The 115,343-nt window shown below is 74.2% G+C and carries 91 protein-coding genes, 3 pseudogenes and 1 riboswitch (1 of these 95 running past the window's edge); of the genes and pseudogenes, 61 read left to right on the top strand and 33 right to left on the bottom strand.

From position 1 onward, the window contains the following. Nucleotides 1-43, top strand: partial view of an elongation factor P gene (gene efp / locus AC02VZ_RS08085; protein ID WP_476474953.1) — the final stretch only. Its footprint begins 524 nt before the window's first position; the window shows 43 of its 567 coding nt (coding positions 525-567); its start codon lies beyond the left edge, outside the window; the stop codon is at nt 41-43. A gap of 2 nt (nt 44-45) precedes the next feature. Continuing rightward, nucleotides 46-474, top strand: coding sequence for a transcription antitermination factor NusB (nusB, locus tag AC02VZ_RS08080; RefSeq protein ID WP_476474952.1), 429 nt, complete (start codon nt 46-48; stop codon nt 472-474). Between the two features lie 226 nt (nt 475-700). Here the strand turns inward: nusB and bldD are convergent, their stop codons facing one another. Further along, complete coding sequence (bldD, locus tag AC02VZ_RS08075; protein WP_362093335.1) at nt 701-1,204, bottom strand: transcriptional regulator BldD; 504 nt, start codon at nt 1,202-1,204, stop codon at nt 701-703. 296 nt (nt 1,205-1,500) lie between these two features. On the opposite strand from bldD, the gene pyrR reads away from it, so the two are divergent. The 14 genes from pyrR to AC02VZ_RS08005 all read left to right on the top strand — a co-directional run bounded on the left by pyrR (nt 1,501) and on the right by AC02VZ_RS08005 (nt 18,075). After that, nucleotides 1,501-2,070 (top strand): bifunctional pyr operon transcriptional regulator/uracil phosphoribosyltransferase PyrR, encoded by a 570-nt coding sequence (pyrR, locus tag AC02VZ_RS08070; protein ID WP_476474951.1) that lies wholly within the window; start codon nt 1,501-1,503, stop codon nt 2,068-2,070. Nucleotides 2,071-2,189: 119 nt separating this feature from the next. Further along, on the top strand, nt 2,190-3,170 hold the full coding sequence (locus AC02VZ_RS08065) for an aspartate carbamoyltransferase catalytic subunit (protein WP_476474950.1): 981 nt from the start codon (nt 2,190-2,192) through the stop codon (nt 3,168-3,170). Nucleotides 3,171-3,174: 4 nt separating this feature from the next. Continuing rightward, nucleotides 3,175-4,461, top strand: coding sequence for a dihydroorotase (locus AC02VZ_RS08060; RefSeq protein WP_476474949.1), 1,287 nt, complete (start codon nt 3,175-3,177; stop codon nt 4,459-4,461). Further along, nucleotides 4,458-5,018 (top strand): PH-like domain-containing protein, encoded by a 561-nt coding sequence (locus AC02VZ_RS08055; protein WP_476474948.1) that lies wholly within the window; start codon nt 4,458-4,460, stop codon nt 5,016-5,018. Before AC02VZ_RS08060 ends, AC02VZ_RS08055 begins: the two co-directional genes overlap by 4 nt. Then, on the top strand, nt 5,015-6,157 hold the full coding sequence (gene carA / locus AC02VZ_RS08050) for a glutamine-hydrolyzing carbamoyl-phosphate synthase small subunit (RefSeq protein WP_476474947.1): 1,143 nt from the start codon (nt 5,015-5,017) through the stop codon (nt 6,155-6,157). Before AC02VZ_RS08055 ends, carA begins: the two co-directional genes overlap by 4 nt. Beyond that, nucleotides 6,150-9,458 (top strand): carbamoyl-phosphate synthase large subunit, encoded by a 3,309-nt coding sequence (gene carB, locus AC02VZ_RS08045; RefSeq protein WP_476474946.1) that lies wholly within the window; start codon nt 6,150-6,152, stop codon nt 9,456-9,458. Before carA ends, carB begins: the two co-directional genes overlap by 8 nt. A gap of 69 nt (nt 9,459-9,527) precedes the next feature. Further along, nucleotides 9,528-10,634 (top strand): quinone-dependent dihydroorotate dehydrogenase, encoded by a 1,107-nt coding sequence (locus AC02VZ_RS08040; protein WP_476475030.1) that lies wholly within the window; start codon nt 9,528-9,530, stop codon nt 10,632-10,634. Continuing rightward, complete coding sequence (gene pyrF / locus AC02VZ_RS08035; protein ID WP_476474945.1) at nt 10,631-11,509, top strand: orotidine-5'-phosphate decarboxylase; 879 nt, start codon at nt 10,631-10,633, stop codon at nt 11,507-11,509. Before AC02VZ_RS08040 ends, pyrF begins: the two co-directional genes overlap by 4 nt. Nucleotides 11,510-11,732: 223 nt before the next feature. Continuing rightward, a complete protein-coding gene (locus AC02VZ_RS08030) occupies nt 11,733-12,056 on the top strand; it encodes an integration host factor (protein ID WP_003977346.1) in 324 nt (107 codons plus the stop codon). A 37-nt stretch (nt 12,057-12,093) separates the two neighbouring features. Continuing rightward, nucleotides 12,094-12,687, top strand: a complete 594-nt coding sequence (gene gmk, locus AC02VZ_RS08025) for a guanylate kinase (RefSeq protein WP_476474944.1) — start codon at nt 12,094-12,096, stop codon at nt 12,685-12,687. Between the two features lie 73 nt (nt 12,688-12,760). Next, nucleotides 12,761-13,033, top strand: a complete 273-nt coding sequence (rpoZ, locus tag AC02VZ_RS08020) for a DNA-directed RNA polymerase subunit omega (protein WP_004933985.1) — start codon at nt 12,761-12,763, stop codon at nt 13,031-13,033. Nucleotides 13,034-13,142: 109 nt separating this feature from the next. After that, nucleotides 13,143-14,345, top strand: coding sequence for a bifunctional phosphopantothenoylcysteine decarboxylase/phosphopantothenate--cysteine ligase CoaBC (gene coaBC / locus AC02VZ_RS08015; protein WP_476474943.1), 1,203 nt, complete (start codon nt 13,143-13,145; stop codon nt 14,343-14,345). 240 nt (nt 14,346-14,585) lie between these two features. Next, entirely contained in the window at nt 14,586-15,794 is a 1,209-nt protein-coding gene (gene metK / locus AC02VZ_RS08010) for a methionine adenosyltransferase (RefSeq protein WP_476474942.1), read from the top strand. Nucleotides 15,795-15,927: 133 nt separating this feature from the next. After that, nucleotides 15,928-18,075: a primosomal protein N' gene (locus AC02VZ_RS08005; RefSeq protein WP_476474941.1), complete on the top strand. Its 2,148-nt coding sequence runs from the start codon at nt 15,928-15,930 to the stop codon at nt 18,073-18,075. Nucleotides 18,076-18,511: 436 nt separating this feature from the next. Here the strand turns inward: AC02VZ_RS08005 and AC02VZ_RS08000 are convergent, their stop codons facing one another. After that, complete coding sequence (locus tag AC02VZ_RS08000; RefSeq protein WP_476474940.1) at nt 18,512-18,805, bottom strand: hypothetical protein; 294 nt, start codon at nt 18,803-18,805, stop codon at nt 18,512-18,514. A gap of 192 nt (nt 18,806-18,997) precedes the next feature. Next, entirely contained in the window at nt 18,998-19,537 is a 540-nt protein-coding gene (locus tag AC02VZ_RS07995) for a hypothetical protein (protein ID WP_476474939.1), read from the bottom strand. A 352-nt stretch (nt 19,538-19,889) separates the two neighbouring features. Between AC02VZ_RS07995 and fmt the strand changes: the two genes are divergently transcribed. The 10 genes from fmt (at nt 19,890) to AC02VZ_RS07945 (ending at nt 32,929) form a co-directional block, all read left to right on the top strand. Continuing rightward, nucleotides 19,890-20,822, top strand: coding sequence for a methionyl-tRNA formyltransferase (gene fmt / locus AC02VZ_RS07990; RefSeq protein WP_476474938.1), 933 nt, complete (start codon nt 19,890-19,892; stop codon nt 20,820-20,822). 329 nt (nt 20,823-21,151) lie between these two features. Beyond that, nucleotides 21,152-22,570: an RsmB/NOP family class I SAM-dependent RNA methyltransferase gene (locus AC02VZ_RS07985; RefSeq protein ID WP_476474937.1), complete on the top strand. Its 1,419-nt coding sequence runs from the start codon at nt 21,152-21,154 to the stop codon at nt 22,568-22,570. 114 nt (nt 22,571-22,684) lie between these two features. Continuing rightward, nucleotides 22,685-23,371 carry a ribulose-phosphate 3-epimerase gene (rpe, locus tag AC02VZ_RS07980; protein ID WP_476474936.1) on the top strand — a complete coding sequence of 229 codons (687 nt, stop codon included), beginning with the start codon at nt 22,685-22,687 and terminating at the stop codon, nt 23,369-23,371. 133 nt (nt 23,372-23,504) lie between these two features. After that, entirely contained in the window at nt 23,505-24,494 is a 990-nt protein-coding gene (locus AC02VZ_RS07975; protein ID WP_437033416.1) for a sugar-binding transcriptional regulator, read from the top strand. A 213-nt stretch (nt 24,495-24,707) separates the two neighbouring features. Further along, nucleotides 24,708-26,150: a GuaB1 family IMP dehydrogenase-related protein gene (locus AC02VZ_RS07970; protein WP_432056431.1), complete on the top strand. Its 1,443-nt coding sequence runs from the start codon at nt 24,708-24,710 to the stop codon at nt 26,148-26,150. A 522-nt stretch (nt 26,151-26,672) separates the two neighbouring features. Next, a complete protein-coding gene (locus tag AC02VZ_RS07965) occupies nt 26,673-28,151 on the top strand; it encodes an amino acid permease (RefSeq protein WP_476474935.1) in 1,479 nt (492 codons plus the stop codon). A gap of 10 nt (nt 28,152-28,161) precedes the next feature. Next, nucleotides 28,162-28,614, top strand: coding sequence for an Lrp/AsnC family transcriptional regulator (locus AC02VZ_RS07960; protein ID WP_362093384.1), 453 nt, complete (start codon nt 28,162-28,164; stop codon nt 28,612-28,614). 193 nt (nt 28,615-28,807) lie between these two features. Next, complete coding sequence (locus AC02VZ_RS07955) at nt 28,808-30,055, top strand: MFS transporter (RefSeq protein WP_432056426.1); 1,248 nt, start codon at nt 28,808-28,810, stop codon at nt 30,053-30,055. Nucleotides 30,056-30,350: 295 nt separating this feature from the next. Further along, nucleotides 30,351-31,142, top strand: coding sequence for a carbon-nitrogen hydrolase family protein (locus AC02VZ_RS07950; protein ID WP_432056425.1), 792 nt, complete (start codon nt 30,351-30,353; stop codon nt 31,140-31,142). A gap of 89 nt (nt 31,143-31,231) precedes the next feature. Next, nucleotides 31,232-32,929, top strand: a complete 1,698-nt coding sequence (locus AC02VZ_RS07945; RefSeq protein WP_432056424.1) for a flavin monoamine oxidase family protein — start codon at nt 31,232-31,234, stop codon at nt 32,927-32,929. On the opposite strand, the gene AC02VZ_RS07940 is transcribed toward AC02VZ_RS07945, so the two are convergent. After that, complete coding sequence (locus AC02VZ_RS07940; protein WP_432056423.1) at nt 32,890-33,651, bottom strand: DUF5995 family protein; 762 nt, start codon at nt 33,649-33,651, stop codon at nt 32,890-32,892. The genes AC02VZ_RS07945 and AC02VZ_RS07940 overlap by 40 nt on opposite strands. 171 nt (nt 33,652-33,822) lie before the next feature. Here AC02VZ_RS07940 and AC02VZ_RS07935 point away from each other — a divergent pair, with 171 nt between their 5' ends. Continuing rightward, complete coding sequence (locus AC02VZ_RS07935) at nt 33,823-34,935, top strand: glycoside hydrolase family 6 protein (RefSeq protein WP_432056430.1); 1,113 nt, start codon at nt 33,823-33,825, stop codon at nt 34,933-34,935. Here AC02VZ_RS07935 and AC02VZ_RS07930 read toward each other — a convergent pair. Beyond that, nucleotides 34,917-36,401, bottom strand: a complete 1,485-nt coding sequence (locus AC02VZ_RS07930; RefSeq protein WP_432056422.1) for a uracil-xanthine permease family protein — start codon at nt 36,399-36,401, stop codon at nt 34,917-34,919. The genes AC02VZ_RS07935 and AC02VZ_RS07930 overlap by 19 nt on opposite strands. 176 nt (nt 36,402-36,577) lie before the next feature. Here AC02VZ_RS07930 and AC02VZ_RS07925 point away from each other — a divergent pair, with 176 nt between their 5' ends. After that, nucleotides 36,578-37,039: an acyl-CoA thioesterase gene (locus AC02VZ_RS07925; RefSeq protein ID WP_432056421.1), complete on the top strand. Its 462-nt coding sequence runs from the start codon at nt 36,578-36,580 to the stop codon at nt 37,037-37,039. Here the strand turns inward: AC02VZ_RS07925 and AC02VZ_RS07920 are convergent. Continuing rightward, nucleotides 36,999-38,153 carry an MFS transporter gene (locus AC02VZ_RS07920; RefSeq protein WP_432056429.1) on the bottom strand — a complete coding sequence of 385 codons (1,155 nt, stop codon included), beginning with the start codon at nt 38,151-38,153 and terminating at the stop codon, nt 36,999-37,001. The genes AC02VZ_RS07925 and AC02VZ_RS07920 overlap by 41 nt on opposite strands. A gap of 227 nt (nt 38,154-38,380) precedes the next feature. Here AC02VZ_RS07920 and AC02VZ_RS07915 point away from each other — a divergent pair, with 227 nt between their 5' ends. After that, the gene (locus tag AC02VZ_RS07915; RefSeq protein WP_432056420.1) at nt 38,381-39,589 is read left to right on the top strand and encodes an ROK family transcriptional regulator; all 1,209 of its coding nucleotides are present in this window, start codon (nt 38,381-38,383) and stop codon (nt 39,587-39,589) included. A gap of 273 nt (nt 39,590-39,862) precedes the next feature. Here AC02VZ_RS07915 and AC02VZ_RS07910 read toward each other — a convergent pair whose 3' ends face one another. Both AC02VZ_RS07910 and AC02VZ_RS07905 read right to left on the bottom strand, forming a co-directional pair. Continuing rightward, the gene (locus AC02VZ_RS07910) at nt 39,863-40,627 is read right to left on the bottom strand and encodes an SDR family oxidoreductase (protein ID WP_476474934.1); all 765 of its coding nucleotides are present in this window, start codon (nt 40,625-40,627) and stop codon (nt 39,863-39,865) included. 457 nt (nt 40,628-41,084) lie between these two features. Next, nucleotides 41,085-43,424, bottom strand: a complete 2,340-nt coding sequence (locus AC02VZ_RS07905; protein WP_476474933.1) for a chitinase C-terminal domain-containing protein — start codon at nt 43,422-43,424, stop codon at nt 41,085-41,087. 308 nt (nt 43,425-43,732) lie between these two features. Continuing rightward, a riboswitch (FMN riboswitch) is annotated at nt 43,733-43,863 on the top strand. 145 nt (nt 43,864-44,008) lie between these two features. On the opposite strand from AC02VZ_RS07905, the gene AC02VZ_RS07900 reads away from it, so the two are divergent. The 9 genes from AC02VZ_RS07900 (at nt 44,009) to AC02VZ_RS07860 (ending at nt 51,727) form a co-directional block, all read left to right on the top strand. Then, on the top strand, nt 44,009-44,623 hold the full coding sequence (locus AC02VZ_RS07900; RefSeq protein ID WP_476474932.1) for a riboflavin synthase: 615 nt from the start codon (nt 44,009-44,011) through the stop codon (nt 44,621-44,623). Further along, nucleotides 44,620-45,264: a nicotinamide mononucleotide transporter family protein gene (locus AC02VZ_RS07895; protein WP_432056416.1), complete on the top strand. Its 645-nt coding sequence runs from the start codon at nt 44,620-44,622 to the stop codon at nt 45,262-45,264. Before AC02VZ_RS07900 ends, AC02VZ_RS07895 begins: the two co-directional genes overlap by 4 nt. After that, nucleotides 45,261-46,616: a bifunctional 3,4-dihydroxy-2-butanone-4-phosphate synthase/GTP cyclohydrolase II gene (locus tag AC02VZ_RS07890; RefSeq protein WP_476474931.1), complete on the top strand. Its 1,356-nt coding sequence runs from the start codon at nt 45,261-45,263 to the stop codon at nt 46,614-46,616. The genes AC02VZ_RS07895 and AC02VZ_RS07890 overlap by 4 nt, the downstream gene beginning before the upstream one ends. 33 nt (nt 46,617-46,649) lie before the next feature. Continuing rightward, a complete protein-coding gene (gene ribH / locus AC02VZ_RS07885; RefSeq protein WP_432056414.1) occupies nt 46,650-47,135 on the top strand; it encodes a 6,7-dimethyl-8-ribityllumazine synthase in 486 nt (161 codons plus the stop codon). A gap of 34 nt (nt 47,136-47,169) precedes the next feature. Beyond that, nucleotides 47,170-47,442: a phosphoribosyl-ATP diphosphatase gene (locus AC02VZ_RS07880; protein WP_164332367.1), complete on the top strand. Its 273-nt coding sequence runs from the start codon at nt 47,170-47,172 to the stop codon at nt 47,440-47,442. Nucleotides 47,443-47,490: 48 nt separating this feature from the next. After that, nucleotides 47,491-48,354 carry an ATP phosphoribosyltransferase gene (hisG, locus tag AC02VZ_RS07875; RefSeq protein WP_432056413.1) on the top strand — a complete coding sequence of 288 codons (864 nt, stop codon included), beginning with the start codon at nt 47,491-47,493 and terminating at the stop codon, nt 48,352-48,354. Nucleotides 48,355-48,373: 19 nt separating this feature from the next. After that, nucleotides 48,374-48,844, top strand: coding sequence for a PH domain-containing protein (locus AC02VZ_RS07870; RefSeq protein ID WP_432056412.1), 471 nt, complete (start codon nt 48,374-48,376; stop codon nt 48,842-48,844). A gap of 466 nt (nt 48,845-49,310) precedes the next feature. Then, nucleotides 49,311-50,642 (top strand): hemolysin family protein, encoded by a 1,332-nt coding sequence (locus AC02VZ_RS07865; protein ID WP_432056411.1) that lies wholly within the window; start codon nt 49,311-49,313, stop codon nt 50,640-50,642. After that, nucleotides 50,639-51,727: a hemolysin family protein gene (locus AC02VZ_RS07860; RefSeq protein WP_432056410.1), complete on the top strand. Its 1,089-nt coding sequence runs from the start codon at nt 50,639-50,641 to the stop codon at nt 51,725-51,727. Before AC02VZ_RS07865 ends, AC02VZ_RS07860 begins: the two co-directional genes overlap by 4 nt. A gap of 208 nt (nt 51,728-51,935) precedes the next feature. On the opposite strand, the gene AC02VZ_RS07855 is transcribed toward AC02VZ_RS07860, so the two are convergent. From AC02VZ_RS07855 to AC02VZ_RS07840, 4 genes are all read right to left on the bottom strand, one after another. After that, nucleotides 51,936-53,795: an AAA family ATPase gene (locus tag AC02VZ_RS07855; protein WP_432056409.1), complete on the bottom strand. Its 1,860-nt coding sequence runs from the start codon at nt 53,793-53,795 to the stop codon at nt 51,936-51,938. A gap of 819 nt (nt 53,796-54,614) precedes the next feature. Next, nucleotides 54,615-54,995, bottom strand: a complete 381-nt coding sequence (locus AC02VZ_RS07850; protein ID WP_432056408.1) for a hypothetical protein — start codon at nt 54,993-54,995, stop codon at nt 54,615-54,617. Next, entirely contained in the window at nt 54,995-55,135 is a 141-nt protein-coding gene (locus AC02VZ_RS07845; protein WP_432056407.1) for a hypothetical protein, read from the bottom strand. Before AC02VZ_RS07845 ends, AC02VZ_RS07850 begins: the two co-directional genes overlap by 1 nt. A gap of 89 nt (nt 55,136-55,224) precedes the next feature. Further along, nucleotides 55,225-55,836, bottom strand: a complete 612-nt coding sequence (locus tag AC02VZ_RS07840) for a uridine kinase family protein (RefSeq protein ID WP_432056406.1) — start codon at nt 55,834-55,836, stop codon at nt 55,225-55,227. A 263-nt stretch (nt 55,837-56,099) separates the two neighbouring features. On the opposite strand from AC02VZ_RS07840, the gene AC02VZ_RS07835 reads away from it, so the two are divergent. The 3 genes from AC02VZ_RS07835 to AC02VZ_RS07825 all read left to right on the top strand — a co-directional run bounded on the left by AC02VZ_RS07835 (nt 56,100) and on the right by AC02VZ_RS07825 (nt 58,608). After that, nucleotides 56,100-57,470, top strand: coding sequence for a peptidase C39 family protein (locus tag AC02VZ_RS07835; RefSeq protein WP_432056405.1), 1,371 nt, complete (start codon nt 56,100-56,102; stop codon nt 57,468-57,470). 262 nt (nt 57,471-57,732) lie between these two features. Further along, complete coding sequence (locus AC02VZ_RS07830) at nt 57,733-57,879, top strand: SCO1431 family membrane protein (protein WP_432056404.1); 147 nt, start codon at nt 57,733-57,735, stop codon at nt 57,877-57,879. A 63-nt stretch (nt 57,880-57,942) separates the two neighbouring features. Beyond that, nucleotides 57,943-58,608, top strand: coding sequence for a TetR/AcrR family transcriptional regulator (locus AC02VZ_RS07825; RefSeq protein ID WP_476474930.1), 666 nt, complete (start codon nt 57,943-57,945; stop codon nt 58,606-58,608). Nucleotides 58,609-58,761: 153 nt separating this feature from the next. Here AC02VZ_RS07825 and AC02VZ_RS07820 read toward each other — a convergent pair whose 3' ends face one another. Beyond that, a complete protein-coding gene (locus AC02VZ_RS07820) occupies nt 58,762-60,000 on the bottom strand; it encodes a glycoside hydrolase family 18 protein (protein ID WP_476474929.1) in 1,239 nt (412 codons plus the stop codon). A gap of 324 nt (nt 60,001-60,324) precedes the next feature. Here AC02VZ_RS07820 and AC02VZ_RS07815 point away from each other — a divergent pair, with 324 nt between their 5' ends. Further along, nucleotides 60,325-61,497 (top strand): acyl-CoA dehydrogenase family protein, encoded by a 1,173-nt coding sequence (locus tag AC02VZ_RS07815; protein ID WP_476474928.1) that lies wholly within the window; start codon nt 60,325-60,327, stop codon nt 61,495-61,497. On the opposite strand, the gene AC02VZ_RS07810 is transcribed toward AC02VZ_RS07815, so the two are convergent. Beyond that, a complete protein-coding gene (locus tag AC02VZ_RS07810) occupies nt 61,460-61,699 on the bottom strand; it encodes a hypothetical protein (protein WP_432056400.1) in 240 nt (79 codons plus the stop codon). The genes AC02VZ_RS07815 and AC02VZ_RS07810 overlap by 38 nt on opposite strands. Nucleotides 61,700-61,963: 264 nt before the next feature. Beyond that, nucleotides 61,964-62,392: a hypothetical protein gene (locus AC02VZ_RS07805; protein ID WP_432056399.1), complete on the bottom strand. Its 429-nt coding sequence runs from the start codon at nt 62,390-62,392 to the stop codon at nt 61,964-61,966. Between the two features lie 266 nt (nt 62,393-62,658). Between AC02VZ_RS07805 and AC02VZ_RS07800 the strand changes: the two genes are divergently transcribed. The 4 genes and pseudogenes from AC02VZ_RS07800 (at nt 62,659) to fxsA (ending at nt 67,193) form a co-directional block, all read left to right on the top strand. Beyond that, nucleotides 62,659-63,099, top strand: a complete 441-nt coding sequence (locus AC02VZ_RS07800) for an Lrp/AsnC family transcriptional regulator (protein ID WP_362093453.1) — start codon at nt 62,659-62,661, stop codon at nt 63,097-63,099. Between the two features lie 77 nt (nt 63,100-63,176). Beyond that, complete coding sequence (locus AC02VZ_RS07795) at nt 63,177-64,781, top strand: amidohydrolase (RefSeq protein ID WP_476474927.1); 1,605 nt, start codon at nt 63,177-63,179, stop codon at nt 64,779-64,781. Nucleotides 64,782-65,404: 623 nt separating this feature from the next. Further along, a pseudogene (locus AC02VZ_RS07790) lies at nt 65,405-66,203 on the top strand (polyprenol monophosphomannose synthase); the annotation flags it as partial. A gap of 408 nt (nt 66,204-66,611) precedes the next feature. Further along, nucleotides 66,612-67,193 carry an FxsA family membrane protein gene (fxsA, locus tag AC02VZ_RS07785; RefSeq protein ID WP_476474926.1) on the top strand — a complete coding sequence of 194 codons (582 nt, stop codon included), beginning with the start codon at nt 66,612-66,614 and terminating at the stop codon, nt 67,191-67,193. Nucleotides 67,194-67,497: 304 nt separating this feature from the next. On the opposite strand, the gene AC02VZ_RS07780 is transcribed toward fxsA, so the two are convergent. From AC02VZ_RS07780 to yczE, 4 genes are all read right to left on the bottom strand, one after another. Further along, nucleotides 67,498-67,872: an RNA polymerase-binding protein RbpA gene (locus tag AC02VZ_RS07780; RefSeq protein WP_003977404.1), complete on the bottom strand. Its 375-nt coding sequence runs from the start codon at nt 67,870-67,872 to the stop codon at nt 67,498-67,500. A gap of 280 nt (nt 67,873-68,152) precedes the next feature. Continuing rightward, nucleotides 68,153-69,505: an MFS transporter gene (locus AC02VZ_RS07775; RefSeq protein ID WP_476474925.1), complete on the bottom strand. Its 1,353-nt coding sequence runs from the start codon at nt 69,503-69,505 to the stop codon at nt 68,153-68,155. A 49-nt stretch (nt 69,506-69,554) separates the two neighbouring features. Then, nucleotides 69,555-70,322 (bottom strand): glycerophosphodiester phosphodiesterase family protein, encoded by a 768-nt coding sequence (locus tag AC02VZ_RS07770; protein ID WP_476474924.1) that lies wholly within the window; start codon nt 70,320-70,322, stop codon nt 69,555-69,557. Continuing rightward, a complete protein-coding gene (yczE, locus tag AC02VZ_RS07765; RefSeq protein WP_476474923.1) occupies nt 70,319-70,984 on the bottom strand; it encodes a membrane protein YczE in 666 nt (221 codons plus the stop codon). The genes AC02VZ_RS07770 and yczE overlap by 4 nt, the downstream gene beginning before the upstream one ends. Before the next feature lie 98 nt (nt 70,985-71,082). Between yczE and AC02VZ_RS07760 the strand changes: the two genes are divergently transcribed. Further along, nucleotides 71,083-72,582 carry an SCO1417 family PLP biosynthesis transcription factor gene (locus tag AC02VZ_RS07760; RefSeq protein WP_432056393.1) on the top strand — a complete coding sequence of 500 codons (1,500 nt, stop codon included), beginning with the start codon at nt 71,083-71,085 and terminating at the stop codon, nt 72,580-72,582. Nucleotides 72,583-72,614: 32 nt separating this feature from the next. On the opposite strand, the gene AC02VZ_RS07755 is transcribed toward AC02VZ_RS07760, so the two are convergent. Together AC02VZ_RS07755 and AC02VZ_RS07750 are read right to left on the bottom strand one after the other, a co-directional pair. Continuing rightward, nucleotides 72,615-74,369: a hypothetical protein gene (locus AC02VZ_RS07755; protein WP_476474922.1), complete on the bottom strand. Its 1,755-nt coding sequence runs from the start codon at nt 74,367-74,369 to the stop codon at nt 72,615-72,617. Between the two features lie 46 nt (nt 74,370-74,415). Beyond that, nucleotides 74,416-74,610 (bottom strand): hypothetical protein, encoded by a 195-nt coding sequence (locus AC02VZ_RS07750; RefSeq protein WP_362093474.1) that lies wholly within the window; start codon nt 74,608-74,610, stop codon nt 74,416-74,418. Between the two features lie 309 nt (nt 74,611-74,919). Between AC02VZ_RS07750 and AC02VZ_RS07745 the strand changes: the two genes are divergently transcribed. Then, on the top strand, nt 74,920-75,312 hold the full coding sequence (locus tag AC02VZ_RS07745; protein WP_432056391.1) for an ankyrin repeat domain-containing protein: 393 nt from the start codon (nt 74,920-74,922) through the stop codon (nt 75,310-75,312). A 301-nt stretch (nt 75,313-75,613) separates the two neighbouring features. Further along, nucleotides 75,614-77,032 carry a HEAT repeat domain-containing protein gene (locus AC02VZ_RS07740; RefSeq protein ID WP_432056390.1) on the top strand — a complete coding sequence of 473 codons (1,419 nt, stop codon included), beginning with the start codon at nt 75,614-75,616 and terminating at the stop codon, nt 77,030-77,032. Between the two features lie 31 nt (nt 77,033-77,063). On the opposite strand, the gene AC02VZ_RS07735 is transcribed toward AC02VZ_RS07740, so the two are convergent. The 5 genes and pseudogenes from AC02VZ_RS07735 to AC02VZ_RS07715 form a co-directional block, all read right to left on the bottom strand. After that, on the bottom strand, nt 77,064-77,936 hold the full coding sequence (locus AC02VZ_RS07735; RefSeq protein ID WP_476474921.1) for a 5-oxoprolinase subunit C family protein: 873 nt from the start codon (nt 77,934-77,936) through the stop codon (nt 77,064-77,066). 200 nt (nt 77,937-78,136) lie between these two features. Further along, nucleotides 78,137-78,745: pseudogene (pxpB, locus tag AC02VZ_RS07730) on the bottom strand (5-oxoprolinase subunit PxpB); the annotation flags it as partial. Beyond that, the gene (locus AC02VZ_RS07725) at nt 78,742-79,500 is read right to left on the bottom strand and encodes a LamB/YcsF family protein (protein ID WP_432056388.1); all 759 of its coding nucleotides are present in this window, start codon (nt 79,498-79,500) and stop codon (nt 78,742-78,744) included. The pseudogene pxpB and the gene AC02VZ_RS07725, both read right to left, overlap by 4 nt. Nucleotides 79,501-79,759: 259 nt before the next feature. Further along, complete coding sequence (locus AC02VZ_RS07720) at nt 79,760-80,584, bottom strand: putative hydro-lyase (protein ID WP_432056428.1); 825 nt, start codon at nt 80,582-80,584, stop codon at nt 79,760-79,762. Between the two features lie 92 nt (nt 80,585-80,676). Then, a complete protein-coding gene (locus tag AC02VZ_RS07715) occupies nt 80,677-81,996 on the bottom strand; it encodes an MFS transporter (RefSeq protein WP_432056387.1) in 1,320 nt (439 codons plus the stop codon). 291 nt (nt 81,997-82,287) lie between these two features. Here AC02VZ_RS07715 and AC02VZ_RS07710 point away from each other — a divergent pair, with 291 nt between their 5' ends. The 4 genes from AC02VZ_RS07710 to AC02VZ_RS07695 all read left to right on the top strand — a co-directional run bounded on the left by AC02VZ_RS07710 (nt 82,288) and on the right by AC02VZ_RS07695 (nt 91,332). After that, entirely contained in the window at nt 82,288-82,989 is a 702-nt protein-coding gene (locus AC02VZ_RS07710; protein WP_476474920.1) for a GntR family transcriptional regulator, read from the top strand. A 478-nt stretch (nt 82,990-83,467) separates the two neighbouring features. After that, entirely contained in the window at nt 83,468-84,994 is a 1,527-nt protein-coding gene (locus tag AC02VZ_RS07705) for a hypothetical protein (protein ID WP_432056385.1), read from the top strand. Nucleotides 84,995-85,364: 370 nt separating this feature from the next. Further along, entirely contained in the window at nt 85,365-86,246 is an 882-nt protein-coding gene (locus tag AC02VZ_RS07700; RefSeq protein WP_476474919.1) for a hypothetical protein, read from the top strand. Nucleotides 86,247-86,343: 97 nt separating this feature from the next. Beyond that, nucleotides 86,344-91,332 carry a hypothetical protein gene (locus AC02VZ_RS07695; RefSeq protein WP_476474918.1) on the top strand — a complete coding sequence of 1,663 codons (4,989 nt, stop codon included), beginning with the start codon at nt 86,344-86,346 and terminating at the stop codon, nt 91,330-91,332. Between the two features lie 388 nt (nt 91,333-91,720). On the opposite strand, the gene AC02VZ_RS07690 is transcribed toward AC02VZ_RS07695, so the two are convergent. Together AC02VZ_RS07690 and AC02VZ_RS07685 are read right to left on the bottom strand one after the other, a co-directional pair. Further along, nucleotides 91,721-92,464 carry an IclR family transcriptional regulator gene (locus AC02VZ_RS07690; RefSeq protein ID WP_476474917.1) on the bottom strand — a complete coding sequence of 248 codons (744 nt, stop codon included), beginning with the start codon at nt 92,462-92,464 and terminating at the stop codon, nt 91,721-91,723. 577 nt (nt 92,465-93,041) lie between these two features. Continuing rightward, nucleotides 93,042-93,698: a hypothetical protein gene (locus AC02VZ_RS07685; RefSeq protein ID WP_476474916.1), complete on the bottom strand. Its 657-nt coding sequence runs from the start codon at nt 93,696-93,698 to the stop codon at nt 93,042-93,044. Nucleotides 93,699-94,372: 674 nt separating this feature from the next. Here AC02VZ_RS07685 and AC02VZ_RS07680 point away from each other — a divergent pair. The 5 genes from AC02VZ_RS07680 to AC02VZ_RS07660 are packed head-to-tail and all read left to right on the top strand — an operon-like array spanning nt 94,373 to nt 103,130. After that, nucleotides 94,373-97,852 (top strand): sensor histidine kinase, encoded by a 3,480-nt coding sequence (locus AC02VZ_RS07680; RefSeq protein WP_476474915.1) that lies wholly within the window; start codon nt 94,373-94,375, stop codon nt 97,850-97,852. Then, nucleotides 97,849-98,283: a roadblock/LC7 domain-containing protein gene (locus AC02VZ_RS07675; protein ID WP_432056379.1), complete on the top strand. Its 435-nt coding sequence runs from the start codon at nt 97,849-97,851 to the stop codon at nt 98,281-98,283. The genes AC02VZ_RS07680 and AC02VZ_RS07675 overlap by 4 nt, the downstream gene beginning before the upstream one ends. A gap of 9 nt (nt 98,284-98,292) precedes the next feature. Continuing rightward, nucleotides 98,293-98,688, top strand: a complete 396-nt coding sequence (locus tag AC02VZ_RS07670) for a DUF742 domain-containing protein (RefSeq protein ID WP_476474914.1) — start codon at nt 98,293-98,295, stop codon at nt 98,686-98,688. A gap of 24 nt (nt 98,689-98,712) precedes the next feature. Then, nucleotides 98,713-102,528 (top strand): hydantoinase B/oxoprolinase family protein, encoded by a 3,816-nt coding sequence (locus tag AC02VZ_RS07665; protein WP_476474913.1) that lies wholly within the window; start codon nt 98,713-98,715, stop codon nt 102,526-102,528. Further along, entirely contained in the window at nt 102,525-103,130 is a 606-nt protein-coding gene (locus tag AC02VZ_RS07660; RefSeq protein WP_432056377.1) for a GTP-binding protein, read from the top strand. The genes AC02VZ_RS07665 and AC02VZ_RS07660 overlap by 4 nt, the downstream gene beginning before the upstream one ends. A gap of 149 nt (nt 103,131-103,279) precedes the next feature. On the opposite strand, the pseudogene glpK reads toward AC02VZ_RS07660, so the two are convergent. Together glpK and AC02VZ_RS07650 are read right to left on the bottom strand one after the other, a co-directional pair. Continuing rightward, nucleotides 103,280-104,791, bottom strand: a pseudogene (glpK, locus tag AC02VZ_RS07655) (glycerol kinase GlpK). A 22-nt stretch (nt 104,792-104,813) separates the two neighbouring features. Beyond that, complete coding sequence (locus tag AC02VZ_RS07650; RefSeq protein ID WP_432056375.1) at nt 104,814-105,539, bottom strand: MIP/aquaporin family protein; 726 nt, start codon at nt 105,537-105,539, stop codon at nt 104,814-104,816. A gap of 449 nt (nt 105,540-105,988) precedes the next feature. Here AC02VZ_RS07650 and AC02VZ_RS07645 point away from each other — a divergent pair, with 449 nt between their 5' ends. Then, nucleotides 105,989-106,546, top strand: coding sequence for an NUDIX domain-containing protein (locus AC02VZ_RS07645; protein ID WP_432056373.1), 558 nt, complete (start codon nt 105,989-105,991; stop codon nt 106,544-106,546). A 131-nt stretch (nt 106,547-106,677) separates the two neighbouring features. Here the strand turns inward: AC02VZ_RS07645 and AC02VZ_RS07640 are convergent, their stop codons facing one another. Next, the gene (locus AC02VZ_RS07640) at nt 106,678-109,056 is read right to left on the bottom strand and encodes a glycoside hydrolase family 31 protein (protein WP_432056372.1); all 2,379 of its coding nucleotides are present in this window, start codon (nt 109,054-109,056) and stop codon (nt 106,678-106,680) included. Nucleotides 109,057-109,266: 210 nt separating this feature from the next. Here AC02VZ_RS07640 and AC02VZ_RS07635 point away from each other — a divergent pair, with 210 nt between their 5' ends. Both AC02VZ_RS07635 and AC02VZ_RS07630 read left to right on the top strand, forming a co-directional pair. Next, nucleotides 109,267-111,234, top strand: coding sequence for an acetoacetate--CoA ligase (locus tag AC02VZ_RS07635; RefSeq protein WP_432056371.1), 1,968 nt, complete (start codon nt 109,267-109,269; stop codon nt 111,232-111,234). Between the two features lie 439 nt (nt 111,235-111,673). Then, a complete protein-coding gene (locus tag AC02VZ_RS07630; RefSeq protein ID WP_476474912.1) occupies nt 111,674-112,579 on the top strand; it encodes a hypothetical protein in 906 nt (301 codons plus the stop codon). Nucleotides 112,580-112,713: 134 nt separating this feature from the next. Here AC02VZ_RS07630 and ptsP read toward each other — a convergent pair whose 3' ends face one another. Further along, on the bottom strand, nt 112,714-114,384 hold the full coding sequence (gene ptsP / locus AC02VZ_RS07625; RefSeq protein WP_476474911.1) for a phosphoenolpyruvate--protein phosphotransferase: 1,671 nt from the start codon (nt 114,382-114,384) through the stop codon (nt 112,714-112,716). A gap of 92 nt (nt 114,385-114,476) precedes the next feature. Further along, the gene (locus tag AC02VZ_RS07620) at nt 114,477-114,926 is read right to left on the bottom strand and encodes a PTS sugar transporter subunit IIA (RefSeq protein WP_362093528.1); all 450 of its coding nucleotides are present in this window, start codon (nt 114,924-114,926) and stop codon (nt 114,477-114,479) included. Between the last annotated feature and the right edge of the window lie 417 nt (nt 114,927-115,343).

Here is a 115,343-nt window from a genome sequence, read left to right as displayed (position 1 = left end):
CGACACCCGCACCAGCGACTACCTCGGCCGGGTGAACGGCTAACCGTGGCTGCCCGCAACACGGCCCGCAAGCGCGCCTTCCAGATCATCTTCGAGGGCGACCAGCGCGGTGCCGACGTCCTGACGGTCCTCGCGGACTGGATCCGGCACTCCCGGACCGACACCCGGCAGCCGCCGGTGAGCGAGTACACGATGCAGCTGGTCGAGGGCTACGCGGAGCACGCGCAGCGCATCGACGAGCTGATCGCGCAGTACTCGGTCGGCTGGACGCTCGACCGCATGCCCGTCGTCGACCGCAGCATCCTCCGCCTCGGCGCCTACGAGCTGCTCTGGGTCGACGAGACGCCGGACGCGGTGGTGCTGGACGAGATGGTGCAGCTGGCCAAGGAGTTCTCCACCGACGAGTCGCCGTCGTTCATCAACGGCCTGCTCGGCCGGCTCAAGGAGCTCAAGCCCTCGCTGCGCCGGGAGTAGGAGCGCCGGGAGCAGCGGTGTCAGGACCAGGAGCACGCCCCGCGTCCGGCGCGGGGCACCGCCCGCTCGGCCACCGACGGCCCGCGGCCCGTGAGGGTCGCGGGCCGTTCGCCTGCGGGCGTGCCGGGGTAAGGACGCGGAACCGCCGGGGCGGCCGGAGCCCTCGGACAGGGTTCCGGCCGCCCCGGCGGTACGTTTCTGCTCAACGCGCGCGGCGCGTCGCCGATCAGTTCTCCTCGTGCACCGCGACCGCGCGGCGGGCGTCCGCGTCCAGCACGCCCCAGCTGATCAGCTGCTCGGTGAGGACCGACGGCGACTGGTCGTAGATGACGGCGAGGGTGCGCAGGTCGTCCTGGCGGATCGAGAGCACCTTGCCGTTGTAGTCGCCGCGCTGCGACTGGATCGTCGCCGCGTAGCGCTGCAGGGGACCCGCCTTCTCGGCCGGCACCGTGGCCAGCCGCTCCAGGTCCAGAACCAGCTTGGGCGGCGGCTCGGCGGCACCGCCGGGGGTCGTCCCGGGCAGCAGCTCCTGCACCGGCACGCCGTAGAAGTCCGCCAGCTCCGCGAGGCGCTGCACGGTCACGGCGCGGTCACCGCGCTCGTAGGACCCGACCACGACCGCCTTCCAGCGTCCCTGGGACTTCTCCTCGACACCGTGGAGGGAAAGGCCCTGCTGGGTGCGGATCGCCCGGAGCTTGGCCCCGAGCTGTTTGGCGTATTCGCTGGACATATAGCTCCCCGGCACTGTGTCTACGCGTCCGGTCTGGATTCCGGGCCGCGCGGCTGGTAACTCACTGTGAGGTTACGCAGCGTTACTCTCGCCCGTCAAGCCGAATGGTCCACCCCGACGCTTCCGTGGTAATCGCCGCCGGTTGCTCCGAACGGGTGATTCGGGGGCGGCCCGGGGGTGATCGCGGCGCGACCGGGGCGCGTGACGGTCCGCGAGCGGCACCTGATAGCGTAGGGCCGCACATCCGACGTCCTTTAAGGTCCGTCCCGTGAGGCGGAGAAGGAGGTCCGTTTCCCATGGACGAACAGCAGGACGCGCCCCCCGGCGGGCGGCCCGTTCTCGAAGGCCCCGACATCGCGCGGGTCCTGACCCGCATCGCCCACGAGATCGTCGAGCGCGCCAAGGGCGCCGACGACGTGGTGCTCCTCGGCATCCCGACGCGGGGTGTCTTCCTCGCCCAGCGGCTGGCCGCCAAGCTGGAGCAGATCACCGAGCGCAAGGTCCCGGTCGGCTCGCTCGACATCACCATGTACCGCGACGACCTGCGCATGCACCCCCCGCGCGCGCTGGCCCGCACCGAGATCCCCGCCGACGGCATCGACGGCCGCCTGGTCGTCCTCGTCGACGACGTGCTCTTCTCCGGCCGCACCATCCGTGCCGCCCTCGACGCGCTGAACGACATCGGGCGCCCGCGCGCGGTGCAGCTCGCCGTGCTCGTCGACCGCGGCCACCGCGAGCTGCCCATCCGCGCCGACTACGTCGGCAAGAACCTCCCCACGTCGCTGCGGGAGACGGTCAAGGTCCTGGTCGCCGAGGAGGACGGTCGCGACACCGTGCTGCTCGGCGCGAAGCAGACCACCCAGTAGCGCTTCGGCCCTCCCGTCGGCGGGCGTGCGGGGGCACGCTGCCCTCCCGCGCCCCCGGCTGCCCGAATCGCCTGACGTTCCCGCTTTTTCCGCATGAACTGTCTTACGGAGCCTGACAGATGCAGCGCCATCTCATCTCGGCCGCCGACCTCTCCCGCGACGACGCCGTCCTGATCCTCGACACCGCCGAGGAGATGGCCCGGGTCGCCGACCGGCCGATCAAGAAACTGCCCACCCTGCGCGGCCGCACCGTCGTCAACCTCTTCTTCGAGGACTCCACCCGCACCCGGATCTCCTTCGAGGCCGCCGAGAAGCGGCTGTCCGCGGACGTCATCAACTTCACCGCCAAGGGCTCCAGCGTCTCCAAGGGCGAGTCCCTCAAGGACACCGCCCAGACCCTGGAGGCCATGGGCGTCGACGCGGTCGTCATCCGGCACAGCGCCTCCGGCGCCCCCTACCGGCTGGCCACCTCCGGCTGGATCGACGCCACCGTCGTCAACGCCGGGGACGGCACCCACCAGCACCCCACCCAGGCCCTGCTGGACGCCTTCACGCTGCGCCGCCGCCTGGTCGGCCGGGACGCCGGACTGGGCAAGGACCTCGGCGGACGCCGCGTCACCCTGGTCGGCGACATCCTGCACAGCAGGGTCGCCCGCTCCAACGTCGACCTGCTGCACACCCTCGGCGCCGAGGTCACCCTCGTCGCCCCGCCCACCCTGCTGCCGGTCGGCGTCGAGACCTGGCCCTGCGAGGTCTCCTACGACCTCGACTCCACGCTCACCAAGTCCGACGCCGTGATGCTGCTGCGCGTCCAGCGGGAGCGGATGAACGCCGCGTTCTTCCCCACCGAGCGCGAGTACTCCCGGCGCTACGGCCTCGACGGCGACCGCATGCGCAAGATGCCCGACCACGCCGTCGTGATGCACCCCGGCCCGATGGTCCGCGGCATGGAGATCACCGCCGACGTCGCCGACTCCGACCGCTGCACCGTCGTGGAGCAGGTCACCAACGGGGTGTCCATCCGGATGGCCGTCCTCTACCTGCTGCTCGGCGGCAACGAGCCCGCCCTCACCCACGCCCGCGCGACGGAGGAGAAGTAAGACCATGAGCAAGACCCTGATCCGCGGTGCGAAGGTGCTCGGCGGCCCGCCCCAGGACGTCCTGATCGACGGCGGCACCGTCGCCGAGGTCGGCACCGGCCTGTCCGCCGAGGGCGCCGAGGTCGTCGAGGCCGACGGCAAGGTGCTGCTGCCCGGCCTCGTCGACCTGCACACCCACCTGCGCGAGCCCGGCCGCGAGGACTCCGAGACCGTCCTCACCGGCACCCGGGCCGCCGCGAGCGGCGGCTACACCGCCGTGTTCGCCATGGCCAACACCTTCCCCGTCGCCGACACCGCCGGCGTCGTCGAGCAGGTCTGGCGGCTCGGCAAGGAGCACGGCTACTGCGACGTGCGGCCGGTCGGCGCCGTCACCGTCGGCCTGGAGGGGAAGCAGCTGGCCGAACTGGGCGCCATGCACGAGTCCGCGGCCGGTGTCACCGTCTTCTCCGACGACGGCAAGTGCGTCCACGACGCCGTGATCATGCGCCGCGCCCTGGAGTACGTGAAGGCGTTCGACGGCGTCGTCGCCCAGCACGCCCAGGAGCCCCGCCTCACCGAGGGCGCCGAGATGAACGAGGGCGTCGTCTCCGCCGAACTCGGGCTCGGCGGCTGGCCGGCCGTGGCCGAGGAGTCGATCATCGCCCGGGACGTGCTGCTCGCCGACCACGTCGGCTCCCGCGTGCACATCTGCCACCTGTCGACCGCCGGCTCCGTCGAGATCGTCCGCTGGGCCAAGGCCCGCGGCATCCGCGTCACCGCCGAGGTCACCCCGCACCACCTGCTCCTCACCGACGAACTGGTGCGCACCTACAACCCGGTCTACAAGGTCAACCCGCCGCTGCGCACCGAGCGGGACGTCCTCGCCCTGCGCGAGGCGCTGGCCGACGGCACCATCGACATCGTCGCCACCGACCACGCCCCGCACCCGCACGAGGACAAGGACTGCGAGTGGGCCGCCGCCGCCATGGGCATGGTCGGCCTGGAGACCGCCCTGTCGGTGGTGCAGGAGACCATGGTCGACACCGGACTGGTGGACTGGGCCGGCGTCGCCGACCGGATGTCCTTCGCCCCCGCCCGGATCGGCCGGGCCGCCGGACACGGCCGCCCCGTCTCGGCCGGTGAGCCCGCCAACCTCGTCCTCGTCGACTCGGCATACCGTGGATCCGTGGACCCCGCGGGCTTCGCCTCGCGCAGCCGCAACACCCCCTACGAGGGTCGTGAGCTGCCGGGCCGTGTCACCCACACCTGGCTCCGGGGCAAGGCCACGCTCGTCGACGGGAAGCTCACGTGACCTCTGTAATCCTGCTGGCCGCCGAGAAACAATCGGCGGAAGTGACCGACTGGGCCGCCCGCATCGGCTGGATCGTCGGCCTCGCCCTCTTCGTCGCCTTCCTCTACTGGCTGATGCGCGAGGGCTGGAAGTGGCGCGGCACGCTCCAGGGCGACCTGCCCGAGCTGCCGTCCGCGCCGGACGACCCCGGCCCCGCCCGGCTGACGATGAGCGGCCGCTACCACGGCTCCACCACCGCCGGCCAGTGGCTCGACCGCATCGTGGCCCGCGACCTGGGCACCCGCAGCCGGGCCGAGCTCACGCTCACCGACGCGGGAGTGGACGTCGTCCGCCCCGGGGCCGGCGACTTCTTCGTCCCGGCCGCCGCCCTGCGCGGCGCCCGCCTCGACAAGGGCATCGCCGGCAAGGTCCTCACCGAGGGCGGCCTGCTCGTGGTGACCTGGGCCCACGGCGAACGGGTCATCGACTCCGGGTTCCGCTCCGACCGGGCGGCCGAGCACACCGAGTGGGTCGAGGCCCTCACCACCATGATCTCCAAGACGGAAGGCGCACGATGACAACCTCCACCAGGGGGACCGCCAGGGTTCCCGCCGTACTCGTCCTGGAGGACGGCCGGATGTTCCGCGGCCGTGCCTACGGGGCGGTGGGGGAGACCTTCGGCGAAGCGGTGTTCTCCACCGGCATGACCGGCTACCAGGAAACCCTCACCGACCCGTCGTACCACCGCCAGGTCGTCGTGATGACCGCCCCGCACGTCGGCAACACCGGCGTCAACGACGACGACCCCGAGTCGAAGCGCATCTGGGTCGCCGGCTACGTCGTCCGCGACCCCGCCCGGGTGCCCTCCAACTGGCGCTCCCGCCGCACCCTGGACGACGAGCTGTCCGCCCAGGGCATCGTCGGCATCAGCGGCATCGACACCCGCGCCCTCACCCGCCACCTGCGCGAGCGGGGCGCCATGCGCGTCGGCATCTTCAGCGGCGACGCCGTGCGCGACGACGCCGCGCTGCTGGCGAGCGTGCGGGAGGTGCCCGCGATGGAGGGCGCCGACCTGGCCGGCGAGGTCGCCACCCGCGAGCCGTACGTGGTCCCCGCGGAGGGCGAGAAGCGGTTCACCGTCGCCGCGATCGACCTCGGCATCAAGGGCATGACCGCGCAGCGCATGACCCAGCGCGGCATCGAGGTGCACGTCCTGCCCCCGACCGCCACCGTCGAGGACGTGTACGCCGTCGACCCCGACGGCGTGTTCTTCTCCAACGGCCCCGGCGACCCCGCCACCGCCGACCACGCCGTCTCCGTCATGCGGGGCGTGCTGGAGCGCGGCACCCCGCTGTTCGGGATCTGCTTCGGCAACCAGATCCTCGGCCGCGCCCTCGGCTTCGGCACCTACAAGCTCAAGTACGGCCACCGCGGCATCAACCAGCCCGTGCAGGACCGCGCCACCGGCAAGGTCGAGGTCACCTCGCACAACCACGGCTTCGCCGTCGACGCCCCCCTCGACACGGTCTCCGACACCCCGTTCGGCCGCGCCGAGGTGTCCCACGTGTGCCTCAACGACAACGTGGTGGAAGGGCTGCGCCTGCTCGACCGGCCGGCCTTCAGCGTCCAGTACCACCCCGAAGCGGCGGCGGGCCCGCACGACGCCGCCTACCTGTTCGACCGCTTCGTCTCCCTGATGGAGGGCCAGCGTGCCTAAGCGCACCGATATCCAGTCCGTCCTGGTCATCGGCTCCGGCCCGATCGTCATCGGGCAGGCCGCCGAGTTCGACTACTCCGGCACCCAGGCGTGCCGCGTCCTCAAGGCCGAGGGCCTGCGGGTCGTCCTGGTGAACTCCAACCCGGCGACGATCATGACCGACCCGGAGATCGCCGACGCCACCTACGTCGAGCCGATCACCCCCGAGTTCGTCGAGAAGATCATCGCCAAGGAGCGGCCGGACGCCCTGCTGCCCACCCTGGGCGGCCAGACGGCCCTCAACACGGCCATCTCCCTGCACGACAACGGCGTCCTGGAGAAGTACGGCGTCGAACTGATCGGCGCCAACGTGGAGGCGATCCACAAGGGCGAGGACCGCGACCGCTTCAAGGAGGTCGTCGAGGCCGTCCGCCGAAAGATCGGCCACGGCGAGTCCGCCCGCTCCTACATCTGCCACTCCATGGACGACGTCCTCAAGGGCGTCGAGGAACTCGGCGGCTACCCGGTCGTGGTCCGCCCCTCCTTCACCATGGGCGGCGCCGGCTCCGGCTTCGCGCACGACGAGGACGAGCTGCGCCGCATCGCCGGCCAGGGCCTGACCCTCTCGCCGACCACCGAGGTGCTCCTGGAGGAGTCCATCCTCGGCTGGAAGGAGTACGAGCTGGAGCTGATGCGCGACAAGCACGACAACGTCGTGGTCGTCTGCTCCATCGAGAACTTCGACCCCATGGGCGTGCACACCGGCGACTCCATCACCGTCGCGCCCGCCATGACGCTCACCGACCGCGAGTACCAGACCCTGCGGGACATCGGCATCGCCGTCATCCGCGAGGTCGGCGTCGACACCGGCGGCTGCAACATCCAGTTCGCGGTGAACCCCGAGGACGGGCGGATCATCGTCATCGAGATGAACCCCCGGGTCTCCCGCTCGTCCGCGCTCGCCTCCAAGGCCACCGGCTTCCCGATCGCCAAGATCGCCGCCAAGCTGGCCGTCGGCTACACCCTGGACGAGATCCCCAACGACATCACACGCGAGACGCCGGCCTCCTTCGAGCCGACCCTCGACTACGTCGTCGTCAAGGCCCCCCGGTTCGCCTTCGAGAAGTTCCCCAGCGCCGACTCCACCCTCACCACCACCATGAAGTCGGTCGGCGAGGCCATGGCCATCGGCCGCAACTTCACCGAGGCGTTCCAGAAGGCGCTGCGCTCCCTGGAGAAGAAGGGCAGCCAGTTCACCTTCGTCGGCGAGCCCGGCGACAAGGCCGAACTGCTCCGCGAGGCGGTCCGCCCCACCGACGGCCGGGTCAACGCGGTCATGGGAGCCATCCGCGCGGGCGCCACGCCCGAGGAGGTCTTCGAGGCCACGAAGATCGACCCGTGGTTCGTCGACCAGCTGTTCCTCCTCAAGGAGATCGCCGACGAGCTGGCCGCGGCCCCCGAGCTGAACCGCGAGCTGATCGCCGAGGCCAAGCGGCACGGCTTCTCCGACCAGCAGATCGGCGAGATCCGCGGGCTGCGCGAGGACGTCGTCCGCGAGGTCCGCCAGGTGCTGGGCATCCGGCCCGTCTACAAGACGGTCGACACCTGCGCCGCCGAGTTCGCCGCGAAGACCCCGTACTTCTACTCCTCCTACGACGAGGAGAGCGAGGTCGCGCCCCGCGAGAAGCCCGCCGTCATCATCCTGGGCTCCGGCCCCAACCGCATCGGCCAGGGCATCGAGTTCGACTACTCCTGCGTGCACGCCTCCTTCGCGCTGTCCGACGCCGGGTACGAGACCGTGATGGTCAACTGCAACCCGGAGACCGTCTCCACCGACTACGACACCTCCGACCGGCTCTACTTCGAGCCGCTCACCCTGGAGGACGTCCTGGAGATCGTCCACGCCGAGCAGCAGGCCGGCCCGGTCGCGGGCGTCGTCGTCCAGCTCGGCGGCCAGACCCCGCTGGGCCTCGCCCAGGCGCTCAAGGACAACGGGGTGCCCATCGTCGGCACCCCGCCGGAGGCCATCCACGCCGCCGAGGACCGCGGCGCCTTCGGCCGCGTGCTCAAGGAGGCCGGCCTGCCCGCCCCCAAGCACGGCACCGCCACCGCCTTCGCCGAGGCCAAGGCCATCGCCGACGAGATCGGCTACCCGGTGCTGGTCCGCCCGTCCTACGTGCTCGGCGGACGCGGCATGGAGATCGTCTACGACGAGGCCCGGCTGGAGTCCTACATCGCCGAGTCGACCGAGATCAGCCCCGACCGTCCGGTGCTGGTCGACCGCTTCCTCGACGACGCCGTCGAGATCGACGTGGACGCCCTGTACGACGGCGAGGAGCTGTACCTCGGCGGCGTCATGGAGCACATCGAGGAGGCCGGCATCCACTCCGGCGACTCGGCGTGCGCCCTGCCCCCGATCACCCTCGGCGGCTACGACATCAAGCGGCTGCGCGCCTCCACCGAGGGCATCGCGCGCGGCGTCGGCGTGCGCGGACTGATCAACATCCAGTTCGCCCTCTCCGGCGACATCCTCTACGTGCTGGAGGCCAACCCGCGCGCCTCGCGCACCGTCCCCTTCACCTCGAAGGCGACCGCGGTGCCGCTCGCCAAGGCCGCCGCCCGGATCTCGCTGGGCGCCACCATCGCCGAACTGCGCGCCGAGGGCCTGCTGCCGGCCACCGGCGACGGCGGCGAACTCCCGCTGGACGCGCCGATCTCCGTCAAGGAGGCCGTGCTGCCCTGGACCCGCTTCCGGGACATCCACGGCCGGGGCGTCGACACCGTCCTCGGCCCGGAGATGCGCTCCACCGGCGAGGTCATGGGCATCGACTCCGTCTTCGGCACCGCCTACGCCAAGTCGCAGGCGGGCGCCTACGGGCCGCTGCCGACCAAGGGCCGGGCGTTCATCTCGGTCGCCAACCGCGACAAGCGGTCGATGATCTTCCCGGCGCGCGAGCTGGTCGCCCACGGCTTCGAACTGCTCGCCACCTCCGGCACCGCCGAGGTCCTCAAGCGCAACGGCATCCACGCCACCGTCGTGCGCAAGCAGTCCGAGGGCACCGGACCGAACGGCGAGAAGACCATCGTCCAGCTCATCCACGACGGCGAGGTCGACCTCATCGTCAACACCCCCTACGGCACCGGCGGCCGCCTCGACGGCTACGACATCCGTACGGCGGCCGTGGCCCGCTCCGTGCCCTGCCTGACCACCGTGCAGGCGCTCGCCGCCGCCGTCCAGGGCATCGACGCCCTGCACCGGGGCGAGGTGGGCGTCCGTTCCCTCCAGGAACACGCGGAACACCTGACCGCCGCCCGCGACTAGCAGCGACGAGGGGGACACCGTCGACACGGTGTCCCCCTCCTCATGAGGACACCTGGGACACCCACGACGATGTACGACCTCTTCTTCCGCCTCTTCTTTTGGCGCATGGACCCGGAGCGGGCGCACCACCTGGCCTTCCGCTGGATCCGCCGGGTGGCGAGGGTGCCGGTGCTGCGCACCTTCGTCGCCGCCGTCCTGGCCCCCCGCCACCGGGAACTGCGCACCGAGGCCCTGGGGCTCCGCCTGCACAGCCCCGTGGGGCTCGCGGCCGGGTTCGACAAGAACGCCGTCGGCATCGACGGCATGGCCATGCTCGGCTTCGACCACGTCGAGATCGGCACGGTGACGGGCGAGCCGCAGCCCGGCAACCCGCCGCAGCGGCTGTTCCGGCTGGTGCCGGACCGGGCCCTGATCAACCGCATGGGCTTCAACAACGAGGGCTCGCTGGCCGTGGCCGCCCGCCTGGCCTCCCGCACCCCTGTCTTCCGCACGGTCGTCGGGGTCAACATCGGCAAGACCAAGGCGGTCCCCGAGGCCGAGGCCGTCGCCGACTACGTGACGTCGGCGGAGCGCCTGGCACCGTACGCGGACTACCTGGTGGTCAACGTCTCCTCGCCGAACACGCCCGGCCTGCGCGACCTCCAGGCCGTCGGCCACCTGCGCCCGCTGCTGACCGCCGTGCGCGAGGCCGCCGACCGGGCGGTCCCGGCGCGCCGGGTGCCGCTGCTGGTCAAGATCGCCCCGGACCTCGCCGACGAGGACATCGACGCGGTGGCCGACCTGGCCGTGGAACTCGGCCTGGACGGGATCATCGCCACCAACACCACCATCGCCCGGGACGGGCTCGGCCTGCGCTCCGACGAGACGCTCGTGCGGGAGACCGGCGGCCTGTCCGGCGCCCCGCTGAAGGAGCGCTCCCTCCAGGTGCTGCGACGGCTGTACGCGCGCGTGGGCGACCGGATCACCCTGGTGGGCGTCGGCGGCATCGAGACCGCCGAGGACGCCTGGCAGCGCATCCTGGCCGGCGCCACGCTGGTCCAGGGCTACAGCGCGCTCGTCTACCGGGGCCCCTTCTGGTGCCGCGGCCTGACCAGGGGGCTCGCCGCCCGGCTGCGCACGAGCCCCTACGACACGCTCGCCGACGCGGTGGGCGCCGACGTGAGGAGGACCGCATGAGCGGACTCGAGCCCTTCGGCGCGCGGCTGCGCCGGGCGATGGACGAGCGCGGCCCGCTGTGCGTCGGCATCGACCCGCACGCCTCCCTGCTGGCCCAGTGGGGCCTGGACGACACCGTCGCCGGCCTGGAACGGTTCAGCCGAACCGTCGTCGAGGCGGTCGCGGACCGGGTGGCCGTGCTGAAGCCGCAGAGCGCGTTCTTCGAGCGGTTCGGCTCCCGGGGCGTGGCCGTGCTGGAGGACACGGTGCGCGAGGCCCGGGAGGCCGGCGCCCTGGTGGTCATGGACGCCAAGCGCGGCGACATCGGCTCCACCATGGCCGCCTACGCCGAGTCGTTCCTGCACCAGGACGCCCCGCTGTTCTCCGACGCGCTCACCGTCTCCCCGTACCTCGGCTACGGCTCCCTCGCCCCGGCGGTCACGCTGGCGCGGGAGAGCGGCACCGGCCTGTTCGTGCTCGCGCTCACCTCCAACCCGGAGGGCCACGAGGTGCAGCACGCGGTGCGCGCCGACGGCCGGACCGTCGCGGCCACCGTGCTCGGGCACCTCGCCGCCGAGAACGCGGGGGAGGAGCCGCTGGGCTCCTTCGGCGCGGTGGTCGGCGCCACCCTCGGCGACCTCGCGGACTACGACCTGGACATCGGTGGACCGCTGCTCGCGCCCGGCATCGGCGCGCAGGGGGCCACGGCGGCCGACCTGCCGGCGGTGTTCGGCAGCGCGGTGCGCAACGTCGTGCCGAACGTCAGCCGGGGGGTGCTGCGCCACGGTGCCGACGTCGTCGCGCTGCGTGACGCCGCGGACCGTTTCGCGGAGGAGATCAGGACCGCCGTCGCGTCCGGCAAGTCTTCCGACGAGGGGTTCCGTGAGGGCCGCTGACCTGGAGACACCCACAAATCCTGTGCGTTTTGCCCGAAATGTCGGCTCTCATGAGAGCTGACCTGGACTTTTCCGCTGTTCTCGCTGACTCTGGCCGAGTTGGCCGCTAGTCTCCGACGCAGAGTGAACGGGCAAGCGTGTTGCTCGTGGCTCCCCAGGTGTGGGGCGACTAGGTTCCTCACCGGTCCGTATCCGACAGTTCGACATCCGAGGTGACGTAGGCGTGGCTCTTCCGCCCCTTACCCCTGAACAGCGCGCAGCCGCGCTCGAAAAGGCCGCCGCGGCTCGCCGGGAGCGGGCCGAGGTCAAGAATCGACTCAAGCACTCCGGCGCCTCCCTCCACGAGGTCATCAAGCAGGGCCAGGAGAACGACGTCATCGGCAAGATGAAGGTCTCCGCCCTGCTCGAGTCCCTGCCCGGCGTCGGGAAAGTCCGTGCCAAGCAGATCATGGAGCGTCTGGGCATCTCCGAGAGCCGCCGCGTGCGGGGTCTCGGGTCCAACCAGATCGCGTCCCTGGAGCGGGAGTTCGGCAGCACCGGCTCCTGAGTCCCGGGCAGTGGGGGACAGCTGGAATAATCGCCGTATGGCAGCAACACCCCGGGGGACCACCCCCGTACCCCCGGACGCAGGTCCGCGGCTGACCGTGCTCTCCGGCCCCTCCGGGGTCGGCAAGAGCACGGTCGTCGCCCATATGCGCAACGAACACCCCGAGGTCTGGCTCTCGGTGTCGGCGACGACCCGCAAGCCCCGCCCCGGCGAACAGCACGGCGTCCAGTACTACTTCGTCAGCGACGAGGAGATGGACAAGCTGATCGCCAACGGCGAGCTGCTGGAGTGGGCCGAGTTCGCCGGCAACCGCTACGGCACGCCCCGCGCGGCCGTGCTGGAGCGCCTGGAGGCGGGCGTGCCCGTCCTGCTGGAGATCGACCTCCAGGGTGCCCGGCAGGTCCGCGAGACGATGCGCGAGGCCCGGCTGGTCTTCCTGGCCCCTCCCTCCTGGGAGGAGCTGGTGCGCCGGCTCACCGGCCGGGGCACCGAGTCGCCCGAGGTCATCGAGCGCCGCCTGCTGGCCGCGAAGACCGAACTGGCGGCGGAGCCGGAGTTCGACGCGACCCTGGTCAACACCTCCGTCGAGGACGTGGCCCGCGAGCTGCTAGCCTTGATGAACGTCGAGTGATCCTGAGCGATCGTTCAGTGATCATCCAGTGATCACCCGTACATCATCTTTCCCATCCATCGGAAGGTAGAGCGTGTCCTCTTCCATCTCCGCGCCCGAGGGCATCATCAACCCGCCGATCGACGAGCTCCTCGAGGCCACGGACTCGAAGTACAGCCTCGTGATCTACGCGGCCAAGCGGGCCCGCCAGATCAACGCGTACTACTCGCAGCTCGGCGAGGGTCTCCTCGAGTACGTCGGTCCCCTCGTCGACACCCACGTCCACGAGAAGCCGCTCTCGATCGCGCTGCGCGAGATCAACGCGGGCCTGCTGACCTCCGAGGCCGTCGAGGGCCCCGGTCAGTAGGCACGCACCAGGTGCAGCGTCCAGCTGACCTCGTCCCGGACCCGGCAGGCCGCCTGCCGGGTCCGTGGTGTGTCATGGGGTCCTACGTTTTCCGGATCGGGGAGTGACGGTGGACAAGCCGAAGGTCGTCCTGGGCGTCAGCGGCGGCATCGCCGCCTACAAGGCGTGCGAGCTGCTGAGGAGGCTGACCGAGTCCGGGCACGACGTCCGGGTCGTGCCCACCGCCTCCGCGCTGCACTTCGTCGGCGCCGCCACCTGGTCCGCGCTGTCCGGCAACCCGGTGTCCACCGAGGTGTGGGACGACGTGCACGAGGTCCCGCACGTCCGCATCGGCCAGCACGCCGACCTGGTGGTCGTCGCCCCGGCCACGGCCGACACCCTCGCCCGGGCCGCCCACGGCCTGGCCGACGACCTGCTCACCAACACCCTGCTCACCGCCCGCTGCCCGGTGGTCTTCGCCCCCGCCATGCACACGGAGATGTGGGAGCACCCGGCCACCCAGGACAACGTGGCGACCCTCCGCGCGCGCGGCGCCGTCGTCATCGAACCGGCCGTCGGCCGTCTCACCGGCGTCGACACCGGCAAGGGCCGGCTGCCCGACCCCGGCGAGATCTTCGAGGTCTGCCGCCGGGTCCTCGCCCGCGGCACCGCCGGCCCCGACCTCGCCGGCCGGCACGTCGTCGTCAGCGCCGGCGGGACCCGCGAGCCGCTCGACCCCGTCCGCTTCCTCGGCAACCGCTCCTCCGGCAAGCAGGGCTACGCCCTCGCCCGCACCGCCGCCGCCCGGGGCGCCCGGGTCACGCTGGTCGCCGCCAACGCCGCCCTGCCCGACCCGGCCGGGGTGGACGTCGTCCCCGTCGGCACGGCCCTGGAACTGCGCGAGGCGGTGCTCCGGGCGGCCGCGGACGCCGACGCCGTGGTGATGGCGGCCGCCGTCGCCGACTTCCGCCCGGCCGCCTACGCCGCCGGCAAGATCAAGAAGCAGGACGGCCGGGAGCCGGAGCCCGTCGCCCTGGTCCGCAACCCCGACGTGCTCGCCGAGATCGCCGCCGAGCGGGCCCGCCCCGGCCAGGTCGTCGTGGGCTTCGCCGCCGAGACCGACGACGTCCTCGCCAACGGGCGCGCCAAGCTCAAGCGCAAGGGCTGCGACCTGCTGGTGGTCAACGAGGTGGGCGAGCGCCGCACCTTCGGCTCGGAGGAGAACGAGGCCGTGGTGCTCGGCGCCGACGGCAGCGAGACGCCCGTGGCGCACGGACCCAAGGAGGCCCTGGCCGACACCGTGTGGGACCTCGTGGCCCGCCGGCTGGCCTGAAGGCGCTTCCGGAGCTCCGGGCTCCCTCGAAAGGCCCCGCGCGCGGGCGTGGCGCCTCTGGTCAACGACCCCCGGCTGCGGGCAGAATGCCCGTGCCGCAGGTCACAGCACTCCCGAGAGGCGAGACGGGATGACCCGCGGCCGAGTGCGACCGATAAACTGTCCGACGGACGGCGCCGGGTGCAGCCCCCGCCGTCCGCCCATGATCAGCCAGCAGCCGCTGCAACCCCAGGGAGCATCGTGTCCCGTCGTCTGTTCACCTCGGAGTCCGTGACCGAGGGTCACCCCGACAAGATCGCTGACCAGATCAGCGACACCATCCTCGACGCCCTCCTGCGCGAGGACCCCACCTCCCGCGTCGCCGTCGAGACCCTGATCACGACCGGACTGGTGCACGTCGCCGGCGAGGTCACGACCAAGACGTACGCGGACATCGCGACGCTGGTCCGCAACAAGATCCTCGAGATCGGCTACGACTCGTCGAAGAAGGGCTTCGACGGTGCCTCCTGCGGTGTCTCGGTGTCGATCGGCGCGCAGTCACCGGACATCGCGCAGGGCGTCGACACGGCCTACGAGACCCGCGTCGAGGGCGACGACGACGAACTGGACCGGCAGGGCGCCGGTGACCAGGGCCTGATGTTCGGTTACGCGACGGACGAGACGCCGACGCTGATGCCGTTGCCCGTTTTCCTCGCGCACCGCCTGGCCAAGCGCCTGTCCGACGTGCGCAAGAACGGCACGATCCCCTACCTCCGCCCCGACGGCAAGACCCAGGTCACCATCGAGTACGACGGCGACAAGGCCGTCCGCCTGGACACCGTCGTGGTCTCCTCCCAGCACGCCAGCGACATCGACCTGGAGTCGCTGCTCGCCCCCGACATCCGCGAGTTCGTCGTGGAGCCGGAGCTGAAGGCGCTGCTCGACGAGGGCATCAAGCTGGACACGGAGAACTACCGGCTGCTGGTCAACCCCACCGGACGCTTCGAGATCGGCGGCCCGATGGGCGACGCCGGCCTCACCGGCCGCAAGATCATCATCGACACCTACGGCGGCATGGCCCGCCACGGCGGCGGCGCCTTCTCCGGCAAGGACCCGTCCAAGGTGGACCGCTCCGCCGCGTACGCGATGCGCTGGGTCGCCAAGAACGTGGTCGCGGCCGGTCTGGCCTCGCGCTGCGAGGTCCAGGTCGCGTACGCGATCGGCAAGGCGGAGCCGGTCGGCCTGTTCGTGGAGACCTTCGGCACCGCCAAGGTGGACACCGACCGCATCGAGCGGGCCATCGACGAGGTCTTCGACCTGCGTCCGGCCGCGATCATCCGCGACCTGAACCTGCTCCGCCCGATCTACTCCCAGACCGCCGCGTACGGCCACTTCGGCCGTGAGCTGCCCGACTTCACCTGGGAGCGCACCGACCGCGTCGACGAGCTGCGCAAGGCCGCCGGGCTGTAGTCCGGCCCTCCCGCCCCGCCCGGGCCCGGCACCCCGCCGACGGGGTGCCGGGCCCCGCGCGTCGTCCGCGGAAGCGCTCGACGGACGGCCGGCGGGCGCCCGGCTGTCGGTGCCGTTTGGTAAGAATGCAAGCGTGAGCAGCGAGAACGGCCGGCCGGACGGCGATGCGCGGGACGCACCGCCGGAACAGCTCGCGCTCATCCGGGAGACCGTGCGCACGGCCCGCGTGCCCCGCGCCAAGCCCCGGACCTGGCGGGGCGCCGCGCTCGCCGCGTCGCTGCCGGTCGCCCGGGTCCTCGTCGACAAGGGCGTCCTGCACCTCGACCGCTACTTCGACTACGCCGTGCCCGAGGAGCTGGACGCCGACGCGCAGCCGGGCGTCCGCGTCCGCGTGCGCTTCGGCGCCGGCCGGCACCGGGTCCGCGACGGGCGGCGCGAGGGCGGCGGACTGATCGACGGCTTCCTCGTCGAGCGGCGCGCCGAGTCCGACTACTCCGGCCCCCTCGCGGCGCTCGCCCAGGTCGTCTCGCCCGAGCCGGTGCTCAGCGAGGAACTGCTCGGCCTCGCCCGCTCCGTCGCCGACCGCTACGCCGGAAGCGTCGCCGACGTGCTGCAGCTCGCCGTGCCCCCCCGCAACGCCCGCGCAGAGAAGCGTCCCTCGCCCGACCCGCTGCCGCCCCCCGAGGCGCCCGAGCCGGGCTCCTGGGCGCGCTACGAACAGGGACCCGGGTTCCTGCGGGCGCTGGCCGCCGGCGGTGCCCCGCGGGCCGTGTGGAACGCGCTGCCGGGACCCGGGTGGAGCGAGGAACTGGCCCGGGCCGTCGCCGCGACCCTCGCCTCCGGACGCGGCGCCCTCGTCGTCCTGCCGGACGGCCGCGCCGTCGCCCGCCTCGACGCCGCGCTCACCGCCCTCCTCGGCGACGGCCGGCACGCGGTGCTCACCGCTGACGCCGGGCCCGAGAAGCGGTACGCCCGCTGGCTCGCCGTCCGCCGCGGCGCGGTGCGCGCGGTCATCGGCACCCGGGCCGCGATGTTCGCCCCCGTGGCCGACCTGGGGCTGGTCGCCCTGTGGGACGACGGCGACGACAGCCACAGCGAGCCGCACGCCCCGCAGCCGCACGCCCGGGAGGTGCTGCTGCTGCGCGCCGCCCAGGACGGCTGCGGCTTCCTGCTGGGCGGCTGGAGCTGCACCGTCGAGGCCGCCCAGCTGGTCGAGACGGGCTGGGCCGGACCTCTCGTCGCCGGGCGGGAGCGGGCCCGGGAGGCGGCCCCGCTGGTGCGGACCGTCGGCGACGGCGACCTCGCGCGCGACGAGGCCGCCCGCGCCGCCCGGCTGCCGACGCTCGCCTGGCAGGCGGTACGGGAGGGCCTGCGGCACGGACCGGTGCTGGTGCAGGTGCCCCGGCGCGGCTACGTGCCCCGCATGGCCTGCGCCCGCTGCCGGGAACCGGCGCGCTGCCGCCACTGCTCGGGGCCGCTGGAGGCGCCCGGAGCGGGTGACCTGCGCTGCGGCTGGTGCGGGCGCGAGGAGGGCGGCTGGCACTGCCCGGAGTGCGGCGGCTTCCGCCTGCGCGCCCAGGTGGTCGGCGCGCGGCGCACCGCCGAGGAACTGGGCCGGGCCTTCCCGGCCGTCCCAGTGCGCACCTCCGGGCGCGAACACGTGCTGGACACGGTGCCGGGGACGCCCGCGCTGGTGGTGAGCACCCCGGGCGCCGAACCGGTCGCCGAGGGCGGCTACGCGGCGGCCCTGCTGCTCGACGGCTGGGCCATGCTGAGCCGTCCCGATTTGCGGGCCGGCGAGGACGCCCTGCGGCGCTGGATCGCCGCCGCCGCCCTGGTCCGGCCGCAGTCGGCGGGCGGCACGGTGGTCGTCGTCGCCGAGCCGACGCTGCGTCCGGTGCAGGCGCTGGTGCGCTGGGACCCGGTGGGGCACGCGCTGCGGGAACTGGCCGAGCGCGCCGAGCTGGGCTTCCCTCCGGTCTCCCGGATGGCGGCGGTCGCGGGTCCCCCCGAGGCGGTGGCGGCCTTCCTGACCGCCGTCGACCTCCCCGCCGAGGCAGAGGTCCTCGGCCCCGTCCCGCTCCCGGTCACCCCGGCCGGGCGCCCGCGCCGCCCCGGTGCGCCACCGCCCGGCGAGCACTGGGAACGGGCCCTGATCCGCGTCCCCCCGGGCCGCGGCGCCGTCCTGGCCCGCGCCCTGAAGACCGCCCAGGCCGCCCGCACGGCCCGCGCGGGCGGCCATCCGGTCTGGGTCCGCATCGACCCGCCGGACATCGGCTGAGGGCCGGGGGCGGGGTAGGTCCGCGCGGGCCGGCGGTGGGTTCTCATGAGTGCCGAAGGCGGTTTCGCGTAAGGGCCGGTGGCTGGGTCCGCCCGGGGCGCCTCCGGATGCGGAGAGGGCCGTTGCCGTGGTGGCCCCGGTCGCCGGTCCGGCCGGCCCGGCGGGCGCCGCCTCATTGCGGCGCGGGTGCACGAGGGGTGGACGCGGACGGCGGCGCGGGGGCCGGGGCACGGGCAGGCCGTTGTGCCCCGACGCGCCGGTGCGTCGCCCCTGGGGGACGGCTGGGATCCGCCGACGGCTGCTTGCCCGCTTCCGGACCGCCCCCGCCCCGGCCGGGCGCGAAACCGCCCCGGCCGGGCGCGAAACCGCCCCGGCCGGGCGCGAAACCGCCCCGGCCGGGCGCGAGCCCGCCGCACGGGAGCGGCCCGTCCCGGTCTCAGACGAGGACGAGCGGCTTCTCCAGCACCTCGGCGTTCTTGAGGACGTCGACGGACTGGGCATCGGTGACGACCTGCTGGGCCGCGTTCTGGCTGTTCGCCGAGTGGCCGGCGCTTCCCGCTGTGTTCCCGTGGTGCACGGCGCTGTTCTGGCCGACGAGCCCGATGACGCCGAGCTCGCTCCCGACGAGGCCGCTCGGGGCGGGGTCGGCGCAGGCGGGGGCGGCCCCCGCGAGGGCGGCGACTCCGGCGACGGCGGCGGCGCCGAGCGCCCGGCTGAGGATCCTGTTCATGCTCGGGCAACGAGGCATGCGGCTCCGTGGACACGACCGGTTCGGGGCGGTTCCACCGCGGGACGGGGCGGTCACCTCTCCGGGGCCGCCGGCCCGTCCGGCTCCTCGGCGTCGTCCAGAGCGGCGCACCCGCGACGCGCCGCCGCCCTCCCGGCGCTGGAGGCGGGGAGGGCGGTGTGTTGGGAGGCGGCGTCAGCCGTTGCGGGGGCCGGGGAAGGCGGTCGGGCGGGGCTCGTCCCGCAGCGACGGGCTGCCCGCCGTGGGCTGGGTCGGCATGGAGCGGGCGGCGGGGACGGAGGGCACGGCGGTGCCCACGTTGACCGTCCGGGTGCCGGACGGCTCCGCGCCGCGCTCGGTGGGCTCGGCGGCCGGGGCCTGCGCCGGGGTCCTGCGGGCGCCGTAACGGCGGTGCACCGCCTGCTTGGTGACGCCGAGGGCGGAGCCGACCGCGTCCCACGAGAAGCCCAGGGAGCGGTCGAAGTCGACGGCCGCCGTCACCAGCGTCTCGACGCTGTCCCGCAGTTCCTGGGCGAGCCGGACGGTGGGGGCGGGCGCGCGTCCGTAGACGACGAAGCCCGTGGAGGGACCGGGGCGGCGCGGGCGGTAGACGTTGCCCAGCTGGGCGGTGAGGGTGCGCAGTGCGTCCACCTGCCGGCGGACCCGCTCGATGTCCCGCACCAGCAAGTGCAGGCTGGCCCGAGCCTGGGCGTCGTGGGTTGCGTGGTCGGCCATGAACAAGCCTCTCGAACCGGCGTTGAAAGGGAGGGGCCCGCCTCGGGCCCGGTGGGGGGTCAACTCTCTCTTGACCAACGCCGATCCGGTCCGCGGGTCACGGGGGCCCTGCCTTCGGCCCGGGAAATTTTGCCCGCCCGTGTCCCGCAGCCGTCCCGCCGCTGCCCCGCCGTGGCCCGCGCACGCCTGGGCCCGCGTCCCGTCCGCCCTGCCCCCGGAGCCGCGGGGCGCGCCCTTCTGCCGGGGTTTCTCCCGGTCCGGTTCACTCGTCTCGGTGAGGGGCGCGGACCGCTGCCGCCCTACACTGGTGCGCTGCCCGCACCGTCCCCGCCCGAGAGGCCCGAACCACCCCATGAAGCTGGTCTTCGCCGGCACCCCCGAGGTCGCCGTTCCCGCCCTGGACGCCCTCCTCGCCTCCGGACGGCACGAGGTGGCCGCCGTCGTCACCCGGCCCGACGCGCCGGCGGGGCGGGGGCGCAGGCTCGTCGCCTCACCCGTCGCCGAACGGGCGGCCGACGCGGGGATCGAGGTGCTGAAGCCCGCCCGGCCGAAGGACCCGGACTTCCTGGACCGGCTCGCCGCGATCGCCCCCGACTGCTGCCCCGTCGTCGCCTACGGCGCTCTGCTGCCCCGCGCCGCCCTCGACATCCCCGCCCGGGGCTGGGTCAACCTGCACTTCTCGCTGCTGCCCGCCTGGCGCGGTGCCGCGCCCGTGCAGCACGCCATCATGGCGGGCGACGAGATCACGGGCGCCTCGACCTTCCTCATCGAGGAGGGTCTCGACTCGGGGCCGGTGTACGGCACGGTCACCGAGGAGATCCGCCCCACCGACACCAGCGGGGACCTGCTGACCCGGCTGGCGTTCGCCGGGTCCGGGCTGCTCGCCGCCACCATGGACGGCATCGAGGACGGCACCCTGCAGGCGGTGCCGCAGCCCGCCGACGGCGTCACCCACGCCCCCAAGGTGACCGTGGAGGACGCCCGGGTCGACTGGCGCGCCCCGGCCCTGCGCGTCGACCGGGTGGTGCGCGGCTGCACGCCGGCCCCCGGCGCCTGGACCGTCTTCCGCGGCGAGCGGCTCAAGCTGGTCCAGGTCGCACCGGTTCCCGGCCGCACCGGCCTCGCGCCGGGCGAGCTCTCCGCGGGCAAGAACGACGTGCACGTCGGCACCGGTTCGCACGCCGTGGAGCTGCTGTGGGTGCAGGCCCAGGGCAAGAAGCCGATGCGGGCGGCCGACTGGGCGCGCGGCGTGCGCATCGGCCCGGGGGAGACCCTCGGCGCCTGACCCGCCCGCACCGCCGCCCCCGTACCGCGACGGCGTGGGGCCACCGGGGGAGCCCTGCCCGGCCCGTGCGGGCCGGCCCCGGAGCGCGACGGTGAAGGCGGCCGCCGGGGGAGGCCCTCGCCGGACCCGCGCGGACCGTCCCCGTAGCGCAACGCGAGGGTGGGCCGCCGGGGGAGCCCCGTCCGACCCTCCGAACCCACCGACCCGCCCCGTCCCGCGACGGCGCAGCCCCTCGCGGGAGCCCCCCGCCCGACCCGCGCGGACCGCCCGCCGGCCGCCACGACGTACGCTGGAACGCGCACGTCATCCCACACCCGGAGCACCTTTTCGTGAGCGACCAGCCCCGTCGGCCCCGCCGGACCGGCAAGCCGTACCGTCGGCCCCAGAAGGACCCCGTCCGCGTCCTCGCCTTCGAGGCCCTGCGGGCCGTGGACGAGCGGGACGCCTACGCCAACCTGGTGCTGCCGCCGCTGCTGCGCGCCGCGCGCGAGAAGGGGGAGCTGGACGCCCGGGACGCGGCCCTCGCCACCGAGCTGGTGTACGGCACGCTGCGCCGCCAGGGCACCTACGACGCCGTCGTCGCGGCCTGCGTCGACCGGCCGCTGCGCGAGGTCGACCCGCCGGTGCTGGACGTGCTGACGCTCGGCGCGCACCAGTTGCTCGGCACCCGGATCCCGGCGCACGCCGCCGTGTCCGCGTCCGTCGAGCTGGCCCGGGTGGTGCTCGGCGACGGGCGGGCCAAGTTCGTCAACGCCGTGCTGCGCAAGGTCGCCCGGCAGGACCTCGACGCCTGGCTGGAGCAGGTCGCGCCGCCCTACGACGAGGATCCCGAGGACCACCTCGCCGTCGTCCACGCGCACCCGCGCTGGATCGTCTCGGCGCTGTGGGACTCCCTCGGCGGCGGACGGGACGGCATCGAGGACCTGCTGCGCGCCGACAACGAGCGCCCCGAGGTGACCCTGGTGGCCCGGCCCGGCCGCGCCACCCCCGCCGAGCTGCTCGACGAGCAGGCCGCCGTGCCGGGACGCTGGTCCCCGTACGCGGTGCGCCTGTCCGAGGGCGGCGAACCCGGCGCCGTGCCGGCCGTCGCGGAGGGCCGGGCGGGCGTGCAGGACGAGGGCAGCCAGCTGGTCGCCCTCGCGCTCGCCGCCGCCCCCCTGGACGGCCCCGACCGGCTCTGGCTGGACGGCTGCGCGGGCCCCGGCGGCAAGGCCGCGCTGCTGGGCGCGCTCGCCGCGGAACGCGGAGCCGTGCTGCTCGCCTCCGAGAAGCAGCCGCACCGGGCCGGGCTGGTCGCCCGGGCGCTGGCCGGGAACCCCGGGCCGTACCAGGTGATCACCGCCGACGGGACCCGTCCGCCGTGGCGGCCGGGCAGCTTCGACCGGGTCCTGGTCGACGTGCCGTGCACCGGGCTCGGCGCCCTGCGCCGCCGCCCCGAGGCGCGCTGGCGGCGCCGCCCGGACGACCTGGACGGGTTCGCGCCCCTGCAGCGCGGGCTGCTGCGCACCGCCCTGGAGTCCGTGCGGGTCGGCGGAGTGGTCGGCTACGCCACCTGCTCGCCGCACCTGGCCGAGACCCGGGCCGTGGTCGCCGACCTGCTCAAGCAGTTCCCGGACACCGAGCTGATCGACGCCCGGCCGCTGCTGCCGGACGTGCCGGACCTGGGTGAGGGCCCCGACATCCAGCTCTGGCCGCACCTGCACGGGACGGACGCCATGTACCTGGCGCTGATCCGCCGGACCGGGTGACACCCGCCCGCTCTCCGTTCGCGGGGCCCCCGGCGGGCGACCGGAACGCCCTGCGGAACGGCAGAGGTCTGGACCGGCGCGGGGCGGCGGCGCCGGGCATGGCAGTCTTGGTGCATGGCCGCGCAGATCAACCCCAGTATCCTGTCCGCCGATTTCGCCCGCCTCGCGGACGAGGCGAGGGCGGTCGAGGGAGCCGACTGGCTCCACGTCGACGTCATGGACAACCACTTCGTCCCGAACCTCACGCTCGGCGTGCCGGTCGTGGAGTCGCTCGCCCGCGCGACGGACACCCCGCTGGACTGCCACCTGATGATCGAGGCCCCCGACCGGTGGGCGCCCCAGTACGTGGAGGCGGGGGCCGGGTCGGTCACCTTCCACGTCGAGGCCGCCGCCGCCCCGGTCCGCCTCGCCCGCGAGATCCGGGCCAAGGGCGCCCGCGCCTCGATGGCGCTCAAGCCGGCCACGCCGGTCGAGCCGTACGAGGACCTGCTCCCCGAGCTGGACATGCTCCTGATCATGACGGTCGAGCCGGGCTTCGGCGGGCAGGCGTTCCTCGACATCATGCTGCCGAAGATCCGCCGGACCCGGGAGCTGATCCGCAAGCACGGTCTGGAGCTGTGGCTGCAGGTCGACGGCGGGGTCTCGGCGTCCACCATCGAGCAGTGCGCGGACGCGGGCGCCGACGTCTTCGTGGCCGGTTCCGCCGTGTACGGGGCCGAGGACCCGGCCGAGGCGGTCCGTGCCCTGCGCGGCCGGGCGGAGGCCGCCACGGCCAAGGCGTCCTGGGCGTGCGACCACTGAGCGTCGGGAACGTGAACGGCGCCCCGCAGGGCTGATCGACAGCGCCGCATCTGCAAGGATGAACGGCGAACCCAGAGTGTGAACAAGCAGTGAGGAGATCGCCGTGTCGGGTATGTCGGCGGGCCGGTCAGCCATGCGGATGGGACCCGCTGAGCTGGTGCAGGCGGCGGCCATGGCCCGCCGCTTCTACCTCGAGGGCAAGTCCAAGATCCAGATCGCCGAGGAGTTCGGCGTCAGCCGCTTCAAGGTGGCCCGTGTCCTGGAGACCGCCCTCGAACGGGATCTGGTGCGCATCGAGATCCGGGTACCGGCCGAACTGGACGCGGACCGCTCGGACGCGCTGCGGGCCCGCTACGGCCTCAGGCACGCCGTGGTGGTCGAGTCCCCGGCCGACGCCGAGGAGACGCCCGACCCCGAGAACCTGGGAGAGGTGGCCGCCGACCTGCTCGGCGAACTGGTCGACGAGGGGGACGTGCTGGGCCTCGCCTGGGGCCGTTCCACCATCCACATGGCCGCGGCTCTGGACCGGCTGCCCCCGTGCACCGTGGTGCAGCTGACCGGCGTGTACGACGCCGGGACCGCCGAACGCGGCTCCGTGGAGGCCGTGCGCCGGGCCGCCCAGGTGTCCGGCGGCGACGCCCACCCCATTTACGCGCCGATGCTGCTCCCGGACGCGGCCACCGCCCAGGCGCTGCGGCACCAGACCGGCATCGCGCGGGCCTTCGAGTACTTCGACAAGGTCACCGTGGCGTGCGTGTCCATCGGCTCCTGGGAGCCGGGGATCTCCACGGTGCACGACATGCTCAGCGACGAGGAGCGGGCGCACTACGCCTCCCTCGGCGTCGCCGCCGAGATGTCCGCCCACCTCTTCGACTCCGCGGGCCGCCGGGTCGGGCGCGACCTGGGGGAGCGGTGCATCACGGTCAAGGCGGACCAGCTCCGCCGCATCCCCGAGGTGGTCGCCATCGCGGGCGGGCAGCGCAAGGGCCCGGCGATCGACGCGGTGCTCCGCTCCGGCCTCGTCACCAGCCTGGTGACCGACACCTCGGCCGCCGATCACCTGCTGGCGGCCGGTCCGGCGCCGAAGCCGGCCCTCAACCGGACGGATCCGGACGGCATCTGACACCTCGTCACCCGGGCGCGGCGGGTCCCCACCGGACCCGCCGCGCCCGGGCGTTCCCGTGACCGTCGGCGGTTCCTCCAAGACGGTGCCGGGCGGGCTGGACGATGCGACCAGGTGGGTGCGGGCGCCGGGCGTGCGAGAATGAAGTACGTGCTCTTTCCCCCTGGCAGACCTGTCCGGGGGCCACCTCTGATCGACTGGGATGTGCAGCACGTGCGTTTCCTCAACGACATCCAGCCCCCGTACGACCTGACGTACGACGACGTCTTCATGGTGCCGAGCCGCTCCGCGGTCGGCTCGCGGCAGGGCGTGGACCTCAGCTCCCCGGACGGCACGGGCACCACCATCCCGCTCGTCGTCGCCAACATGACCGCGATCGCCGGGCGCCGCATGGCCGAGACCGTGGCCCGCCGCGGCGGGCTGGTGGTCATCCCGCAGGACATCCCGATCGAGGTCGTCACCGAGGTCGTGGCCTGGGTCAAGAGCCGCCACCTGGTGCTCGACACCCCCATCGTGCTCGCCCCGCACCAGACCGTGGCCGACGCCCTGTCCCTGCTGCCCAAGCGGGCGCACGACGCCGGTGTCGTGGTGGACGACGAGGGGCGCCCGGTCGGCGTCGTCACCGACCGGGACCTGTCCGGCGTGGACCGCTTCACCCAGCTCGCCGAGGTCATGTCCCGGGACCTGCTGCTCATCGACGCCGCCATGGACCCCCGGGAGGCCTTCAACACCCTCGACGGCGCCAACCGGCGCTACGCCCCGGCCGTCGACTCCGGCGGGCGCCTCGCGGGCATCCTGACCCGCAAGGGCGCCCTGCGCGCCACGCTGTACACGCCGGCCACCGACGCCCGGGGGCGGCTGCGCATCGCCGCCGCCGTCGGCATCAACGGCGACGTGGCGGGCAGGGCCCGGCAGCTGCTGGAGGCGGGCGTCGACACCCTCGTCATCGACACCGCGCACGGCCACCAGGAGTCGATGATCAACGCGCTGAAGCTGGTGCGCGACCTCGACCCGCAGGTCCCGGTCGTCGCGGGCAACGTCGTCGCCGCGGCCGGGGTGCGCGACCTGATCGAGGCCGGCGCGGACATCGTCAAGGTCGGGGTCGGCCCCGGCGCCATGTGCACCACCCGCATGATGACCGGCGTCGGCCGGCCGCAGTTCTCCGCCGTGCTGGAGTGCGCCGCGGAGGCGGCGAAGCACGGCAAGCACGTCTGGGCCGACGGCGGCATCCGCCACCCGCGCGACGTGGCGATGGCCCTCGCGGCCGGCGCGTCCAACGTGATGGTCGGCTCCTGGTTCGCCGGGACCTACGAGTCCCCGGGCGACCTCCAGCACGACGCGAACGGCCGGCCGTACAAGGAGTCCTTCGGCATGGCCTCCGCGCGCGCCGTGCGCAACCGCACCTCGGAGGAGTCGGCCTACGACCGCGCCCGCAAGGCGCTGTTCGAGGAGGGCATCTCCACCTCCCGGATGTTCCTGGACCCCGACCGCCCCGGCGTCGAGGACCTCATCGACTCGATCATCGCGGGCGTCCGCTCCTCCTGCACCTACGCCGGCGCCGGCTCGCTGCAGGAGTTCGCGGAGCGGGCCGTGATCGGCGTCCAGAGCGCCGCCGGCTACGCCGAGGGCAAGCCGCTGCACGCCAGCTGGACCTGACCGGCCCCCCACCCCCGTCCGCCGGCTCCTCCGTCCCGCCCCACGGGCCGGAGGAGCCCCTTGGCGTGCCCGGAACCGGCCGGGGATCTCATCGGCGCGCCCGGACCCCCGGAACCGTCCGGGGATCACGTCGGTGTGCCGGGAAGCGTCCGGGGATCCCTGGGGCGGTCCCGGAACCGGCCGGCGGTCCCCTTGGCGGGCCCGGAACCGTCCGGGAACTCCTGGCGCGCCCGGAACCCGGCCGGCGGAGCCCCATCGGGCGCCCCGAGCCGCCGGGAAGCCCCTTCACACGCGCGGAACCGGCCGGCGAACGGCGGCGCGCAACGAACATCCGTCCCGCTCCGGTCAACGCAATGATCTTGCGGAGGTGCGCAAGATTGCTGCATTTCGAAGGCAACGTGTGAACTCGTAGGGTTACGCGCTGTACGTGGTGCGGCAGGGACCCGCTCGACGGGTCCCCGGCTGCCGCCGGAGCCGTCGGTCCCTGGCGCGGCAGACCGGCAGTGACGAAGGAGTCAGCGCGTGCTCGACCAAGGCGCACCCCCGCTCAACCCGCCTTCCCCGACCCCGCCCGGCCGGGGCGTCGGCGCGCGCCTGATGCGCCGCAAGCCGGTGGAACGCCTGGTCGCGGAGGGCGGTCAGGGGGAGGGCGGGTCACTGCGCCGCTCCCTGGGGCTGTGGCAGCTCACCATGATCAGCATCGGTGCCACCCTCGGCACCGGCATCTTCGTGGTGCTCGGCGAGGCCGTCCCCAAGGCCGGCCCGGCCGTCACCCTGTCCTTCGTGATCGCGGGATTCACCGCCCTGTTCTCCGCCCTCTCCTACGCGGAACTGGCGGGCACCATCCCGGTCTCCGGCTCCTCCTACTCGTACGCGTACGCAACGATGGGCGAACTCGTCGCCTGGGTCTGCGGCTGGTGCCTGATGCTGGAGTACGGCGTCTCGGTCGCCGCCGTCGCCGTCGGCTGGGGCGAGTACCTCAACGAACTGCTCGACGGCACCATCGGCGTCACCCTCCCCGCCGCGCTGTCGGCGCCCCCCGGCGACGGCGGCATCTTCAACCTGCCGGCGCTGATCGTCGTCCTGCTCGCCATGGCCTTCCTGATGGGCGGCGCCCGCGAGTCCGCACGGGCCAACACGATCATGGTCGTGGTGAAGGTCGGCGCCCTCGTCCTGTTCTGCGCCATCGGCGTCCAGGGCTTCCGGTCCGGCAACTACGACAACTTCATGCCGCTCGGCATGGCCGGCGTCAGCGCCGCCGGAGCGACGCTGTTCTTCTCCTACATCGGCTTCGACGCCGCCTCCACGGCCGGCGAGGAGGCCAGGAACGCCCAGCGCGACCTGCCCCGCGCCATCCTGCTGTCGCTCGCCATCATCACCGCGCTGTACGTGCTGGTCGCCGCCGTCGCGGTGGGCGCCAAGCCCTGGCAGAAGTTCACCGAGTCGGAGGCCGACCTCGCGCAGATCATGAGCGAGGTCACCGGCCAGACCTTCTGGGGCACCCTGCTGGCGTTCTGCGCCGTCATCGCCATCGCCAGCGTCGTCCTCACCGTGCTCTACGGCCAGACCCGCATCCTGTTCGCCATGTCCCGCGACGGGCTCGTGCCCAAGGTGTTCGGCAAGGTCAGCCGGCAGACCGGCACGCCCCGCCGCAACACCCTGATCGTCTCCCTGTTCTGCGGCGTGCTCGCCGCCGCCGTCCCGCTCGGCCAGCTCGCCGACGCCACCAGCATCGGTACCCTGTTCGCGTTCGCCCTGGTCAACGTGGCCGTCGTGGTGCTGCGCCGGACCCGCCCCGACATGCCCCGCACCTTCCGGGTGCCGCTGTCGCCGGTGCTGCCCGCCGTCGGCCTCGGCTTCTGCCTGTGGATGATGGGCAGCCTGTCCACCGTCACCTGGGTGGTCTTCGGTGTCTGGATGGCCGCCGGACTCGTGTTCTACTTCGGGTACGGCTACCGCCGCTCCCGGCTCGCCGCATCGGACCTCTCGGAAGCAAAGTGAACCACCCGCAGTGCTGAACGATCTCGACGAACGCATCGTGCACGCCCTCGCCGAGGACGCCCGCCGGTCCTACGCGGACATCGGCCAGCTCGTCGGCCTGTCCGCACCCGCCGTGAAGCGGCGCGTGGACCGGCTGCGCGCCACCGGGGCCATCACCGGATTCACCGTCCGGGTCGACCCGGCCGCCCTCGGCTGGGAGACCGAGGGGTTCGTCGAGATCTACTGCCGCGGCAACACCTCCCCGGAGACCATCCAGCGCGGACTGGAGCGCTACCAGGAGGTCGTGTCCGCCTCCACCGTCACCGGGGAGGCGGACGCGGTCGCCCAGGTCTTCGCCTCCGACATGCGCCACTTCGAACGGGTGCTGGAACGCATCGCCGGGGAGCCCTTCGTCGAGCGGACCAAGTCCGTGCTGGTGCTGTCCCCGCTGCTGCGCCGCTTCTCCTCCGGGTCGCCCACCTGAGACCCGGGGAGCGCCGGACGCCGGGCGCGCCGCCTCCGTCCGGGGAAACGCCCGGACGGGACCGGGCCCGGCCGACTACCATCGGTCTCATGACCTGGCGACATTGATCCACCCGCCGCGCCTCCCGAGGGCCGCCGCGGGCGCCGTACGTCCTCCACGTCCGGTGTCCGCATCGCCCCCACGGGAAGGCCCCATGACCTCCACGTCCACGCGTGCGCCCCGCGGCCCCGTCCGCCGGCTGACCCGCACGCTGTACGGCTACGCGTTCCTCGAGGAATGCGTCCTGCTCTACCCGGTGTACGCCCTGCTGTTCAGCGACACCGGCCTCTCCGTCGCCCAGATCTCGTCCCTGTTCGCCCTCTGGTCGATCACCGGCATCCTGCTGGAGATCCCGTCCGGCGCCTGGGCCGACACCGTCTCCCGCCGCCTGCTGCTGTGGACCGGCCCGCTGTTCACGGCCGCCGGGTTCGCCCTGTGGACCCTCCTCCCCTCCTACGGGGCGTTCGCGGCCGGCTTCGTGCTGTGGGGCGTCGGCGGGGCGCTGGTCTCCGGCGCCCTGGAGGCGCTGGTCCACGACGAGCTGGACCACCTCGGCGCCGCCGGGAACTACGCCCGCGTCATGGGCCGGGCCCGGGCGGCCGGGCTGGCCGCCGTGGTGACGGCGATGCTGCTCGCCGGCCCGGTCCTCACCCTGGGCGGCCACGCCGCGGTCGGCGCGGCCAGCGTCCTGGCGTGCCTGCTGGCCTCGGCCACGGCCACCCGGTTCCCCGAACACCGCACCCCGGCCCCCGACCGCACCGGCTGGACCACGGCCCTGCGCACCGGGCTCGCCGAGGCGCGGGCCGACCGGTCGGTGCGGGGTGCCCTGCTGCTGGTCCCGGCGGTCGGCGCGGTCTGGGGCGCCCTGGACGAGTACACCCCGCTGCTGGTCCGCGACACCGGCGTGGCGGACGGCACCGTGCCCCTCCTGCTCGTGCTGATCTGGGCCGGAGCCACCGCCGGGAGCCTGCTGGCCGGGGAGGGCGAACGCCTCGGCACCCCCGGCCTCGCCCTGCTGCTGGCGGGCGGCGGACTCGCCCTGGCCGTCGGCTCCGCCACCGGGACCCCGGCCGCCCTGCTCCTCGTGGCCGTCGCCTTCGGCTGCTTCCAGGCGGCCACGGTCCTGGCCGACGCCCGGCTCCAGCACCGCATCGGCAGCAGCGGGCGGGCCACCCTGACCTCGGTGGCGGGACTGGGCACCGAGCTGGCCACGGTCGCCGTCTTCGGCGGCTACGCCCTGCTCGCCGCCCACGCCCCGCACGGCACCGTCTTCGCGGTCCTCGCGGTGCCGTACCTGGCGACGGCCCTGCTCCTGCTCCTCCCGGGGCCGCGCCGTCGAGGCCCCGGCCGGCACCGGGAGAGGGCCACGACAGCCGCCGCCGGGGACGCCGACGGCCGGTGACCGCCCCGGACCGCACCGCGCCGCGCCGCCGGGCGGGGCGGGCCGGGGTATCGGTGGCCGCCCGTCCGCCCCGGCGGACCGCCCCGATCCCGTACCCGCCGGTACCCCCGCCCTGACCTGCGGATCCGCCCCCCGGGCGGCCCGTCGGCGGCCCGTGCAACGAATCACCGCGGACCGCCCCCGACACGCAACGAACCGCTCACCGGCGCGCAACGGCTCCGCCTTGTCCGGGTGAGCGGCGCGACCGTACGGTCTAGCTGACCCCCTGACACCCGCGTACCGGTGAGGAACACGCATGCGCACCGCCCTGCTCCAGAGCTCCGGACGGCCCGGATCCGTCGCCGGGAACCTCAAGGTCCTCGACGAGGCCGCCGGCCGTGCCGCCGCCGCGGGAGCCGGGCTGCTCGTGACCTCGGAGATGTTCCTCACCGGCTACGCCATCGGCGACGACATCGCGCGGCTGGCCGAGCCGGCCGACGGCGACGCCGCCGACGCCGTCGCGGAGACCGCCGTCCGGCACGGCCTGGCCATCGCGTACTCCTACCCCGAGCGCGCCGGCGACGTGGTGCACAACTCCGTCCAGCTCATCCGCGCCGACGGGACCCGCCTGGCGAACTACCGCAAGACGCACCTCTACGGCTGCTTCGAGCGGGAGCACTTCACCCCGGGCGACCGCCCCGTCGTGCAGGCCGAACTCGACGGCCTCACCGTCGGCCTGGTGATCTGCTACGACGTCGAGTTCCCGGAGTACGTCCGGGCCCACGCCCTGGCCGGCACGGACCTGCTGCTGGTGCCCACCGCCGTGATGCACCCGTACCAGTTCGTCGCCGAGTCGGTCGTGCCGGTCCGCGCCTTCGAGAACCAGATGTACATCGCCTACGCCAACCGGGTCGGCACGGAAGGCGAGTTCGAGTTCGCCGGCCTGTCCGTGCTGGCCGGCCCCGACGGAGTCGCCCGCGCCCGGGCGGGCCGCGGCGAGGAACTCGTCTGGGCCGACGCCGACCCGGAGTTCCTGGCCGCCTCCCGCGAGGCCAACCCCTACCTGAGCGACCGCCGCCCGGAGCTCTACGAGCCGCCGCCCGCCTGAACCGCCGCCGCCCGTCCCCTCCCGGCCGCACCCCGGCCGCCCCCCACCCGCCGTACCCCGGTCCCACCCGTGCAAGGAGTCCGCACCCCATGACGTCCACGGTGCCCAACGCCGTCGAGCACGCCGACGACAACCTGCCGCCGATCACCATGTTCGGCCCGGACTTCCCGTACGCCTACGACGACTTCCTCGCCCACCCGGCCGGTCTCGGGCAGGTGCCCGCGACCGAGCACGGCACCGAGGTCGCCGTCATCGGCGGCGGCCTGTCCGGCATCGTCGCCGCGTACGAGCTGATGAAGATGGGCCTCAAGCCGGTCGTCCACGAGGCCGACCGGATCGGCGGACGGCTGCGCACCGTCGGCTTCGACGGGTGCGACCCCTCCCTCACCGCGGAGATGGGCGCCATGCGCTTCCCGCCCTCCTCCACGGCGCTCCAGCACTACATCGACCTCGTGGGACTGGAGACCCGCCCGTTCCCCAACCCGCTCGCCGAGGCCACCCCGTCGACCGTCGTCGACCTCAAGGGCGAGTCCCACTACGCCGAGACCCTCGACGACCTGCCCCAGGTCTACCGGGACGTGGCCGACGCCTGGGCGAGGTGCCTGGAGGAGGGCGCCGACTTCTCCGACATGAACCGCGCGCTGCGCGAGCGGGACGTCCCGCGCATCCGGGAGATCTGGTCCCGGCTGGTGGAGAAGCTGGATCACCAGACGTTCTACGGCTTCCTCTGCGAGTCCGAGGCCTTCCGGTCCTTCCGGCACCGCGAGATCTTCGGCCAGGTCGGCTTCGGCACCGGCGGCTGGGACACCGACTTCCCCAACTCCATCCTGGAGATCCTCCGCGTCGTCTACACCGAGGCCGACGACCACCACCGCGGCATCGTCGGCGGCTCCCAGCAGCTGCCGCTGCGCCTGTGGGAGCGGGAACCGCAGAAGATCGTCCACTGGCCCCACGGCACCTCGCTGAAGTCCCTGCACGCGGCCGGCGAGCCCCGCCCGGCGGTCACCCGGCTGCACCGCACCGCGGGCAACCGCATCACGGTGACCGACGCCGACGGCGACATCCGCACCTACCGGGCGGCGATCTTCACCGCCCAGTCCTGGATGCTGCTGTCCAAGGTGGCCTGCGACGACGCGCTGTTCCCCATCGACCACTGGACCGCGATCGAGCGCACCCACTACATGGAGAGCTCCAAGCTGTTCGTGCCCGTCGACCGGCCCTTCTGGCTGGACAAGGACGAGGAGACGGGCCGGGACGTCATGTCGATGACGCTCACCGACCGGATGACCCGCGGCACCTACCTGCTGGACGACGGCCCGGACCGGCCCGCCGTCATCTGCCTCTCCTACACCTGGTGCGACGACAGCCTGAAGTGGCTGCCGCTGTCCGCGAACGAGCGGATGGAGGTCATGCTGAAGTCGCTCGGCGAGATCTACCCGAAGGTCGACATCCGCAAGCACATCATCGGCAACCCGGTCACCGTCTCCTGGGAGAACGAGCCCTACTTCATGGGCGCGTTCAAGGCCAACCTGCCGGGCCACTACCGCTACCAGCGGCGCCTGTTCACCCACTTCATGCAGGACCGGCTGCCCGAGCACAAGCGGGGCATCTTTCTCGCCGGCGACGACATCTCCTGGACGGCCGGCTGGGCGGAGGGCGCCGTGCAGACCGCGCTCAACGCCGTCTGGGGCGTCATGCACCACCTCGGCGGGGAGACCGACCCGACCAACCCCGGCCCCGGCGACGTCTACGACGAGATCGCGCCGGTGGAACTCCCCGAGGACTGACACCCCCTGCCCGGCCGGCCGGCCCTCCCCTCCGGCCCGCCGGGCAGCGGTGTGAGCAGCATCCGCCCCGCGAAGCCCACCGCCGTGTCCAGCCGGGCGGTGAGATCGGCCGCGACCTCCGGCAGCCCGCGCAGCGCCCACAGGGCACGGGCCGCGGTCCACGCCGCGTCGCGGGCCCGCTCCAGGCTCCAGGCACCCAGCAGATGGGTCAGCGGGTCCGCGAGCTCCAGCAGGTCGGGGCCCGGCATCAGCTCTTCGCGGATCTGCTCCTCCAGCGAGACGAGCAGGTCGCCCACGCGGTCGAAGTCGTCCTCCAGACGCGCCGGTTCGCAGTCGAGCGTACGGCAGGTGTCCAGCACGGCGAGCGCCAGATCGTGGCCGATGTGCGCGTTGATGCCCGCCAGCGCGAACTGCAGCGGGCGTACGCCGGGATGGCGGCGGAACTGGAACAGCGGGCGCCAGCAGGCCGGCGGACGGCGGTCCTCGAACACCGCGTCGAGCGCCGCCAGATAACGCTCCGCGAACCGCACGTCCAGGGTCGTCGCGGCCGGGGCGTCGGCGAAGCGGCCCGCGTCGAGGTGCCGGTCCACCGACTCGGTGACGGCGAGGTAGACGCGGTTGAAGACCCCCACCCCGTCCCCCGGGGGCAGGGCGGCGTCGACGGCACGCATCCGGGCGATGACGGTGTCCACCGGCGTCAGGACGTGTTCGCACTGCGACATGCGCGCAGAGTCGCACGTTTAGGGTGGGCGCAGTGGCGGCGGGCCCGACGCTTCCCCGGAACGGGGGAACGCGCCCGCCGTGGGGGAGGGGGACACCACATGTCCGGCTCACGCGCCCGGCGCCTGGCCGGCCGGCGGGCCGAGCGGCGCCGTGCCGCCCGGCGCGGGGTCATGGTCGCCGCCGCCTCCGCCGTGGTCGCCCTCGGCACCGCGGCCGGCCTGCTCTCCGCGGCCGGTGGCGGCCGCGGCTCCGACACGGCGCGGCCGGAGGTGACCGGCACTCCCCGGCTGCACCCGCTGCCCGCCGTGCCGTCCGCCTCCCCCTCGCCCACGTCCGCCTCGCCCTCCGCCACCCCGGCGCAGAAGCCGAGAACGAAGACGTCGCCCTCGCCCACGGCGCGGAAGCGGCGGGCGGCGCCGGTGTCCGCCCGGCTGTACCGCCACCCGGAGTCCCGGGTGCTGGACTGGGTGCGGGCCAACCCGGGCGATCCGCGGCGCGCGGTCATCGAGTCCCGGATCGCCGGGCAGCCGGCGGCGGTGTGGTTCGCCGAGCACTCCCCGGACACCGTCACCGCACGGGTGCGGTCGGTCACCTCCGGCGCAGCCGCCCGGGGACGGGTGCCCGTGCTGGTGCCGTACGCGATACCCGACCGGGACTGCGGCGGGCACTCGCAGGGCGGCGCCCCCGACCTCGACGCCTACGACCGCTGGATCGACCGGTTCGCGGCCGGGCTGGGCGGCGGCGAGGTCGTCGTCGTCCTGGAGCCGGACTCGGTGGCGCAGGCCGCGTGCCTGTCGGCGGGGGCACGGGCCGACCGCTTCGCCTCGCTGGCGAGGGCGGGACGCGTGATGAAGCAGGCCAACCCCCGGGCCCGGGTCTACTTCGACGCGGGGCACTCGGGCTGGCACCCGCCGGCCCGGCAGGCCGCCTGGCTGCGGCAGGCCGGTGCCGCCTCGGCCGCCTCCTCCGACGGCATCTTCAGCAACGTCTCCAACTTCCACAGCACCGCCGACGAGATCGCCTACGACCGCCGGGTGCTCGACGCGCTCGGCGGGTCGGGGCTCGGCGCGGTCATCGACACCAGCCGCAACGGCGCCGGGGCCCCCGCCGACGGCGAGTGGTGCGACCCGGCCGGGCGCAAGCTCGGCCGGGCCCCCACCCTCGACACCGGCGAGGCCGGGATCGACGCCTACCTCTGGGTGAAGCTGCCGGGGGAGTCCGACGGGTGCCGGGGGGCGCCGGGCACGTTCACCGCGTCGTACGCCTACGACCTGGCGCGCTGAGCGGTCCCGCCCCCGGCGTCCGGGTCGTCCCCGGCCCCGTTCTCCCCGGCCCCGTCGTCCCCGGCCCCGCCGTCGGCGGTCTCCGCGCGGTCGGCGGTGTCCGTGTAGGAGGACGTGCCCTCGTCGAGCAGCGGCTCCTGCGTCTTCAGGTGCGGCGGGGCGAAGGCGCGCAGCGCGTGGTAGCCGGTGATGACGACGACGGTGCCCAGCGCGATGCCGCTCAGCGAGAAGGTGTCGGTGAACTCCATCGTCACGTTGCCGACGCCGATGATGATGCCCGCGGCGGCCGGGACCAGGTTCAGCGGGTTGCGCAGGTCCACCTTGGCGTTGATCCAGATCTGGGCCCCGAGCAGACCGATCATGCCGTACAGGATGACGGTGATGCCGCCGAGCACCCCGCCCGGGATCGCCGCCACGACCGCGCCGAACTTCGGGCAGAGCCCGAACAGCAGGGCGAACAGGGCGGCGGCCCAGTAGGCGGCGGTGGAGTAGACGCGGGTCGCGGCCATCACGCCGATGTTCTCGGAGTAGGTGGTGGTCGGCGGGCCGCCGGCCGCGGTGGACAGCATCGAGCCGACGCCGTCGGCGGAGATCGCGGTGCCCAGCTTGTCGTCGAGGTCGTCGCCGGTCATCTCGCCGACCGCCTTGACGTGCCCGGCGTTCTCCGCGATCAGGGCGATCACCACCGGCAGCGCGACCAGGATCGCGGACCACTCGAAGGACGGGGCGTGCAGGGTGGGCAGTCCGATCCAGTCGGCCTGGCCGACCCCGGACAGGTCCAGCCGCCAGTGGTCGGTGACCTCGCCGCTCCCGTCGGCCGAGTGGATCCGCCCGAAGACGCGGTCCAGCGCCCAGGACAGGACGTAGCCGAAGACCAGCCCGAGGAAGATCGCGATCCGGGACCAGAAGCCGCGCAGGCACACCACCGCGAGCCCGGTGAACAGCATGACGAACAGGGCCGTCCACTGGTCCTGCGGCCAGTAGGTGGACGCGGTGACCGGCGCCAGGTTGAAGCCGATCAGCATCACCACCGCGCCGGTGACGACGGGCGGCATCGCCGCGTGGATGATCCGCGCCCCGAAACGCCGCACGGCGAGCCCGACCAGGAACAGCGCGGCACCCACGACGAAGACGGCGCCCGTGACGGTGGCACTGGAGCCGCCCTGCGTCCGGATCACCGCGGCGACGCCGACGAAGGACAGCGAGCACCCCAGGTAGCTGGGCACCCGTCCGCGGGTGGCCAGCAGGAATACCATCGTCGCGACCCCGGACATCATGATGGCCAGGTTCGGGTCCAGCCCCATGAGGACCGGAGCGACGAACGACGCCCCGAACATCGCGACGACGTGCTGGGCGCCGAGTCCGGCGGTGCGGGGCCAGGAGAGCCGTTCGTCGGGGCGGACCACCGCACCGGGTGCGGGGGTGCGCCCGTCACCGTGCAGTCTCCAGCGGACGCCGAAATCCATGGGGTGTCGCTTTCGTTCGTACGTGCAGCGTGTCCGGACCATTGTGAGGGCCGGAAAGGAGTGCTCAGGACGGCGCGGCGGGGTTCCCGCGGCAGGGCTGAGCGTCTGCTTAGGATGGGCCCGTGCCGCCTATCGCTGTATGCGGCATTGATCCCGCACGCCCCAGGAGCACCACTGTGACCGTCGAAGCCCCGCCCGCCCCCACCGCCGTCCCCTACGGGCTGCTGATGCCCGCCACCGTCCACTTCGACGACCTCGACGCGCTGGGCCTGATGCACAACTCCCGCTACCCGCTGCTGGTCGAGCGGGCCTGGTCGGCCTACTGGGAGCGGCACGGCATCCGCTTCGCCGGTGACTGGACGGAGGCCGGCGACGCCTGCAACGCGGTCAAGGAACTGCGGATCACCTACGAGGCGCCGGTGGCCCGGGCCGGCACCTACGCCGTCCACCTGTGGCTGGAGCGGCTGGGCCGGACCGGACTGACCTACGGCTTCCGCGTCTGCTCGGCGGACGGCACGGTCACCTACGCGCGCGGCAGCCGCGTGCTGGTCCGGCTGGACGCGGCGACGCTGCGCCCGACGCCGTGGACCGGGGACTTCAGGGCCGCGGCCCGGGAACTGCTGCCGCCCCGGGCGTGACCTTCGTGCGGTCGCCCGCCCGCAGTACGCCGGCCAGCCCCGCGACACCGCAGGACAGGACCGTGACCACCGCGAACGACACCATCAGGCTGGTCGCCTGGGCCACCAGGCCGATCGCGCTGGGGGCGACCAGGCCCGAGGTGTAGGTGATGGTCGCGACACCCGCGATGGCCAGGCTCGGGTTGCTGCCGCTGCGGCCCGCGGCGGCGAAGCACAGCGGGACCACGACCGCGATGCCCAGACCGGTCAGCGCGAAGCCCGCCATCGCCGTGGCGGGACGGTCCGCCAGGACGATCAGCAGGCCGCCGAGCACCGCGAGGGTCCCGCTCGCCCGGACCGTGCGCACCGCGCCGAAGCGGTCCACCACCCGGTCCCCGGCGATCCGCGCGATCGCCATGGTGAGCGTGAATCCCGTGGTGCAGGCGGCGGCCAGACCCGCCGAGGCGTCCATCCGGTCGCGCAGGTAGACCGCCGACCAGTCCAGGCTCGCGCCCTCCGCGAACACCGCGCAGAAGCCGATCGCGCCGATCAGCAGGGCCGAGCGGGGCGGCAGCGCGAACCGCGGGGGCGGGTCCTCGTCCGCGGCCGGCTGCAGGTCGAGCACCCAGCGGCAGGCGGCGACGCCGATCGCGGTCAGGACGGCTGCGGCCAGCAGGTGGTGCAGCCGGGCGTCCGCCCCGAGGTGGGCGGCGAGCGCCCCGGCGGCCGAGCCGATGAGGGCCCCGGCACTCCACATCCCGTGCAGCCCCGACATGATCGACCGGTCCAGCCGGTTCTCCACCTCCACGCCGAGCGCGTTCATCGCCACGTCGGACATCCCGGCCGTGGCACCGTAGACGAACAGCGCCAGGCAGAGCGTCACCATGTCCGGGGCGAGGGACGGCAGCACGAGCGAGGCCGTCCACAGGGCGAGCAGCCCGCGCAGCGCGGCACGGGCGCCGAAGCGGTGGCTGACGCGCCCGGCGACCGGCATCGCGAGCGAGGCGCCGAGCGCGGGGAAGGCCAGCGCCAGCCCCAACTGCCCGGCGCTCACCCCGGCATGGTCCTGGATCCACGGCACGCGGGTGGCGAACGAGCCCGTGACCGCGCCGTGCACCGCGAACACCGCGGCCACGGCGTACCGGGCCCTCCTCAGCCCCTGTCGTCCGTGCCGTTCATGCTGTTCCTGCTGTTCGTGCCGTCCGTGCACCCCTGGACCCATGTCCCGCCCCTTCGGCCTGCCCGCGCCGTCTGCGCGCCGAGGTAAATTATCAGGAACCCTGCCTGATAGATAAGCGGGTTTCCGGCACGGCCGCCGTCCCGTGGCCCGGCCGCCCCCCGCCGATCTGGGAGGATCCCGGCATGGCCGCATCACCGAGCACCGCTCGCGCCATCAACGACCGGCTCGCCCTGCGCCTGCTCCAGCGCGAGGGCCCGCTGACCGCGGGCCGGCTGAAGGAACTCACCGGGCTCTCCCGCCCCACCGTCGCCGACCTCGTCGAACGCCTCACCGCCGCCGGGCTGATCACGGTCACCGGGGAGGCCGGCGAGCAGCGGCGCGGGCCGAAGGCCAAGCTCTACGGGATCGTCGCCGGCCGAGCGCACCTGGCCGCGCTCGACGTGCGCACCGAGGGCGTCGCCGTGGTCGTCTCCGACCTCGTCGGGCGGGTCCTGGCCCGGGCCGCCGCCCCGATCACCGGCGACACCGCGACCGGGCCGGCCGTGGAGCAGGCGGTGACGCTGGTCGAGCGGACCGTGAAGGAGGCGGGCGCCGACCGGCTGCACACCGTGGGCATCGGCGCCCCCGGCCTCATCGACCCCGCGACCGGCGAACTGCGCGACAGCACCGGCCTGCCCGCCTGGCACCGCCGGCTGGTCGCCGCCCTCCAGGAACGCCACCCCGGCACCCGGGTCAGCGTCGGCAACGAGACCAACCTCGCCGCCCTGGCCGAACAGCGCGAGGGGGCCGCCCGGGACCGGGACACCTTCGTCCTGCTGTGGCTCGGGCACGGCACCGGCGCCGCCGTGATCCTCGACGGCGTACTGCGCCGGGGCGCCTCCGGCGGCACGGGGGAGATCGGCTTCCTGCCGGTCCCGGGCACCGACGGCCTGCCCTCGGCGACCGACTGCGCGGGCGGCTTCCACTCCCTGGCCGGGGCGTCGGCGGTGGCGGCCCTCGCCGCGGAGCACGGCGTGCCCGCGGAGCCGGGCGCCGAACCGGCCGCGGCCCGAGCGGTGCGGGCGGCCGTGCGGTCCCTGGAGGAGACCGGTCACCCCGCCCCGGTGCCGGGGGCCGGCCCCTTCCTGGACGCCCTGGCCGACCGCGTGGTGGTGGGCGTGGCGTCCACCGTGGCGGTGCTGGACCCTGGCTGCGTGGTGCTGGGCGGCGAGATCGGGCAGGCGGGCGGCGAGCCGCTGGCCGCCCGGGTGCGGGACCGCCTGGCCCGGATGTCACCGCTGCCGACCGAGGTGCGCCCCGGAACGCTGGGCGGCGAGGCCGTGCTCCAGGGTGCCCTGCTGACGGCGCGCGACCACGCCCAGGACGAACTGTTCGGCGGGCGGCAGGGGTAGGCGGCGGGGGAGTGCGGACCCGTCCGCCGAGGGCGGCCTCACGCCGGGGGCCTCACGCCGGGGGTGACGACGACGCCGCCCCCGGAGGCGGATGCCGTCCCCGGCGGACCGCGGCCCTGTGGGCGGCCCGCGACGGCCCCGGACGGCTCTCGCGGTGCCGTGCCCCGCGCCCCGGTGGCCCGGTGGCCCGGCGGTCACGACGTCCCGTGTTCCGGCCGGCCCGGATGCCACGCCCCGTCAAGTGTGTCAGTCAGTAGGTGAGTTGACGACCCCTCAGTTGTGCGCCCGGGCCGTCGCTCCCTCGCGCCGGGCGGCCAGGAACTCCTCGAAGGTGCGCGTGCCCACCGCGTGGTCCGGCGCCAGGTGTCCGCCCGCGCGGAACGCCCGGTAGGAGGCGCCCCGGAGCGGCACCTTCACCACCGCGCGGCGGCGGCCCGCGGCGCGGAGGTAGGAGCGCAGGAGCGAGTCCATCGTCCGGATCTCCGGGCCGCCCAGGTCGGCCACCCGCCCCGCCGGCGCCCCCTGGGCCAGCTCGCACAGCCGGTCCGCGACCTCGGTGACCTCGACCGGCTGGTCCTTCACCCGGGCCGGGAGCGGCACGACCGGCAGCCGGGACATCCCCTGGAAGACCGTGAGCAGCAGGTCGTGGAACTGGGTGGCCCGCAGTACCGTCCAGCCGGTGCCGGAGTCCTCGAGGAGCCGTTCCACCGCCAGCTTCGACCGGTAGTAAGCGAACGGCACCCGGTCCACGCCCACGATCGAGATGTGGACGAGGTGTGCCACGCCCGCCCGCCGGGCCGCCGTGATCAGGTTCCGGGCGGCCTGTTCGTCCCCGCCGCGCGGGGAGGTGGCGCAGTGGACGACCGTCTCCACTCCCGCGACCGCCGCGTCCAGGGAACTGCCGCCCCGGCGCAGGTCGACGGAGTAGGGCACGGCGTGCCGGCTGAGCACCCGTACGTCGTGCCCCTGCGCGCGCAGCCGCTCGGTCACGGGCCGGCCGAGCGTTCCGGTCCCTCCGGTCACCAGGATCGTGGTCATGCTGTTCAGTCCCTTCGCAGACCGGGCGCCCCCCTGCGGGGCACCCTCACCGGGAGGACGAGCGGGTGCCCGCGGAAGGTGACACCGCCCGGCGGGGTACCGAGTCCAGCTTGAGGGACCGGGGCCGGAGCCGCACACGCGGCCGGCCGGAACGCGCCCGCCGCGCGGCACCATGGGGTGCGCCGCGCGGCGGGGTGCGGTGGCGCCCCGGGTGTGTCGCGAGAGCGCCGCCTGCCCGGCGACGCCCGGCACGCACGCTCGCGGCGCTGCCGGGGTCGTCCGGACACACCGGTGCCGGGACGGCCCTCCGCCGTGCGGTCGCACGCTCCGGACGCCGCCGGGCCCGCCCTCCGGGCGGACGACGTTCCTCTCGCACCACGCCCCGGGGCGTGCCGTGGTGAGACCCGGCGGCGGGCAAGGGCCGTCGTCACCGCCGCCGGGCCGGTCCGGTGGGCGGTCAGCAGGCTCCCTGGTCCCGCCACGCGCCCCACTCGCCGGTGGTGCCGGGCTCCTCGCCCTGCGTCCACCACTGCGCCTTCCAGACGCGCCCGTCGTGCGCGACCACGCTGCCGCCGCCGTACGCCGTGGAGGAGTTCCAGGCCGGGTCGGTGCAGTCGCCGGGCTCGCCGGGCTCGCCGGGCGGGGTCGTGGGCGGGTCGGTGGGTGTGCCGCCGCCCGGTTCGACGACGGTGGTGCCGCGGGCCAGGTCACCGGCCAGGGCGTAGGTCTTCCCGCCGAAGGTCACCGTCCAGTTCGACGGCGTGGACACCGGGAGGTAGTAGACGAAGTCCAGCTCCACCGAGTCCCCGGGAGCCAGCGACTGCCAGGCCGGCAGCTTCAGCGACACCCGGTGGTGGTCGCCCTTCAGGCCGCCCACGTTGTCCCCGGTGTGGTCCGAGCGGATCACCGTCGTGCCCCAGCCGGACTGGTCCTTGGCGTTGCCCGGCGCGGAGGTGGCGTAGTCGAACTGGAACTCCGTGCCGCCGGGCAGGGCCGTCGAGGTGTTGTTGGTGATCTTCAGCTTCGGGCTGATCGGGTAGTTGGAGTCGCCGAGCGGGAACTGACCGAAGTCGACGTCGATGTCCAGGGCGTCCGACGGCATCTCGGTGGTGGCCCGGGTCGCGCCGTAGGGGGCGGCGGACCGGAACTTCTCGTACATCGCGGTGGTCAGCGTGGAGCCCGGCTCGTACTGGCCCGTGGCCGCGTTCCAGTCGTAGTCGCCGGCCAGCTCCCACACCATCGTGCCGCCGATGCCGCGGTCGACGACGTAGTCGGCCTTGGCCTTCACCGACTGCTCGTCCTCGGTGGACAGGAAGACCTTCTTCTCGGCGTTCCACAGCCAGGGCGCGACCAGGGTGGAGTCGTACTTGCGGGCGTAGGTCCCGGTCAGCTGCGTGTCGGTGGGGAAGCCGTAGTCGGTGAGGTAGTCCCCGACGACGCCCTTCTCCAGGTTCTTGGCGTGCCACATCGGGTTGGACCCGGCGGGCGACTCCTCGCCGTTGTCGTCCAGGTCGTGCCAGAGGTTGTCGATGCCGGTGGCGCCGTCACCGCACTTGGTGAGCCCGGATCCGGCGGGGCAGTCGGTCGAGGGGGCCTTGCCCCACAGGCCGTCGGTGCCGCCGGTGACGTTCTTGAAGCCGCGCGTGTAGTACGGCAGGCCGATGTTGATGCGGCCGGCCGGCATCGAGCCCCGGAAGTAGTGGTAGGCCCAGTCGGTGTTGAGGTAGCCGATCCCGCCGTACTGGGAGGTCGTGTAGACGCCCGAGGCGGCCAGCTCGGCGTCCTTGCCGTCGTCGAAGAGCGAGGCGTTCGGGCCGACGTACTCGTTCCAGGCGCCGTGCAGGTCGTAGGACATGATGTTGACGTAGTCCAGGTACTTCTGGACCTGGAAGGTCTCCATGCCGCGCAGCAGGTAGCCGGAGGAGGGGGCCGCCACCGTCAGCAGGTAGTGCCTGCCGTCCTCCTCGCCCGCGCGGTCCAGCTTCTCGCGCAGGGTCTTCATCAGTTCCGCGTAGCCCTTGACCAGGCCGGCCCGGCGGGCGTTGGCGAAGGACCAGTCGAGCGGGTTGCCCGCGTCCTTCATCGTGGTCGGGTACTCGTAGTCGATGTCGAGGCCGTTGAAGCCGTAGGTGCGCAGGAAGTCGACCGCCGAGTCGGCGAAGGTGTCGATGCCGGCGTGGTTGACCGAGCCGTCGGCGTTGGTGGCCATGGAGTAGAAGCCGCCGGAGTCCACCCGGTCGCCGTCGGCGTCGAAGTAGCCGCCGGTCTCGGCCCAACCGCCCACCGAGATCAGCGTCTTGACGTCGGGGTGCTGCTTCTTGAACTTCGTCAGCAGGTTGAAGTGGCCCTTGTAGGGCAGCGCCGGGTCCATCTCCGCGCCGGACACGCCCGGCCAGGTCATCCCGGTCGCCGGGTTGGTGGCACTGTCCGGGCCGACGGAGAGCTTGTTGCCCTTGTCGACGTGGGCGAAGGCGTAGTTGATGTGGGTGATCTTCTCCCACGGGATGTCGGAGGCCAGGTAGGCGGGCTTCCCGTCCTTGCCGGTGCGCCAGCCGGTGAAGTAGCCGATCACCCGGCGCTGGTGGTCGTCGCCCATGCGTTCCCGCCCGGCCGAGTCGTAGACCGAGCAGTAGGGGACGTCGACCCCGGGCGTCCGGTACAGCCCGTCGGGGCGACAGGACTCCTGGTCGGCGGCGTGCGAGACGGTGGCGGGAAGGGCGGCGAGCAGCAGGCCCGCGACGGCGGCCGCGGAGGCGAGCAGGGCAGGTCTCGCCCCGGGACGTGAGGGGGACGGCACAGTCGGTTCCTCTCCACTGAAGGTGGCGCAGAATCTAAAAGGACTAGACCAAAGCGTCAATAGGTATGGACCAATTCGACGGCGCGTCAGGCCGGACACCCCGGGGCGGAGTTCGCCTCCCGCGCGGTCCGCGGCCGTGGATGGCGCGGGGTTCGCGGCCGGGGGGCGGTGTGAGGTCCGCGGCCGGGGGCGGTGTGCGGTTCGCGGACCGGTCGCGCACCCCCGGGGCCCGGCGTCTGTGAGTCACTCCACACCGACCGCCTGTCTGGACCCCGGAGGGTCATGGCACACTGGCCCTGTACCAGTAGCAGCGCACTCCGGGGTCGGTGAAAGTCCGAACCGGCGGTTACAGTCCGCGACCCGGTCGCCTCCAGCGGCCGGTTGACCAGGTGAAATTCCTGGACCGACGGTTAAAGTCCGGATGGGAGGCAGTGCGCGGCGGGCGGGCATCCATGCGCGCCGCCGTACCGGTCCGTCCTCGGGGCGGATTCCGTCCGGCGTCGCCCCCGGTGTCCTCGCCCGTACGATCTGTCGTCGTCGACAGCCCCGGAGTCCGTGCCCGAAGAGGCAGGAGGACCCGGGAAGTGTTCACCGGAATCGTCGAAGAGCTGGGCGAGGTCACCGCCGTCGAGACCCTCGACGACGCCTGCCGCTTCCGGCTGCGCGGCCCCGTCGTGACCCAGGACGCGAAGCACGGGGACTCCATCGCCGTCAACGGCGTCTGCCTCACCGTGGTCGAGCACGACGGCGACGAGTTCACCGCCGACGTGATGGCCGAGACCCTGAACCGCTCCAGCCTCGGCGCCCTCGCCGTCGGCTCCCGGGTGAACCTCGAACGCCCCATGGCCCTCGGCGCCCGCCTCGGCGGACACATCGTGCAGGGCCACGTCGACGGCACCGGCGAGATCCTCGACCGGAAGCCCTCCGAGCACTGGGAACTGGTCCGGATCTCGCTGCCCGCCGACCTCTCCCGCTACGTCGTCGAGAAGGGCTCCATCACGGTCGACGGCATCAGCCTCACCGTCGTCGACGCCGGACCCGACTTCTTCACCGTCAGCCTCATCCCCACCACCCTCGACCTGACCACGCTCGGCCTCAAGCAGCCCGGCGACCCGGTCAACCTGGAGGTGGACGTCATCGCCAAGTACGTCGAGCGCATGATCGGCGACCGGGCCCTCGGCGGGGGGAACGCGCGGTGAACTGGCTCAACGCGGAGGCGTTCACCGTCCTCGGCCAGCACATCAAGTGGTCCGACATGATCGGCAACGTGATCGGCCTGCTGGCCCTCGCCCTCGGCTGGCGGCGCTCCCTGTGGACCTGGCCCGCCCAGTTCCTCTCCGGCCTGATCCTCTTCGCCGCCTTCGCCACCGCCCACCTCTCCGGCAGCGCCGGCAAGCAGATCGTCGTCATGCTCGTCGCCGCCTGGGGCTTCGCCCAGTGGAACCGGGGCCGGCAGCAGGCCCAGGACGGCTCCATCGCCGTCCGCTTCGCCACCGGCCGCGAACGGCTCCTCCTGGCGGGCGCCGCGACCGCCGGCACCCTGGCCGTCGGCGGGCTGTTCACGCTCTACCCGTCCCTGTCCTGGGACCCCTGGCCCGACGCCTACATCTTCGTCGGCACCATCGTCGCCATGTACGCGCAGGCCCGCGGCATGGTCGAGTTCTGGTTCGCCTGGCTGCTGGTCGACCTCGTCGGCGTCCCGCTGAACTTCGCCAACGGCTTCGCCTTCTCCGGTTTCGTCTACGTCATCTACGGCGCGCTGGTCCTGTGGGGCCTGCGCGACTGGTGGCTGCGCTCCCGCGAGGACGTGCGGCCCGCCCTGGAAGGAGCGCCGGCATGAGCGCTGTCCCGTCACGCGTCACCGCCCTCGACGAGGCCGCCCCGCCGCAGCGGAGCCGGCCGTTGTCCCGCCCCGTCGTCCCCCCGGTCCTCGACGACGCCGAGGACCTCGCCCTCGACCCGGTCGAGCAGGCCGTCGCCGACATCGCGGCCGGCCGCCCGGTCGTCGTCGTCGACGACGAGGACCGCGAGAACGAGGGCGACCTCGTCATCGCCGCCGAGATGGCCACCCCCGAGATCATCGCGTTCATGATGAGCGAGTGCCGCGGCCTGATCTGCGCCCCCATGGAGGGTGACGAACTGGACCGCCTGCGGCTGCCGCAGATGGTGGACGACAACACCGAGTCGATGAAGACCGCCTTCACCGTCTCCGTCGACGCCTCCGCCGCGCACGGCGTCACCACCGGCATCTCCGCCGGCGACCGCGCCACCACCCTCCGCCTGCTGGCGAGCGGCACCGCAGAACCGTCCGACCTGGTCCGCCCCGGGCACATCTTCCCGCTGCGCGCCCGGCCCGGCGGCGTCCTGGTCCGCGACGGCCACACCGAGGCCGCCGTCGACCTCGCCCGCCTCGCCGGACTGCGCCCGGCCGGCGCGATCGTCGAGATCGCCGGCGAGGACGGCAGCATGCTGCGGCTGCCCGAACTGGTCCCCTTCGCCCGCAAGCACGGCCTGACGATCATCTCCATCGAGGACCTCATCGCCTACCGCCGCAGCGCCGAACCCGTCGTCCGCCGGGAGGCCGAGGTCCGCCTGCCCACCGCGCACGGCACCTTCACCGCCCACGGCTACCGCTCCACCGCCGACGGCGTCGAGCACGTCGCCCTGGTCCACGGCGACCTCGGCGACGGCGAGGACGTCCTGGTGCGGATCCACTCCGAATGCCTCACCGGCGACGTCTTCGGCTCCCAGCGCTGCGACTGCGGCCCCCAGCTGGACGCCTCCCTGGCGCGCATCCAGGCCGAGGGCCGCGGCGTCGTGGTCTACCTGCGCGGACACGAGGGCCGCGGCATCGGCCTGATGTCCAAGCTGCGCGCCTACGAACTCCAGGAACGCGGCCGGGACACCCTCGACGCCAACCTCGAACTCGGCCTGCCCGCCGACGCCCGCGACTACGGCGCCGGCGCCCAGATCCTCGCCGACCTCGGCGTGCGCCGGGTCCGCCTGATGACCAACAACCCCGACAAGTCCGACGCGCTCGTGCGCCACGGCATCGCCGTCACCGCCCGTGAGCCGATGCCCGTCACCGCGAGCGAGCACAACCTCCGCTACCTGCGCACCAAGCGGGACCGGATGGGCCACGACCTGCCCTGGCTGGACGCACCGACCGTGCCGGCCTGCGGCAACCAGTAGCGGCAACCAGCAGACGAACCACCGAGGAGAGACGTGAGCGGCAAGGGTGCACCGGAACTGTCCGTACGCGACGTGGGCGACCTGCGGGTCGCCGTCATCGCCGCGCAGTGGCACGAGAAGGTGATGGACGGACTGGTCGACGGCGCCCTGCGCGCCCTGCACGACCTCGGCATCGACGAGCCCACCCTGCTGCGGGTCCCCGGCAGCTGGGAACTCCCGGTCGTCGCCAAGGTGCTCGCCGGACGCGGCTACGACGCGGTCGTCGCCCTCGGCGTCGTCGTCCGGGGCGGCACGCCCCACTTCGACTACGTGTGCCAGGGCGTCACCCAGGGCCTCACCCAGGTCTCCGTCGACACCGGCGTGCCCGTCGGTTTCGGCGTCCTCACCTGCGACACCGAGGAGCAGGCCCTGGACCGGGCCGGGCTGCCCGGCTCCAGCGAGGACAAGGGCCACGAGGCCGTCACCGCCGCCGTGGCGACCGCCGCCTGCCTGCGTTCGGTATCCGAACCCTGGCGGTGAGCAGGGCCCGACAGCGCGTAGGGTAAGGACCACCATGTCCAAGAAGACGTTCGAGGAGCTCTTCACCGAGCTCCAGCACAAGGCCGCCCACGGCGACCCCGCCACCTCCCGCACGGCCGAACTGGTGGACAAGGGCGTCCATGCCATCGGCAAGAAGATCGTCGAAGAGGCCGCCGAGGTCTGGATGGCCGCCGAGTACGAGGGCAAGGAAGCGGCAGCCGAGGAGATCTCCCAGCTGCTGTACCACGTCCAGGTGATGATGGTCGCCCGCGGCATCTCCCTCGACGACGTCTACGCCCACCTCTGACCCGCCCGCACGCCCCCACCACCCGACACCGCGAAGGAAGCCGACCTCATGCTGCGCATCGCCCTCCCCAACAAGGGTTCACTGTCCGGCCCTGCGGCGGAGATGCTGCATGAGGCCGGCTACCAGCAGCGCCGCGAGACCAAGGAACTGCGGGTCGTCGACCCGACGAACGAGGTGGAGTTCTTCTACCTCCGCCCGCGCGACATCGCCATCTACGTCTCCTCCGGCCGCCTCGACATCGGCATCACCGGCCGGGACCTGCTGGTCGACTCCGGCGCCCGCGCCGAGGAGATCCTGCCCCTCGGGTTCGCCCGCTCCACGTTCCGCTTCGCCACCCGCCCCGGCACCGCCAACGGCGTCACCGACCTGACCGGCATGACCATCGCCACCTCCTACGAGGGCATCGTCGCCCGGCACCTCGAGGAGCGGGGCATCGACGCCTCCGTCGTCCACCTCGACGGCGCCGTGGAGACCGCCATCGAACTCGGTGTCGCGGAGGTCATCGCCGACGTCGTGGAGACCGGCACCTCGCTGCGCAACGCGGGCCTGCAGGTCATCGGCGAGCCCATCATGACGTCCGAGGCGGTCGTCATCCGCCGTTCCGGGGCGGCCGACGAGCCCGACGACAGCGTCGAGTCCAAGGTGCAGCAGTTCCTGCGCCGCCTCCAGGGCGTCCTGGTGGCCCGGACCTACGTGATGATGGACTACGACTGCCGGGTCGAACAGCTGGAGAAGGCCGTCGCCCTCACCCCGGGACTGGAGTCCCCGACGGTGTCCCCACTGCACAACGAGGGCTGGGTCGCCGTCCGCGCCATGGTCCCCTCCAAGGAGGCCCAGCGCATCATGGACGACCTCTACGACATCGGGGCGCGGGCCATCCTCACCACGGCCATCCACGCCTGCCGCCTCTGACCGGGCCGGGAGCGAGACCATGTCGACTGCCACCCCGTCCGGGACGCCCACCCTGCCCGTCACCTTCCGCCCCGGCCGTACCCGCGCGGTGCTGCTCACGATGGGCGTCGCGATCTTCGTCGCCGTCAGCCTGATCGGCGTCCTGCTCACCCAGCTGGGGCCGGGCGAACGCCTCAGCTTCGTGTTCACCGGCGCCCTGCTGGGCGGCGTGCTGTACCTTCTGGCCCGCCCGCGGGTGGAGTGCGACGAGACGGGCGTCACCGTCGTCAACATCGTCACCCGCCGCCGCCTGGAGTGGCCGGAGATCATCCAGGTCCACCTCCGCCCCGGCGACCCCTGGGTCTTCCTCGACCTCAGCGACGGCACCAGCCTGCCCGCGCTCGGCATCCAGCCGGGCATCGCCAAGCAGCACGCCATCGCCGACGCCCGCGCGCTGCGCGCCCTGGCCGCGGCCCACTCCACGGCCGGCCCGGACGCGCCCCGGGGCTGACCAGGGCTCCCACCGCACTGCCCGCGGGCGTCGCGCAGTTCCGTGCCCGACACCCGCGGCAGATCCGGTGCCCCACACCCGCGGGCACGGGACCGCGCCCACCGCCGGCGCACCCGCGCCCCGGCCCGTCCCGGCACCCCTCCGGGCCGGTCCGCCCGCACCTGAGGGACCCGTCCGGGTTCCCGACGCCTGCACCCCTCCGGGGCGGGCCGTCCGCACATCAGGGACCCGTCCGGGTCCCTCACCCTGCCGCCGCGGCCCCGGTCCCGATTAATCTGGTGGACGCGGGCGTGACGACCACGCCCGCGCCCCTGCCGCCCGCCCGGCGCGCCAGGGGCTTCCCGCGACCCGAGGAGTGACTCCCTCCGGCGATGGACGGATCGTCCTGCAGTACCTGCGCCGCCCCCTCCCGACATAGCGCCGGCCGGCTCCGCCCGGTCCGCGTCCCACGGGAGGCGGTGGCATCGTGACCACCCCCCTGCTGCTCCTGGCAGCCGCCCTCCTGCTCATCCTCGCCAACGGCTTCTTCGTGGCCGCCGAGTTCGGCCTCGTCACCGTCGAGCGCCCCGACGCCGAACGGGCCGCGGCGACCGGCGACCGGCGCGCCCGCCGGGTCGTCGCCTCGTTGAAGGAGCTGTCCTTCCAGCTCTCCGGCACCCAGCTCGGCATCACCCTCACCTCCCTGGTCGTCGGCATGCTCGCCGAACCCGCCCTCGCGCGGCTGCTGCACGGCCCGGTCACCGCCCTCGGCGTCCCCGCCGGCGCGGTGCCCGGCATCTGCGTGATCGTCGGCGTGCTGCTGGCCTCCGCCGTGCAGATGGTGATCGGTGAACTCGTGCCCAAGAACTGGGCCGTCTCCCGCCCGCTGCAGGTCGCCCGCTTCGTCGCCGGCCCGCAGTACGTCTTCGCCCGCGTCCTGCGTCCGGTCATCGCCGGGCTGAACGCCGTGGCCAACCGCCTGGTGCGTCTCTTCGGCATCGAGCCGGCTCAGGAGCTTGCGTCCGCGCGTTCCCCGGGCGAACTGGTCTCCCTGGCGCGGCACTCCGCCCGGGCCGGCGCCCTGGAGGAGGACACCGCCGACCTCTTCGTCCGCACCCTGTCCCTGGCCGAGCTGACCGCTCAGCACGTGATGACGCCCCGCGTGAAGGTGAGCGCCCTGCAGTCCTCGGCCACCGCCCAGGACGTCGTCAACCTCACCCGGGCCACCGGTCTGTCCCGCTTCCCCGTCTACCGCGAGCGGATCGACGAGGTGACCGGCCTGGTCCACCTCAAGGACGCGCTGGCCGTGCCCGCCCGCGACCGGCTCCGCACCCCCGTCGACACCCTCGCCCGGCCCCCGCTGCTCGTCCCCGAGACCCTGCCCGTGCCGGCCCTGCTCGCCCGGCTGCGCAGCGAGCAGCCCATCGCCGTGGTCGTCGACGAGTACGGCGGCACCGCCGGGGTCGTCACCCTGGAGGACATCGTCGAGGAGATCGTCGGCGAGGTCCGCGACGAGCACGACGATCCGGACGCCCCCCAGCTCACCGCGGCCCCGCCGCAGGACGGCAACCCCGCCTGGGACGTCGACGGCGGCGTCCGCGTCGACCTGCTGCGGCGCATCGGCCTGGAGACCCCCGACGGGCCCTACGAGACCGTCGCCGGGCTGGTGGCCGACCGGCTCGGCCGCATCCCCGCCGTCGGGGACCACGTCGACCTGCCCGGGTGGCGGCTGTCGGTGCGCCGGGTCGGCCACTACCGCGCCGACCGCGTCCGCCTGGTCAGAACCGCGCCCCTGCCGCTGGTGGAGGCCGTGGGATGAGTACCCTCCACCTCCTGTTCGCCGCCCTGCTCGTGCTCGCCAACGGCTTCTTCGTCGGCGCCGAGTTCGCCCTCGTCTCCGTACGGCGCAGCCAGATCGAACCGCTCGGCACGGCCCGCGCCCGCCGGGTCCTGCACGGCCTGGAACACCTGCCGCAGATGATGGCGGCGGCCCAGTTCGGCATCACCGTCTGCTCCCTGACGCTCGGCGCGATCGCCGAACCCACGGTGGCCCGCCTGCTGGAGCCCGTCTTCACCTGGATCCACCTGCCGGACGGCCTGGTGCACCCGCTCGGCTACGTCATCGCGCTCGCCGTGGTGGTCTTCTTCCACCTGGTCGTCGGGGAGATGCTGCCGAAGAACCTCGCCCTGGCGGCCCCCGAGAAGGCCGCACTGTGGCTCGGCCCCGGACTGGTCCGGTTCGCCCGTCTGTGCGGGCCCGTCACGGCCGCGCTCGGCGCCTGCTCGGCGGCCGTGCTGCGGCTGTTCCGCGTCGAGCCGAAGGACGAGGTCGAGGCCGTCTTCACCAGCGAGCAGCTCAACCGGCTGGTGGAGCACTCCGGCCGGGCCGGCCTGCTCGACCCGGAGGCGGCCGAACGCCTGGAGGACGCCCTGCGACTGGGCTCCCGCCCGGTGACGGACGTCCTGCTGGAGTCCGCCTCGCTGGTGACCGTGCCCCCGGCCGTCACCCCGGCCCGCGTGGTCGACCTCACCGCCCGCACCGGCTACTCCCGCTTCCCCGTCGCCGCCGAGGACGGGAGCGCCTTCCTGGGCTACCTGCACGTCAAGGACGTCCTCGACCTGGAGGACGACGAGCACCCGGTGCCGCGCCGGCTGTGGCGGCCCATGACCACCCTGCGCTGCGACGTGCCGCTGGACGACGCCCTCACGGTGATGCGCCGCGCCGCCACCCACCTGGCCCAGGTCGCCGACGCCTCCGGCCGGGTGCTGGGCCTGGTCGCCCTGGAGGACGTCCTGGAGGTGCTGGTCGGAGAGGTCCACGACCCCGCCCACCGGTCGCTGCCCGAGGTGCGGCTGACCGAGCCGCGCGTCGGCGGTGCACCGGAACAGGCCCTGGCGACGTAGCGGGAGCGCGGCCGGGGGCGGCCGCGGCTGTCGGCGGGGCGCCACCGGCCCGAGGGGGCACCGGCCCCGTGCGGACCGGTACCGGCGCGGGGCCACCGGCCCGAAGGGGCACCAGCACCGTGGGGACCGATACCGGCGCGGGGCGCCATCGGCCCGAGCGGTCACCGGCCCCGTGGGGACCGATGCGAGGCGGCACCGCCCCGGGGCGTCACCGCCCCGGGGGGTCCTGCGGGCTGCGGCCCGACAGGACCTCCCCGTACGCCTGCATCAGGTCCGGCAGCCTGAGCGTCGCCAGGTCGTCGCGGGTCAGCGTGCCCGGCACGGTGGACAGCCGCAGGTCGCGGTAGGCGCAGCTCTTCTCGTACAGCGTGCGCAGGAAACGCCCGTTGCCCAGCTCGTCGATCCACTGCTGGTCGACCACGTGACCGGCGATGGACCGCAGTTCCTCCAGCGCCTCCTCGTCCCACACGTCCCCGTTGTCGGCGGCGAGCACCTTGCCGATCTCGGTGAGCTCCAGCGGCCGGTACGACGGGAAGTCGACCCGGGTGGTGAAGCGGGAGGACAGCCCCGGGTTGGCGGACAGCAGCCGGTCCATGCCCTCCGGATAACCGGCCAGGATCACCACCAGGTGGTCGCGGTTGTCCTCGGCGCGCTTGAGCAGCACCTGGAGGGCCTCGTCGCCGTACGCGTCGCCCTTGCCGTACCCGGAGTTGGACAGCGCGTACGCCTCGTCGACGAACAGGACGCCGCCGAGCGCGGAGTCGATCAGCTCGTTGGCCTTCACCGCCGTCTGCCCGAGGTACTCGCCGACCAGATCGGCGCGCTGCGCCTCCACGAGGTGGTCGCCGCCGAGCAGCCCGAGGGCGTAGAAGACCCGGCCCAGGATGCGGGCCACCGTGGTCTTGCCGGTGCCGGACGGGCCGGAGAAGACGAAGTGCCGTTTGGGCGGCTGCACCGGCAACCCCTGCCCGGCCCGCAGCCGTGCCATGTTCAGCTGCGCCGACAACGCCTTGACCTGGCGCTTGACCGGCTCCAGGCCGACCATGCGCTCCAGTTCGGCGAGAGCCTCCTCCAGTAACACCGGGTCGGTGGGCCCCGTGGGCAGCGGTACGGACGGCGCCCCGGCCCGCTCCCGCACCGGCGGGCCGGACAGCGGGGGCAGCGGGGCGGGCGGCGGCTCCGGGTCGGACAGCCGCAGGTCCCGGCCCTCCGCGCCGAACAGCGGGTCGAGGGTGTCGGGCAGGTCCATCGCGTCCTGTCCCGCGCCGGCGAGGGTGACGGCGGCCAGGCCGGCGTCGTCGTAACCGTCCCCCTCGGAGATCGCCGCGAGCCGTGCCGAGGTGTCCATGAACGCCGGGTCGACCCGGTGCACCGCCCGGTACAGGGGGAGCGCGGCGGCGCTGCGGCCGGTCCCCTCGTGCGCCCGGGCCAGCCAGTAGCGCAGTTCCTTGCGCTGCGGCTGCTCACTGCGGCAGCGCATCAGGGCCGCGGACAGCAGGGGTTCGGCCTGCCCGTACATCTCCAGCCGGACCCGGGCCATGCCGCCGAACAGGCCCGCTTCGATGCCGAGCACGGGGTCGGCGAGCAGCGGATCGGTGTGCCGGACCAACTGCTCCCAGTCCTTGACCAGATAGGCCCGGCAGGCGTGCAGGAAACGGATCTGGGGCTCGGTGTCCACCGGAGGCAGTCCGGCGAGCGCCCGGTCCAGTTCGGGGACGTGGCGGCCGTCGAGCCAGTGGGAGGCGTGCGCCAGCAGCAGGTCGCGCGGGCTCTCCAGCACCGGCTGCACCCACCACCCCAGCCAGTACCAGGAGTTGAGCGTGCGCCGGTGCCGGGTGCGCTGTTCGCCGAAGCGGTCCCGGTGCCGGAACATGCGCAGCAGAGCGGTCGTCGTGTCGACCCGCAGCGCGTGCAGCCCGAGCCAGCCGTCGGCCATCGCGGGGTCGATCCGCACCGCGTTCCGGAACTCCTCCTCCGCCTGCGGATACGCGCCCATGGTGTAGGCGTCCACGCCGCGCAGCCAGGCCAGGTCGGCGGGGGCCTGCGGGCCCTGCGTGCCGAAGTCCATCGCGTCCCCCACGAACCGTGCCCCCGTCGTGTGCCGGCCGGCCCTCGTCCGTCGGCTCCCGAAGGTCGAACCACTGCGCCGCGGGCCGGAGTTGCAGGTGTGCGAAGCAGCGCCCCCGGTCGCACCGAGGTGCATCGTACCCGCGGCGGGGCCCCGTCCGTAGAGTGCCGCCGGACCGTCGACCCGCGGGTCGACGGTACGCGGGGAAGCCGAGCGGTGACACAGGGTGATCGTGAGGGAGGCTCGACGGCCGGGACGAGCCGGAGCGGGCAGAACGAAGCCCCCGATCACGGGGGAACAACCGGGGGCTTCGTGTCCGCGAGCGGCTCCCGAAGGGCCGCACACGGAGAACGTAAGACCTGCACGGCCCGCAGGTCAAGCCGAGTCGGGGTCCCGTCGCGAGGCGTCCGACGAGGTGTTTTCACACGTTCACCGAGGGTGAGGAACGACCACGGAGACACATCTGGAACGGTGGTGACGGAGCGTCACCTGGACGACGCGGTGCGAGACCCCGCACGCGCCCCACGCGCCGGTGAACCGCGCTCACTGGCACGGGCCCTGGACTCCACCGACGCGGACGCCCTCGATGCCTGGGCCGGTCCGGACCCGATGAGCCACTGCGCGCGGCCCGGGAGCATCGCCGAGCCCGGGGAGTCCCGTCGAGGGATCGTCCGAACGTGCCCTCCAGGAGCGGCACACCTCGTCATCGCGGTGCGGACGACATCGGCCAAGGACCGGCTGTGCGGGCGACTTCGGCCAACGGTCGGCTGTGCGGGCGACAGAGCGACCAGGAGGTCGATCGCGCGGGGCAGTGGGCCTTCACGCCCCGCTGGACGCCCACCGTGCCACCGCCGCCACTCCCAGCACCACGGCCGGTACCGCCCACGGCCACCGCATCACCCGCCGTACCGAGGGCGACAGCCACAGGGATCCCACCGCGCCCGCCGAGACGACGGCCAAGGCACTGCCCAACTCGATCCCGCCGTACGCGGCCTGGTCCCCGTCACCGTCCGGACGGGTGTTGATCGCCAGCCAGAGGAAGAACGCCGACACCACGGTCAGCAGCACCACCGGCACGGCGAGGATCACGCGGAGCAGGCGGCGGTCGTCGTCGGGGTGGTGCGGGCGGTCGTCCCTCGGGTGTCCGGAGTGACCGGTCTTCTGCCCGTCTCCGGTGGGCGAGGACTTCGAGGACTGCATCAGCGGATCGCGTTCCCTGCCTGGTCCAGTTGACGGGCGAAGTCCCGGCCGTAGCGCTGCGCCCGGTCGTTCTCCCCGTGTCGTTTCTCCCCGTACGGTCCCCCGTTGTCCCGCGCGGCGAGCTCCTGTTGCTGCTCCACCGTCATTTCCACACGACCGTCCACACCGTGGCGGTGTGCCCGCGCGGCACTGCCGGCGGCCCGTCACCGAGGGTGAGCGGCACGCGTGTTCACTCCGTCCCGGCAGGTCCCGCGAGCACCTCGTACCCCTCCTCGCGCTGCCGCACCAGCACATCCGCGAACGGCCGGGACGGGTCCTCGGCGAAGTGGCGTCGCTCCGCCGGCACCCACCCGTCCCAGAACTCCCGTTGCTCCGCGCCGTCCCGGGCCCGGCCCCGCCTCCACGCCGTCGCTGCCGGCAGGTCCATCCACGCCAGCAGCGCCAGGTGCGGGCGCAGCGCCAGGCGCCCGGCCCCGACACCCTCCACGAGGATCACCGGCGCGGGCGGCAGCGGCCGGAGGGCGCCGAAGCGGCGGGCGTGCCAGTCGTAGGGACGGTAGCGCGCGGTCTCGCCCCGGCCGAGCGGTTCGACGACCTGGGCCAACAGCCGCCCGGTCCAGCCGAACAGCTCCTCGTGGCTGGCGATGTCGTCGAGCCGCAGCACCGGGGCACCGCCGAGGGCCGTGGCCAGCCGGTCGGCGAACGTGGACTTCCCGGAGCCCGCGTGCCCGTCGACGCCGACGAGCCGGGCCGGGCCGCAGGAGGGCGGGAGGCGGCGGATGCGGGAGGCGAGAGCCGGGACGCCGGGCTCCCGCGGCGGGGGAGGGGGTGCGGTGGACATGACGTCAGCACTGTAGGCGGTCCCCGGGGCCTGCACTGGCCGGCGACCCCGCCGCGGCCGTGAGCGGCGGCCCTTCCCTCCGCCGGCCGGCCGCCACTGGTCCGGTCCTCTGGCGCCCGGCGCGGCACGGTCCCGGGTGCTGGCCGGACCGGCGCGGCTGCGTCCATAGTGGGCGCACAGCCTCACCCGCCGGTCGACGCACACGGTCCGACCGGCCCCGCACCGGACCTGAAACGACTCGGACCCCTGGGGGCCAAAAACCCATGAGCAGAGCCGAACAGCCGTCGCGCAGGACCCTGTTGACGGCCGCCGTCGCCGTCGCCGTCGTCAGCGGCGCGAGCCCGGCGTCCGCCGCCCCGGGCCCGCCCGGCGCCCTTCCCCCCGACGGCCGCCGGGCCGCCGGGCGTCACGTCGACAACCGGGCCTGGACCTCTCCCGCCGACTGGCGGGCCGGCACCGCGCGCGGCACCCGGGCGGTCGCGGGTCCCCACCCCGGGCTGGTGATCGCCCGCCCCGCCGGGACCACCGAGTACACCGACCCCCACACCGGCCGCACCGACGCCTGGGAGTACGCGACCTGGACCTCGCCCGTCCACCGGCTCGCCGTCCCCGCGACCGAGGCGATCGCCTCCTGGAACGCGCACACCCCGGAGGGCACCTGGCTGGGGATCGAACTGCGCGGCACCTACGACGACGGCACGCACACCCCCTGGTACGTGATGGGCCGCTGGGCGTCCGGCGACCAGGACATCCGGCGGACCTCGGTGGAGGGCCAGGGTGACGGCCGGAGCACCGTCTGGACCGACACCCTGGCCGTCGACGACCCGGCCTCCGGCCTGCGGCTGACCGCCCTCCGGCTGCGGCTCACCCTGTACCGCCGCCCCGGCACCCGGCTCACCCCCACCGTGTGGCGGCTCGGCGCGATGGGCTCCGACGTCCCCGACCGCTTCACCGTCCCCGCCTCCACGCCCCGGGTGGCCCGGGAACTCGCCGTCCCGCGCTACTCCCAGGAGATCCACCGGGGCCGGTACCCGGAGTACGACAACGGGGGCGAGGCGTGGTGCAGCCCCACCTCCTCGCAGATGATCGTCGAGTACTGGGGCGGGCGGCTGACCGAGGAGCAACTCGCCTGGGTCGACCCGTCCTACGACGACCCGCAGGTGTGCCACGCGGCCCGCCACACCTACGACCACGCCTACGCGGGCTGCGGCAACTGGCCCTTCAACGCGGCCTACGCGGCCGGGTTCGAGGGCATCCGGGGCGTGGTCACCCGGCTCTCCTCGCTGACCGACCTGGAGACCCTGATCGCGGCGGGCATCCCGGCGATCACCTCCCAGTCCTTCCTCCAGGAGGAGCTGACCGGCGCCGGGTACGGCACCGCCGGCCACCTGATGACCGTCATCGGCTTCACCGCCGACGGCGACGTGATCGCCAACGACCCGGCCTCGCCGGACAACGAGGCGGTGCGGCGCGTCTACCGCCGGCGCGAGTTCGAGAACGTCTGGCTGCGGACCAAGCGGTACAACGCCTCCGGCAAGGTCGTCTCCGGCACCGGCGGCGTCTGCTACCTGTACTTCCCGGCCCGCCCCGGAGCACGGCAGCGCAGGGCGCTGGCGGCGGTGGGCGTGCGCTGAGCCGGGGGAGTGCCGAGGCGGGGGGCCGCGCGCCGGACGGACGGAGCGCGGCCCCCGAGCACGGGCCCGGGGCGGTAGGAACCGGACGCGGCCCCACCCGAGCACGGGCCCGGAGCCGTGACGGACCGCGCGGTCCGTACCCCGTGACGCCGACGTCAGTCACCGGTGTGACCAACGTCTCGGCCGCACCCGCCGTTACCGGTGGCAAAGTGGACAACTCCGCACGGGGGATCCACCGCACCACCGAGACCAGCGAGATGCCATGACCGCCAGCGCAGCCACCGTCACCGCCACCCGCGTCCGCACCGGGGGTCCTCAGGAGGACGGCCCGAAGATCCTCGAGCACGTCATGGGATGGACCCTCGTCGTCGTCCTGGCGATGCTCGTCACCCAGCTCGGACTCCTCTGACCCGTCTCGGACCGACCTGCCATACTGCGGGGGTCCCGCCCCCCGCAGAAGACAAGGGTCACCTTGAGTGTCAGCCGGCCACCGGCCCCGCGGCCCCGAGTGCGCGGCACCGAGCGCTCCTTGACGCGCCGGGCCGAGCTCATCGCCATCGGGCGGCGCCTGTTCGCCGACACGTCCTACGACGCGCTCTCCATGGACGACATCGCGCGCCAGGCGAACGTCGCGAAGGGGCTGATCTACTACTACTTCCACTCCAAGCGGGGCTACTACCTGGCGATCATCGAGGACTCGGTCGCCGACCTGGTGACCTTCGCGGCGAGCGGGACGGACCGGCCGCCGGTGGACCGGGTGCACCGCACCATCGACGGCTACCTGCGCTACGCCGAGCACAACCAGGCCTCCTACCGCACGATCGTCAGCGGCGGCGTCGGGTTCGACACCGAGGTGCAGGCCGTCCGCGACGGGGTGCGCGAGGCGATCGTGTCGACGATCGCCGAGGGCGCCTACGGGCCCGGCGACGGCGACGCGATCGGCCCGGTGGCCCGGATGGGCCTGCTGTCCTGGGTGTGCAGCGTCGAGGGCGCCACCCTCGCCTGGATCGAGCGCCCGGAACTCCCCCGCGACGTGATGACCGAGCTGCTGGTCAAGACACTCGGCGGCGCCCTGCGGGCCATCGAGGAACTGGACCCGGCCCACCCGGCCCCGGCACCGGCCCGCCGGGACCCGTGACCGCCCGCCGGGAGGGGTGGACCCGCGCCCGGCGCGACTCCCCGGCACCCCGGCCGTGACGCGGGCCGGGGGCGGCCCGAGGGCGCGGGCGGGGCGGAGGTCCCCCCGTGGAAACCCCCGCCCCGGTGTCCCGCGCGGACCGGAGCCGTGCGGTCAGCGGATCGCGCGGATCAGTTCACCGTCGGCGGTGTCGCCGCTCAACTCCCAGAAGAACGTGCCCGCCAGGCCCTCGCGGTCCTTGTAGTCCATCTTGTCCGCGACGGTCGCCGGGGTGTCGTAACTCCACCACTGGTCGCCGCACGTGGCGTAGGCGGTGCCGCCGACGGTGCCGGTGGCCGGGCACTTCTCCTTCAGCACCTTGTAGTCGTCGATGCCGGGCTCGTAGGTGCCGGGGGCGGGTCCGGTGGCCGAACCGCCGGGCGCCGACTGCGTGACGCCGGTCCAGCCGCGGCCGTAGAAGCCGATGCCGAGCAGCAGCTTGGACGGCGGGATGCCGAGGCCCTTGAGCTTGTCGATGGTGGCCGCGCTGTGGAAGTCCGCCTTCGGGATGCCGTCGTACGAGGTCAGCGCCGAGTGCGGGGCGGTGGGACCGGTGGCGTCCCAGGCGCCGAAGAAGTCGTACGTCATCGGGTTGTACCAGTCGACGTACTGGGCGGCGCCCGCGTAGTCGGCCGCGTCGATCTTGCCGCCCGGCGTGGGGTCGGCCGGGATCGCCGCGGTGACCAGGCTGTCGGAGCCGAACCGGCCGCGCAGCGCGGCCATCAGGTCGCCGAACGCCTCCCGGCCGCTGGTGTCGCAGGTGGCGCCGCAGGCGTTCGGGTACTCCCAGTCGATGTCGATGCCGTCGAAGACGTCGGCCCAGCGGGGGTCCTCGACCAGGTCGTGGCAGGACCGGGCGAACGCCTCCGGATCCTTCGCGGCCTCGCCGAACCCGCCGGACCAGGTCCAGCCGCCGAAGGACCACAGGACCTTCAGCCCGGGGTGCTTCGCCTTCAGTTCGCGCAGCTGGTTGAAGGTGCCGCGCAGCGGCTGGTCCCAGGTGTCGGCGACGCCGTCGACGGACTCCTGGGCGGTGTACGTGCGTTCGGTGGCCGCGTAGGAGTCGCCCAGGGCGCACGCGCCGCCGGTCACGTTGCCGAAGGCGTAGTTGATGTGGGTGAGCTTCTCCGCGGAGCCGGAGGTGTCGATGTTCTTGACGAGATAGCCGCGGTCGTAGGTGCCCCATTCGGTGAAGTAGCCGATGACCTTCGAGCCGGCGGCGGCCTCCTGAGCCGAGGTCGCCGCGGTCGCGGCCGGGGTGCTCGCGCCGGCCAGCAGTCCGGCGCCGAGGACGGCGGCACAGGCGGTGGACAGGAGCGCCCGCAGGGTGCGGGGGCGGTGGGGGGATGGCATCCGGTGTCTCCTCGTGGGGGAGGGGAGCCCGGGTCGTTTGGCATGAACGCGGTGACCCGGTGGGAAGCGAAACACTAGGAGGACTAGACCACCTTGGTCAATGGTGCGGACCAATCGGGGGCCGTCGCGGGTTTCCCCGAGTAAGCGGTCGTTAACTGGTGACGCGCCGCCGCCGATCGGGCATACTCACAGCGCAAGCCGCTGATCAGCAGCTTCCGAGACCCGGAGCGCGAGCATCGGCAACGCACCGCAATGACCCGGCGGAGCCGCCCCCACCCAAGGCGCACGCCCGCCGATGTGCCCGACAGGGAGGAGAGCGTCGCCATGCCCGACCACGCCCCGCAGCCGGTGGACCGGCAACTGCCCACGGACGAGGCCCGGGACCTGCTCTCGCTCGTCCGGGACATCGCGCAGCGCGAGATCGCGCCCCGGGCGGCCGAGGAGGAGGACGCCGGCCACTTCCCGCGCGAGCTGTTCACCCTCCTGTCCGAGTCCGGCCTCCTAGGCCTCCCCTACGACTCCGAGTACGGGGGCGGCGACCAGCCGTACGAGGTCTACCTCCAGGTCCTGGAGGAACTCGCCGCCGCCCGCCTCACCGTCGGCCTCGGCGTCAGCGTGCACACCCTGGCGTCCTACGCGCTCGCCGCCTACGGGACCAAGGAGCAGCGGGCCGAACACCTGCCCGCCATGCTCGGCGGCGGCCTGCTGGGCGGCTACTGCCTCTCCGAGCCCGCCTCCGGCTCCGACGCCGCCTCGCTGCGCACCAAGGCGGTGCGCGACGGCGACGACTGGGTGATCACCGGCACCAAGGCGTGGATCACCCACGGCGGCATCGCCGACTTCTACACGGTCATGGCGCGCACCGGCGAGGACGGCCCGCGTGGCATCTCCGCGTTCCTGGTGCCCGGCGACGCCGAGGGGCTGAGCGGGGCGGCGCCCGAGAAGAAGATGGGCATGCGGGGCTCGCCCACCGCCCAGGTCCACCTCGACGGCGTCCGGGTCGGCGACGACCGGCGCATCGGCGAGGAGGGCCAGGGCTTCGCCATCGCCCTGTCCGCGCTGGACGGCGGGCGCCTCGGCATCGCGGCCTGCGCCGTCGGCGTGGCCCAGGCGGCGCTCGACGAGGCCCTGCGGTACGCGGCGGAGCGCCGGCAGTTCGGCCGGCCGATCGCGGACTTCCAGGGGCTGCGCTTCATGCTCGCCGACATGGCGACCCAGATCGAGGCCGGGCGTGCCCTGTACCTCGCGGCGGCCCGGCTGCGGGACGCCGGGCGCCCGTTCGCGAAGCAGGCGGCCATGGCGAAGCTGCACTGCACCGACACGGCGATGCGGGTCACCACCGACGCCGTGCAGATCCTCGGCGGCTACGGCTACACCGCGGACTTCCCGGCCGAGCGCTACCTGCGCGAGGCCAAGGTGCTGCAGATCGTCGAGGGCACCAACCAGATCCAGCGCATGGTCATCGCACGTCATCTCGCGGGTCCGGAGACCCGCTGAACTGCCCCAGCCCCCGGAAGGGCGCCGCCAGCCGGGCCCACTCGGGGTCGTGCTGCCCCGGCAGGGTGCGGCCGCGGTCGGCCCAGGCGCGCAGCAGATCGCGGTAGATCGGCGGATCGGGCAGCCGCGGGGGTGCCGGGGCGGGCGGCGGGACGTAGAGACGGCGCTGACGCCCGGTCGTCGAGTACGTGGGGGTCGTCATACCCGGGCAACGCGGGAGCGACCGGGCACGTCACCCCGGGACGGAATAGGCCGTGCGTTCGCCCCCGCCCGCCGCGTACCGCGGCACCCGGGCCCCGGCCGGACGGCCGGGGGGCAAGTGCCGTATCCGGCGGCGTCGTTGAGGGTTCCCGTGGAGCGTGGGCCGCCTCGCGGAGCACCGAGGTGCGGTGCTCCGGCGTGCGTCGTCTTCACGCTTACGGGTGAGGGGCGGGGCGCGGGCCGCCGCCCCGGGCCGGAACCGCCGTCAGGCGGCGCTGCGGCGCATGTCGGGGACCCGGATCGGGCGCGAGCCCGGCCCGCCCACGTGCGAGAAGGGCTGCGTGCGCCAGTCGAGCCCCTGCGGCAGCGTCAGCAGCAGGGCGGTGTCCTGCTCCTGCGGCGTCACCGAGGCGTCCGCGGGGTGCGCGTCGGAGGCCCGGCGTCCGGTGCCGGCGCAGACCGTGAGTCCGAACGGGTTCCACGGCGAGGCGCACAGCGCGTGCTCCGGCAGCACCTCCTCGTCCGCCAGCAGCGCGATGGGCTGCGCGCAGTCCGGGCAGATCACCCGGTACATCTCGAAGGTGTCGTAGGTGTCCGACTCGTCGTCCAGGGCGTCGGGTTCGACGCCCTCCGGGTGCAGCTCCACGACCGGCTGCTGCCGCTTGGACGCGGTACGGCGCTTCACACTGTGCATGCGTTCTCCCCCTCGGGCTGGGCCGTGACGGCATTGCGGCCTCGACCACAGCAAGCACTTCCCGTCCCCCCTGGGGGGTAATCACGAGAACATCACGGAGAGCGTTCGAACGGTGTGGCGTTCGTCACATGCCGGTCGCAGGTGCCCCCTGCGCGGGTCTTTGTCCCCCGGTGCGCACCGCACCGTCCGTCCGGCGCGGGCCGCACCGGACATGACCCGGCCGCTCAGGTATCCGGAGCGATCACGCACGCTGTAGGTTCTCCGCCATGGAGGAGCTGGACCGACAGATCGTGCAGCTGCTCGTCAAGGACGGGCGGATGAGCTACACCGACCTGGGCAGGGCCACGGGCCTGTCCACCTCGGCCGTGCACCAGCGGGTGCGCCGGCTGGAACAGCGCGGCGTGCTGCGCGGATACGCCGCGGTCGTCGACCCGGAGGCCGTCGGTCTGCCCATCACCGCCTTCATCTCGGTCAAACCCTTCGACCCCAGCGCCCCCGACGACATCGCGGACCGCCTCTCCGAGGTCCCCGAGATCGAGGCGTGCCACAGTGTCGCGGGCGACGAGAACTACATCCTCAAGGTGCGCGTGGCCACGCCGCACGAACTGGAGGAGCTGCTCGCCCGGGTGCGCACCCTGGCCGGCGTCTCGACCCGCACGACGGTCGTCCTCTCCACCCCCTACGAGGCCCGCCCGCCCCGCATCTGACGCCGCGGCCGGACCCGGCGCCGGGCCGCACCGGACCTGGCTGCGGGCCCGCACGTCCGAGGGGCGAGACTGGGGGCATGAGCGAACGCACCGTCCCGAGCCGTACCGTCCTGCTCCGCCGCGGAGAGGTCCACAGCCCCGCCGACCCGTTCGCCACCGCGATGGTCGTCGAGCGCGGCCAGGTGGCGTGGGTCGGCTCCGAGGGCGCCGCCGACGCCTTCGCCGACGGCGTGGACGAGGTGGTCGACCTCGACGGCGCGCTGGTCACCCCGGCCTTCACCGACGCGCACGTCCACACCACCGCCACCGGCCTCGCGCTCACCGGCCTCGACCTGTCCGACGCCCCCACCCTGGAGGCCGCGCTGGCGCGCGTGCGCGACTTCGCCGCGGCACGCCCCCACGACCGGGTGCTGCTCGGTCACGGCTGGGACGCCGCCCGCTGGCCCGGCGGCCGGCCGCCGACCCGGGCCGAACTCGACGCCGCCACCGGCGGACGCCCCCTCTACCTCAGCCGGATCGACGTGCACTCCGCGGTCGTCACCACCGCGCTGCTCGACCTCGTCCCGGGCCCGGTCGGCCGCCGGGACGCCCCGCTCACCGGCGACGACCACCACGCGGTGCGCGCCACCGCGCTCGGCGCCGTCACCCCCGCGCAGCGCACCGAGGCCCAGCGCGCCGCCCTCGCCCACGCCGCCTCGCTGGGCATCGGCACCGTCCACGAGTGCGGCGGCCCGGAGATCTCCTCCGAGGACGACTTCACCGGCCTGCTGCAGCTCGCCGCCGAGGAGGACGTGCCGCGCGTCGTCGGCTACTGGGCCGAGCGGGACGTCGCCAAGGCACGGGAGCTGGGTGCCCTGGGCGCGGCCGGGGACCTGTTCGCCGACGGCGCCCTCGGCTCGCACACCGCCTGCCTGCACGAGCCCTACGCCGACGCCGCCCACACCGGCACCGCCCACCTGGACGCCGCCGCCGTCGCCGCCCACGTCGTCGACTGCACCGAGGCAGGGCTCCAGGCCGGGTTCCACGCCATCGGCGACGCGGCGATCGGCGCCGTGACCGACGGGATGCGGGCCGCCGCCGAGAAGCTGGGCCTCGCCCGGATCCGGGCCGCCCGGCACCGCGTCGAGCACGCCGAGATGCTCACCCCCGACACCGTCGCCGCCTTCGCCGAGCTGGGGCTCACCGCGTCCGTCCAGCCCGCCTTCGACGCCCTGTGGGGCGGCGAGGACGGCATGTACGCCCGGCGTCTGGGCGCGGAGCGGGCCCGCACCCTGAACCCCTACGCGGCCCTGCTGCGCGCCGGGGTGCCCCTCGCCTTCGGGTCCGACAGCCCGGTCACGCCGCTCGACCCGTGGGGGACCGTCCGGGCCGCCGCGTTCCACCGCACCCCGGAGCACCGGGTCTCGGTGCGGGCCGCGTTCACCGCCCACACGCGGGGCGGCTGGCGGGCCGTCGGGCGGGACGACGCGGGCGTCCTGGTGCCCGGCGCGCCCGCGGACTACGCGGTGTGGCGCACCGGCGAGCTGGTCGTCCAGGCCCCCGACGACCGGGTGGCGCGGTGGTCCACCGACCCCCGCTCCGGCACCCCGGGCCTGCCCGACCTCACCCCGGGCCGTGACCTGCCGGTGTGTCTGCGCACCGTGGTCGGCGGGCGCACCGTCCACGTACGGCCGGGCGAGTGATCCGCGCGGCCGGAGCGGTGACGATCATGCCCCGCGGCACGGTCGCCCGACCTGCGCGTCCTCCCCGCTGACCAGGGGTTTCGCGGAAGAGGCCCAGGTCGGACGGCTGTTGACAGGCAGCCGTCGGTCACCGGTAGGTTCGGCCGGGTCCACCACCGGACGCCCGACCGGGGAACTTCCGGCCACTCGTGGCGGCGCCGCTGGGTCAGGGACGGTGTGCTGCACCGGAACACCGTCGCTGGGAGCCAGGCACAGCGCCCGCGCAGCCCGGGGGGAACGTTCCGGCGGTCGGGGAGGTGCGACCCGGGTGGGGCCGGGCGCTCAGTAGACAACGGCTCAGGTCGATCCGCAGCCGGCGGGTCCCGGGCCGGCCCGAAGAGCGCCGGGCCCCCATCCGCCGCACCCCGCCACCTGCCCCGGGCCCGCCTCCGGCCCACCGCGCCCCCGTCGCGCACGGGTCGGCCGCCCCGCACACCGCCCCGCGAGCGGACCGCTGCCGACGGACGGCCGGGTCTCCTGCCCGATCATCCGAAAGTGACACCGCTGTGCGCACGACCTGTCATGTCGGCGCAGGCCGCGGCCATTATGGTGGGACCCTGCGCACAGGAGATGAAGGGGCAGCAGTGAACGACGGCGACGGGATCCTCGCGGCAGGAGCCCAGGCGAGGACTTTCGGCCCGCTCGGCACGGCCTTGGTGATCATCCCGACCTACAACGAGGCGGACAACATCAAGGCGATCGTGCGCCGGGTGCGCGCCGCCGTTCCCGAGGCGCACGTCCTGGTGGCCGACGACAACAGCCCCGACGGCACCGGCAAGCTGGCCGACGAACTGGCGGCCGAGGACGACCTGGTCCAGGTCCTGCACCGGACCGGCAAGGAAGGGCTGGGCGCGGCCTACCTCGCGGGCTTCCGCTGGGGCATGGAGCACGGCTACGGCGTCCTGATCGAGATGGACGCCGACGGCTCCCACCAGCCCGAGGAACTGCCCCGCCTGCTCACCGCCCTGAAGGGGGCCGACCTCGTGCTCGGCTCGCGCTGGGTGCCCGGCGGCCGGGTGGTCAACTGGCCCAGGTCCCGCGAGATCATCTCCCGCGGCGGGAGCCTGTACTCCCGCGTCGCGCTCGACCTGCCCCTGCGGGACATCACCGGCGGTTTCCGCGCCTTCCGCACCGAGACCCTCAAGGGCCTCGGCCTCGACGACGTCGCCTCCCAGGGCTACTGCTTCCAGGTCGACCTGGCGCGCCGCGCGGTGAAGGCGGGTTACCACGTGGTCGAGGTGCCCATCACCTTCGTGGAGCGGGAACTGGGCGACTCCAAGATGAGCCGCGACATCCTCGTCGAGGCGCTGTGGCGGGTGACCGCCTGGGGCGTCGGCGAGCGGGTCGGCAAGGTCCTCGGGCGCACGGACGGCAGGGCCGGGGATCCGAAGCCCGGAGGCGGCGGGCCGGCCGGGGACGGCGGGGCCACGGCCGACGGACCGGCGGCCGGCGCACCGGCGGACAACGGACCGGCGGCCGGGGCTTCGGCGGCCGATGGACCGGCGGGCAGGGCTCCGGCGGGCGACGGACCCGCCGCCGACGGGGCCGTGGCCGACGGAAGCGAGGGCGACGGGGCCGTCGCGAGCGGTGGGGACTCCGGGGCCGCGGAGGCGAACCGGCCCCCTGCGACCGCGGACGCCCGGCCGGACGCGGAGGCCCGGCCGGACGCGGGCGTCCGGCCCGACGAGGGCGGCTCCGGGGCCGGCGGGAGCGACCGGCGGGACGCGGCGCCGCAGGACACCTGATCAGCCCCTTATCCCGCACTGAGCCGGGCCCAGGCACACTGGAAGCATGACGACAGGCGCTCCGACCCCGCATCCCGCCCGGCCCCGGCGCTCCCGGCTCCGCACCGTGCTGCCGCTGGCCGTCGCCGCATGGCTCGTGCTGGAGATCTGGCTGCTGACCCTGCTCGGCGGCGCGACGAACGGCCTGGTGGTGCTGCTCGTGCTGGTGGCCGGCCTGCTGCTCGGCTCGATGGTCGTCAAGCGAGCGGGCCGACGGGCCCTGAAGAACCTGACCGAGACCCTGCAACAGCAGCAGGGCGGCGCCGTCTCCGAACGGCGGCCGAACAGCGAGGGCAACGGCCTGATGATGCTGGGCGGCCTGCTGCTGATCCTGCCCGGCCTGGCCTCGGACGTGCTGGGCCTGCTCCTGCTCGTTCCCCCGGTCCAGAAGGCCGTCGGCCGGGCCGCCGAGCGCACCGTCGAACGCAAGCTGCGCGAAGCCGCGCAGGGTTCCCTGGGCGGCGCCTTCCAGCAGGTGCGCATCCACCGGCCCGACGGCAAGGTGGTGCAGGGCGAGGTGATCCGGGACGAGCCCGGGCCGGACGCCGGCGGCTCACCGCAGGAACCGCGGCCTCCGCTCACCCGCTGACGGGAGCCGACGCACCCCCCGGCCGACCGACAGGGACGACCCACGCCCAGGCCCAACGGCAGGGGGGCCGTCACCCGCGTCGACGCGGATGACGGCCCCCTGGCATCCGGCGTTTCGAGGGCGGGGTAGGCCGTTGTGCCGGGTCCGCCGTGCAGCGTCCCGTACGCCCGATCGCGCCTGCCCGAACGCCCCTGCCCGAACGCACACAGGACCGCGGGCGCTCCACCCGGAGGTGGTTCGCCCGCGGTCCTGTACTCACGTACTCACGTGCGGGGTGCTGCGGATCGTCCGAACCGCGCTGGGATCAGGCCGACTTCCGGCTGTCCCGCGGATGAACCGCGATGTTCATCGCACCGGAACGCAGCACGGCCAGACGCTCCTCGAGGACCTCTTCGAGTTCCTCTCGGGTCCGCCGCTCCATCAGCATGTCCCAGTGCGTACGCGCGGGCTTGGCCTTCTTCTCCTCAGGGCCGTCGCCGTCCACCAGGAGTGCCTGCGCACCGCAGACCTTGCACTCCCACTCCGGCGGGATCTCCGCCTCGACCGAGAAGGGCATCTCGAAGCGGTGCCCCTTCTCGCATGCGTACTCCACGGCCTGGCGCGGGGCCAGGTCGATGCCGCGGTCCGTCTCGTAGCTGGTCACCACGAGGCGCGTGCCGCGAAGAGCTCGCTCACTCATGAATCGTGCCTCCCGGGCTGGTCGCCCACAGGACAGGTGTCGCTGTCGTCGTCATCCGGTCAACGTCCGGGCGGCGGTAAAGATTCCCCGTTCCGAGATCCGATCCGGGTCATGCGTCGCCGTCGTAGCCGCAGCCTTTGTCAACCAGTGCAGTACCCCCCGACGTCCGCTTTGTCACCTCTATTGCTAGATGTGACCCAGCGTTTCGGTATCTTTGACGCGCAGTAACGGTACGCCTGGCAGGCCAAACGCGTACACTACCGCCCTTTCGTGCCCGGCGCTAAATCCGCTCGGGAACCGGGTTGCCCGCGTCGGCGATGGCCCGCCGCACCCGGACCCGGGCGAGCAGCACGAACCCCAGGACGAAGAAGCCCACCAGCGAGATGATCGCGTCGCGGTAGCTGCCGGTCAGCTGGTACGTGAGGCCGAACAGCAGCGGGCCGAGCCAGCTCATCCCGCGGTCGCTCAGCTCGTACGCGGCGAAGTACTCCGCCTCCTTGCCGGGCGGGACCATGTGGGAGAACAGCGACCGGGACAGGGCCTGGCTGCCGCCCAGCACCAGCCCGATGCCCGCGGCCAGCACGAAGAACCACACCGGCGCGTTCGCGGGCAGGAAGTACCCGGCCGCCAGGGTGAGCGTCCAGGCGACCAGGGAACCGAGGACGGTGCGCTTGGCGCCGTAGGTGCGGGCCAGCCGGCCCAGCGCGAGGGCGCCCGCCACCGCCAGCACCTGGACCAGCAGGACCGCCGTGATCAGCGTCGACTGCCCGAGCCCCAGCTCCCTGGAGCCGTAGAGGGACGCCTGGGTGATCACCGTCTGGATGCCGTCGTTGTAGACCAGGTAGGCCAGCAGGAAGGCGAGCGTCAGCGGGTGGCGGCGCATGTCGCGCAGCGTCGCCGCGAGCTGCCGGAACCCCGACCGGGCGCCGCCCGACGCCGCTGCCGGGACCCGGCGGTCGCGCAGCCGGCGCAGCGGCACCAGGGTGAAGGCGCCCCACCACAGCCCGGCCGAGGCCAGGCAGATGCGGACCGCCATGCCCTCCGACAGCCCGAAGGTGTCGTGCGCGGAGTAGAGGATCAGGTTGGCGACCAGCACCAGGGCGCCCGCCGCGTAGCCGAAGGCCCAGCCCCGCGAGGACACGGCGTCGCGTTCCTCGGGCGTGGCGATCTGCGGCAGGTAGGAGTTGTAGAGCATCATCGCCACGGACTGCGCCGCGTTCGCGACGACGAGCAGCAGCCCGCCCAGCAGGTACCGCTCGCCGCCGAGGAAGAACATCCCGGCGGTGGCTGCCGCCCCCGTGTACGCGGCGGCGGCCAGCAGCGGCTTCTTCCGGCCCGTCCGGTCGGCCGCGGCACCCGCCAGCGGCATCAGCAGGACCGCCAGGATCACCGACAGGGACACCGCGTAGGCGAAGAAGGAGCCGGCGCGCACCGGGATCCCCAGCGGGTGCACGAACCCCTCGGCGTCCGCCGCGGCCTCGGCGACCGACGTCAGGTACGGCCCCAGGAACACCGTGACCACGCTGGTGGAGTAGACCGAGCAGGCCCAGTCGTAGACGTACCAGCCGTGCTGCTCGCGCCGTCGGCCGGCCGCCCCGTCCGGTACCGGTGATCGCACGGTGTCGGTGCCCACCCGCGCCCCCTCGCTTCCCCGCGGTCGCGCCAGGGCCGGGGGAGGGGACTCAGGCCCAGAGGCCGCGGTCCTCCAGGACCTTGCGCAGTGTGTCGATGTGATCGGTCATGATGCCATCCACTCCCAGGTCCAGGAGCCGGTGCATCCGTTCCGGTTCGTTGACTGTCCAGACGTGCACCTGGAGCCCGAGGGCGTGGGCGGCCCGCACGAAGCGGCGGTCCACCACCGGGACACCCGACTGGGCCTCGGGCACCTGGGCCGCCACCGCCGACCGGCGCACCCCGGCCGGCAGCCCCCAGGAGCGCAGCCGCAGGCCCAGCACTCCCCGGGTGCCGTACGAGGTGGCCAGGCGCGGCCCGGCCAGCCGCTGGGCCCGCACCACCCGGGCCTCGGAGAACGAGCCGAGGCAGACGCGGTCCCAGGCGTTCGCGCGCCCGACCAGATCCAGGAACGGCAGCAGCGCCGCCTCGGCCTTGACGTCGACGTTCCACCGCGCCTCGGGGAAGGTCTGCAGCAGTTCCTCGAACAGCGGCACCGGCTCCGCGCCCCCGACCCGGGCCTGCGCCACGTCCCGCCAGGGCAGGTCGGCGATCCGCCCGGCTCCGTCCGTCACCCGGTCCAGCGTGGCGTCGTGGAAGGCGACCAGCCGCCCGTCACGGGTGACGTGGACGTCGGTCTCCAGGTACCGGTAGCCCGCCTCGACGGCGGCCCGGAACTGCCGGACGGTGTTCTCCAGCCCGTCGGCCGCTCCGCCCCGATGGGCGAAGGGGAGCGGGCCGGGGTGGTCGAGGTAGGGGTGGCGTATCGGCGCGGTCACCGTCGCAGTATCGCGCGCCGCGGCCGGCCGCCGGCGACGGCCCGGCTCCCGGCCGGTGACAATGGGACGTCGAACAGCCGGAGGAACAGCTGCGCGAGCGGGCCGATGGCCAGCGCGTACAGCAGGGTGCCGACGCCCACGGTGCCGCCGAGGACGAAGCCGGTGGCGACCACGGTGACCTCCAGTGCCGTGCGCACCACCCGGACCGAGAGCCCGGTGCGCTGGTGCAGCCCGGTCATCAGGCCGTCCCGCGGGCCCGGCCCGAAACGTGCGGCGATGTACAGCCCCGTCGCGGCCCCGTTCAGCACGACCCCCGCCACCATCAGCGGCACCCGCACGACCAGGGCGTGCGCGTCCGGCACCAGCGCCAGTGTGGCGTCCATCGCGATGCCGATCACCAGCACGTTGGAGACGGTGCCCAGCCCCGGCCGCTGGCGCAGCGGGATCCACAGCAGCAGCACGAGCGCGCCCACGATGATCAGCACCACCCCGATCGACAGCCCGGTCCGCTCGGCGAGGCCCTGGTGCAGCACGTTCCACGGTTCCATGCCCAGCCCGGAGCGGACGAGCAGCGCGGAACTGGCGCCGTACAGGGCGAGGCCCGCGTACAGCTGGAACAGCCGCCGCGCGAGCTGTCCGGTGTGGGACGGGTGGCTGGACAAGGATGCCCCCTGTGGTGGAAGTGGACCGACGCATGACACCCTGTGGCGTGGATGGATACATCATCCATGGCCAATCGGCGGAAGGTGGACTGATTTCGATGGCACAGTGGACGTCGGCGGTGGGAGCCGCACAACTGTCCCGGCTGCTCCAGTCCCAGCAGGACCGCCCGGCGGGCCCCGGCACCCGGCGTCCGCCGGCCTACCGCGCCCTGGCCGACGGCATCCGGCTGCTCGTCCTGGAGGGCCGCGTCCCGGTGGCCGCCCGGCTGCCCGCCGAGCGGGAGCTGGCCCTGTCCCTCTCCGTCAGCCGCACGACCGTGGCCGCCGCCTACGAGGCGCTGCGCGGCGAGGGCTTCCTGGAGTCCCGGCGCGGGGCCGGCAGCTGGACCTCGGTCCCGGCCGGCAACCCGGTGCCGGCCCGCGGCCTCGAACCGCTGCCGCCCGAGGCCCTCGGCGCCATGATCGACCTCGGCTGCGCCGCGCTGGCCGCGCCCGAACCCTGGCTGACCCGCGCCGTCCAGGGAGCCCTGGAGGAGCTGCCGCCGTACGCGCACACCCACGGCGACTACCCCGCCGGGCTGCCCGCGCTCCGCTCGATGATCGCCGACCGCTACACCGCCCGGGGCATCCCCACCATGCCCGAGCAGATCATGGTGACGACCGGCGCCATGGGCGCCATCGACGCCATCTGCCACCTCTTCGGCGGCCGTGGCGAGCGCATCGCCGTCGAGTCCCCCTCCTACGCCAACATCCTCCAGTTGATGCGGGAGGCCGGCGCCCGCCTCGTACCCGTGGCCATGGCGCAGGGACTGCGCGGCTGGGACATGGACCGCTGGCGCCAGGTGCTGCGGGAGGCGGCCCCCCGGATCGCCTACGTCGTCGCGGACTTCCACAACCCGACCGGCGCGCTCGCCGACGAGGACCAGCGGCGCCGTCTGGTGGACGCGGCACGGTCGGCGGGCACGGTGGTGGTCGCCGACGAGACCATGAGCGAGCTGTGGCTGGACCCCGACGTGCGCATGCCGCGCCCGGTCTGCGCCTTCGACCCGGCCGGCTCCACGGTCGTCACGGTCGGTTCCGCCAGCAAGGCCTTCTGGGCGGGTATGCGCATCGGCTGGGTGCGGGCGGCCCCCGACGTGATCCGCAGCCTGGTCGCGGCCCGTGCCTACGCCGACATGGGGACGCCCGTGCTGGAGCAGCTGGCGGTGAACTGGCTGTTCGGCACCGACGGCTGGGAGCGGGCCGTCGAGCTGCGCCGGGCCCAGGCCCGCGACAACCGCGACGCCCTGGTGGCGGCGGTGCGGCGGGAGCTGCCCGACTGGGAGTTCGAGGTGCCGGATGGGGGCCTGACGCTGTGGGTGCGCACCGCCGGGCTGTCCGGCTCGCGGATCGCCGAGGCGGGGGAGCGGGTCGGCGTCCGGGTGCCGTCCGGGCCGCGCTTCGGGGTCGACGGCGCCTTCGAGGGGTACGTGCGCCTGCCGTTCACGGTGGGCGGCGCGGTGGCGGAGGAGGCCGCGGCGCGGCTCGCCGCGGCGGCCCGGATCGTGGAGAGCGGCGGGACGACCGGCGCCGAGGCGCCGCGCTCGTTCGTGGCGTAGCGAACGAGCCCGGCGCCCCGGGCACGCGTCGTTCAGGACGACTCGGTGATGCCCGCCTCGGCGGCCACGGCGTCCGCGGGCACCTTCCCGGCGGACGCCCGGTCCTCCCCGGCCGGCTCCGGCGCCTGCCCGGCCGTGACGGCCGGGGGGCGCGGCTCGCCGGGGGTCGGCTTCTCCATGGAGATCTTCAGCTCCTCGCCCACGACGGTCGGGGCCGGGCCGGGCGGTTCGTGGTCCGCCCCACCCGCTTCCCGCGGCTCCGGTCCCGCGTCGGCGGGCACCGACCGCGGCGGCAGCAGCTCCAGCACCGCCTGCCGGTGGGACTCGGCGGTCGCGTCGTCGTACGGGTTCGGCGTGGCCGGCACCTGCAGGCGCAGCACCGGCCCGGTGCCCAGCCGGGCGTAGCCGCGGCCGGGCGGGACCTCGTCGACGGTGCTGGTGGGCGGGGGCGCGCCGAGCGCGGCGGCGAGCTGCTCCGCCGTCGCCGGGCCGAGGACCACGCGCGCGCGGGTGTGCTGCCGCACCGCGTCGCCGAGGTGGTGCAGGCAGTCGAGCTGTTCGGCGACCACCACGGTGACGTTCGCCGGCCGGCCGTGCCGCAGCGGGACCTGGAGCAGGGACTGCGGGTCCGGCTCGCCGTCGGCCGCCGCCAGGTGCGTGAAGGTGCTGGGGCGGTCGAGCAGCAGCCACAGGGGCCGGCGGGTGTCCTCGGGCGGCGGGTCGCCCGCCTCGTGCGCCCGGTTCGCGGCGATCAGCCGCCGCTCGGTCTCCCGCGCCGCCCACTCCAGCGAGGTGCGCGCGCCGGCGGGGCCGCACTCGACGGCCAGCACGCCGTCCCGTCCGGTCAGGCAGGCGTACTCGCCGGTGCCGCCGCCGTCGATGATCACCACGTCGCCGTGCCGGAGGGCCTGCAGGGCGATGGAGCGCAGCAGCGTGGAGGTGCCGCTGCCCGGCTGGCCGGCCGCCAGCAGGTGCGGCTCGGTGGAGCGGATGCCGGTGCGCCACACGACGGGGGGCACGTCGCGCTGCTCGGCACCGTGGGCCAGCGGCAGTGTGCGCCGGACCCGGCTGGGGTCGGTCAGGCCCAGCACCGTCTCGCCCGGTGCCGTGACGAAACGCTGCGCGGCCACATCGGTGGGCAGCGGGTCCAGGACGCGCACGGTGAGCCGGTTGCCCTCCTCGTCCCAGTCGAAGTGGTACTCGCGGCAGCGCCCCGACTTGGCGGCGAGCAGGTGCTCGATCCGGGCCCGCGCCTCCGGTTCGCCGTCGGGGAAGTAGGCGGGGTAGGCGATCACCAGATGGGAGATCCGGCCGGTGCCGTCGAACTCGTACTCCGGGAAGGCGCTCTCCCACGGCCCGCCGTGCAGGTAGAGCGGCTCCGGGTCGTCGGCGGCCGAGAAGCAGGGCACGAGGGCCTCGTAGAGGGACTTCAGTCGCTGGACCTGTGACGGGTCGGGGCCCTCGGGAGCCTGTGGGGTGCGGTCCCGGCCCTGCCAGGCCGCCGCCGCCATCAGGGTGATGCCCGCGAGGAGCGGGCCGTACGGCACCAGGGCCACCACCAGGATCAGTGACGCCACCAGGAAGAGCAGCGCGCCGCGCTTGTCCTTGGGGGTGTCGGCCCATCTGCGCCGTCCGGCCGAGGCCAGCCGGCGCAGACCGCGCGTGATCGTGATCAGCGGGTGGAGGACGTCGGTGGCGCTGTCGGCCGCCGTCCGGGCCAGCTCCCGGCTCCGGGCGAGCTGTGCGCTGCCGTTGCTCAGGATGCGGGGGAGGGGGCGCCGGGCCACTGCTGTCTCCAGGGGGTGCGTACGGGCGGGGCGGGGGTGGGGCGGCTCAGAACTTGATGCCGCCGAGCAGGCTGGCGAGGCTCTCGCCGCCGGCCTTGATGCTCGGCGCGATGGCCGTACTGGCCAGGTAGAAGCCGAAGAGCATCGCCACGATGGCGTGCACCGGCTTCAGTCCGTCCTTGCGGCAGAAGATGAACAGGACGATGCCGAGCAGGACGACGCCGGAGATCGAGAGGATCATGTGAGTTCTCCTGGTTTGCGGGGACAGTCACCATGAGTACTTCCAGGATCACAGAATGTATCTATACGATTAAAGGTGCAAGTGGGTGATTTACGGGCTTTTTCGCCCATCGGGCCGAGTGTCCGGGAGGCACCCGCGCGGGTCCGGGTGCGCGTGGCCCCGTCCCCGGTGATCTTTATCTCGGGCACCCCGGCCCATGTGCCGCGTGAGCCAGTACCCTGGCGATTCACCCGTACGACCGCACCCCTCGCAGCCGTACGCCCTGTCCCACCCGTACGACGTGATCCGCAGTGAGAGGCGGTCCGGCCGATGACCGAAGCCTTCGACCCAGGGGTCGTGGAGCTGGCGACCAAGATCTTCCAGCTTGCCCGGAGCGGGCGGGCCGACGACCTCGCGGCCTACGTGGACGCCGGCGTTCCGGCCAACCTCACCAACGACCGGGGCGACTCGCTCGTGATGCTCGCCGCCTACCACGGCCACCCCGAGGCGGTGCGCGTGCTCCTGGAGCGGGGCGCCGACGCAGACCGCGTCAACGACCGGGGCCAGACGCCCCTCGCCGGAGCGGTCTTCAAGGGGGAGACCGAAGTGATCGACGCCCTCCTGGAGGCCGGCGCCGATCCCACGCTCGGCACCCCCTCGGCCGTGGACACGGCCCGGATGTTCGAACGGACGGAACTGCTGGAGCGGTTCGGCGCGCGCTGAGACGGGCGCGCCGGACGGGACGCACGAGGACGACGGGGGAGGCGGTACGGGGCCGCCGGTATTTCGGTCGCGGCGGATGTGACCGCCGGGTCATCATGACGACGTGATTCACGGACGCGATGGCCGGGCAGGTCCTGCCGCACCGCGCGGGCCGTGACGCGGCCCGTATGGGCCACCGACGAGAGGCAGAGGAACATGGTCTACAGCAAGCAGGAAACGGCGGGCGCCCCGACGTGTTGTCACGCGGCCAGGTAAAGCACGTCCCCCGGTTGCGTCGACGCTTGATGTGAGGCTGTTTCCCATGTTCGATCCGGACATAGCGCCCAGCGGTACGCTGCTCGGCCTGCTCCAGCGAGGTCGCGGCGACGGCACGCTCCACGCGCTCACCGCGCCGCGCCCCGAAGCGCTCGCGGCCCTCAACCACTGCGTGCTCAACGACCCGCGCCACGACTGGCAGCTCGAGAACCGCTCCCTCTACTACGCCCGCCTCTGCCTCGACCTGCGCGCCGACCTGGACGCCGTCGAGGCCCACCTCTTCGGCCCCGAGGACGTCCTGGACACCGACGAGACCCGCACCGGGCTCGCCCTCGCCGTCCTCGGCCACCTCGCCTCCTACGGCAGGCCGGACGCCCTCCACCTGCTGCGCAGGTACGCCGCCCACGGCTCCAACTGGGCCTGGGCCCTGGACGAACTCGCCCTGCGCGACGACGACGCCGGGCTGCGCGCCCTCGCCCAGCCCGTGCTCGACCGGTTCGGCACCGACCCCGAGGGGGAGGCGGAACTCGCCTCCACCGTCCGGGACGCCTTCGAACCCCGGCCCTGGCGCCTGTGGGCCGACGACCCCCGCCCCGCGGTCTCCGGCCGGGTGCGCGCCGCCCAGGAGGCGGGGTGCTTCGACCGCTGGCAGCGGCAGATGCGCCCCACCGGACCCCGCCCCGGCTGGAGCGTCCGCGCGGTGTTCGACTGGGCCGAGGAGGGCCTGCAGCGCGGCGCCGCCCTCGACGTCCCCGCCGCCCGCTGCCTGGCCGCCGTCGCGGGCCCCGACGACCGGCCCGACATCCTCCGGGCCGCCGACGACGGCACCGACGGCGCCCGGTGCACCGCCCTGAGGTACCTCGCCGACCACCACGACCCCGACGCGCTCACCCTGATCGAGCGCGCCGTCGCCACCGGCCCGGCGGTCGTCGCCGACGCCGCGGTCGACGCCTTCGAACGCATGCGGAGCCTCGCCGCCGTCGACCGGGCCCGCCGCTGGGCCGGCCGGCCCGACCGGCTCGGCGCCGCCGCCGGACGCGTCCTCGCCTGCCGGGGCGGCGTCCACGACCGCGACCAGGTCCTGGCCGCGCTCCGCGAGGCGGTCCGCGGCGAAGGCCCCGACGCGACCTCCCTGCTCACCCTCGTCGACGGCGCCGGCCGCCTCGGCATCACCTGCGCGGCCCCCGTGCTGCGCCACGTCTACCGCGAGACCGCCTCGTCCCATCTGCGCGGCCGGACCGCCCGCGCCCTGGCCGCCACCGACCCCTCCTTCGCCGCCGGCCTCGCCGTCGAGTGCCTCTGGGACTGCGAGGAGTCCACCCGCGAGATCGCCGCCCGCCACGCCGGGACCGGTGACACCCGCGTCGTCGAGCGCCTGCGCCGCCTGGCGGCCGATCCGGCCGAGGAGGCCGAGGTGCAGACCGCGGTCCGCAGCCGCATCGGACCCGAGGAGCCCGCCGTGTGACGGGCGCGCCCCTCGCGGCTGCCCTGCGGGGTCAGGGGCGGCGGCGCACCGCGACGAACCGGACCGGCGTCCCGGGTGCCGCCTGGGCGGCGGCCGGGAGGTCGGCCGGACGCACCACCGCGATCACCGGGTAGCCCCCGGTCGTCGGATGGTCGGCCAGGAACACCACCGGCGTCCCGTCGGGCGGCACCTGCACCGCCCCCAGCACCATCCCCTCGCTCGGCAACTCCTCCGTGCGGGCCCGCTCCAGCGCCGGCCCGGTCGTGCGCAGCCCGATCCGGTTGCTCGCGGACGAGACCCGGTACGTCCGGGACGTGAAGGTCCGCACCGCCTCCGGGGTGAACCAGTCGTCCCGGGGGCCGGGTGTCACCCGCAGCACCAGTTCGCCGGGGGGCGCGGGCAGCGGGGCGACGTCCACGCGCGCGGCGGGCGCCGCCGGGGAGCCCAGCGGCAGCACCGCACCGTCCGACAGGGGCGCCGGGCCGAGCCCGGAGAGCAGGTCCGTCGAACGGCTGCCGAGCACCGGATCGACGGCGATCCCGCCGGAGACGCCCACGTAGGAGCGCACCCCGGCGCGGGCGGGGCCCACCTCCAGCACCTCCCCGGCCCGCACCCGGACCGGCGCCCCCCACGCGGCCGGGCGGCCGTCGACGGTGACCGCGCAGGGCGCGCCGGCCACCGCCACGGTCACGGTCGACCGCGGGCGCAGCGCGCAGCCGGTGACGGTGCTCTCCAGCACCGCCGCGTCCCCGGGGTTGCCGACCAGCCGGTTGACCAGCGCCGCGGCGGGCGCGTCCAGCGCCCCCGAGCGCGGCACGCCGAGGTGGGCGTGGCCGGGCCGGCCGCGGTCCTGCACCGTGGTGAGCGCCCCGGCCCGCACCACGGCGAGCGCACGGTCCGTCATGCGGCACCTGCCGGGGCGGCGTTGCCTGCGGTGGCGGTCGTGCCTGCGGTGGCTGCGGTGCGTGGCGTGTCTGCGGTGCGTGCGGTGCGTGCCGTGTCTGTGGCGCCGGGCGCCTCCGGCGCGTCCGGCTCGTTCGGCGCGTCCGCCGGGTCTCGGGTCTCCCCGTCCCCGTCGGGACGCTCCGGTGCGGGGGCTTCCGCGTCGACCGGGACGAAGCGCACCCGGGTGCCCGGGGTCAGCAGCGCGGCGGGCTCGCGCTCCGGGTCCCACAGCGGCAGGTCCGTCGTGCCGATCAGCTGCCAGCCGCCCGGCGACGTCCTCGGGTACACGCCCGTGTACGGCCCCGCCAGCGCCACCGACCCCGCCGGTACCGCCGTGCGCGGGGTCGCCCGGCGCGGGGTGTCGTACCGCGCGGGCAGTCCCGTGAGGTATCCGAAGCCGGGCGCGAAGCCGCAGAAGGCCACCCGGAACGTGCAGCCCGCGTGGATCCGGGCCGCCTCCCGGGGCGACACCCCCCAGTGCGCCGCGACCTCGGCGAGATCCGGGCCGTCGTAGCGCACCGGGACCTCGACCGTGCGCCGCGCGGGAGGCGCCACGGGGGAGGGCCGGGCGCGGGCCAGTTCGGCGGCCAGCCCGGCCGGGTCGGTCAGGCCGTCCAGCAGGACCGTACGGGCGGCCGGCACGATCTCACGGACCGTCAGCGTGCCGTCCGCCCGACGGCGCAGCAGTTCGGCGTGCAGCGCCTGGGCCTCCTCGCCCGTGGAGACCTCGACGAGCAGGGCGTCCGTACCCACCGGCAGCACGTTCACGCGAACGCCTCCAGCCGCACCCCGGCCCCCTCCAGCCGCTCCCGCACCAGCCGCGCCAGTTCCACCGCCCCGGCCGTGTCGCCGTGCAGGCACAGGGAGCGCGCCCGTACCTCGATCCGCCGCCCCGACAGCGTCTCCACCCGCCCCGAGCGGGCGAGTTCCACGGAGCGGGCCGCCACGGCCGCCGGCTCGGTGACCAGGGCGCCGCTCTCCCCGCGCGGGACGAGTGTGCCCTCGTCGGTGTAGGCGCGGTCGGCGAACGCCTCCGGGACCGTGGGCAGGCCCGCCTTGGCCGCCACCTCCAGCAGCCGGGAGCCGGGCAGACCGAGCACGGGCAGCGTGGCGTCCGCCAGCAGGACGCCGTCGACGACGGCACCGGCCTGGTCCTCGTCGTGCACGACCCGGTTGTAGAGCGCGCCGTGCGGCTTGACGTAGGACACGCGGCTGCCGGCCGCGCGGGCGAAGACCTCCAGGGCGCCGATCTGGTAGGCGACCTCGGCCGCCAGTTCGGCGGGCGGCACGTCCATCGCGCGCCGCCCGAAGCCGGCCAGGTCGCGGTAGGCGACCTGGGCGCCGATCCGCACCCCCCGCTCGGCGGCGAGGTCGCACACCCGGCGCATGGTGGCGGGGTCCCCGGCGTGGAAGCCGCAGGCCACGTTGGCGCTGGTGACCACCGACAACAGCCGGTCGTCGTCGGTGAGGTGCCAGCGGCCGAAGCCTTCGCCGAGGTCGGCGTTGAGATCGATCAAGGTCATGGGTTCTTCGTTCTTCCTTCGGGACGGGACGGGGCGGGGCGGGGCGGGGCGGGGGAGGTGGCGGGAGATGGGTCCGGCGGTCGGGACGAGGCGGGGCCCGGGGCGGGGGTGCGGCGGGCGGGCTCACCCGGGGCGTGGTCGGTGGCCCCCGCCCGCCGTTCCGACCACGGCTCGATGGCCCGCGCCCGCCGCCCCGCCGGGGCTCGGGGGCCCCGGGTCCACTGCCCCGCCGTTGCTCGGTGGCGCGCCGGGCGGCGGGTCATATCACCCGGTACCGGTCGTCGCGGGCGTCCGTGACGAACATGTGGCCCGGCGCGTGCGTGAGGGCGAACGGCGGCCGGGAGGCCGTCAACGCGGCCTGCGGGGTCACCCCGCAGGCCCAGAACACCGGGATGTCGTCGGCCTCGGCGTCCACCGCCTCGCCGAAGTCCGGGCGGTTCAGGTCGACGATGCCCAGGCCCGCGGGGTCACCGCAGTGCACGGGCCCGCCGTGCGCGGCCGGCAGGAGGCTGCTCTCCCGGATCGCCGCCGCGAGGTGGCGGGGCGGCACCGGCCGCATCGAGACCACCAGCGGACCGCTCAGCCGGCCGGCCGGGCGGCACTGCCGGTCGGTCACGTACATGGGCACGTTGCGCCCCTGCTCCACGTGCCGGACGGGCACACCCGCCGCCGTCAGGGCCCACTCGAAGGTGAAGCTGCACCCGATGAGGAACGAGACCAGGTCGCCGCGCCAGTACGCGCGCACGTCGGTCGGCTCGTCGACCAGCTCGCCGTGCTCCCACACCCGGTAGCGGGGCAGGTCGGTCCGCAGGTCCGCGCCGTCCGCGAGGACGGTGGTGACGGCCCCGGCGTCGGTCACGTCCAGCACCGGACACGGCTGGGGGTTGCGCTGGCAGAACAGCAGCATGTCGTACGCCCAGTCCGCCGGCACCGAGATCAGGTTCGCCTGGGTGTGGCCCTCGGCGACCCCGGCGGTCGCGCCCACCAGACCGTCCCGCATCCGGGCGCGGGCCGCCGCCGGGCTCCAGCCGCGCGCCTGCTCGTCGGCCAGGACCACCGGACGGTCGTCCGCGGCGGTCGTGATGCCCTCGCCCCGGCGGACCGCCGGGCGGCCGTCAGCCGGCCGCCCGGTGGACCGGGGCGCGGTGGCCGTGTCCGGCCGCTTCCCGGTGCGGTTCACACCAGCTCCTTCCCGCGCGTCTCCGGCAGTCCCAGCAGCGCCAGCGCCGCGAGGCCGTAACCGATCGCGCCGAAGACCAGCGCGCCGCCCACGCCCCAGCTGTCGGCGAGGAAGCCGACCGTCGTCGGGAACACCGCGCCCACCGCGCGCCCGGTGTTGTAGGTGAAGCCCTGCCCGGTGCCGCGCACCGCCGTCGGGTACAGCTCGCTGAGGTAGGAGCCGAAACCGCTGAAGATCGCCGACATGCAGAACCCGAGGGGGAAGCCGAGCACCAGGACGAGGGTGTCCGCGCCGCTCGGCAGGTTCGCGTACGCCAGGATGCAGACGGCCGACAGCAGGGCGAACAGCCATATGTTGCGCCGCCGCCCGAGCCGGTCCGTCAGATACCCGCCGGTCAGGTACCCGAGGAACGCGCCCGAGATCAGGAACGTCAGGTAGCCGCCGGTACCGACGACCGACAGGTCCCGCTCGGTCTTCAGGTACGTCGGCACCCAGGTCGCCAGGGTGTAGTACCCGCCCTGGACGCCCGTGGAGAGCAGCACGGCGAAGACGGTGGTGCGCAGCAGCCCCGGGGCCCCCGGCCGGCCGGGACGGAGGATCACCGCGAACGAGCCCCTCTGCGGGCTCCGTTCGCGCGCGGCGGCCGCCTCCGGCGCGTCCTGCACGCTGCGCCGGACCCACACCACGAGCAGGGCGGGCAGGGCGCCGGTCCAGAACATGACCCGCCAGGCCAGGTCGTGGTCGAGCAGCGAGAAGATGACCGTGTACACCACCACGGACAGGGCCCAGCCGACGGCCCAGGAGCTCTGGATCGCGCCCAGCGTGCGTCCCCGGTGCTTGGCGCTCGCGTACTCGGCGACCAGGATCGCGCCGACCGCCCACTCACCGCCGAAGCCCAGGCCCTGGAGTGCGCGGAAGACCAGCAGGGTCTCGTAGTTGGGGGCGAATCCGCAGGCGACGGTGAACACCGCGTACGTGATCACGGTCAGCAGGAGGGCCTTGACCCGGCCGATCCGGTCCGCCAGGACCCCGGCGAGGGCGCCGCCCACGGCGGAGACCACCAGGGTCACGGTGGTGAGCAACCCCGTCTGGGAGCTGGTCAGACCGAAGTAGGCGGACAGCGCGACCATCGTCAGCGGCAGCGTGAAGTAGTCGTAGGAGTCGAGGGCGTAGCCGCCGAACGCGCCGCCGAAGGCGCGCCGGCCGCGCGGTCCCAGGGCCCGCAGCCAGCCGAACGGCCCGTCGTCGGGGGCGGGTTCGGCCGGGGCGGGGTGCGGCTTGCCGGTGAGGGTCCGGGGCGGAGGGGTCGTGCTCATGAGCACCTCGCAGGGTGAGGAGGACGTGCGGAGGGTGGTGATGAGCGGGTCGGGCGGAACGTGCGCGTGCGGCAGCCGTGGGTGCCGTGGGTGCCACGGGTGCGCCGTCCCGGCGCGGGACGGCTTCGTGCGGGACGACGATGTGCGGGGCGGCTTCGTGCGGGTGCCGCCGGGTGGTGACGTCGGGTGGTGACGGTGTGCGGTGACGCTGCGGAGCAAAGTAGAGGATCGTTGAACGATCCTTCAATACCCCCGTTGTCTCGCCGTCCCTCATACGATTGAATTCCGGGCATGGCGGAGCAGCTGAGCGGACTGGCCGACGACCGTGCCCTGCTGGGCCGGACCAGTACCGCGGAGCGGGTGTCGGACATCCTCAGGAGCCGGATCGCCGACGGCTACTTCCCGCCCGGGACGCGGCTCTCGGAGGACAGCATCGGCGGTGCGCTCGGTGTGTCCCGCAACACACTGCGCGAGGCGTTCCGGCTGCTCACGCACGAGAGGCTGCTCGTCCACGAGTTGAACCGGGGCGTGTTCGTGCGCGTGCTGGCGGTCGAGGACGTCGAGGACATCTACCGCACCCGGCGGCTCGTCGAGTGTGCCGTCGTGCGTGGCCTCGGCGACCCGCCCCACCCGCTCGACGCGCTCGCCGCGGCGGTGGAGGAGGGGCGTGCGGCGGCCCACGAAGGTGACTGGAAAGCAGTGGGTACGGCCAATATCCACTTCCACAGCGAGCTGGTGGCCCTGGCCGGCAGCGAGCGCACCGACGAGCTGATGCGCAGCGTCTTCGCCGAACTCCGGCTGGCCTTCCATGTGGTGGACGAGCCGCGGCGACTGCACGAACCGTACATCGCCCGCAATGTCGCGATACTCCAGGCTTTGCGAGCAGGGGAGACCCGGCGCGCCGAGGAGTTGCTGGCCGGGTACCTCGACGACTCGCTGGAACGGGTGGTGGAGGTCTACCGACGCCGGGTCGGGGACGACGGGCGGGCTTGAGCCGGGTCGAGGGTGACGGCCGGGCGGGCTGAGCCGCTTCGGGGACGACGGCCGGGCCGCTCGGGGGACGGCGGGCTGGCGGACGGAGTCGGGTCGGTCGGTCTGGCGGCCGGGCGGCGGACTGAGCCGGGGAGTCCCGCCGTCCGTACCGACTGAGCCGGGCAGAGGGGCGCGGGCAGGGCCGAGAGCGGCGGGCCGTGGCAGTCCGGGGCGGGGTGGCCCCGGGGCGAGGGGCCCGGGGCGGCTCGGGTGGACGGATCGGGCCCGCGCGGAGGTGTGGGTCCGGGGCCGCCGGGGCCGGGAGCAGCGGGGGTCGGCGGCCGGTGGCCCGCGGCGGCGCGGCCGGGAAGCCGGGGTCTCGCGCGGCGCGCGACCCGAGAGGGAACCGGGTGCGCGACCGGCCGTGCGACAACCGTGACGGCGGGGCGCATCTGCCTCGTTTGGGTCCTTGTCAGACCGAGGATCTAGTCTGTGCACCGTGACTTCGCCAGCATCGACGGACAGCGTTCCGCCCCAGCTCAGCGCGGGGCCGCGGCCCGCGCCGGGCCCGGCCGCCGACGAAGGGCTGGCGCGGCGGCTGCGCGCGCTCGCGTGCACCGCCCCACTGCACGACCTCGACGCCCGCAAGGCCAACCTGGCCGGCGAGTACTCGGTGTACGGCATGGCGGAGATCGCCCTCGCCGCCATCGACCTGGTCACCCTGAACATGGACTTCGACACGGGCGCCGACCACGACCAGATAGTGGCCCGGCTGATCCCGCGCATCGCCGCCCAGGCCCCGCGGCGGCCCGCCGCCGAACACGAGCGGGTGGCGTGCTGGGTTTTGGAGAACCTGATCAACGTCGGCAGCGTCGACCGGGGCTTCCGCGCGGTGTACGGCGTGTTCGGGGCGGACGGCACCTACGTCCGCCGGGACTACGACTTCAAGCTGATCGAGGAGGTGCCCGGCCCGGGCGGCACCGTCTACCTGCGGACCACCGACGAGGCGGTGAACGTCCTCGTCGGCGCCCTGGACACCGACGTCACCAGCGCCCAGATCGCCGCCGAGGTCAAACTGGAGGTGCTGATCAGCCGGGGCCGGCTGGCCGACGCCCAACTGGCCGCCGAGCAGGCCCGTTACCGGACCGTGCAGTACAGCGAGTCCCTGCGCAGGGCGCTGGACGCCACCCGGCGCAACGTCCGCGCGGTCGACTGGCTGAGCGCCGTGCCGGACATGATCGCGGAGGCCCTCGACCACGTGGCGGACCGGTACCGCCACGAGAACGCCATCCTCACCAACATCCGCAAGGCCCGCGACGAGTCGGAGGACCCCGAGCACAAGCGGCGCGCCGCCGAACTGGTCGACATCGTCAAGGACTGCATCCGGCGCCACACCCAGCTGCAGTCCCGGCTGCTGGAGGCCGGCCCCCTCTTCCGTGCCGAACAGGACCGGCAGGCCTTCGCCACGCCCACCGCCACCTCCGGCACCGACCTGTACGGACACCTGCTCTCCCCGCTGCTCCCGCTGCCCGTGGAGCGGGCGGTCCGGGTCACCGACGCCTTCTTCGCCCACGGCACCGGACTGCGCACCCCCGTGTCGGTGCGCCTCGTCGACCTCGTCGACCTCCTGCTGACCCCGCCCGTCGAACGGGAGCACCTCGGCGCCGAGATGCCCGAGCCCGACCTGATCGCCACCCCGGACGACAGCCGCTTCAGCGAGGAACAGCTGGCCGCCGCGACCGCGCTGCTGGACCTGCCCGCCGACGCGCCCCGCAGACTCTCCGGGCTGCTCGCCGACGCCCGCCGCCAGGACCCCGAACTGCCCTATCTGGTCGCGCTGCTGGCCGTGCACGCCGCCAGCCCTCCGGTCGGGACCGCCTACCGCCAGGGCGAGCGGACCCTGCTGTTCGCCGTCGACGACGGCACCGAACTCGACGACCCCGAGTTCGGTGGCGCCGACCTCATCGTCGGTACCGCACTGCTGGACGCGGCGGGCATGGCGGCGGACCGGACGGAGGCCGCGTGAACCGCCCTTCGCCGCTGCCCCGGCCACTGTCGTCTTTGCCTGCCGGGCAATCCCGGTCCGTGCAGCAGTCCCTTGAGGAGCTTCGGTCCGTGCAGCCGTGCCCTGGGCAGCTCAGGTCCGTGCCGTCCTCCCCCGGACAGCTCCGGTCCGTCCCGCCGCTGTGGGGGCCGGCCCGCCTCCGGCTGCCGCCTCCCGGGCACGCCCGACTGCTGCCGCCTCCCGGGCAGGCCCGCCCGCTGTCGTCGCCGGTCCCCCCGCTGCCGTCTTCCTCCGGGCCGTCGCGAACCGGCCGCGTCCCCGTCGGGCGCGCCGGCCGCGTCGGCTCGCCCCACCGCGCCGACCCCCACACCCACACCGAGGAGCCCCGACCGTGACCGAGCATGCCGAGTGGAGTGACACCGAGACCGGTGCGGTGCCCGCCGGCGGCGCCGTCACACCCGCCGACGCCGCCGACGCGGCACGGCTCGTCGCCTTCGGCCTCCAGCCCAAGCTGCAGCCCGCCCGCGACCAGGAGTACGCGGACCTGTTGCGCCGTTACCGCGAGGACCCGCCGTTCGCGCGGCTCGCCGACGCCGTGGCCACCGGCCTAGGACTGGTCGTGCTGGAGGTGTCGCCCCGCGCGGGCATGGCCGTGACCGCGGCCGAGGACTCGGTGTTCGCCGTCCGCATGGGCGACTACGCGCGCCGCACCTCCGCCGACGGCGGCGACCGCTTCCTGCACGGACTCGCCCACCTCGCCGTCGCCGCCCTCGCCTTCCCCCGCCCCGAGGACCTCGCCGACGACGGATACATCGGGCGGGTCACGGTCAACGGCGTGGACGCCTTCGTCCGCCAGGCCTGCCACCGGCTGGAGGAACGGGCCGCCGAACAGGGCGAGATCACCGACCCGGCGAGCGACGCGCCCGGCCTGGAGGCCGCCTGGCGGGTGTGGGCCCGGCGCAGCGCGACCGGTGCCACCAAGGACGCCCGCCGGCTCTCCGGCTCCACCACCGGCATCGTCGCCAAGGCCGTCACCTTCCTCACCGACTCCGGCTTCCTGCAGCGCACCGGCGACGACGGCGGCGGCACCTACCGCACCACGGCCCGCTACCAGCTCCAGGTGCGCGACATGGCCGGCAGCGCCGCCCTCGCCGAACTGCTGGACCTGGGCGTCGTCCCGGTCACCGACGGCACCCCCACCCTGCTGCCCGCCGAGGACGGGGACGACCTGCACCTCGTCGCCGACGCCGGCCTGCCGTTCCACTCCGCCTGACCGCCTGACCGCCTGACCGCCTGACCGACCCCCGCCCGACCGCCTGACGTCCGTCCGATCCCCGCCCCCCACTCACGACGCCTCACGAGAGTCCGCCATGTACGAGCTGTCCCGGGTCCGCCTCTACTCCATCGGGCCCGCCGGTGCGCGCTACGCCGACACCGTGCTTGACCTGCGCGGTGTCGGCGGGACCGTGCCCGACCCCGCCCCCATGCAGGCGGAGTTCTTCCAGGACGAGCCCGTCGGCCCGCCCCGCCGTCCCGCGCCCGCCGGGGTGCTGTTCCTGGAGAACGGCGGCGGCAAGTCCGTCCTGCTCAAGCTGATCTTCTCGGTGATGCTCCCCGGCCACCGCAACACCCTCGGCGGCGCCAGCTCCGGTGTGCTGCGCAAGTTCCTGCTGGCCGACGACTGCGGCCACGTGGCCCTGGAATGGCAGCACGTGCAGACCGGCGAGTGCGTGGTCGTCGGCAAGGTCAGTGAATGGCGGGGCCGCCAGGTCTCCAACGACCCGCGCAAGTTCGCCGAAGCCTGGTACTCCTTCCGGCCCGGCCCCGGACTGAGCCTCGACAACCTGCCCGTCGCCGAAGCCACCACCGTACGGCCGCCCGTCGAGGGGCAGTCGGGCGCGCGCGGCCGGCGCCGCACCATGAAGGGCTTCCGGGACGCCCTCACCGAGGCCGGCAAGACCTACCCGCACCTGGAGGTGCACTGGGAGGAGATCCACGAACGCTGGACCGAACACCTCGGCGACCTCGGCCTCGACCCCGAACTCTTCCGCTACCAGCGGGAGATGAACGCCGACGAGGGCGAGGCCGCCGGACTCTTCGCGGTCAAGAAGGACTCCGACTTCACGGACCTGCTGTTGCGCGCCGTCACGGACACCCGGGACACCGACGGGCTCGCCGACCTCGTCAGCGGGTTCGGCAACAAGCTGGGCCGACGCGCCGAACTCATCGCCGAACGGGACTTCACCGCGGGCTCCGTCGACCTGCTCGGCCGGATCGTCGAGGCCGCCGACGCGCGCGCCCGCGCCCGCGAGATCCACACCGCCGCCGAACGCCGCACCCGTACCCTGGCCCGCCGCCTCTCCGCCCGCGGCACCCGCGAACGCCTGCGAGCCGCCGAGCTGGCCCACCAGGTCACCGCCGCCGCCCACACCGTCACCGAAGCCGTCGCGGCCCGGGACCGCAGTGCGCTGATCGCCGCCGAACTCGCCTACCGGCACGCCTCCCTGGCACTCGCCGCCGCCGAGAAGTCGGCCGCCGCGCAGAAACGCGAACTCGCCGACGCACGCACCCTGCACGCCGCCTGGCAGGCCGCCGAGGCCGTGCTCAGGCACCGCGCCGCGGCCGACCGGGTGGCCAGGGTGTCCGCCGCGATCCAGGAGGCCGAGCGGGACGCCGCCCCGGCCCTCGCCGCGCGCACCCGCGCCGCCGGGGACCTCGTCCGCGCCCTGCACGCGGCCGCGCGCGACGCCGAACAGCTCGCCAACGAGGGCGACGAGCGGTCCGCCGCGCTCCAGGAGGCCGGCGACACCGCCCACCGCGACTCCACCGCCGCCGCCACCGAGGCGCAACGCGCCCGCAGCGAGATCGGACACCTCAAGCAGCGCCTGGCCGAGGTCGAGCAGGAGACCGCCGAGGCCGTCCGGGCGGGCTGGCTCGATGACAGCGCCCCCGACGCCGACCCCGCCCGGGCGGCCCTCGCGGCCAGCGACGCCGAGAAGACCGCCGTCGACGCCTGGGACACCGCCCGCGAGGCCGCCCGCAGGGCCGGCGAACACGCCAGGGAGGCCGCCGCCGCCGAGTCCCGCGCCGAACTCACCGCCGCCCGCGCCGCCGACGCCGCCGCCGCGGCCGAGCGGGCCCACGAGGCCGAACGCCGCACCGCCGCCGCCCTCGCCGCCGAGGAACGGGCCGCCGAACTGCTGGGCCTCGCCGGCGGCACCACCGCCCGGCCCCCGGTCCCACGCCCCCGGCACGGCACCGAGACCGCCGAAGCCGCTGTCCCGGCCGAGGGCGCGCTCACCGCCGAGGAACTGGACCGCTTCGCCGACGAGCTGCGCACCCTGCTCGACGACACCGTCTCCTCCGCCGAGCGGCAGCTGTTCGAGCTGCGGACCGCCGCCGCCGACGACGCCCGGATCCTCGGCGCCCTCGGCGACGGCGGCCTCCTGCCGCCGGGCCCGGACGTCCTGGCCACCGTGGAGTTCCTCGGTGAGCACGGCATCCCCGCCCTGCCCGGCTGGCGCTACCTCGCCCAGGCCGTCGACCCCACCGACCACGCCCGCGTCCTGGCGGCCCGGCCCGAGCTGGTGGACGGCGTCGTCATCACCGACCCCGGCTCCCACGCCCGCGCCCGCGAGGTGCTCGGCGACGCCGCCCTGCTGCCGCGCTCCGCCGTCGCCGTCGGTACGGCAGCCGCCCTGCTCGCCCCGGCCCCGGCATCCGGAGCGGACACCGGCGACGTCTTCCTCGTGCCGCCCAACCCGGCCATGCACGACGAGCACGCCGCCGACGAGGAACGGCACGCACTGCGCGCCCGGGCCACCGAACGCGACGAGGAGATCCGCGCCCTCGCCGCACGGCTCGCCAAGGACCGCGAGCTCGCGGCCCGCCTCGCCTCCTGGCGGACCGGCTGCCCGGCCGGCCGGCTAGCCGAACTCGCCCGGGCAGCCGAGGAGGCCCGGACGTTCGCCGCGGAGACCGAGGCGGAACTGGCGGAGGCGCGCACCGTGCGCGCGGAGGCCGAGGAGGCCGCCACCGAGGCCGCCCGGGTGCGCGACGAACGGCAGGAAGCGGCGCAGAAGGCCCGCCGCGCCGCCGACGCCCTCGCCGGACTCGCCTTCCGGCTGCGTGAACGGGCCGGCTGGCAGGCGAAACTGAGGGAACTGGCCGACGACGCCGCCGAGGCGGAGGCCCGTGCCCAGGCCTGCCTGGAGCGCGCCCGGGCCGCCGACGAGGACCGGCGCGCGGCACAGCGGGCCGCGGACGACGCCCGGCGCACGGCGCGCGCCCTGCGCGCCGAACGCTCCGAGATCGCCGGCGCGCCCGACGACGTGTCCGACGACGTGTCCGACGACACGCCCGACGGGACGGCCGACGGCCCCGACGGCCCGGCCTCCGACGGCGCCCCGGACGACCGTGCCTCCCGGAGCCCCCGGAACACGCCACCGCAGGCGTCCCTGCCCGCACTGCGCGAGGCGTACCGGGCCGCCTCCCAGGTGTACGAGAAGGTCGGCGTCGGCGCCGACCTGCGCGCCGAACAGGCACGGGCGGAGAGCGACGAGAGCGCTGCCCGCGCGGAACTCGACCGCCTCAGCAACAAGGTCCGCAACCGCGCCGAGCTCCTGCTCCAGTCGCCCGACGGCTCCGACGGCCCCAGCCGGCAGGCCGCCGCCGCCCGCGCCGAGGAACTCGTGCAGCTCCTGGAGACCCGCATGTCGGCCGCGAGCGAGCAACTCGGGCGGCTGCGCGGCGAGGCCGAACGGCTCGCCCCCGACGACGGTGGGGAACACACCGCGCTCCCCGAGGACACCCAGCCCTCCGACGCCGAGCACGCCCAGACCCTGCTGCGCACCGCCACCACCGAACTCGCCGCACGCACCGGGGCGTTGGACCAGGCCCGGGAGGCTCACGCCGAACTCCTCGACGCCCACCGCGCCGCCGAGGACGCGGCCGGCGGCTTCGACGAGATCGCCGCCCTGCTCCGCGACCTGCTGCGTGAGCACACCTCCGACGACGAAGCCGACCAGCCCGAGCCCTACCCGGGCAGCCCCGAGGAGGCGCGGCAGGCCGCCGCCGAGGCGCGCCGCTCCCTGCGCGGCTGCGCCGCCGACCTGACCGCCGCCGAGGCGGCCGTCCGCGAGGCGAGCGACATCCTCGTCCGGCACGCCAACTCCACCCGCTACGAACAGGTCCGCACCCCCGCACGGCAGCAGATCCGCGAACTGCCCGCCTCCGCGCTGCCCGAGCACGCCCAGAAGTGGGCGGACGCCTTCGCTCCCCGGCTGCGCGTCCTCACCGACGAGCTCGAACAACTGGAGCGCAACCGCGACTCGATCGTGGACCGGCTGCGCGGCCTGGTCGAATCGGCTCTCGCCACCCTGCGGTCGGCCCAGCGGCTGTCCCGGCTCCCCGAAGGGCTCGGTGAGTGGTCGGGACAGGAGTTCCTGCGCATCCGCTTCGAGGAGCCCGACCAGGCCACCCTCACCGAGCGGCTGGGCGAGGTCATCGACGAGGCCACCAGCGCCGCCGTGCGCAAGAACTCCGACCTGCGGCGCGACGGCATGTCCCTGCTGCTGCGCGGAGTCGCGGCAGCACTCCGGCCGAAGGGCGTCTCCGTCGAGATCCTCAAGCCCGACGCCGTGCTGCGCGCCGAGCGCGTCCCCGTCGGACAGATGGGCGACGTCTTCTCCGGCGGCCAGCTGCTCACCGCGGCCATCGCCCTGTACTGCACGATGGCCGCCCTGCGCTCCAACGACCGGGGCCGGGACCGGCACCGGCACGCGGGCACCCTGTTCCTGGACAACCCCATCGGCCGGGCCAACGCGACCTACCTGCTCGAACTCCAGCGGGCCGTCGCGGACGCGCTGGGCGTGCAGCTCCTCTACACCACCGGCCTGTTCGACACCACGGCGCTGGCCGAGTTCCCGCTGGTCATCCGGCTGCGCAACGACGCCGACCTCCGGGCCGGCCTGAAGTACATCAGCGTCGAGGAGCACCTGCGGCCCGGTCTTCCCCAGCAGGACCCGGGGCAGGAGGCGGTGCACAGCGAGATCACCGCGACCCGCATGTTCAAGCGCCCCACGGCGGCACCGGGCCGGGACCACGACCCGGTTCCCGACACCACTCGCCGTCCGGCTCCCGAGCATGCTCCCTCGCCTGCTCAGGACGGTGACCCCGGCCGGGGGCGGGACGAGCAGCCGGAGACCGGGCTGGACCAGGGACCCGGAGGGGGGCCGGTCGGGGGACGGGGTGGGGGACCGGGTGGGGCTCAGGACGGACGAGAGACATCGGGCGGGAGAGGCCGAGTCGGGGAGCCTCGCCAGGGCCAGGCCCCGGCTGCGCTCCGGACCGAGGGGTGATCCGTCGGCGGTAACGGACCACCGGAGCGCCCGGGGACGAGGCAGCGGGGCCGCCGGCCGGCGGCTGGTGGCCGGTGGACCGCGCCGGTCCCGCGCGACGACCGTATCGGCGTCGTCAGGTGCAACATCGTCCGTACCGGCGTCGTTGGGACCGGCGTCGCTCGTGCCGGCGTGGTGGGGACCGGCGTCGCTCGTAGCGGCGTCGTGGGGGCCGGTGCGGTCGGGACCGAGCCGAAGGCGACCGGGACTTCCCGGTGCGGCGGGCCGGACACCGCCCGCGCTGCCATCCCCTCTCCCAACACCGCTAGCGCCGCCACCGCCTCTCCCGCCACCGCCCGCCCCACCATGACGGCGACCTGCTGACACCCGCCCCATTGGTGACGGTACGTCAGAAGTCGTACCCCATCCGCCGTGACAGGTCGGCCGCCGCCGCAGCGGTCCGCCGCCCCAGCGCGGGCAGGCGCTCGGGGGTGAACCGGTACACCGGTCCGGAGACGCTCAACGCGGCGATCACCTTGCCCTCGTGCGACCGGACCGGCGCCGCCACGGCAGCGAGACCGACCTCCAACTCGTCGAGCGTGGAGCCGTAGCCCTGCTCCACCACCGTGTCCAACTCGCCCCGCAGGGCGACCGCCCCGGTGACCGTGCGCTCCGTGAATCGTTGCAGGGGGCGGGCCAGCAGACCTTCCCGCAGGGTGGGCGGAAGGTGGGCGAGCAGCACCTTGCCGCTGGACGTGGCGTGCAGCGGGGTGGGCCGGCCGAGCCAGTTCTGCGCGGTCACGGCCGCCGTGCCGCGCGCCTGCATGATGTTGACGGCGGCGTCGTCGTCCAGCACCGCGAGGTTCACCGTCTCGCACAGCTCGTCGGCCAGCTCCCGGCACACCGGAACGCCTTCCTGTGAGATGTCCATCCGGACGGCCGCCGCTCCCGCGAGACGCAGCACACCGGCCCCCAGGCGGTACTTGCCCCGGCCGTGGCTCTGGGCCACCAGGCCGCGGTTCTCCAGGACAGCGAGCAGCCGGGACACCGTGGACTTGTGCACCCCGACCTCGGCGGCGATCTCGGTCACGCCCGCCTCACCGTGCCGCGCGAGGATCTCGAGCACGGTCACCGCCCGGTCCACCGACTGCACCGAACCTGCTGAGCCGGTCGGACCTGCCGAGCCGGCCGAACCGGTCGGACCTGCCCAACCGGACCAACCGGCTGAACCTGCCGAGCCGGTCGACGGGGTCGAACCTCCAGGCCAGGCCGAACCGGCCGACGGGGTCGAGGCTGCCGAACCGCCCGGCGCGGCCGAGCCCACCGACGGGGCCGAGCCGGTCGGCTCGGCCGAGCCGATCGAGGGGGTCGCGCCGTCCGGGGCCTGCGCTGCGGACGGCGCGCCGTGCTCGTGCGGCTCGTCCCGAGAGCCCCGTGCACGTGTCGGGATCATGGCTGAGAACTCCTGCCGTCGGCCGGCCCGGTGAGGGCGGCCGCACGGCACGAGATCACTCTCCCGCCCCGTTCCGCAGAGTTCGCGCCCCGATCCACCGGGTTGTCGTTGCGCACGGCGCACGAGCGGCGCGCGCGATGCGAACCAGCAGATTATCGGACGAGTGGTGACGGGGTGCCCTGGCGTACCGCCCCTGGCAGGACCGGCGGGTGCCCGCAGGCCCGGCCCGTCAGACCTGCCCGTGGACGCCCGTTCACCGACCCTCGGGGGTGGCCGCTCAGGGGTGGGACAGCTGCCCGGTGCCGCCCCGGCGGCGTATTCGCGCCTGAGCCCGCTCCGCGGACCGCGCCTCGCGCCGGGCCCGGCGGCGCTCACGGCGCAGCGCCCGCGCGGTGCTGCTGGGCACGGACACCACACCGTGCCGCTGGTTCCAGACCTGGCGGGTGACCCAGACGTCGAGGACTCCCCAGGTGGCCAGGATCGTGCTGACCACGCTGCTGATGACCATGGGGAACGCCAGCCACGAGCCGGCCAGGGTGCACAGGAAGGCGATTATGGCCTGGATCAGGGTCACCGCGATGACCAGCACCGCCCGGACGGCCGCCGTCCGGACCGGATCCGGCAGCCGGCGACGCCGCGCGGGCTCCTCGACCCACAGAGGCCGCGAGAACCTGGCCGGTTCGGACTCCGCGGCTGCGGGAGCCGCCTCCGTCACCGTGTCCCGGTCCGGCTCGCTGACCCCCCGTCCGTTCCGCACCTGCTCGGAGGTCGACGCGCCCGGGCGCTGCGTGGCCGGCCGGCCGGTCCCGCCGACCGGTATCCGCGTTTCCCCGTGCGTGCCCTGCCCGGCCGCGTCCCCGTCCGCCTCCGCACGGGTCATCACCTGGACCGTCCCGCCCTCCTCCGGCGCCTCGCGCCGCTCAGCCGTGCCCATCACCGTCGTCACTCCCCACCGCCGCCAGTCCGCTGCCCGGATCCGCGGACCCGTACTTCCCGTGACTGCCCGGCTTGCGCTGTTTTACGCCCCCAGGTGCGGGACGCGGCTCCTGTGGCCGCTTCCGCCCCCATGTCCCACTGAGAAGACGAACGGAACGTCACAAAGATTCCCGGCGAGGCGGAATTCAGGCCAACTCCTGTGCGACCGGTCCCGGATGACACACCCGGGACAGCGGAACGCCCCGGGCGGGGCGCCACATGGCCGCCCACCCGCGACGCCGGGCGGCGGCCCCCTCCTCCCGTATGCGGCGGCCACCTCCGCACGCACCCGGAAGGACCGGGTGACCGCCGCCGCCCCACGGCCCCGGGTGACCGCCCACCTCGCACACCCGAAGGAGGCGGGAGACATCTGCCCGCGCACCCGGACGATCCGGAACGACCGCCGCTCACGGGCACCCGCCGGATCCCGGACGGCCGTCTCCCGCAGGCGCCGGAAGGCCGGGGTGGTAATCGCCCGCAATGCCCGGACACCTCCCCGCCGCGCGCCGACACTTCGGACGTTCGTCCCCCGGACGGGTCTTCGAGTTGACCGTGCCTCGGTAGTAGGCTCGCGCCGTTTGTTGACGCACCTGTGCGCCCCCGGTCCGGACGGGGGCCGAGCTGGGGGAGGCCATGCGCTTTCGCGGGAAGTCCATCCGCCGGAAGATCGTGGCGCTGCTCCTCGTGCCGCTGTTGTCCCTGACCACCATCTGGGCCTTCGCCACCGTGCTCACCGGGCGGGAGGCGAGCCGCCTCTTCGACGTCTCCTCGGTGATGGAGGAAGTCGGCTACCCCGTCGAGGACACCGTGCGCGTGCTCCAACAGGAGCGCCGCCAGACGCTCGTCCACCTCGCCGACCCCCGCGCCTCGGACGGGCTCGCCGCCCTCCGCAGGAGCCGCGCGGCCACCGACCGGGCCGTCAGCCAGGTGCGCGCCAACGCGGCGAAACCCGAAGTGCGCGAGGCGATGGGGGAGGACGCCGAGAACCTGGGCGCGGTCCTCGACTCCTTCGACGGCATCGAGTCGCTGCGGCGCAGCGTCGAGGACGGCACCGTCGACCGTTCCCAGGCACTCGACCTGTACAACGGCCTCGTCGACCCCTGCTACGTCCTGCTCGCCAACCTCCACGTCGTCGAGGACGTCAACCTCGACAAGCAGTACCGGGCCCTGGTGAATCTGGCCCGGGCCCGCGAACTGCTCTCCCGGCAGGACGCCCTGCTCGGCTCCGCCCTCGTCGTGGGCCGGCTCTCCCGCACCGAGGTGCGGGAGGTCTCCGACCTCGTCGCCCAGCGCACGCTGCTGTACGACGCGAGCCTGCCCCAACTGCCGACCGCCGAACGCGACCGGTACGAGAGCTTCTGGCAGAACGCCTCGTCCGCCCCGCTGCGCGTCGGCGAGGAGGCCGCCGTCGCCTCCGGAGCCGGTCCGCCCCGCGGGATCACCGCCAAGAGCTGGGACACCGCGGCCGGTACCGTGCTGAAGGAGCTCGGCTCCCTCAACGACCAGGCCACCGACCGCTATCAGGACCGCGTCCGGCCCGTCGCGATGGGCGTGATCACCCAGGCCGTGATCGCCGGTGTGCTGGGTCTGCTCGCTCTGCTGCTGTCCCTGTTCCTCTCCGTGCGTATCGGCCGCGGCCTCGTCCGTGACCTGCGGCAACTCCGGCTGGAGGCCCACGAGGCGTCAGGGGTACGGCTGCCCGGGGTGATGCGCCGGCTCTCCGCGGGCGAACAGATCGACGTCGAGACCGAGGTGCCGCGCCTGGAGTACGCCAGGAACGAGATCGGCGAGGTCGGCCAGGCGCTCAACACCCTCCACCGTGCCGCCGTCGAGGCCGCCGTGAAGCAGGCCGAACTGCGCGCCGGTGTCTCCGAGGTCTTCGTCAACCTCGCCCGGCGCAGCCAGGTCCTGCTGCACAAGCAGCTCACCCTGCTGGACACCATGGAGCGCAGGACCGAGGACGCCGACGAACTGGCCGACCTGTTCCGCCTGGACCACCTCACGACCCGGATGCGCCGGCACGCCGAGGGGCTGGTGATCCTCTCCGGTGCGGCACCCTCCCGGCAGTGGCGCAAGCCGGTCCAGCTCATGGACATCGTGCGGGCCGCCGTGGCCGAGGTGGAGGACTACGAGCGCATCGAGGTGCGCCGGCTGCCGCGCGTCGCGGTCACCGGTCCGGCCGTCACCGACCTCACCCACCTCGTGGCCGAACTCATGGAGAACGCCACGGTGTTCTCGCCACCGCACACCGCGGTGCAGGTCCTCGGCGAGCGCGTCGCCAACGGCTTCACGCTGGAGATCCACGACCGCGGCCTGGGGATGACCGCCGAGGCCCTGCTGGACGCCAATCTGCGGCTCGCCGAGACCCCCGAGTTCGAGCTGTCCGACACCGACCGGCTCGGCCTGTTCGTGGTCAGCCGCCTCGCCCAGCGGCAGAACGTCCGGGTCTCCCTGCAGCCCTCCCCGTACGGCGGCACCACCGCCGTCGTCTTCATCCCCGACGCGCTGCTCACGGACGACGTCCCCGACACCAACGGCGTCGGCTTCCGGCTCGACCGCCCGCAGCGGCCCAAGGACGCGCGGGACGGCCGGGAGGCCCGGGACGACGAGGGCGTCAGGAGCCGTCGTGCCGCCCTTTCCCAGAGGCCCGTGGCCCTTCCCGGTCTTCCCGCCGGTCTGCTCGACGGCCCGGTCGAACTGGAGGCGCCCGTCGGACCCGAGGCCGCCGGAACGCTGGGCCCCCTCGATGGCTTCCCCGGAGCGCTGGACGACGAGGACGGTGAGCACGGAGGGCTGTTCCGGCCCCGCCGCTCCCCGGGCCGCACCGGGGGCGAGCGCTCCGGAGGCCGGCACGATCCGCGTCCGGAGCACCCGGGGGACATCGAGATCCCCGAGGACGCCGAGGACCACCACCGGGTGAGCGCCCCCGTCCCGCTGATGCGGCGGACCACCCCCAAGCTGGTGCGTTCGCACGGCCGGCCGGTCGGTGACCAGCGTGCCCGCCGGGACCGGGCGGGCGACGGCGGCACGGTGCCGTCCTCCCGCCCGGAGGGGGACGGGCTCCCCTCGCTCGCGGAGCGACGCCGTGGCGACACGGCCGGGCCCGCCTCCGGCCGGCCGTACCCGGAGCCCGCTCCCGCCACCCCGCTGCCGAGCCGGCGCCGCACCGCGCGACCCGCCATCGGGACGCGCGCCGAAGGACCGCGGAAGACCACAGCGAGCGCTCCCGGACCGGGCGACACCGGACCCGACGGCACCGGACCGAGTGACACCGCACGGAGCGACACCGCACGGAGCGACACCGGGCCGAGTGACACCGCACGAAGCGACACCGGGCCGGACGGCACCGGGCGGCGCGGCACCGGACGGAGCGGCACCGCGCGGGGCAGCGCCGGGCCGGGCGACGCCGAGCGGTCCCCGCTGGCGCCCCTGCCCGCCCGGCGCCGCGGCGACTCCGCCCCGGCCGCCGCCGATGACTCCGGCCGGGAACGGGACGCCCGGCAGGGCGACCTCCCGCCCCGCACGCCGCCGGGCCACGACGACGGCGCCGGCACGCCCACGGAACTTCCCCGGCGCACCCGCGGTACCGGTCCCCGTGCGGGGACTCCGCGCCCTGCCCCGTCGGAGACCCGCCCGCAGCCGGGCGGCGAGGCCCCCGCGGACCCCGCCGGATCCGGGACCCCCCGAGCACCCGAAGCCCCCGCGACCCCCGGGGTACCCGCAGCACCCTCGGAGACCGCAGGACCCGGAACCGCCCCGCCCCAAGACGACACCGCACGACCCGGAACCGCTCCGCGCCAAGACACCGCAGGGCCCGGAACCAGGTCGCCCCGAGACACCGCGGCCCCTGGCGGGGCGCTGCCCCGCCGGGTCCGGCAGGCCAGCCTCGCCCCGCAGCTCAAGCGCGAGGCGGAACGGACCGCCGGGAATGCCGGAAGCACAGGGAACGCGGGGGGCCCGGCACCACTCGCCGAGCGGGACGCGGACGACGTCCGCAGCCGCATGGCATCGCTCCAGCGTGGCTGGCAGCGAGGCCGCGCCGAGAACGCCGCCGACGGCCAGGACCACGGCGGCACAGCACCAGACGCGACGACTGAGGGGGACGGTCGATGACCGCACCGCACACGACCGGCCACGACGCGACCGACGCGGGGCAGCTGAACTGGCTCCTCGACGACCTGGTGGAACGCGTCGCCGGCGTTCGCCAGGCCCTCGTCCTCTCCGGGGACGGCCTGGCCACCGGGTCCTCCCGGGAGCTGACCCGGGAGGACGGCGAGCACCTGGCGGCCGTCGCCTCCGGCTTCCACAGCCTCGCCAAGGGGGTGGGCCGGCACTTCGAGGCGGGCAGCGTCCGGCAGACCGTCGTGGAACTCGACGAGGCGTTCCTGTTCGTCACGGCCGCCGGTGACGGCAGCTGCCTGGCCGTCCTCGCCGACGCCGACTCCGACGTCGGACAGGTCGCCTACGAGATGACGCTCCTGGTCAAGCGGGTCGGCGCGCATCTGGCCTCCGCTCCACGCACCGATCTGCCCTCCGGCGGGTAGTGGGATGACATGAGCTTCGACGGGCAGGGAAGCAGCCACTGGTTCGACGACGAGGCCGGACCGGTGGTCCGCCCCTACGCCATGACCCGCGGCCGGACCACGAGCACGGGCCAGCACCGCCTCGACCTGATCGCGGTGGTCGTCACCGAGCCCCACTCCGACGACCCGGAAACCGACCCGACACTCGCCCCGGAGCACGTGGACATCGTCGGGCTGTGCCGGGACACACCCCAGACGGTCGCCGAACTCGCCGCCGGGCTGGACCTGCCGGTCGGTGTGGTCCGCGTGCTGGTCGGCGACCTCGTCGACACCGGCTTCGTCCACGTGAACCGTCCGGTTCCGCCTGCCGAACTGCCGGACGAGAGTATTCTCCGCGACGTGATCGACGGCCTCCGGGCGTTGTGAGCCGCACGGAAGCGGGGTACTGACATGACCGGCTGGCAGTTCTGGGTCGACCGGGGCGGCACGTTCACCGACATCGTCGCGCGCCGGCCCGACGGCCGGCTGCTCACCCACAAGGTGCTCTCGGACACCCCGGCCGCCGGCACCGGTCCGGCGGCGGTGCCCGACGCGGCGGTCACCGGCATCCGGCAGCTGCTCGGGGACTCCCGGGAGCCGGTCGAGGCGGTCCGCATGGGCACCACCGTCGCCACCAACGCCCTCCTCGAACACACCGGCGAACGCACCCTGCTCGTCATCACCCGGGGCTTCCGCGACGCCCTGCGGATCGCCTACCAGAACCGCCCGCACATCTTCGCCCGCCGCATCGACCTGCCCGAGATGCTCCACGAGCGGGTCGTCGAGGTCGACGAACGGATCGCCGCCGACGGCACCGTGCTGCGGCCCCCCGACCTCGACGCGCTGGCCGGGCCGCTGCGGCAGGCGTACGACGACGGCATCCGGGCCGTGGCCGTGGTCTGCCTGCACAGCCACCTCCACCCCGCCCACGAGCGGGCCGTCGGAGACCTCGCCGCCCGTATCGGCTTCCCGCAGATCTCGCTCTCCAGCGAGGTCAGCCCCCTGATGAAACTGGTGCCCCGGGGAGACACCGCCGTCGTCGACGCCTACCTCTCGCCCGGGCTGCGCCGCCATGTCCGGCGCGTCGCCGACGCGCTCGGCGGAGCGCGCCTGATGTTCATGCAGTCCAACGGCGGGCTCACCGAGGCCGGGCAGTTCCGCGGCAAGGACGCCATCCTCTCCGGCCCCGCCGGCGGCATCGTCGGGATGGCGCGCATGTCGCAGCTCGCCGGATTCGACCGGGTCATCGGCTTCGACATGGGCGGCACCTCCACCGACGTCTCCCATTTCGCCGGCGCGTACGAACGCGTCTTCACCACGCAGATCGCCGGGGTCCGGTTGCGCGCGCCCATGCTGGACATCCACACCGTCGCCGCCGGCGGCGGCTCCGTCCTGCACTTCGACGGCTCCCGGTACCGGGTCGGCCCCGACTCGGCGGGCGCCGAGCCCGGACCGGCCTGCTACCGGGGCGGCGGCCCGCTCGCCGTCACCGACGCCAACGTCATGCTCGGCCGCATCCAGGCGGCGCACTTCCCGGCCGTCTTCGGCCCGGACCGCGACCAGCCGCTCGACACCGCCCTCGTGCGGGACCGCTTCACCGCCCTCGCCCGTGAGATCCGGGAGCGCACCGGCGACGACCGCACACCGGAACAGGTCGCCGAGGGCTATCTGCGGATCGCCGTCGCCAACATCGCCGCCGCCATCAAGCGGATCTCCGTGCAGCGGGGCCACGACGTCACCCGCTACGCCCTGACCACCTTCGGAGGCGCCGGCGGCCAGCACGCCTGCAAGGTGGCCGACTCGCTCGGCATCCGCACCGTCCTCGTCCCGCCCGCCGCCGGCGTCCTCTCCGCGCTCGGCATCGGGCTCGCCGACACCACGGCCATGCGCGAGCAGTCCGTCGAGGCACCGCTGGAACCCGCCTCGATGCCGGACGTCGAGCGGACCGCCGACGACCTGGAGGCCGCCGCCCGCGCCGAACTGCGGGCCGAGGACGTCCCCGAGGACCGGATCGAGGTCACCCGCCGCGCCCAGCTGCGCTACGACGGCACCGACACCACCCTCACCGTCGAGCTGACCCGTCCCGAGACGATGCGGCGCGCCTTCGAGGACCGTCATCGCGCCACGTACTCCTTCACCCTCGACCGGCCCCTCGTGGTCGAAGCACTCTCCGTCGAAGCCACCGGCCTCACCGAACCCCCCGATCTGTCGTCACTCGCACCCCGCGCGCGAGCCGCCGGGCCCCCGCGGACCGTCCCGCTCCACACCGGCGGCGCGTGGCGCGACGTCCCCCTGCACCACCGGGAGGAACTCCCTCCCGGTGGGACCGTCACCGGACCCGCGATCATCACCGAGGCCGGCTCGACCACCGTCGTCGACGACGGCTGGCGCGCCGCCGCGACGGATACCGGGCACCTGGTCATGGAACGCACGGCGGTCACACAGGGTTCCCAGGTCGTCACGGAGAGGGACCCGGTGTTGCTGGAGGTCTTCAACAACCTCTTCATGTCGATCGCCGAACAGATGGGGGCCCGCCTGGAGTCGACCGCCCAGTCCGTCAACATCAAGGAGCGCCTGGACTTCTCCTGCGCCCTGTTCGACCCGGACGGCGCGCTCGTCGCCAACGCCCCCCACATCCCCGTCCACCTGGGCTCCATGGGCACCAGCGTCCAGGAGGTCCTCCGGCGCCGCGGCCCCCGCATGCGCCCCGGCGACACCTACGCCGTCAACGACCCGTACCACGGCGGCACCCACCTGCCGGACGTCACCGTGATCACCCCCGTCTTCAGCACCGAGCCACCACCCGGCACCGAGCCACCACCCGGCACCGAGCCCCCGCCCGGCACCGAGCCCCCGCCCGGCACCGAGCCCCCGCCCGGCACCGAGCCCCCGCCCGGCACCGAGCCCCCGCCCGGCACCGAGCCCCCGCCCGGCACCGAGCCTCCGCCCGGCACCGAGCCACCACCCGGCACCCCGGCGGACGCCGTCACCGACGACGGCCCCGAGCTGCTGTTCCTCGTCGCCTCCCGCGGCCACCACGCCGAGATCGGCGGCATCGCCCCCGGCTCCATGCCCGCCGACAGCCGCACCATCGAGGAGGAGGGCGTCCTCTTCGACACCTGGCTGCTCGCCGAGGACGGCCGCCTCCGGGAGGAGGAGACCCTCCGCCTGCTGACCGGGGCGCCCCACCCCTCCCGCAACCCGGCGACCAACCTCGCCGACCTGCGGGCCCAGATCGCCGCCAACCGGAAGGGCGTCGACGAGGTCCGCCGCATGATCGGCGTCTTCGGCCTCGACGTCGTCCAGGCGTACATGCGGCACGTCCAGGACAACGCCGAGGAAGCGGTCCGGCGCGTCATCGACACCCTCGACGACGGCGCGTACGCCTACGAGACCGACTCGGGCGCCGTCATCCGGGTGCGCGTCACCGTGGACCGCGCCCGGCGCTCGGCGACCGTCGACTTCACCGGGACGTCCGCGCAGCTGCCCACCAACTTCAACGCCCCGTTCGCCGTCGTCAACGCGGCCGTGCTGTACGTCTTCCGCACCCTCGTCGCCGACGACATCCCCCTCAACGACGGCTGCCTGCGCCCCCTGACGATCATCGTGCCGCCCGGCTCCATGCTGGCGCCCGAGCCGCCGGCGGCCGTCGTCGCGGGCAACGTCGAGACCTCCCAGGCCATCACCGGGGCCCTCTACGCCGCGCTCGGCGTCCAGGCGGAGGGGTCCGGCACCATGAACAACGTCACCTTCGGCAACGACCGTCACCAGTACTACGAGACCCTCGCCTCCGGATCGGGCGCCGGCGACGGCTTCCCCGGCGCCTCCGTCGTGCAGACCCACATGACCAACTCGCGGCTCACCGACCCCGAGGTGCTCGAATGGCGGCTGCCGGTCCGGCTCGAGGAGTTCGCCGTCCGCCCCGGCAGCGGTGGCGCAGGCCGGTGGCGCGGCGGGGACGGCGCGGTGCGCCGCCTCCGCTTCCTGGAGCCCATGACCGTCTCCACCCTGTCCCAGCACCGCCGGGTCCCGCCCTACGGCATGGCCGGCGGTGAGCCCGGGGCGCTCGGAGCCAACCGGATCGAACGGGCGGACGGCAGCGTCCTCCGGCTCGCCGGGAGCGACTCGGCCGAGGTCGGGCCCGGGGACGTCCTCGTCATCGAAACCCCCGGCGGCGGAGGCTACGGCCCACCGACCGCCCCGTCGAGCAGGAGAGAAGACCGATGATCTTCGGCCGTTCCGAGCGCGGGAAGCCCCCGGTCGAGCCCGTCACGCTCAAGATCCTCGTGGCCGGCGGTTTCGGCGTGGGGAAGACGACGCTCGTCGGCGCGGTCAGCGAGATCCGGCCGCTGCGTACCGAGGAACTGCTCACCGAGGCCGGCCGCCCGGTCGACGACCTGCGCGGGGTGGAGGCGAAGAACACCACCACCGTGGCCATGGACTTCGGCCGCATCACCCTGCGCGAGGACCTCGTGCTGTACCTGTTCGGCACCCCCGGCCAGGAACGGTTCTGGTTCATGTGGGACGAACTGTCCGAGGGCGCCCTCGGTGCCGTCGTCCTCGCCGACACCCGGCGGCTGGAGGACTGCTTCGCCGCCATCGACTACTTCGAGCGCCGCGCCATCCCCTTCGTGGTCGGCGTCAACTGCTTCGAGGGGGCGGACCGTTACCCCGCCGAGGACGTCCGGCAGGCCCTCGACCTCGACGACCACGTCCCTCTGCTGATGTGCGACGCACGGGAGCGCGAGTCGGTCAAGGAGGTCCTCGTGGGCGTGGTCCGGCACGCCATGACACAGGCGGCGCGCGGCCGCCCCGCGGTCACCACCTGACGCGTCCGCAACGGCCGCCGGCCGGACCGGTCCGTGGCCCCGCCCCGTCGACGGCGGCCGTCGCCCGGACCGGTCCGCCCTCCCACCGCGCCAAGCGCCTGCCACGGCGGCAGGGCCGCGCGGGCCGGTCGCGCACGCCGGGACGCCGGTCAGTCGTCCCCCTCCTCGACCCAGCCGAAGCTCCGCTCCACCGCCCTGCGCCAGTTGCGGTACTCCCGCTCCCGTTCCGCTGCCGCCATGGACGGCTCCCACGCGGCGTCCTGCCGCCAGTGCGCCGTCAGCTCGTCGAGGCCGTTCCACACCCCCGTGGCGAGCCCGGCGGCGTACGCGGCGCCCAGACAGGTCGTCTCGGACACCCGCGGCCGGATCACCGGCACGTCGAGCACGTCCGCCTGATGCTGCATCAGCAGGTCGTTCCCTGTCATGCCGCCGTCGACCTTCAGGGTGCTGATCCGGACGCCGGAGTCCTGGTACATGGCGTCCACCACCTCCCGGGTCTGCCAGCTCGTCGCCTCCAGCACCGCCCGCGCCAGATGCGCCTTGGTGACGTAGCGGGTGAGGCCGGTCACCACGCCCCGCGCGTCGGAACGCCAGTAGGGCGCGAACAGGCCCGAGAACGCGGGCACGACGTAGGCGCCGCCGTTGTCCTCCACGCTCGCCGCCAGCGGCTCGATCTCGTCCGCGTTGCGGATGATGCCGAGCTGGTCGCGGAACCACTGGACCAGCGCGCCGGTGATCGCGATCGACCCCTCCAGGCAGTAGACGGGCGCCTCGTCGCCGATCCGGTAGCCCACCGTGGTCAGCAGCCCGCTCTTGGACGGCACCGGCCGGTCCCCGGTGTTCAGCAGCAGGAAGCTGCCGGTGCCGTAGGTGTTCTTCGCGGTGCCCACCTCGTAGCAGGCCTGCCCGAACACCGCCGCCTGCTGGTCGCCGAGGGCCGACGCCACCGGAACACCCGCGAGTTGACCCACGGCGGTGCCGTAGACCTCCGCCGAGGAGCGGATCTCCGGCAGGACGGCCTCCGGCACGTCCATGGCCGCCAGGACCGACGGGTCCCACTGGAGCGTGTGCAGGTTCATCAGCATCGTCCGGCTCGCGTTGGTCACGTCCGTGACGTGCCGGCCGCCGTCCGGGCCGCCCGTGAGGTTCCAGATCAGCCAGGAGTCGATGGTGCCGAACGCGATCTCGCCGTTGACGGCCCGGGCTCTCAGCCCGGGCACGTGGTCCAGCAGCCAGGCCACCTTGGGCCCGGAGAAGTAGGCGGCCAGCGGCAGCCCCGTCGCCTCGCGGAAACGGTCCTGCCCGTCGGTGCCGCCCAGTCGGCGACAGAGCGCGGCCGTCCGCGTGTCCTGCCACACGACCGCGTTGTGCACCGGCTTGCCCGTGGCGCGGTCCCACAGCACCGTCGTCTCCCGCTGGTTGGTGATGCCCAGCGCGCTCAGATCACCGGCTTCCAGACCGGCCTAAGCGAGCGCCCCGGCCACCACCGCCCGCACCGTGGACCAGATCTCGGTGGCGTCGTGCTCCACCCAGCCGGGCTTCGGGAAGATCTGGCGGTGCTCCCGCTGGTCGACGGCGACGATCGCGCCGTGCCGGTCGAAGACGATGCAGCGGCTGGAGGTGGTGCCCTGGTCGATCGCGGCGACGAACGTGCCCGTCATGACGTCCCCTTCGTCGGTTCGTTCAGAAGGCTGCGTTGAAGACGACCCCGGACAGGGCCGCACCGATCAGGGGCCCCACGACGGGAACCCACGCGTAACCCCAGTCCGACGTCCCCTTGTTGGGGATCGGCAGCAGCGCGTGCACCACGCGCGGCCCCAGGTCGCGGGCCGGGTTGATGGCGTACCCGGTCGGACCGCCGAGCGAGAGCCCGATGCCGACCACCAGGAACGAGACGATCAGGATCGACGTACCCGACTCGCCGAGCCCCTCGGTCAGACCGAAGGCCAGGATCGGCAGCACCAGACCGACCGTCGCGATGATCTCGGTGACGAGGTTGGCGAGCGGATGGCGGATCGCCGGCGTCGTGGAGAAGATGCCGAGCGTCGGCTGGGCCAGGTCCTCGTCCGCGTTGGCCCGGAACTGCGCGTAGTAGACCAGCCAGCACAGCACGGCGCCCAGCATCGCGCCCACCAACTGCCCGGCCACGTACACGTGCACCTGGTCCCACGCGCCGGTGTCGATGGCGATCCCCAGGGTGACCGCCGGGTTCAGGTGACCGCCGGACAGCGGCGCCGCGGTGTAGGCCCCCGCCATCACACCGAAACCCCAGCCCAGCGCGATGACGACCCAGCCGGCGTCCTTCGCCTTCGAGTGGTTCAGGACGACCGCCGCGACGACCCCGGCGCCGAACAGGATGAGGATCGCGGTTCCGATGATCTCCCCGACGAACACGTCTCCGTTGCTCATGGCGGCTCCTCGGCCCGGCCCGGAAGCGTCCCGTCCCGGACCTCACGTGCAGGATGCGTTTCCCATGGCGACATCGGCCGAGGACGGGGACGTCCCGTGCCCCGCCCGGCGTCCGTGTCGAGCGTGCCGTGGCCGTCGCACCGCCCGCGGGGGAGCGGGCCCCGGCATGCGGGACCCCAGCCGCGACGTGCGGGAAAGCGCCGGGATGAGCGGCGGTGCCGACCGACACGGGAAGTGTTCACCGGCGCCCGGGGGCCGTCAAGGTCGCCGACCGGACCGGTTGCCGCACCCTCCGGCACGGCGGCGCGCCCCGAGCGGCACCGAGCCCCGCGACCCGTCCGACGCCGAGCCCCGCGGCCCGTCCGACCCGAGCGGCGCGACCCGCCCGACGCCGAGCCCCGCGACCCGCCCGACCCGAGCGGCGCGCCCGGCACCGAACGGACGGTCCGATGATCGGATACAGTCCGCGCGTGTCCAGAACTCACCCACCCGCCCCCAACACCGCGCCCGGCTCCCACTGTTCGAGCTGCGGCACGCCCTACGGGGAGGGCGTCTCCGGCTGGCCCCGCACCTGCTCGGCCTGCGGCACCACGGCCTACCGCAACCCCCTGCCCGTCGCGGTCGCCCTCCAGCCCGTGTACGACACCCAGGGCACGGGCCTGGTCGTCATCACCCGCACCGTCCCTCCCGCCCGCGGCGGAGTCGCACTGCCCGGCGGCTTCCTCGACGACCGCGAGGACTGGCGGCAGGCCGTCGTGCGCGAACTCCGCGAGGAGACCGGCATCGAAGCCGCCGCCCGGGACGTGCGGCTCGCCGACGCCATGAGCTCCCCGGACGGCCACCTGCTGCTGTTCGGCCTCCTCCCGGAACGCTCCGCCGAGACCCTGCCGCCGTTCGCCGCCACGAACGAGACCGACGGCCGCCGCCTGCTGCGCCGTGCCGAGGAACTGGCCTTCCCCCTGCACACCCTCGCCGCCCGCGCCTGGTTCGAGGGCCGCTACATCTGATCCGTCGCAGCCGTCACGCCGGTCGCGGCCGTCACGCCCGTCGCAGCGGTCCCGACAGCCGCACCCGCCGCCCCGTCCGGCCGCGCGCCGTACCGCCCAGCCCCGCCCAGCCCGCCCCGCCCCCCGGCACGTCAGCGCGGTCCGTCCCCCCGCAGCCGTACCGGGTGGGGCGGCTCCGCGGCGCCCAGGTCCCCCTCCCGTTCGACGACGAGCCGGCGCCCCGCCCACCGCACCGTGTACCGCTCGGGCTCCGGCTCCTTCCACCCGTCCCCGGCGTCCGGCACCACGGTGCCGCCACCCGTGCGACCCCGGGCCGGTGCCCACACCTCCAGTTCCAGCCCGCCGTGCGCCCCGCGCACCGGCAGCACCGCCCCGGCACGGGCGAACACCGGGATCCGCTCCGGCGGCGCCTCGGCCGTCACCCGGCCCGGGCCCTCGTACGCCCGCCCCGTCACCGTGTCGTACCAGCGCCCGCGCGGCAGCGGCACGACCCGGCGGACCGCGCCGGGCTCCAGCACCGGTGCCACCAGCAGGGCGTCCCCCAGCAGGAAGGCGTCCTCGCAGTCGCGCAGCACCCGGTCCTCCGGCGCCGACCACCACACCGGCCGTACCGGCGGTGCACCCGTGCGCGCGGCCAGCCGGGCCAGCGTCGTCACGTACGGCAGCAGACGCCTCCGTTCGAGCAGCGCCGCCCGGACCGCGGACGCCACGTCGGCACCGGGCCCGCCCCCGAGCGCCCACCCGGCCGGCGGTTCCCCGCGGGTGCGCAGCAGCGGCAGATGCGCCCCCAACTGCAGCCACCGCACGTACAGCTCCGGGGAGAGCTCGGCACCGGGCCCGCCGACGTCCGCACCCGACACGGGAACGCCGCACAGACCGAGCCCCAGGACCAGCGCCAACGACGCCCGCAGCCCCGCCCAGTCCGCCGGCACCGTCCCCGGCCGGACCCCGCCGTACCGCTGCTGCCCCACCCACCCGGACCGCGAGACGACGCACGGCCGCTCGTCGGGGACCGACCGCAGCAGCCCCTCGTACGCCGCCCGGGCCATGCACAACGCGTACACGTTGTGCGCCTCGCGATGGTCCCCGCCCGCGCCGTCCAGGCAGTGGCGCGCCGACCGCGGCAGGGCCGCCCCGCCGAGGACCGCGAGCGAGGCCGGAGCGTCCGCCTCGTGCCAGAAGCCCGCCCACCCCCGCGCCCGGCCCTCCGCGTACAGCCCGCCCCACCAGGCGCGCACCCGAGGGTCGGTGAGGTCGGGGAAGACGGCGTCCCCCACCTCGTCCACGCCCCGCACCACCGCGCCCGACGCCTCCCGCACGAACACGTCCGCGGCCGTGCCCGCCGCATGGACCGCACCGCCGCGCCCCGCCCCCACCGAGGGGGCGACGTCCGACACCAGCCGGACGCCGTCCTGCCGCAACGCCTCCGCCAGGGCCGGCAGACCGGGGAACCGGTCCCGGTCGACGACGCACGCCCGGTGCCGGTCCAGGGGGGAGGAACCGAGGTGCACGGCGTCCAGCGGCAGCCCCCGCTCGCGGTGCGCGGCCACGACCCGGCGGACCTCCGCCTCGCCACCGGCCCCGTCCACCGCGTGATGGTGGCCGAACGCCCACGCGGGCGGCACGGCGGGCGCACCCGTCAGCGAGGCCCAGGCCAGCAGCACGCGCGCGGGCGTACCCACCATCACCCAGCAACGCAGCGGCCCCCCGTCCACCCGCAGCTCACTCGCCCCGGCCAGGTCGTGACCCGAGCCGTCGCCCTCCACCCCCTCCCGCAGCGTCACCGTGCCGTCCCAGGTGGTGTCGTGGAAGACCAGATGCGTCCCCGCGTCGGCCACCACCACCTGCACCGGCATCGTCACGTGCGCGGGCCCCCCGGCGGACACCCCGGCGCCCCCCGGGGAGCGGCGGGGCCCGGTGTTCCACAGCCGGTACCGTCCGGAGCGCAGCCGGGGCCCCGACGCCTGCCCGCCCAGCCCGAAGAAGCGGGCGTCGGCCGGCACCTCCGCACGCACCGCCCAGCGGCCCGGGCCACCCCCGTCCGGCTCCCACCAGCGGGGCGGAAGCTCCCGGCGCAGCAGCACACCGCCCGGGGTGAGCACCTCCACCGCGCCCTCCCGGGACACGGCCACGGTCACCCGCTCGGCCACCACCCGCCAGCCGCCGTCCGTGTCCGGCTCGAACACCGCCCGCGGATCCGGCTCCGGACACGCCCCGGCCAGCGCGTACGACGGTTCGGCAGCCGCCCCGTCCCAGCCCCAGAAGACCGCCCCGGTCACCGCCACCATCACCCGCACCTCGGAGCGGGCGAACCGCACCACGCCCCCGCCCGGACCCGGCTCCACCTCCCGCACGAGGCCCGGCACCCGCGCCCGCACCCGACCGCCCGCGGGCAGCCCCACGGCGTCCGCACGCCGCCTGCGCCACGCCGCCCGCACGGTACGCAACCCCTGAGCCGCCCCCGACGAGCCGACCGACCTCACCGAACGCACCAGGTCACGACCGTCCATGCTGTTCACCCTGCCACTCGCCGCTCCCCGCAGCCGTGCCGTTCAACTGCCGTTCACCCACGATGGGAGCACACCCGCTCGCCACGGATCGCGCGGGGCACCCTGGTGCGGAAGTCGATCACGTGGCATCGTCCCTGTCAGCCGCGTCACGCGCACACCCCAGCCCGTGCGCGCGGGACGCACACCATGCGCACAGTCCGGGAGCCGTACATGCCGACCGCGAACGACCAGCCCCTCTGGCAGCCCGATCCGGAACGAATCGCCCGCGCGCGGATCACCCGGTTCCAGGCATGGGCCGCCCAGCACCACGGTGCCCCCGCCGAGGGCGGGTACGCGGCCCTGCACCGCTGGTCCGTGGACGAGCTCGAGACGTTCTGGACGGCCGTCGCCCAGTGGTTCGACGTCCGCTTCGCGACACCTCCCACCCGGGTCCTCGCCGACCGCTCCATGCCGGGCGCCCAGTGGTTCCCCGGGGCGACGCTCAACTACGCCGAACACGCCCTGCGCGCCGCCGCGGAGCGCCCCGACGCCCCCGCCCTGCTGCACGTCGACGAGACCCACGAGCCGCGCGCCGTCACCTGGGCCGAGCTCGACCGCCAGGTCGGCTCCCTCGCCGCCGAGCTGCGCGCCCTGGGCGTGCGCCCCGGCGACCGCGTCAGCGGCTACCTGCCCAACATCCCGCAGGCCGTCGTCGCCCTCCTCGCCACGGCCGCCGTCGGCGGCGTGTGGACCTCCTGCGCGCCCGACTTCGGCGCCCGCAGCGTCCTCGACCGCTTCCAGCAGGTCGAGCCGGTCGTCCTGTTCACCGTCGACGGTTACCGCTACGGCGGCAAGGAACACGACCGCCGGGACGTCGTCGCCGAACTGCGCCGCGAACTGCCCACCCTGCGCGCCGTCGTGCACATCCCGCTGCTCGGCACCGACGCCCCGGACGGCGCGCTGGAGTGGACGGCCCTGACCTCCGCGGACACCGCACCCGTCTTCGACCCCGTGCCCTTCGACCACCCGCTGTGGGTGCTCTACTCCTCCGGCACCACCGGCCTGCCCAAGGCCATCGTCCAGTCCCAGGGCGGCATCCTGCTGGAACACCTCAAGCAACTGGGCCTGCACTGCGACCTCGGACCGGACGACCGGTTCTTCTGGTACACCTCGACCGGCTGGATGATGTGGAACTTCCTCGTCTCCGGCCTCCTGACCGGCACGACGATCGTCCTGTACGACGGCAGCCCCGGCTTCCCGGACACCGCCGCCCAGTGGCGGATCGCCGAACGCACCGGGGCCACCCTGTACGGCACCTCCGCCGCCTACGTGATGGCCTGCCGCAAGGCCGGCGTGCACCCCTCGCGCGACTTCGACCTGTCCGCCGTGCAGTGCGTCGCCACCACCGGCTCGCCGCTCCCGCCCGACGGCTTCCGGTGGCTGCACGACGAGGTCCGCGACGACCTGTGGATCGCCTCCGTCAGCGGCGGCACGGACGTCTGCTCCTGCTTCGCCGGAGCCGTCCCGACCCTGCCCGTGCACATCGGCGAGCTGCAGGCCCCCTGCCTGGGCACCGACCTGCAGTCCTGGGACCCCGGCGGCCGGCCCCTGACCGACGAGGTCGGCGAGCTCGTCGTCACCAACCCCATGCCGTCGATGCCCGTCCACTTCTGGAACGACCCGGACGGCAGCCGCTACCACGACAGCTACTTCGACGTGTACCCCGGCGTGTGGCGGCACGGCGACTGGATCACCGTCACCTCCCGCGGCTCGGTGATCATCCACGGCCGCTCGGACTCCACGCTCAACCGCCAGGGCGTGCGCATGGGGTCCGCCGACATCTACGAGGCCGTCGAACGACTCCCGGAGATCAAGGAGTCCCTGGTCATCGGCGTCGAACAGCCCGACGGCGGCTACTGGATGCCGCTGTTCGTCCACCTCGCCCCCGGTGCCGTGCTCGACGACGCCCTGCTGGACCGTATCAAGCGGACCATCCGCCAGGAACTGTCACCCCGCCACGTCCCCGACGAGGTCATCGAGGTCCCCGGCGTGCCGCACACCCTCACCGGAAAACGCATCGAGGTCCCGGTCAAACGACTCCTCCAGGGCACCCCCCTGGAGAAGGCCGTCAACCCCGGCTCCGTCGACGACCTTGGCCTCCTGGCCTTCTACGAGGACCTGGCCCGCAAACGCGCGTGACCGACCGGGGGCGCCGCCAGCGAGTGCGGCGGCGCCCCCGGCACCGCCGAAGCCGGGTCGTACTCGACACCCGCACGTCGAACTGGTCCCGCGACACCGCCGCCACCCCGTTCCTGCGCGCCCCGGAGACGTGACCGCCCCGGGGCTCAGGGCACCCGGACCGCACACCGCCCGGCGCACCCCGGCCCCCAGCGCCGTGCGCGGCAGCCACCTCGGAGCACCCGGCCTCGCCCAGGCCGCCCAGCGCAGTATCGACTCCCTCACGGTCACCGCCGCCATCGGCGCCGGGCCCCTCGGAGGGGCGCCCTTCGGCACGCTCACCGCCGCGACCTGCCTGTTTCCACACCGGCTGGTGCGCGACCGCCTCACCCGGACCCCAGTGTCAGTGCCCCCGATTACGGTGAGTGAGCATTGATGGACCGACATGCACGGGGGACACATGACCGCCACCGACCACCGCACCCTGCGACGCGTCCTGCGCCGCGAGATCGCGGGCACCATCGGCCTCCTCGCCGACGAACACGACTTCCGCGCCATGCGGCGCTATCGGACCTTCGCCTTCGAGGACCACACCACCTACCTGCACCACGTGGAAACCCTCCTCAGGACCCGCACCCTGCAGGGCGGCTTCACCACCCTGGCCCTCTTCGACCCCGAGGAGTTCGCCGACTACTGCACCCGCGGCGGCCTCGACCCCGACAGCCCCGCCAGCCGCACCCGGTTCACCGCCGAACTCGCCGCCACCGGCCCGACCGTCCCCTACGACGGCGAGCCCCTGACCCACCTCGTACCCGCCCTCGTCGACGAAGCCGTCCGCCGGGCCACCTGGGACTACGCGGCCGCCCTCCTCGCCCGCCTCGGCGCCTGCGCCACCTGCGGCGAGGACCTCGGCCGTGCGGCCTTCGCCCGCGCCTCCCGGCTCCTCACCCGCATCCTGGACACCGCCCCACCCGGCCACCGGCACCTGGTGTGCAGCGTCGCCGGACCCGACGAGACACTCGTCGCCGTCCTCCACGCGGACCCCACCGCCTCCGACGGCACCACCGGCGGCCCCGACCTGGACGAGGCCGAAGCGCTCGAGTTCACCGCCGTCCTGGCCGTCGGCCTCGCCACCCACAGCCCCGGCGGACTCGTCGTCCGGATCACCACCCCCGGCGCACCCGACCGCGTCCACGGCTGGCGGCTGCGCGGCTACGGCCTCACCCCGCTCACCGCCGGCGAGGTCTTCGACGCCTACTGCACCGACGCGACCTCCGGAGAACCCATCCCGCCCGAGTCCAACGTCGACTACTGCGCCCCACCCGACCTCGGCGACACGGAACCGGGCCCACTCCACGGGCACTGACCCCCACGAGCACCGCCGCACGAGCAGCGGAGCGACACCCCGGACGGCGAAGGGGCACCCCCACACGGAGGTGCCCCTGCCCGGACCGCACCCGCGGCCCACGACGTCCCGGTCGTCCGCCGGGTGCTGTCGGACTACTCGCCCGACAGCACCGACCGCGCCGCGTCCCGCGCCTCCTCGGCGCTGTCCGCGGCACGCGCCGCGGACGCGGCCCGCTCACACTGCGCCAGCGTGTACTGCGCCAGCGTCGCCCGCACATACGGAATCGACGCCGCCCCCATCGAGAGAGAGGTGACCCCCAGACCGGTCAGCACACACGCCAGCAGCGGATCCGACGCCGCCTCGCCGCAGACACCGCAGCTCTTGCCCTCGGCCCGCGCCGCCTCCGCGGACAGCGCCACCAGGTCGAGCAGCGCGGGCTGCCACGGGTCCTGCAGCCGGGACACCGCACCCACCTGCCGGTCGGCGGCGAACGTGTACTGCGCGAGGTCGTTCGTGCCCAACGACAGGAACTCCACCTCCTGCAGGACCGAACCGGCCCGCAGGGCCGCCGACGGGATCTCGACCATCGCACCGACCTTCGCCCGCAGGCCGGCCTCCCGGCACGCCTCGGCGAACGCCCTGGCATCGGCGCGGTCGGCCACCATCGGAGCCATGACCTCCAGGTACACCGACAGCCCCTCGGCGGCCTCGGCCAGCGCGGACAGCTGTGTCCGCAGCACCTCCGGGTGGTCGAGCAGGGACCGCAGCCCGCGCACCCCCAGAGCGGGGTTCGGCTCGTCCGCCGGCGTCAGGAAGTCCAGCGGCTTGTCCGCACCCGCGTCCAGCACCCGCACGACGACCCGGCCGTCGGGAAACGCCTCCAGCACCTGGCGGTAGGCCGCGACCTGCTTCTCCTTCGACGGAGCGTTCTTGCTGTCGTCCAGGAACAGGAACTCGGTGCGGAAGAGACCGACGCCCTCAGCCCCCGCCCCCACGGCGGCCTCCACGTCGGCCGGGCCGCCGATGTTGGCCAGCAGCGGCACCTTGTGGCCGTCCGCGGTCGCACCGGGCCCCGTCGCCGAGGCCAGCGCCGCCTTGCGTTCCGCGGCGGCCGCCTCCAGCCGCGCCTTCTTCTCCTCGCTCGGATTCACGAAGATCTCACCGGAGCTGCCGTCCACGGCGATCACCGTGCCCTCGGCGAGCTCACCGGCGCCCGGCAGCGCGACCACGGCCGGCACACCGAGCGCCCGGGCCAGGATGGCACTGTGGCTGGTGGGCCCGCCCTCCTCGGTGACGAAGCCGAGCACCAGCGTCGGATCCAGCAGCGCCGTGTCCGCCGGCGCCAGGTCACGGGCCACCAGGACGTAAGGCTCGTCGCTGTCCGGGACGCCCGGCATCGGCACGCCCAGCAACCGGGCCACGATGCGGTTCCGCACGTCGTCGAGGTCGGCCACCCGGCCGGCCATGTACTCCCCGGCACCGGCCAGCAGCTCGCGGTACGCCGCGAACGCGTCGTACACCGCCCGCTCCGCCGTGCTCCCGGACGTGATGCGCCGCTCCACGTCCGTCATCAGCTCGGGGTCCTGCGCCATCATGGCCTGCGCCTCGAGCACGGCCTGGGCTTCGCCGCCCGCCAGGTTGCCGCGCGCCGTCAGGTCGGCGGCGACCGCCTCCACGGCCTTGCGGGCCCGCCCCTGCTCGCGCTCGGCCTCGTCCGCGGCGATCTGCCTGGCCGGCGGTTCGAGCACGGCCGTGCCCATGTGCCGCACCTCGCCGATCGCCACACCGTGGCTCACGCCCACACCCTGCAGCGTTGTCTCCATCTCACCCGTCTCCGATAGTGCGGCGCGCCCCGCCGCCGAGTTGCTTGTCCTTCTCGCCGGTCACGCCAGGAGCGACGGCACCGGCACGGTGGTCACTTCCAGAGGAAGAGGGTGTCACCGGCCTTGACGTCGTCGCTCTCCCGCAGCTCGGAGAGCGCGTCCGCGGTGGCCTCCAGCGCCACGACCGGGCACACCGGGGACTTGCCCGCGGCCTCGACGGCTGCGGGGTCCCACCGCACGATGCTCTGGCCACGGGTGACCGTGTCGCCCTTGTTGACCAGGAGCTCGAAGCCCTCGCCGTTGAGCTGGACGGTGTCGATGCCGAGGTGGGTGAGCACGCCGTGTCCGCTGCCGTCGACCACGACGAAGGCGTGCGGGTGCAGCGAGACGATGACGCCGTCGACGGGGGAGACGGCCGTGGAGGGCTCCCGTACGGGGTCGATCGCGGTACCCGGGCCGACCATGGCCCCGGAGAAGACGGGATCGGGCACGGCTGCCAGTCCGATGGCCCGTCCTTCGAGCGGGGCGGTCACGGTGGTCATGGGAAGCCTCCCAGGTGGAGATCTATAGGGGCGTGGCGGTCACAACCTGTTCCGGACCGCGCACTGTCCAGCAGCGTATGTCATGGGACGTACCGGTTCGGGCGGAAGATCCGAACCAGAGGTCTAGACCACATACCCTAATCGATTTGCACGCGGTCCGCGACCCCGTGTACAGTCGTCACTCCTGCTTGGGAATGAGTGACGCGATCACGCGTCCTGCCCGGCGGGGAAACCAACTCGTCAGATCCTACTCCTGGGATCGTCATCTGCATGCCCGCAGGTGATGGTCAAAGGGCCGGAAAAACACTGATAGAGTCGGAAACACCGAAGGGAAGCGCCCGGAGGAAAGCCCGAGAGGGTGAGTACGAAGGAAGCGTCCGTTCCTTGAGAACTCAACAGCGTGCCAAAAGTCAACGC

Source organism: Streptomyces sp. 3-6, assembly GCF_056323165.1.
This window is presented reverse-complemented; position numbering and strand designations above follow the sequence as displayed.

What these genes read in the sequence shown, in the direction of transcription:
- AC02VZ_RS08060 (WP_476474949.1), top strand. Translation starts at nt 3,175, where the DNA reads ATGAGCAAGACCCTGATCCGCGGTGCGAAGGTGCTCGGCGGCCCGCCC.
- AC02VZ_RS07935 (WP_432056430.1), top strand. Translation starts at nt 33,823, where the DNA reads ATGGTCGCCGCCGCCTCCGCCGTGGTCGCCCTCGGCACCGCGGCCGGC.
- AC02VZ_RS07840 (WP_432056406.1), bottom strand. Translation starts at nt 55,836, where the DNA reads ATGTCCACCGCACCCCCTCCCCCGCCGCGGGAGCCCGGCGTCCCGGCT.
- rpe (WP_476474936.1), top strand. Translation starts at nt 22,685, where the DNA reads ATGGCCGCGCAGATCAACCCCAGTATCCTGTCCGCCGATTTCGCCCGC.
- AC02VZ_RS07740 (WP_432056390.1), top strand. Translation starts at nt 75,614, where the DNA reads ATGTTCGATCCGGACATAGCGCCCAGCGGTACGCTGCTCGGCCTGCTC.
- AC02VZ_RS07665 (WP_476474913.1), top strand. Translation starts at nt 98,713, where the DNA reads ATGACCGGCTGGCAGTTCTGGGTCGACCGGGGCGGCACGTTCACCGAC.
- AC02VZ_RS07870 (WP_432056412.1), top strand. Translation starts at nt 48,374, where the DNA reads ATGTCGACTGCCACCCCGTCCGGGACGCCCACCCTGCCCGTCACCTTC.
- AC02VZ_RS07915 (WP_432056420.1), top strand. Translation starts at nt 38,381, where the DNA reads ATGGCCGCATCACCGAGCACCGCTCGCGCCATCAACGACCGGCTCGCC.
- AC02VZ_RS07670 (WP_476474914.1), top strand. Translation starts at nt 98,293, where the DNA reads ATGAGCTTCGACGGGCAGGGAAGCAGCCACTGGTTCGACGACGAGGCC.
- AC02VZ_RS07630 (WP_476474912.1), top strand. Translation starts at nt 111,674, where the DNA reads ATGACCGCCACCGACCACCGCACCCTGCGACGCGTCCTGCGCCGCGAG.
- AC02VZ_RS07685 (WP_476474916.1), bottom strand. Translation starts at nt 93,698, where the DNA reads ATGGGCACGGCTGAGCGGCGCGAGGCGCCGGAGGAGGGCGGGACGGTC.
- fmt (WP_476474938.1), top strand. Translation starts at nt 19,890, where the DNA reads ATGAAGCTGGTCTTCGCCGGCACCCCCGAGGTCGCCGTTCCCGCCCTG.
- AC02VZ_RS07725 (WP_432056388.1), bottom strand. Translation starts at nt 79,500, where the DNA reads ATGACCTTGATCGATCTCAACGCCGACCTCGGCGAAGGCTTCGGCCGC.
- AC02VZ_RS07640 (WP_432056372.1), bottom strand. Translation starts at nt 109,056, where the DNA reads ATGGACGGTCGTGACCTGGTGCGTTCGGTGAGGTCGGTCGGCTCGTCG.
- AC02VZ_RS07910 (WP_476474934.1), bottom strand. Translation starts at nt 40,627, where the DNA reads ATGACCACGATCCTGGTGACCGGAGGGACCGGAACGCTCGGCCGGCCC.
- AC02VZ_RS08040 (WP_476475030.1), top strand. Translation starts at nt 9,528, where the DNA reads ATGTACGACCTCTTCTTCCGCCTCTTCTTTTGGCGCATGGACCCGGAG.
- AC02VZ_RS07890 (WP_476474931.1), top strand. Translation starts at nt 45,261, where the DNA reads ATGAGCGCTGTCCCGTCACGCGTCACCGCCCTCGACGAGGCCGCCCCG.
- AC02VZ_RS08000 (WP_476474940.1), bottom strand. Translation starts at nt 18,805, where the DNA reads ATGAACAGGATCCTCAGCCGGGCGCTCGGCGCCGCCGCCGTCGCCGGA.
- AC02VZ_RS07735 (WP_476474921.1), bottom strand. Translation starts at nt 77,936, where the DNA reads ATGACGGACCGTGCGCTCGCCGTGGTGCGGGCCGGGGCGCTCACCACG.
- AC02VZ_RS07855 (WP_432056409.1), bottom strand. Translation starts at nt 53,795, where the DNA reads ATGGACTTCGGCACGCAGGGCCCGCAGGCCCCCGCCGACCTGGCCTGG.
- AC02VZ_RS07620 (WP_362093528.1), bottom strand. Translation starts at nt 114,926, where the DNA reads ATGACCACCGTGACCGCCCCGCTCGAAGGACGGGCCATCGGACTGGCA.
- AC02VZ_RS07675 (WP_432056379.1), top strand. Translation starts at nt 97,849, where the DNA reads ATGACCGCACCGCACACGACCGGCCACGACGCGACCGACGCGGGGCAG.
- pyrF (WP_476474945.1), top strand. Translation starts at nt 10,631, where the DNA reads ATGAGCGGACTCGAGCCCTTCGGCGCGCGGCTGCGCCGGGCGATGGAC.
- AC02VZ_RS07680 (WP_476474915.1), top strand. Translation starts at nt 94,373, where the DNA reads ATGCGCTTTCGCGGGAAGTCCATCCGCCGGAAGATCGTGGCGCTGCTC.
- AC02VZ_RS07995 (WP_476474939.1), bottom strand. Translation starts at nt 19,537, where the DNA reads ATGGCCGACCACGCAACCCACGACGCCCAGGCTCGGGCCAGCCTGCAC.
- AC02VZ_RS07835 (WP_432056405.1), top strand. Translation starts at nt 56,100, where the DNA reads ATGAGCAGAGCCGAACAGCCGTCGCGCAGGACCCTGTTGACGGCCGCC.
- AC02VZ_RS07930 (WP_432056422.1), bottom strand. Translation starts at nt 36,401, where the DNA reads ATGGATTTCGGCGTCCGCTGGAGACTGCACGGTGACGGGCGCACCCCC.
- AC02VZ_RS07660 (WP_432056377.1), top strand. Translation starts at nt 102,525, where the DNA reads ATGATCTTCGGCCGTTCCGAGCGCGGGAAGCCCCCGGTCGAGCCCGTC.
- AC02VZ_RS07760 (WP_432056393.1), top strand. Translation starts at nt 71,083, where the DNA reads ATGGCACAGTGGACGTCGGCGGTGGGAGCCGCACAACTGTCCCGGCTG.
- AC02VZ_RS07945 (WP_432056424.1), top strand. Translation starts at nt 31,232, where the DNA reads ATGACGTCCACGGTGCCCAACGCCGTCGAGCACGCCGACGACAACCTG.
- AC02VZ_RS07715 (WP_432056387.1), bottom strand. Translation starts at nt 81,996, where the DNA reads ATGAGCACGACCCCTCCGCCCCGGACCCTCACCGGCAAGCCGCACCCC.
- AC02VZ_RS07805 (WP_432056399.1), bottom strand. Translation starts at nt 62,392, where the DNA reads ATGCACAGTGTGAAGCGCCGTACCGCGTCCAAGCGGCAGCAGCCGGTC.
- AC02VZ_RS07940 (WP_432056423.1), bottom strand. Translation starts at nt 33,651, where the DNA reads ATGTCGCAGTGCGAACACGTCCTGACGCCGGTGGACACCGTCATCGCC.
- AC02VZ_RS07820 (WP_476474929.1), bottom strand. Translation starts at nt 60,000, where the DNA reads ATGCCATCCCCCCACCGCCCCCGCACCCTGCGGGCGCTCCTGTCCACC.
- AC02VZ_RS07800 (WP_362093453.1), top strand. Translation starts at nt 62,659, where the DNA reads ATGGAGGAGCTGGACCGACAGATCGTGCAGCTGCTCGTCAAGGACGGG.
- ptsP (WP_476474911.1), bottom strand. Translation starts at nt 114,384, where the DNA reads ATGGAGACAACGCTGCAGGGTGTGGGCGTGAGCCACGGTGTGGCGATC.
- carA (WP_476474947.1), top strand. Translation starts at nt 5,015, where the DNA reads ATGACAACCTCCACCAGGGGGACCGCCAGGGTTCCCGCCGTACTCGTC.
- AC02VZ_RS07795 (WP_476474927.1), top strand. Translation starts at nt 63,177, where the DNA reads ATGAGCGAACGCACCGTCCCGAGCCGTACCGTCCTGCTCCGCCGCGGA.
- gmk (WP_476474944.1), top strand. Translation starts at nt 12,094, where the DNA reads ATGGCAGCAACACCCCGGGGGACCACCCCCGTACCCCCGGACGCAGGT.
- AC02VZ_RS07950 (WP_432056425.1), top strand. Translation starts at nt 30,351, where the DNA reads ATGCGCACCGCCCTGCTCCAGAGCTCCGGACGGCCCGGATCCGTCGCC.
- hisG (WP_432056413.1), top strand. Translation starts at nt 47,491, where the DNA reads ATGCTGCGCATCGCCCTCCCCAACAAGGGTTCACTGTCCGGCCCTGCG.
- AC02VZ_RS07850 (WP_432056408.1), bottom strand. Translation starts at nt 54,995, where the DNA reads ATGCAGTCCTCGAAGTCCTCGCCCACCGGAGACGGGCAGAAGACCGGT.
- AC02VZ_RS07975 (WP_437033416.1), top strand. Translation starts at nt 23,505, where the DNA reads ATGCGGATGGGACCCGCTGAGCTGGTGCAGGCGGCGGCCATGGCCCGC.
- bldD (WP_362093335.1), bottom strand. Translation starts at nt 1,204, where the DNA reads ATGTCCAGCGAATACGCCAAACAGCTCGGGGCCAAGCTCCGGGCGATC.
- fxsA (WP_476474926.1), top strand. Translation starts at nt 66,612, where the DNA reads ATGACGACAGGCGCTCCGACCCCGCATCCCGCCCGGCCCCGGCGCTCC.
- AC02VZ_RS07860 (WP_432056410.1), top strand. Translation starts at nt 50,639, where the DNA reads ATGAGTACCCTCCACCTCCTGTTCGCCGCCCTGCTCGTGCTCGCCAAC.
- AC02VZ_RS07830 (WP_432056404.1), top strand. Translation starts at nt 57,733, where the DNA reads ATGACCGCCAGCGCAGCCACCGTCACCGCCACCCGCGTCCGCACCGGG.
- AC02VZ_RS07780 (WP_003977404.1), bottom strand. Translation starts at nt 67,872, where the DNA reads ATGAGTGAGCGAGCTCTTCGCGGCACGCGCCTCGTGGTGACCAGCTAC.
- AC02VZ_RS07645 (WP_432056373.1), top strand. Translation starts at nt 105,989, where the DNA reads ATGATCGGATACAGTCCGCGCGTGTCCAGAACTCACCCACCCGCCCCC.
- AC02VZ_RS07745 (WP_432056391.1), top strand. Translation starts at nt 74,920, where the DNA reads ATGACCGAAGCCTTCGACCCAGGGGTCGTGGAGCTGGCGACCAAGATC.
- AC02VZ_RS07750 (WP_362093474.1), bottom strand. Translation starts at nt 74,610, where the DNA reads ATGATCCTCTCGATCTCCGGCGTCGTCCTGCTCGGCATCGTCCTGTTC.
- AC02VZ_RS07710 (WP_476474920.1), top strand. Translation starts at nt 82,288, where the DNA reads ATGGCGGAGCAGCTGAGCGGACTGGCCGACGACCGTGCCCTGCTGGGC.
- AC02VZ_RS07695 (WP_476474918.1), top strand. Translation starts at nt 86,344, where the DNA reads ATGTACGAGCTGTCCCGGGTCCGCCTCTACTCCATCGGGCCCGCCGGT.
- AC02VZ_RS07880 (WP_164332367.1), top strand. Translation starts at nt 47,170, where the DNA reads ATGTCCAAGAAGACGTTCGAGGAGCTCTTCACCGAGCTCCAGCACAAG.
- AC02VZ_RS07650 (WP_432056375.1), bottom strand. Translation starts at nt 105,539, where the DNA reads ATGAGCAACGGAGACGTGTTCGTCGGGGAGATCATCGGAACCGCGATC.
- AC02VZ_RS07635 (WP_432056371.1), top strand. Translation starts at nt 109,267, where the DNA reads ATGCCGACCGCGAACGACCAGCCCCTCTGGCAGCCCGATCCGGAACGA.
- AC02VZ_RS07955 (WP_432056426.1), top strand. Translation starts at nt 28,808, where the DNA reads ATGACCTCCACGTCCACGCGTGCGCCCCGCGGCCCCGTCCGCCGGCTG.
- AC02VZ_RS07810 (WP_432056400.1), bottom strand. Translation starts at nt 61,699, where the DNA reads ATGACGACCCCCACGTACTCGACGACCGGGCGTCAGCGCCGTCTCTAC.
- AC02VZ_RS07815 (WP_476474928.1), top strand. Translation starts at nt 60,325, where the DNA reads ATGCCCGACCACGCCCCGCAGCCGGTGGACCGGCAACTGCCCACGGAC.
- AC02VZ_RS08065 (WP_476474950.1), top strand. Translation starts at nt 2,190, where the DNA reads ATGCAGCGCCATCTCATCTCGGCCGCCGACCTCTCCCGCGACGACGCC.
- pyrR (WP_476474951.1), top strand. Translation starts at nt 1,501, where the DNA reads ATGGACGAACAGCAGGACGCGCCCCCCGGCGGGCGGCCCGTTCTCGAA.